The organism is Flavobacterium salmonis, from assembly GCF_903819435.1.
Classification (GTDB): Bacteria; Bacteroidota; Bacteroidia; order Flavobacteriales; family Flavobacteriaceae; genus Flavobacterium; species Flavobacterium chungangense.
Genome location: NZ_CAIJDP010000074.1, coordinates 1 through 115,343, shown reverse-complemented (window position 1 = coordinate 115,343; position 115,343 = coordinate 1). Strand labels below are relative to the sequence as shown.

100 protein-coding genes, 1 tRNA gene and 1 pseudogene are annotated in these 115,343 nt (G+C 34.0%); 46 read left to right on the top strand and 56 right to left on the bottom strand.

The window, feature by feature from the left end; translation table 11 throughout:
• Positions 1–54 precede the first annotated feature (54 nt).
• The 5 genes from rlmF (at position 55) to FLACHUCJ7_RS14945 (ending at position 7,629) form a co-directional block, all read left to right on the top strand.
• Positions 55–1,005 carry a 23S rRNA (adenine(1618)-N(6))-methyltransferase RlmF gene (gene rlmF, locus FLACHUCJ7_RS14965; protein WP_078227804.1) on the top strand — a complete coding sequence of 317 codons (951 nt, stop codon included), beginning with the start codon at positions 55–57 and terminating at the stop codon, positions 1,003–1,005.
• Positions 1,006–1,114: 109 nt separating this feature from the next.
• Positions 1,115–2,053 (top strand): alpha/beta fold hydrolase, encoded by a 939-nt coding sequence (locus FLACHUCJ7_RS14960; protein WP_180909443.1) that lies wholly within the window; start codon positions 1,115–1,117, stop codon positions 2,051–2,053.
• 81 nt (positions 2,054–2,134) lie between these two features.
• A complete protein-coding gene (gene uvrB / locus FLACHUCJ7_RS14955; RefSeq protein ID WP_180909442.1) occupies positions 2,135–4,126 on the top strand; it encodes an excinuclease ABC subunit UvrB in 1,992 nt (663 codons plus the stop codon).
• Between the two features lie 93 nt (positions 4,127–4,219).
• On the top strand, positions 4,220–5,530 hold the full coding sequence (gene tilS, locus FLACHUCJ7_RS14950; RefSeq protein WP_180909441.1) for a tRNA lysidine(34) synthetase TilS: 1,311 nt from the start codon (positions 4,220–4,222) through the stop codon (positions 5,528–5,530).
• A complete protein-coding gene (locus FLACHUCJ7_RS14945) occupies positions 5,530–7,629 on the top strand; it encodes a protein-disulfide reductase DsbD family protein (RefSeq protein ID WP_180909440.1) in 2,100 nt (699 codons plus the stop codon). Before tilS ends, FLACHUCJ7_RS14945 begins: the two co-directional genes overlap by 1 nt.
• A 319-nt stretch (positions 7,630–7,948) precedes the next feature.
• On the opposite strand, the gene FLACHUCJ7_RS14940 is transcribed toward FLACHUCJ7_RS14945, so the two are convergent.
• From FLACHUCJ7_RS14940 to FLACHUCJ7_RS14930, 3 genes are all read right to left on the bottom strand, one after another.
• On the bottom strand, positions 7,949–9,274 hold the full coding sequence (locus tag FLACHUCJ7_RS14940; RefSeq protein WP_078227802.1) for an ammonium transporter: 1,326 nt from the start codon (positions 9,272–9,274) through the stop codon (positions 7,949–7,951).
• Positions 9,275–9,612: 338 nt separating this feature from the next.
• A complete protein-coding gene (locus tag FLACHUCJ7_RS14935; protein WP_180909439.1) occupies positions 9,613–10,920 on the bottom strand; it encodes an amidohydrolase family protein in 1,308 nt (435 codons plus the stop codon).
• A 41-nt stretch (positions 10,921–10,961) separates the two neighbouring features.
• Entirely contained in the window at positions 10,962–13,958 is a 2,997-nt protein-coding gene (locus FLACHUCJ7_RS14930; protein ID WP_180909438.1) for an amidohydrolase family protein, read from the bottom strand.
• A gap of 138 nt (positions 13,959–14,096) precedes the next feature.
• On the opposite strand from FLACHUCJ7_RS14930, the gene FLACHUCJ7_RS14925 reads away from it, so the two are divergent.
• Positions 14,097–15,071 carry a Gfo/Idh/MocA family protein gene (locus FLACHUCJ7_RS14925; RefSeq protein WP_180909437.1) on the top strand — a complete coding sequence of 325 codons (975 nt, stop codon included), beginning with the start codon at positions 14,097–14,099 and terminating at the stop codon, positions 15,069–15,071.
• Between the two features lie 97 nt (positions 15,072–15,168).
• Positions 15,169–16,704 carry a YifB family Mg chelatase-like AAA ATPase gene (locus tag FLACHUCJ7_RS14920; protein WP_031453736.1) on the top strand — a complete coding sequence of 512 codons (1,536 nt, stop codon included), beginning with the start codon at positions 15,169–15,171 and terminating at the stop codon, positions 16,702–16,704.
• 87 nt (positions 16,705–16,791) lie between these two features.
• On the opposite strand, the gene FLACHUCJ7_RS14915 is transcribed toward FLACHUCJ7_RS14920, so the two are convergent.
• The 24 genes from FLACHUCJ7_RS14915 to gltB form a co-directional block, all read right to left on the bottom strand.
• On the bottom strand, positions 16,792–18,060 hold the full coding sequence (locus FLACHUCJ7_RS14915; RefSeq protein WP_078227798.1) for an MFS transporter: 1,269 nt from the start codon (positions 18,058–18,060) through the stop codon (positions 16,792–16,794).
• Between the two features lie 244 nt (positions 18,061–18,304).
• The gene (locus FLACHUCJ7_RS14910) at positions 18,305–18,895 is read right to left on the bottom strand and encodes a TetR/AcrR family transcriptional regulator (protein ID WP_078227796.1); all 591 of its coding nucleotides are present in this window, start codon (positions 18,893–18,895) and stop codon (positions 18,305–18,307) included.
• 165 nt (positions 18,896–19,060) lie between these two features.
• Positions 19,061–21,283, bottom strand: a complete 2,223-nt coding sequence (locus tag FLACHUCJ7_RS14905; RefSeq protein WP_180909436.1) for an NADP-dependent isocitrate dehydrogenase — start codon at positions 21,281–21,283, stop codon at positions 19,061–19,063.
• 278 nt (positions 21,284–21,561) lie between these two features.
• Positions 21,562–21,912: a 50S ribosomal protein L19 gene (rplS, locus tag FLACHUCJ7_RS14900; RefSeq protein WP_031453731.1), complete on the bottom strand. Its 351-nt coding sequence runs from the start codon at positions 21,910–21,912 to the stop codon at positions 21,562–21,564.
• 221 nt (positions 21,913–22,133) lie between these two features.
• A complete protein-coding gene (gene trmD / locus FLACHUCJ7_RS14895) occupies positions 22,134–22,808 on the bottom strand; it encodes a tRNA (guanosine(37)-N1)-methyltransferase TrmD (protein WP_078227795.1) in 675 nt (224 codons plus the stop codon).
• Positions 22,809–22,898: 90 nt separating this feature from the next.
• The gene (locus FLACHUCJ7_RS14890) at positions 22,899–23,561 is read right to left on the bottom strand and encodes a thiamine diphosphokinase (protein WP_031453729.1); all 663 of its coding nucleotides are present in this window, start codon (positions 23,559–23,561) and stop codon (positions 22,899–22,901) included.
• Positions 23,562–23,682: 121 nt separating this feature from the next.
• On the bottom strand, positions 23,683–24,126 hold the full coding sequence (locus tag FLACHUCJ7_RS14885; RefSeq protein WP_180909435.1) for a DinB family protein: 444 nt from the start codon (positions 24,124–24,126) through the stop codon (positions 23,683–23,685).
• 11 nt (positions 24,127–24,137) lie between these two features.
• Positions 24,138–24,611 (bottom strand): GyrI-like domain-containing protein, encoded by a 474-nt coding sequence (locus tag FLACHUCJ7_RS14880; protein WP_180909434.1) that lies wholly within the window; start codon positions 24,609–24,611, stop codon positions 24,138–24,140.
• An 11-nt stretch (positions 24,612–24,622) separates the two neighbouring features.
• Entirely contained in the window at positions 24,623–25,438 is an 816-nt protein-coding gene (locus FLACHUCJ7_RS14875; protein ID WP_180909433.1) for a DUF4249 domain-containing protein, read from the bottom strand.
• 33 nt (positions 25,439–25,471) lie between these two features.
• Positions 25,472–27,853, bottom strand: a complete 2,382-nt coding sequence (locus FLACHUCJ7_RS14870; protein ID WP_180909432.1) for a TonB-dependent receptor — start codon at positions 27,851–27,853, stop codon at positions 25,472–25,474.
• 630 nt (positions 27,854–28,483) lie between these two features.
• On the bottom strand, positions 28,484–29,665 hold the full coding sequence (locus FLACHUCJ7_RS14865; protein WP_180909431.1) for a hypothetical protein: 1,182 nt from the start codon (positions 29,663–29,665) through the stop codon (positions 28,484–28,486).
• Positions 29,666–29,948: 283 nt separating this feature from the next.
• Positions 29,949–30,491, bottom strand: a complete 543-nt coding sequence (locus FLACHUCJ7_RS14860) for a hypothetical protein (protein WP_180909430.1) — start codon at positions 30,489–30,491, stop codon at positions 29,949–29,951.
• Between the two features lie 4 nt (positions 30,492–30,495).
• Positions 30,496–30,876 carry a hypothetical protein gene (locus tag FLACHUCJ7_RS14855; protein ID WP_180909429.1) on the bottom strand — a complete coding sequence of 127 codons (381 nt, stop codon included), beginning with the start codon at positions 30,874–30,876 and terminating at the stop codon, positions 30,496–30,498.
• Positions 30,877–30,919: 43 nt separating this feature from the next.
• Positions 30,920–31,369, bottom strand: a complete 450-nt coding sequence (locus FLACHUCJ7_RS14850) for a hypothetical protein (RefSeq protein WP_031453721.1) — start codon at positions 31,367–31,369, stop codon at positions 30,920–30,922.
• 279 nt (positions 31,370–31,648) lie between these two features.
• Positions 31,649–32,365, bottom strand: a complete 717-nt coding sequence (locus FLACHUCJ7_RS14845) for a PA3715 family protein (RefSeq protein ID WP_230408840.1) — start codon at positions 32,363–32,365, stop codon at positions 31,649–31,651.
• Between the two features lie 42 nt (positions 32,366–32,407).
• On the bottom strand, positions 32,408–33,028 hold the full coding sequence (locus FLACHUCJ7_RS14840; RefSeq protein WP_180909428.1) for a hypothetical protein: 621 nt from the start codon (positions 33,026–33,028) through the stop codon (positions 32,408–32,410).
• A 492-nt stretch (positions 33,029–33,520) separates the two neighbouring features.
• Positions 33,521–33,913 (bottom strand): helix-turn-helix domain-containing protein, encoded by a 393-nt coding sequence (locus tag FLACHUCJ7_RS14835; protein ID WP_180909427.1) that lies wholly within the window; start codon positions 33,911–33,913, stop codon positions 33,521–33,523.
• 237 nt (positions 33,914–34,150) lie between these two features.
• Positions 34,151–35,554 carry a KAP family P-loop NTPase fold protein gene (locus FLACHUCJ7_RS14830; RefSeq protein WP_180909426.1) on the bottom strand — a complete coding sequence of 468 codons (1,404 nt, stop codon included), beginning with the start codon at positions 35,552–35,554 and terminating at the stop codon, positions 34,151–34,153.
• Positions 35,555–35,633: 79 nt separating this feature from the next.
• Positions 35,634–35,810: a hypothetical protein gene (locus tag FLACHUCJ7_RS14825; protein WP_180909425.1), complete on the bottom strand. Its 177-nt coding sequence runs from the start codon at positions 35,808–35,810 to the stop codon at positions 35,634–35,636.
• Between the two features lie 28 nt (positions 35,811–35,838).
• The gene (locus FLACHUCJ7_RS14820) at positions 35,839–36,354 is read right to left on the bottom strand and encodes a hypothetical protein (RefSeq protein WP_180909424.1); all 516 of its coding nucleotides are present in this window, start codon (positions 36,352–36,354) and stop codon (positions 35,839–35,841) included.
• Between the two features lie 336 nt (positions 36,355–36,690).
• Positions 36,691–37,005 carry a GIY-YIG nuclease family protein gene (locus FLACHUCJ7_RS14815; protein ID WP_180909423.1) on the bottom strand — a complete coding sequence of 105 codons (315 nt, stop codon included), beginning with the start codon at positions 37,003–37,005 and terminating at the stop codon, positions 36,691–36,693.
• 248 nt (positions 37,006–37,253) lie between these two features.
• Complete coding sequence (gene lysA, locus FLACHUCJ7_RS14810) at positions 37,254–38,471, bottom strand: diaminopimelate decarboxylase (protein WP_078227783.1); 1,218 nt, start codon at positions 38,469–38,471, stop codon at positions 37,254–37,256.
• 214 nt (positions 38,472–38,685) lie between these two features.
• Complete coding sequence (locus FLACHUCJ7_RS14805; RefSeq protein ID WP_180909422.1) at positions 38,686–40,140, bottom strand: glutamate synthase subunit beta; 1,455 nt, start codon at positions 40,138–40,140, stop codon at positions 38,686–38,688.
• A gap of 4 nt (positions 40,141–40,144) precedes the next feature.
• Positions 40,145–44,659: a glutamate synthase large subunit gene (gltB, locus tag FLACHUCJ7_RS14800; RefSeq protein WP_180909421.1), complete on the bottom strand. Its 4,515-nt coding sequence runs from the start codon at positions 44,657–44,659 to the stop codon at positions 40,145–40,147.
• Between the two features lie 416 nt (positions 44,660–45,075).
• Between gltB and sucC the strand changes: the two genes are divergently transcribed.
• Positions 45,076–46,269: an ADP-forming succinate--CoA ligase subunit beta gene (gene sucC, locus FLACHUCJ7_RS14795; protein WP_035684436.1), complete on the top strand. Its 1,194-nt coding sequence runs from the start codon at positions 45,076–45,078 to the stop codon at positions 46,267–46,269.
• A gap of 76 nt (positions 46,270–46,345) precedes the next feature.
• On the opposite strand, the gene FLACHUCJ7_RS14790 is transcribed toward sucC, so the two are convergent.
• Positions 46,346–47,149, bottom strand: a complete 804-nt coding sequence (locus FLACHUCJ7_RS14790; RefSeq protein ID WP_180909420.1) for a DUF5694 domain-containing protein — start codon at positions 47,147–47,149, stop codon at positions 46,346–46,348.
• 220 nt (positions 47,150–47,369) lie between these two features.
• Here FLACHUCJ7_RS14790 and FLACHUCJ7_RS14785 point away from each other — a divergent pair, with 220 nt between their 5' ends.
• Together FLACHUCJ7_RS14785 and FLACHUCJ7_RS14780 are read left to right on the top strand one after the other, a co-directional pair.
• The gene (locus FLACHUCJ7_RS14785; protein ID WP_180909419.1) at positions 47,370–48,410 is read left to right on the top strand and encodes a sensor histidine kinase; all 1,041 of its coding nucleotides are present in this window, start codon (positions 47,370–47,372) and stop codon (positions 48,408–48,410) included.
• Between the two features lie 2 nt (positions 48,411–48,412).
• Positions 48,413–49,117 carry a LytR/AlgR family response regulator transcription factor gene (locus FLACHUCJ7_RS14780; RefSeq protein ID WP_078227778.1) on the top strand — a complete coding sequence of 235 codons (705 nt, stop codon included), beginning with the start codon at positions 48,413–48,415 and terminating at the stop codon, positions 49,115–49,117.
• A gap of 73 nt (positions 49,118–49,190) precedes the next feature.
• Here the strand turns inward: FLACHUCJ7_RS14780 and FLACHUCJ7_RS14775 are convergent, their stop codons facing one another.
• The 3 genes from FLACHUCJ7_RS14775 to FLACHUCJ7_RS14765 all read right to left on the bottom strand — a co-directional run bounded on the left by FLACHUCJ7_RS14775 (position 49,191) and on the right by FLACHUCJ7_RS14765 (position 52,083).
• The gene (locus FLACHUCJ7_RS14775; RefSeq protein ID WP_180909418.1) at positions 49,191–49,655 is read right to left on the bottom strand and encodes a DUF1456 family protein; all 465 of its coding nucleotides are present in this window, start codon (positions 49,653–49,655) and stop codon (positions 49,191–49,193) included.
• 94 nt (positions 49,656–49,749) lie between these two features.
• Positions 49,750–50,760: a dipeptide epimerase gene (locus tag FLACHUCJ7_RS14770; RefSeq protein ID WP_180909417.1), complete on the bottom strand. Its 1,011-nt coding sequence runs from the start codon at positions 50,758–50,760 to the stop codon at positions 49,750–49,752.
• A 27-nt stretch (positions 50,761–50,787) separates the two neighbouring features.
• The gene (locus FLACHUCJ7_RS14765; RefSeq protein ID WP_180909416.1) at positions 50,788–52,083 is read right to left on the bottom strand and encodes an anthranilate synthase component I family protein; all 1,296 of its coding nucleotides are present in this window, start codon (positions 52,081–52,083) and stop codon (positions 50,788–50,790) included.
• A 188-nt stretch (positions 52,084–52,271) separates the two neighbouring features.
• Here FLACHUCJ7_RS14765 and FLACHUCJ7_RS14760 point away from each other — a divergent pair, with 188 nt between their 5' ends.
• Positions 52,272–53,183 (top strand): DUF4349 domain-containing protein, encoded by a 912-nt coding sequence (locus FLACHUCJ7_RS14760; RefSeq protein WP_180909415.1) that lies wholly within the window; start codon positions 52,272–52,274, stop codon positions 53,181–53,183.
• Between the two features lie 203 nt (positions 53,184–53,386).
• Positions 53,387–53,761, top strand: coding sequence for a DoxX family membrane protein (locus tag FLACHUCJ7_RS14755; RefSeq protein WP_078227775.1), 375 nt, complete (start codon positions 53,387–53,389; stop codon positions 53,759–53,761).
• A gap of 60 nt (positions 53,762–53,821) precedes the next feature.
• Here FLACHUCJ7_RS14755 and FLACHUCJ7_RS14750 read toward each other — a convergent pair whose 3' ends face one another.
• Positions 53,822–54,364 (bottom strand): lipocalin family protein, encoded by a 543-nt coding sequence (locus tag FLACHUCJ7_RS14750; protein ID WP_078227774.1) that lies wholly within the window; start codon positions 54,362–54,364, stop codon positions 53,822–53,824.
• Positions 54,365–54,519: 155 nt separating this feature from the next.
• Between FLACHUCJ7_RS14750 and FLACHUCJ7_RS14745 the strand changes: the two genes are divergently transcribed.
• Positions 54,520–55,173, top strand: coding sequence for a glycosyltransferase family protein (locus tag FLACHUCJ7_RS14745; protein WP_180909414.1), 654 nt, complete (start codon positions 54,520–54,522; stop codon positions 55,171–55,173).
• A 53-nt stretch (positions 55,174–55,226) separates the two neighbouring features.
• Here FLACHUCJ7_RS14745 and lpdA read toward each other — a convergent pair whose 3' ends face one another.
• From lpdA to FLACHUCJ7_RS14730, 3 genes are all read right to left on the bottom strand, one after another.
• Positions 55,227–56,630 (bottom strand): dihydrolipoyl dehydrogenase, encoded by a 1,404-nt coding sequence (gene lpdA / locus FLACHUCJ7_RS14740; protein ID WP_031453701.1) that lies wholly within the window; start codon positions 56,628–56,630, stop codon positions 55,227–55,229.
• 359 nt (positions 56,631–56,989) lie between these two features.
• Positions 56,990–57,235, bottom strand: coding sequence for a hypothetical protein (locus tag FLACHUCJ7_RS14735; RefSeq protein WP_180909413.1), 246 nt, complete (start codon positions 57,233–57,235; stop codon positions 56,990–56,992).
• 194 nt (positions 57,236–57,429) lie between these two features.
• On the bottom strand, positions 57,430–57,885 hold the full coding sequence (locus FLACHUCJ7_RS14730) for an Lrp/AsnC family transcriptional regulator (protein ID WP_180909412.1): 456 nt from the start codon (positions 57,883–57,885) through the stop codon (positions 57,430–57,432).
• 378 nt (positions 57,886–58,263) lie between these two features.
• Between FLACHUCJ7_RS14730 and FLACHUCJ7_RS14725 the strand changes: the two genes are divergently transcribed.
• Positions 58,264–59,466, top strand: a complete 1,203-nt coding sequence (locus FLACHUCJ7_RS14725; protein ID WP_180909411.1) for an aminotransferase class I/II-fold pyridoxal phosphate-dependent enzyme — start codon at positions 58,264–58,266, stop codon at positions 59,464–59,466.
• Positions 59,467–59,663: 197 nt separating this feature from the next.
• Here the strand turns inward: FLACHUCJ7_RS14725 and FLACHUCJ7_RS14720 are convergent, their stop codons facing one another.
• The gene (locus FLACHUCJ7_RS14720; protein WP_180909410.1) at positions 59,664–61,598 is read right to left on the bottom strand and encodes an amino acid permease; all 1,935 of its coding nucleotides are present in this window, start codon (positions 61,596–61,598) and stop codon (positions 59,664–59,666) included.
• Between the two features lie 307 nt (positions 61,599–61,905).
• On the opposite strand from FLACHUCJ7_RS14720, the gene FLACHUCJ7_RS14715 reads away from it, so the two are divergent.
• Together FLACHUCJ7_RS14715 and FLACHUCJ7_RS14710 are read left to right on the top strand one after the other, a co-directional pair.
• The gene (locus FLACHUCJ7_RS14715; protein ID WP_180909409.1) at positions 61,906–63,060 is read left to right on the top strand and encodes a Gfo/Idh/MocA family protein; all 1,155 of its coding nucleotides are present in this window, start codon (positions 61,906–61,908) and stop codon (positions 63,058–63,060) included.
• 83 nt (positions 63,061–63,143) lie between these two features.
• Positions 63,144–64,301 (top strand): Gfo/Idh/MocA family protein, encoded by a 1,158-nt coding sequence (locus tag FLACHUCJ7_RS14710; protein WP_180909408.1) that lies wholly within the window; start codon positions 63,144–63,146, stop codon positions 64,299–64,301.
• A gap of 123 nt (positions 64,302–64,424) precedes the next feature.
• Here FLACHUCJ7_RS14710 and FLACHUCJ7_RS14705 read toward each other — a convergent pair whose 3' ends face one another.
• Together FLACHUCJ7_RS14705 and FLACHUCJ7_RS14700 are read right to left on the bottom strand one after the other, a co-directional pair.
• On the bottom strand, positions 64,425–65,381 hold the full coding sequence (locus FLACHUCJ7_RS14705; protein WP_078227765.1) for a YARHG domain-containing protein: 957 nt from the start codon (positions 65,379–65,381) through the stop codon (positions 64,425–64,427).
• A 34-nt stretch (positions 65,382–65,415) separates the two neighbouring features.
• Positions 65,416–68,322, bottom strand: a complete 2,907-nt coding sequence (locus tag FLACHUCJ7_RS14700; protein ID WP_180909407.1) for an FAD-binding and (Fe-S)-binding domain-containing protein — start codon at positions 68,320–68,322, stop codon at positions 65,416–65,418.
• A gap of 447 nt (positions 68,323–68,769) precedes the next feature.
• On the opposite strand from FLACHUCJ7_RS14700, the pseudogene FLACHUCJ7_RS14695 reads away from it, so the two are divergent.
• Both FLACHUCJ7_RS14695 and FLACHUCJ7_RS14690 read left to right on the top strand, forming a co-directional pair.
• A pseudogene (locus tag FLACHUCJ7_RS14695) lies at positions 68,770–69,606 on the top strand (sulfite exporter TauE/SafE family protein).
• On the top strand, positions 69,584–70,000 hold the full coding sequence (locus FLACHUCJ7_RS14690; RefSeq protein ID WP_230408839.1) for a DUF1634 domain-containing protein: 417 nt from the start codon (positions 69,584–69,586) through the stop codon (positions 69,998–70,000). The pseudogene FLACHUCJ7_RS14695 and the gene FLACHUCJ7_RS14690 overlap by 23 nt, the downstream one beginning before the upstream one ends.
• A gap of 343 nt (positions 70,001–70,343) precedes the next feature.
• On the opposite strand, the gene FLACHUCJ7_RS14685 is transcribed toward FLACHUCJ7_RS14690, so the two are convergent.
• From FLACHUCJ7_RS14685 to FLACHUCJ7_RS14670, 4 genes are all read right to left on the bottom strand, one after another.
• A complete protein-coding gene (locus FLACHUCJ7_RS14685) occupies positions 70,344–70,766 on the bottom strand; it encodes a DUF6896 domain-containing protein (RefSeq protein ID WP_180909406.1) in 423 nt (140 codons plus the stop codon).
• Entirely contained in the window at positions 70,763–71,008 is a 246-nt protein-coding gene (locus FLACHUCJ7_RS14680) for a hypothetical protein (protein ID WP_031453691.1), read from the bottom strand. Before FLACHUCJ7_RS14680 ends, FLACHUCJ7_RS14685 begins: the two co-directional genes overlap by 4 nt.
• A 118-nt stretch (positions 71,009–71,126) precedes the next feature.
• Entirely contained in the window at positions 71,127–72,080 is a 954-nt protein-coding gene (locus tag FLACHUCJ7_RS14675; RefSeq protein WP_180909405.1) for a DUF3137 domain-containing protein, read from the bottom strand.
• Positions 72,080–72,637 (bottom strand): LemA family protein, encoded by a 558-nt coding sequence (locus FLACHUCJ7_RS14670; RefSeq protein ID WP_180909404.1) that lies wholly within the window; start codon positions 72,635–72,637, stop codon positions 72,080–72,082. Before FLACHUCJ7_RS14670 ends, FLACHUCJ7_RS14675 begins: the two co-directional genes overlap by 1 nt.
• 204 nt (positions 72,638–72,841) lie before the next feature.
• Between FLACHUCJ7_RS14670 and FLACHUCJ7_RS14665 the strand changes: the two genes are divergently transcribed.
• The 19 genes from FLACHUCJ7_RS14665 (at position 72,842) to FLACHUCJ7_RS14575 (ending at position 91,213) form a co-directional block, all read left to right on the top strand.
• Complete coding sequence (locus tag FLACHUCJ7_RS14665) at positions 72,842–74,050, top strand: anhydro-N-acetylmuramic acid kinase (RefSeq protein ID WP_180909403.1); 1,209 nt, start codon at positions 72,842–72,844, stop codon at positions 74,048–74,050.
• A gap of 319 nt (positions 74,051–74,369) precedes the next feature.
• Positions 74,370–75,941, top strand: coding sequence for a glycoside hydrolase family 10 protein (locus FLACHUCJ7_RS14660; RefSeq protein WP_180909402.1), 1,572 nt, complete (start codon positions 74,370–74,372; stop codon positions 75,939–75,941).
• Positions 75,928–77,247 (top strand): MFS transporter, encoded by a 1,320-nt coding sequence (locus tag FLACHUCJ7_RS14655; protein ID WP_180909401.1) that lies wholly within the window; start codon positions 75,928–75,930, stop codon positions 77,245–77,247. The genes FLACHUCJ7_RS14660 and FLACHUCJ7_RS14655 overlap by 14 nt, the downstream gene beginning before the upstream one ends.
• A gap of 21 nt (positions 77,248–77,268) precedes the next feature.
• On the top strand, positions 77,269–77,610 hold the full coding sequence (locus tag FLACHUCJ7_RS14650; RefSeq protein WP_180909400.1) for a hypothetical protein: 342 nt from the start codon (positions 77,269–77,271) through the stop codon (positions 77,608–77,610).
• 5 nt (positions 77,611–77,615) lie between these two features.
• The gene (locus FLACHUCJ7_RS14645; RefSeq protein ID WP_180909399.1) at positions 77,616–78,167 is read left to right on the top strand and encodes a zinc ribbon domain-containing protein; all 552 of its coding nucleotides are present in this window, start codon (positions 77,616–77,618) and stop codon (positions 78,165–78,167) included.
• A 46-nt stretch (positions 78,168–78,213) separates the two neighbouring features.
• Entirely contained in the window at positions 78,214–78,663 is a 450-nt protein-coding gene (locus FLACHUCJ7_RS14640; protein ID WP_180909398.1) for a GNAT family N-acetyltransferase, read from the top strand.
• Positions 78,664–78,665: 2 nt separating this feature from the next.
• Positions 78,666–80,279, top strand: coding sequence for a glycoside hydrolase family 3 protein (locus tag FLACHUCJ7_RS14635; RefSeq protein ID WP_180909397.1), 1,614 nt, complete (start codon positions 78,666–78,668; stop codon positions 80,277–80,279).
• Positions 80,280–80,404: 125 nt separating this feature from the next.
• A complete protein-coding gene (locus FLACHUCJ7_RS14630) occupies positions 80,405–81,043 on the top strand; it encodes a peroxiredoxin (RefSeq protein WP_053471125.1) in 639 nt (212 codons plus the stop codon).
• 168 nt (positions 81,044–81,211) lie between these two features.
• The gene (locus FLACHUCJ7_RS14625) at positions 81,212–81,520 is read left to right on the top strand and encodes a thioredoxin family protein (RefSeq protein ID WP_031453681.1); all 309 of its coding nucleotides are present in this window, start codon (positions 81,212–81,214) and stop codon (positions 81,518–81,520) included.
• A gap of 83 nt (positions 81,521–81,603) precedes the next feature.
• Positions 81,604–81,861: a DUF6952 family protein gene (locus FLACHUCJ7_RS14620; RefSeq protein WP_035684509.1), complete on the top strand. Its 258-nt coding sequence runs from the start codon at positions 81,604–81,606 to the stop codon at positions 81,859–81,861.
• 463 nt (positions 81,862–82,324) lie between these two features.
• Positions 82,325–82,822: a thiol peroxidase gene (tpx, locus tag FLACHUCJ7_RS14615; protein WP_180909396.1), complete on the top strand. Its 498-nt coding sequence runs from the start codon at positions 82,325–82,327 to the stop codon at positions 82,820–82,822.
• A 9-nt stretch (positions 82,823–82,831) separates the two neighbouring features.
• On the top strand, positions 82,832–83,206 hold the full coding sequence (locus FLACHUCJ7_RS14610; protein WP_078227745.1) for a diacylglycerol kinase: 375 nt from the start codon (positions 82,832–82,834) through the stop codon (positions 83,204–83,206).
• A gap of 19 nt (positions 83,207–83,225) precedes the next feature.
• Positions 83,226–85,688 carry a DNA translocase FtsK gene (locus FLACHUCJ7_RS14605; RefSeq protein WP_180909395.1) on the top strand — a complete coding sequence of 821 codons (2,463 nt, stop codon included), beginning with the start codon at positions 83,226–83,228 and terminating at the stop codon, positions 85,686–85,688.
• 7 nt (positions 85,689–85,695) lie between these two features.
• Entirely contained in the window at positions 85,696–86,388 is a 693-nt protein-coding gene (locus FLACHUCJ7_RS14600) for a LolA family protein (RefSeq protein ID WP_078227997.1), read from the top strand.
• Positions 86,389–86,396: 8 nt separating this feature from the next.
• Positions 86,397–87,851 (top strand): LptF/LptG family permease, encoded by a 1,455-nt coding sequence (locus tag FLACHUCJ7_RS14595; protein ID WP_180909394.1) that lies wholly within the window; start codon positions 86,397–86,399, stop codon positions 87,849–87,851.
• 2 nt (positions 87,852–87,853) lie between these two features.
• Positions 87,854–88,984 carry a 3,4-dihydroxy-2-butanone-4-phosphate synthase gene (gene ribB, locus FLACHUCJ7_RS14590; protein ID WP_031453675.1) on the top strand — a complete coding sequence of 377 codons (1,131 nt, stop codon included), beginning with the start codon at positions 87,854–87,856 and terminating at the stop codon, positions 88,982–88,984.
• Between the two features lies 1 nt (position 88,985).
• On the top strand, positions 88,986–89,384 hold the full coding sequence (locus FLACHUCJ7_RS14585; RefSeq protein ID WP_180909393.1) for an acyl-CoA thioesterase: 399 nt from the start codon (positions 88,986–88,988) through the stop codon (positions 89,382–89,384).
• Between the two features lie 138 nt (positions 89,385–89,522).
• A tRNA-Ser gene (locus tag FLACHUCJ7_RS14580) sits at positions 89,523–89,607 on the top strand.
• 292 nt (positions 89,608–89,899) lie between these two features.
• Positions 89,900–91,213, top strand: a complete 1,314-nt coding sequence (locus FLACHUCJ7_RS14575; protein WP_180909392.1) for a site-specific integrase — start codon at positions 89,900–89,902, stop codon at positions 91,211–91,213.
• 26 nt (positions 91,214–91,239) lie between these two features.
• Here the strand turns inward: FLACHUCJ7_RS14575 and FLACHUCJ7_RS14570 are convergent, their stop codons facing one another.
• The gene (locus tag FLACHUCJ7_RS14570) at positions 91,240–91,563 is read right to left on the bottom strand and encodes a hypothetical protein (RefSeq protein WP_230408838.1); all 324 of its coding nucleotides are present in this window, start codon (positions 91,561–91,563) and stop codon (positions 91,240–91,242) included.
• A complete protein-coding gene (locus FLACHUCJ7_RS14565; protein ID WP_180909391.1) occupies positions 91,556–91,825 on the bottom strand; it encodes a MerR family transcriptional regulator in 270 nt (89 codons plus the stop codon). The genes FLACHUCJ7_RS14570 and FLACHUCJ7_RS14565 overlap by 8 nt, the downstream gene beginning before the upstream one ends.
• 1,367 nt (positions 91,826–93,192) lie before the next feature.
• Here FLACHUCJ7_RS14565 and FLACHUCJ7_RS14560 point away from each other — a divergent pair.
• Together FLACHUCJ7_RS14560 and FLACHUCJ7_RS14555 are read left to right on the top strand one after the other, a co-directional pair.
• Positions 93,193–93,729, top strand: coding sequence for a hypothetical protein (locus FLACHUCJ7_RS14560; protein WP_180909390.1), 537 nt, complete (start codon positions 93,193–93,195; stop codon positions 93,727–93,729).
• A gap of 441 nt (positions 93,730–94,170) precedes the next feature.
• Positions 94,171–94,389, top strand: coding sequence for a hypothetical protein (locus tag FLACHUCJ7_RS14555; protein WP_180909389.1), 219 nt, complete (start codon positions 94,171–94,173; stop codon positions 94,387–94,389).
• On the opposite strand, the gene FLACHUCJ7_RS25625 is transcribed toward FLACHUCJ7_RS14555, so the two are convergent.
• Both FLACHUCJ7_RS25625 and FLACHUCJ7_RS14545 read right to left on the bottom strand, forming a co-directional pair.
• Positions 94,365–94,574: a DDE-type integrase/transposase/recombinase gene (locus FLACHUCJ7_RS25625; RefSeq protein ID WP_394367949.1), complete on the bottom strand. Its 210-nt coding sequence runs from the start codon at positions 94,572–94,574 to the stop codon at positions 94,365–94,367. The genes FLACHUCJ7_RS14555 and FLACHUCJ7_RS25625 overlap by 25 nt on opposite strands.
• Before the next feature lie 217 nt (positions 94,575–94,791).
• A complete protein-coding gene (locus FLACHUCJ7_RS14545) occupies positions 94,792–94,968 on the bottom strand; it encodes a hypothetical protein (RefSeq protein WP_180909387.1) in 177 nt (58 codons plus the stop codon).
• 135 nt (positions 94,969–95,103) lie between these two features.
• Here FLACHUCJ7_RS14545 and FLACHUCJ7_RS14540 point away from each other — a divergent pair, with 135 nt between their 5' ends.
• The gene (locus FLACHUCJ7_RS14540) at positions 95,104–96,381 is read left to right on the top strand and encodes a glycosyl hydrolase family 18 protein (RefSeq protein WP_180909386.1); all 1,278 of its coding nucleotides are present in this window, start codon (positions 95,104–95,106) and stop codon (positions 96,379–96,381) included.
• Positions 96,382–96,714: 333 nt separating this feature from the next.
• Positions 96,715–97,041: a hypothetical protein gene (locus FLACHUCJ7_RS14535; RefSeq protein WP_180909385.1), complete on the top strand. Its 327-nt coding sequence runs from the start codon at positions 96,715–96,717 to the stop codon at positions 97,039–97,041.
• 101 nt (positions 97,042–97,142) lie between these two features.
• Here the strand turns inward: FLACHUCJ7_RS14535 and FLACHUCJ7_RS14530 are convergent, their stop codons facing one another.
• Together FLACHUCJ7_RS14530 and FLACHUCJ7_RS14525 are read right to left on the bottom strand one after the other, a co-directional pair.
• The gene (locus FLACHUCJ7_RS14530; protein ID WP_180909384.1) at positions 97,143–98,126 is read right to left on the bottom strand and encodes a nucleotidyl transferase AbiEii/AbiGii toxin family protein; all 984 of its coding nucleotides are present in this window, start codon (positions 98,124–98,126) and stop codon (positions 97,143–97,145) included.
• Positions 98,126–98,851 carry a DUF6088 family protein gene (locus FLACHUCJ7_RS14525; protein ID WP_180909383.1) on the bottom strand — a complete coding sequence of 242 codons (726 nt, stop codon included), beginning with the start codon at positions 98,849–98,851 and terminating at the stop codon, positions 98,126–98,128. Before FLACHUCJ7_RS14525 ends, FLACHUCJ7_RS14530 begins: the two co-directional genes overlap by 1 nt.
• 1,076 nt (positions 98,852–99,927) lie before the next feature.
• On the opposite strand from FLACHUCJ7_RS14525, the gene FLACHUCJ7_RS14520 reads away from it, so the two are divergent.
• From FLACHUCJ7_RS14520 to tnpA, 5 genes are all read left to right on the top strand, one after another.
• Complete coding sequence (locus FLACHUCJ7_RS14520) at positions 99,928–100,728, top strand: hypothetical protein (RefSeq protein WP_180909382.1); 801 nt, start codon at positions 99,928–99,930, stop codon at positions 100,726–100,728.
• A gap of 129 nt (positions 100,729–100,857) precedes the next feature.
• Positions 100,858–105,081 (top strand): hypothetical protein, encoded by a 4,224-nt coding sequence (locus tag FLACHUCJ7_RS14515; RefSeq protein WP_180909381.1) that lies wholly within the window; start codon positions 100,858–100,860, stop codon positions 105,079–105,081.
• Complete coding sequence (locus FLACHUCJ7_RS14510) at positions 105,065–106,162, top strand: hypothetical protein (RefSeq protein WP_180909380.1); 1,098 nt, start codon at positions 105,065–105,067, stop codon at positions 106,160–106,162. Before FLACHUCJ7_RS14515 ends, FLACHUCJ7_RS14510 begins: the two co-directional genes overlap by 17 nt.
• Positions 106,163–106,211: 49 nt before the next feature.
• On the top strand, positions 106,212–106,376 hold the full coding sequence (locus FLACHUCJ7_RS14505; RefSeq protein WP_180909379.1) for a hypothetical protein: 165 nt from the start codon (positions 106,212–106,214) through the stop codon (positions 106,374–106,376).
• Positions 106,377–107,240: 864 nt separating this feature from the next.
• A complete protein-coding gene (tnpA, locus tag FLACHUCJ7_RS14500) occupies positions 107,241–107,687 on the top strand; it encodes an IS200/IS605 family transposase (protein WP_180909378.1) in 447 nt (148 codons plus the stop codon).
• 258 nt (positions 107,688–107,945) lie between these two features.
• Here tnpA and FLACHUCJ7_RS25380 read toward each other — a convergent pair whose 3' ends face one another.
• From FLACHUCJ7_RS25380 to FLACHUCJ7_RS14465, 8 genes are all read right to left on the bottom strand, one after another.
• Positions 107,946–108,191 carry an IS1 family transposase gene (locus tag FLACHUCJ7_RS25380; RefSeq protein ID WP_262891027.1) on the bottom strand — a complete coding sequence of 82 codons (246 nt, stop codon included), beginning with the start codon at positions 108,189–108,191 and terminating at the stop codon, positions 107,946–107,948.
• Positions 108,192–108,203: 12 nt separating this feature from the next.
• Positions 108,204–108,371 (bottom strand): hypothetical protein, encoded by a 168-nt coding sequence (locus FLACHUCJ7_RS25375; RefSeq protein WP_230408836.1) that lies wholly within the window; start codon positions 108,369–108,371, stop codon positions 108,204–108,206.
• 355 nt (positions 108,372–108,726) lie between these two features.
• On the bottom strand, positions 108,727–109,242 hold the full coding sequence (locus FLACHUCJ7_RS14490; protein WP_180909377.1) for a general secretion pathway protein: 516 nt from the start codon (positions 109,240–109,242) through the stop codon (positions 108,727–108,729).
• Between the two features lies 1 nt (position 109,243).
• Complete coding sequence (locus tag FLACHUCJ7_RS14485) at positions 109,244–110,440, bottom strand: PilN domain-containing protein (RefSeq protein WP_180909376.1); 1,197 nt, start codon at positions 110,438–110,440, stop codon at positions 109,244–109,246.
• Complete coding sequence (locus FLACHUCJ7_RS14480; RefSeq protein WP_180909375.1) at positions 110,440–112,683, bottom strand: type II secretion system protein GspD; 2,244 nt, start codon at positions 112,681–112,683, stop codon at positions 110,440–110,442. The genes FLACHUCJ7_RS14485 and FLACHUCJ7_RS14480 overlap by 1 nt, the downstream gene beginning before the upstream one ends.
• 32 nt (positions 112,684–112,715) lie before the next feature.
• Positions 112,716–114,119 carry a GspE/PulE family protein gene (locus FLACHUCJ7_RS14475; protein ID WP_180909374.1) on the bottom strand — a complete coding sequence of 468 codons (1,404 nt, stop codon included), beginning with the start codon at positions 114,117–114,119 and terminating at the stop codon, positions 112,716–112,718.
• A gap of 2 nt (positions 114,120–114,121) precedes the next feature.
• Positions 114,122–114,568: a general secretion pathway protein gene (locus FLACHUCJ7_RS14470; RefSeq protein WP_230408835.1), complete on the bottom strand. Its 447-nt coding sequence runs from the start codon at positions 114,566–114,568 to the stop codon at positions 114,122–114,124.
• A gap of 29 nt (positions 114,569–114,597) precedes the next feature.
• On the bottom strand, positions 114,598–114,996 hold the full coding sequence (locus FLACHUCJ7_RS14465; RefSeq protein WP_180909372.1) for a type IV pilin protein: 399 nt from the start codon (positions 114,994–114,996) through the stop codon (positions 114,598–114,600).
• Positions 114,997–115,343: the final 347 nt, after the last annotated feature.

Genomic DNA, 115,343 nt, shown 5'->3' with positions numbered 1-115,343 from the left:
TTATAAAATATTTTATACAAAAAGGAATGATTACCTTTGCTTCAAATTAATAAAATGACTGTAACAGACAACTCTGAAAAAAACAATTTACATCCGCGAAATCTTCATCGTTCACGATATGATTTCGAACTTCTTATTTCAAATTGTCCGGAGTTAAAAACATATGTTGCCAAAAACATTCATGGAATTGAAACGGTCGATTTCAGTAATCCTGATGCCGTAAAAATACTGAACAAAGCATTGCTGCAAACATATTACGGCATTCAAAATTGGGATATTCCTAAAAATTATCTTTGTCCTCCAATTCCGGGAAGGACTGATTACATTCATTATTTAGCTGATTTATTGGCTGAAACTAATAACGGAAATATTCCTGTAGGATCATACGTTTTAGGCTTGGACATAGGGACCGGAGCAAACTGTATTTACCCTATTTTAGGAAATGCGATTTACGATTGGAATTTTGTTGGGACAGATATCGATGAAAAAGCGATACAAAATTGCAGTAAGATTATCGAAGGAAACCCTAAATTAATTGAGTCAATCAGTTTACAGCAACAAACCGAGTCCCGTTTCATTTTCAAAAATATTATCATACCTGAGGACCGATTTACTTTTACGATGTGTAATCCGCCTTTTCATGCTTCAGCTCTTGATGCCAAACAAAGTACAGTACGTAAAGTTTCAAATTTAAATCCAAAAGAAAAGAAAACAACAAACCCTGTTTTAAATTTTGGAGGCCAAAATGCTGAGTTATGGTGCAATGGCGGGGAGATTGGTTTCATCACTCAAATGATTCACGAAAGTGCCAAATATGCCATGCAATGCCAATGGTTTACTACTTTGGTTTCTAAAAGAGAAAATCTTTCGAGCATTTACAAAACGCTAAATAAAGTGAATGCCGCATCTATAAGAACGATTGATATGGCTCAGGGGCAAAAAACAAGCCGAATTGTAGCCTGGAGTTTTTTAAGTGAATCAGAACAAATGGCATGGAAGATTTAAAATTACAATTTCTATAAAAAATTGTAATTATGATAGTTTAAATAAAAATTTTGATACTCTCATTGAACCATTTATAGGTACCTTTAATAGTAAATTGAATTTTACTATTATGACAAGAATACTCCTTAAATTTATGATTTTCTTTTTGCTTTTTGGATGCGCATCTACTAAAAAAGCAAAATTTGAAGACTACGTTTTTCAGACAAAAAAAGAAAAACAGAACTATTTAAACTCCTATAACAAAGCTTTAAAACTTTGGGATGTTCCCTATACAGAAGAAAATATCAAAACAAGTTTCGGAATCGCTCATGTTATATTAGCAGGGCCTAAAAATGGAAAAGATTTGGTATTACTGCACGGAATGGATGCCAGTTCTACTATGTGGTATCCAAACATAAAAGCATTAACAAAAAACAACCTCATCCATGCTATCGATTTTATAATGGAACCCGGAAAATCAACCTTGATGGGCAAGCCGCTTTCAAAAGAAGAAATCGTATTGTTTTATAATGAAATTTTTAATCACTATAAATTAAAAAACTTTAATATAGTCGCAGCATCACGAGGAGGCTGGATCGCAACTTTATTGGCTGCTCAAAAAACAAATTCAATTAATAAAATAGTTTTACTTAGTCCGGCTCAAACTTTTAAATTTATCGACAAGCTTGGAAAAACATCTTCTGCTTTATTTTTAAAGATTTTTCCAAGCGAAAAGAAATTCCTAAACACATTAAAAACGTTCTCTACACATCCTGAAAAAATAAGCCCGGTATACAAAAGACAATTTTATCTGGCTAATAAATATGCCAGTTCCAATTCAAGTATGTTAAAAATGACCCCTTTTTCTAATGACGAATTAAAATCCATACAAAACCCTGTTTTAGTTATTATAGGCGATCAGGACGTTATTAATTCTGAACAGAGTCTTGTAAAAGCAAAAGAATGTTTACCAAACAGCAAGACTAAAATAATAAAGGATGCCGGACATTTTTTGACTATTGACCAATCAAAAATTGTCGATGATGTTATTGTTGATTTTTTAGAATAATCGCAATTTTAATTCTTTTGGTAATATATTTTATAGAATTCAAACTTTGTATCTTTACAAAACTAATTTCATCTGTCAAAAATGAATTTTCAAGTTTCTTCAGAATATAGTCCAAAAGGAGATCAGCCTCAGGCAATCCAAAAACTTTCACAAGGTATTGTTGATGGTGAAAAATATCAAACTTTATTAGGTGTAACGGGGTCGGGTAAAACATTTACAATGGCCAATGTGATTCAGGAAGTACAGAAACCAACCTTGGTTTTGGCACATAACAAAACTTTAGCTGCACAGTTATACTCAGAATTCAAACAGTTTTTCCCTAATAATGCCGTAGAATATTTTGTATCCTACTACGATTATTACCAGCCGGAAGCCTTTATGCCTGTAACAGGTGTTTTTATCGAAAAAGATTTATCTATCAATGAAGAATTGGAGAAAATGCGTTTAAGTACAACTTCTTCATTACTTTCAGGACGCAGGGATATTTTAGTAGTGGCTTCGGTTTCTTGCTTGTACGGTATTGGAAACCCTGTGGAATTTCAAAAAAATGTTATTGAAATCACGATAGATCAGGTTATTTCGAGAACTAAATTATTGCATAGTCTGGTACAAAGTTTATACGCCAGAACAGAAGCCGATTTTAATCCCGGAACTTTCCGAATCAAAGGTGATATTGTAGAAGTATACCCGAGTTATGCCGATGACGCCTATCGAATTCACTTTTTTGGAGATGAAATTGAAGAAATTGAATCCTTTGATGTAAAGACGTCACAGGTAATAGAAAAATTTAAAAGACTGACCATTTATCCGGCTAACATGTTTGTGACTTCTCCGGATGTATTGCAGGGTGCTATTTGGGAGATTCAGCAGGATTTGGTAAAACAGGTTGATTATTTCAAAGAGATAGGCAAACATCTGGAAGCCAAACGTCTGGAAGAAAGAACCAATTTCGATTTGGAAATGATTCGTGAATTAGGGTATTGCTCCGGAATTGAGAATTATTCCCGCTATCTTGACGGAAGAGAAGCCGGAACTAGGCCTTTCTGTCTGTTGGACTATTTTCCAAGTGATTATTTAATGGTAATTGACGAAAGTCACGTAACGGTTTCGCAGGTTCACGCCATGTACGGAGGCGACCGAAGCCGAAAAGAAAATTTGGTAGAATACGGTTTCCGTCTTCCTGCAGCAATGGATAACCGACCTTTGAAATTTGAAGAATTCGAAGCTATGCAAAATCAGGTAGTTTATGTTTCTGCAACTCCGGCCGATTACGAATTGCAAAAATCAGATGGTATTTATGTAGAACAAATTATTCGTCCAACCGGATTACTGGATCCAACTATTGAAGTCAGACCGAGTTTAAATCAAATAGATGACTTAATTGAAGAAATTCAGGTACGTTGCGAATTGGATGAAAGGGTTTTGGTAACTACCCTGACCAAAAGAATGGCAGAAGAATTAGCAAAATATCTAACTAAAGTTGGTGTTCGCTGCCGTTATATTCATTCAGAAGTGGATACATTAGAACGTATCGAAATCATGCAGGACTTACGAAAAGGTATTTTTGATGTATTAATTGGAGTAAATTTACTTCGTGAAGGGTTAGATTTACCCGAGGTTTCATTAGTCGCTATTTTAGACGCAGATAAAGAAGGCTTTCTTCGTAATCACAGATCTTTAACCCAGACTATTGGTCGTGCTGCCAGAAATATAAACGGAAAAGCGATTATGTATGCTGATAAAATTACAGCCAGTATGCAAAAAACGATTGATGAAACCAATTACCGCAGAACCAAACAAATTAATTTCAATACAGAAAACGGCTTAACACCACAGGCATTAAACAAAAAAATTGAAAGTGCTTTTACTAAAAATCCTTTGGTCGAATATGAATTGGGACATACTTTACCTGCAGCTGCCGAACCTGAAACTGCCTATTTATCAAAATCTGAATTAGAGAAATTAATACGTGAAAAGCGTAAATCGATGGAAAAAGCAGCAAAAGAATTAGACTTTTTGCAGGCTGCCAAATTGCGTGATGATATTAAAAAATTGCAGGATCAGCTTTCTTAAACTCTAAATCTTCAATTGATTTTTTTATAATTGGCTATTCTTAAAAGCCTTAATTTTGCAGTTCTTAAAAATATTCATCTTTTAATTTCTCAGATGTTTTCAAAATTTAAAAATCATATTTTGGCGAGATTTCCTTTTTTAGAAAATAAAAAACTCTTTCTTGCTGTTAGTGGCGGATTAGACAGTATGGTTTTACTGCATTTGTTTCAGCAATCAGAATATGAAATTGCCGTTTTGCATTGTAATTTTCAGCTTCGTGGTTTAGAAAGTTTTGGTGATCAGGATTTCATTCGCAATTACTGTGAAGAAAATAATATCTCCATTTTTACAACCCAGTTTGATACCGAAGCTTTTGCAAAAGACTACAAACTTTCTACCCAGATAGCAGCCCGTGAACTTCGATACAGCTGGTTTTATGAACTATTGGAAACTCATAAATTCGATTATATCCTGACTGCTCATCATGCTGATGACAATCTGGAAACTTTTATTATTAATCTGAGCCGTGGTACCGGATTGGACGGCCTTGTTGGTATTCCTGAGCAAAATGATAAAATTATCCGTCCGCTTTTGCCTTTTTCCAGAGAAGAGATCCTGAATTATGCCAAAGATAATATTATCGAATGGCGCGAAGACAGCAGCAATGATTCGAATAAATATCTACGAAACAAGATTCGCCATGATCTTGTTCCGGTTTTAAAAGAAATCAATCCTAATTTCCTGAAGGCTTTCCAAAAAACACAATCTTATTTGCAGGAATCTAACGAAATGGCAGAAGATGCTTCCATTATGATTTATCAGCAGGTAGCAAACGAATCCGGAGATGAAATTCATTTCGATTTAAAACAACTTAAAAAACTACCTAATTACAGATCGTATTTGTATCAATGGCTGAACGAATTTGGATTTCTGGCATGGAATGATATTTATGACCTGGTAGACGGACAATCAGGAAAACAAGTGTTTTCGACAGAGTTTCGATTATTGAAAAACAGAGAAACTTTGATTTTGAGTCCGATTGTTGAAATGCAGGAAATAGAAGAATTTCAAATCAATGAAAATGATCAGGAAGTTAATTTTCCCTTAAAGTTGAGTCTTTGTAACGTTAGTCACATAACTATAGATTCAAATAAAGTTATATTTGTAGATGCTGAAAAAATTCAGTACCCGCTGATTTTACGAAAATGGAAAGAAGGCGATTCTTTTCAGCCTTTTGGAATGAATGGAAAATCGAAAAAAATCAGCAAACTCTTTAAAGATGAGAAGTTATCTCTGATTGATAAAGAAAACACATGGCTTTTATGTTCAAATAATCAAATTGTATGGGTTATTGGAATAAGGCAGGATGAACGATTTAAAATAGAAAACACCTATAAAAAAATACTTAAAATAGAACTGCAATAATGAACTTTAATCAATCTCGTCAGGTTATAACGCCAAAAAGTTTCTGGAGTAAATCCATTTTATTTTTACTGTTTTTCTTTTTTGCTTTTGCAAACAGTAATGCCCAGATTTTAGAACCTGTAAAATGGACTTCTAAAATCGAGAAAAAATCTGAAACTAATTTCGTTTTAATTTTTGACGGAATTATAGAGAAAGACTGGCATATGTATTCGCAATTTACTCCGGAAGGCGGTCCGTTAGCTTTAGAAATTGCTTTTAAAAACCAAAAAGGAAATTATAATTTAGTTGGTAAAGCCAAAGAAGGAAAAACTAAAACATCGTTTAACGATATTTTTGAAGTAAACGAGACCTATTTTGAAGGAAAAGCCCATATAGAACAGGAAATCAAGGTAATAAATCCTAATTTAAAAACCGTTGAAGTTGAATTTGATTTTCAGGTTTGTAAAGAGGTTTGCATCAATTCGAATAAAAAATTCTCAATAGCTATTCCGGCAACTTTTAAAATGGAGACAGTTCCGGCTGTAACAGAAGCTAAAAAGGACGAAACCAAAAAAGAAGGTTTAGTTGTTGACACAGTAGTTAAAAAAGAAGCAGACTCTAAAGTAATTAAATTAGAAAAAATAGATAATGCAACGGCAAAAGTCGTAGACGATTTACAAAAGCCTGCTCCGGCAAGAAGCTTATGGTCTATCTTTTTTATTGCTTTTATATCCGGATTTGCAGCTTTGCTTACGCCTTGTGTTTTTCCTATGATACCAATGACGGTAAGTTTTTTTACCAAACAAAGCAAAAGCAGAGCAAAAGGAATTCGTAATGCTATTATTTACGGGCTTTCTATAATTGCTATTTATGTAATTTTAGGATTAATTGTAACAAAGATATTTGGAGCAGATGCTTTAAATGCATTGTCAACAGATGTTTGGTTTAACCTGATTTTCTTTGTGATACTAATTATTTTTGCTACTTCTTTTTTAGGAGCGTTTGAAATTATGCTTCCAAATTCATGGGCAAATAAAGCAGATCAGCAGGCAGATAAAGGCGGTATAATTGGCATATTATTTATGGCTTTGGCTTTGGCTATCGTTTCATTTTCATGTACCGGACCAATTGTCGGAACCTTATTGGTCGAAGCGGCCTCTAATGGTGGAATCGCTCCGGTTGTTGGAATGTTGGGATTCTCATCTGCATTAGCTCTTCCGTTTATGTTATTTGCAATGTTTCCGGGATGGTTGAATTCATTGCCAAAATCAGGAGGCTGGTTAAATACCGTAAAAGTTGTTCTTGGATTTTTAGAATTAGCTTTGGCTTTTAAATTTTTATCAAATGCCGATTTGGTTTTACAATTGCATTTTCTGGAAAGAGAAGTTTTTATAGCCATTTGGATTGCTATTTTTGCAGCCCTGACATTATATTTATTTGGAAAAATTACATTACCTCATGATAGTCCTTTGCAGCATATTTCTGTTGGAAGATTATATTTAGGTATAATTACGCTGGTATTTACAGCTTATTTAATCCCTGGTCTTTGGGGAGCTCCTTTGAAATTAATTAGTGCTTTTCCGCCGCCGCCACAATATAGTGAAAGTCCTTTTGGAGTAGGGAGTTCAGGAAGCGGCAATACAACTACATCTGAAAAAGGCCTGCCAAAAGGAGCCGAATTAGGACCACATGGAATTGTAGTTTTTCATGATTATGAAGATGGTCTTGCGTATGCAAAATCAATCAACAAACCCATTATGCTAGATTTTACAGGATATGCCTGTGTAAATTGCAGAAAAATGGAAAATAATGTCTGGTCTGATGAAAGAGTTTTACCCATCTTAAAAAATGATGTAGTTTTAATTTCTTTATATGTGGATGATAAAAGAGAATTACCGGCAGACAAACAATTTGTAACAGCTTCGGGAGATAAAATTGAAACGGTTGGAGATAAATGGACTGAATTTATGATTTCAAAATACAAAACCAATACACAGCCTTTATATGTTATTACTGATTTAGAAGGAAATAATCTAAACAGCTCTAAACCTACAATTAGTTATGTTGATGTTGAAGAGTATTTGGTTTGGCTAAAAGAAGGGATTTCAAATTTCAAGTAATAAAATGAAATTTCCTGAGTTTTAGATTTAATTATTAGTGGTGCATTTGGTTTATTGGCATAACAAAGACAATTTAAAACACGAAGAAAAAAAGGATGCATGAAGGTTTCCGGATAGAAATATTTAAATCATGGGTAATTTTATTTTCTTTTCGATTTATTATTTTGCATCGTTGTTTTTTCTCTTTGTAAATTCATTACTTTCTAAATAGAAAAGCTAACCAAAATTTAATTAAAGGTTGAAATTAATTCAAACAAAATGCCCTCTAAGCTTAATCTTAGAGGGCATTTTTATATTGGTTAATTAGAAAATTAACTTCTTATAAGTATTCTCCGTGTTGAGAAATATCTAATCCTAATTCTTCTTTTTCTTCAGTAACTCTTAGTGGAGTAATTTTATTAACGATGAAGAATAATACATATGAAGCTACAAAAGCAAAGATTGAAACAATTACTAAAGCTTTTAATTGTGTTAAGAATAAAGTAGCATCACCAAAAATTAATCCTTGATTCTTACCCACAATTGAATTTACAGAGTTAGAAGCAAATACTCCTGTTAACAACATTCCTACCATTCCACCAACACCGTGACAAGCAAAAACGTCAAGAGCATCGTCAATTTTTCCTTTAGGGAATTTGCTCACAACAAGATTACTGATAACACTTGCAATGATACCAATTGCTAAAGCGTGAGGGATACTTACAAAACCAGCAGCTGGTGTGATTGCTACCAAACCTACAACTGCACCAATACATGCTCCCATTGCAGATAATTTGTGTCCTAAAATCTTATCAAGGAAAACCCATGCCATAGCAGCAGCAGCAGCAGCAACAGTTGTTGTTCCTAAAGCTTGTGCAGCAAGACTTCCTGCTCCAACAGCAGAACCAGCATTGAAACCAAACCATCCGAACCATAATAAACCTGTACCTAATAATACATAAGTGATTCTGGCAGGGTTAACTTTTTGTACTTTACGTTTTCCTAAGAACATAGCTCCGGCTAAAGCAGCCCAACCAGCACTCATGTGTACTACTGTTCCTCCTGCGAAATCTAAAACTCCCCATTTGAAGAACAATCCATCAGGATGCCAAGTCATGTGACATAATGGGGCATAAATAAATATTATAAATAAAACCATGAACAACAAATAAGCCCAGAAACGTACACGCTCTGCAAATGCTCCTGTTATTAAAGCTGGTGTAATAATCGCAAATTTTGCCTGAAATAAAGCAAAAAGAAGAAAAGGAATTGTTGGTGCTAATTCCCATGCTGTATTTGCACTTACGCCTTGAAAGAAAATATTCGAAGTAGGATCTCCTATAAATCCGCCTATTGATGGTCCAAAGCATAATCCGAATGCAATAACTACCCATAGAATCGTAACAATTACCATTGCCATGAAACTCTGTAACATAGTACTAATTACATTTTTCTTACCTACCATACCTCCGTAGAAGAAGCCTAATCCTGGAGTCATTAACAACACAAGAGCAGTTGCAACAATCATCCATGCAGTATCACCTGTGTCCATTTTTAGTTCAACAACGTGTGCACCTAGTGTTTTTGATTCAGTAACAAATGAAATAGAAAAAATAGATAGTAACAGAATTGTGATCAGTATCACACTTAAAATAATTTTTCGCATAGTTATTTAGTTTTAAAAATTTTGATAAAAATATAAAATCATTCAATACCCCCATTAAAAATAGTACTCAATGCTTAATTTTTGTTAATTTTTCATTTTACCCCCCTTTGTTTTACACCTATTTGTTAAAACATACTTAAAATTTATGATTAATTAATACAGTCATAATAACAAAAACTTTTTAACGCTATATATTACTACAAAAAAATAGTACTAATTTCGATTTTAAACGAATCCACGACTATTTTATGAGTGTTTTTCTAAATTCAATTAGATTATAATAAAAAAAAAGCACCAAATGATTATTACAATTGGTGCTCTCTTAAAAGAAAATGATATTATTTTTGATTGTACTTTTCTTTATACTTTTTATACAATTTTGTCTGATGCGTTTCTAAACTAATTGCTCTTCCCTGAATAAAAGCAGTAGTTAATTTATTCGTTCTCATATCCAGTGCATCACCTTCTGAAATAAATAATGTGGCATCTTTTCCTGTTTCTAAAGATCCGCAAAATGCATCAATACCTAGTAATTTAGCAGTATTAAAAGTTATTAGCTGTAATGCTTTTTCCTTATCTAAGCCATAAGCAACACAAGTTCCTGCCAAAAACGGTAAATTACGTGTATTCATGCGTTCATTGTCTCCGCTGTTTTCAAGACCTACAACAATACCTTTATCAGTTAAAATTTTGGCCATTTTAAAAGGCAGTCTGATATCCTGCTCATCACTTGTAGGCATATCATGTACACGTCTTAAAAGTACTCCAATATTATTTTTTTGTAATAAATCAGCTGTTTTGTAAGCTTCAAAACCTCCCACAATGACTATTTTCTTTATTCCGTTCTCTTTAGCTGACTGGATAGCATCAATAATTTGCTTTTCTTCATCAGCATGGATAAACAAAGTCTGAGTACCATCAAAAAGACCTTTAGTTGATTCGAAAATTAAATTTCTTTCTTTTGATGAGTCTCCTAAATAGGCTTTAGAGTTAATAAAAAAAGTATTAATTTCATTTACCTGAGTTGAGTAATCTTTGTTAGGTTCAATTATACCCGGCTCAAACCAACTGCCGGTTCTTTTGAATCCTGAAGGGAAATTCAAATGAATACCATCGTTTTCTTTTATCAAAGCATCCTGCCACGTCCAGGCATCAAGCTGAACGATTGAAGATGTTCCTGAAATCCTTCCTCCACGAGGCACTATCTGAGCAATCAAAATTCCATTTGGACGAACAGTCTCAGTAACTTTTGAAGTTGAATTATAGGCAATGATACTTCGTACATTTGGATTTACACTTCCAATTTCTTCCTGATCATCAGATGATTTTACCGCATCAATTTCTACTAATCCTAATGTAGAATTTGGAGCTATGAATCCCGGATATACGTGTTTTCCAGTTGCATCTATAATGCTTTCATAAGCATTATCTGCAAGTCTGATTGTTGAAGCATCAGCAACTAATGTGAGTTTACCATCCTTAAAACCAATGGCGCTGTTTTCGATTGTCGTCCCGTTTCCCAGATGTGCTGTCGCATTCAGTATCAGGACCGACTTTGTCTGTTTAGGTGCTGGAACTTGCTGTGCTTTGGTTTCTATTATTGAAAAAAAAGCTAACAGCAATATATATCCGTTTTTAAGTATCATAATTATTATTAATTTTTTATTTGAAAATCTTTTTAAACTCTTTAGTATTGCTCCAAAGTGTCACAGTGATATTCTTTTTTCTCTTTTTTTGTTGGATCCTGCGTACTCATACCTTTATTTTTTTCCTGTAGCATTTGCCCAATCAACTGATTTCTTTCTCTTGTAATGGCCGCTTGCTTCTCAAGATCTTTTTCGATATCGTAATAAACCACCCCTTCGATAATTGTTTTTTCTGCTTTAGCGTAAACAGATAAAGGATTATCGCTCCAAAGCACTAAATCAGCATCTTTGCCAACTTTAATACTTCCTACTTTATCATCAATATGTAATAGTTTTGCAGGATTAAGAGTTACAAATTTCCAGGCTTCTTCTTCAGGAATGTTTCCGTATTTTACAGCTTTTGCAGCTTCCTGATTTAGTCTTCTTGACATTTCTGCATCATCTGAATTATAGGCAACCACTAATCCCGCATTATGCATAATAGGTCCGTTGAAGGGAATAGCATCATTTACTTCAAATTTATAAGCCCACCAGTCTGAGAAAGTTGAAGCCCCGACACCATGTTCTTTCATCTTATCAGCAACTTTATATCCTTCGAGAATGTGGGTAAAAGTATTAACGTTAAAGTTAAATTTATCTGCAACATTCATCAGCATCAATATTTCTGACTCTACATATGAGTGACAGGTTATGAAACGTTTTTTGTTCAGAATTTCAGCTAAGGTCTGTAGCTCCAGATCGACTCTTGGCGCTTTCTCTTTTTTAGAATTCGCATTGAATCTTTTCCAGCTTTCATCATATTCTCTCGCACGTTGAAAATAGTCTGTAAAAACTTGTTCAACTCCCATTCTGGTCTGTGGAAAACGGGTTGGATTGATATTTCCCCAATTGGATTGCTTAACGTTTTCCCCTAACGCAAACTTGATAAATTTAGGCTGGTTCTTATAAAGCATTTCATCAGGAGATTGTCCCCATTTCCATTTTACAATAGCGGAGCGTCCGCCAATCGGATTCGCTGAACCATGTAATAATTGTGATATAGTTACACCTCCTGCTAAATCCCTGTAAATATTAATATCTTCAGAATTTACTACATCTTCGATAGTAACTTCAGCAGTCGAATTATGACCAATTTCATTTACACCTTTTGAAATAGCAATATGAGAATGCTCATCAATAATTCCGCTGGTAAGATGTTTTCCTTTTGCATCAATAATTGTTGCGGAAGCATCCGTAAGATTTTTTCCGATCGAAACAATTTTTCCGTTCTTAATCAAAACATCCGCTTCAGTTAAAATTCCGTCTTTTTCGTTTGTCCAAACGGTTGCATTTTTAAACAATAAAGTTTGTGCAGTTAATTCTTCGGTATTTCCAAAAGCAACATTCGGAAAAGTTGTAGGTATAATTGGATTGGGTTTCTCAGGCTTGACAGTATCTTTTACAGCAACAAAAGGAGAGGTTTTTACAGCTGTCCAATTTACCTGATTGCCATTATACAATTCAGCTTTTCCAGAGAAATTATTAGTATTTTCTACAAATCCTGTTAAACGGCTGAAATTTGATTTTATAGTATCATTTGATTTTATCAAAAGTGAAATCCAGTTTTTTGAAACAGAAAAAGTATTTTTTACTTTTTTAGCATCGCTAGTAATAATTTCAGATTTTGGCGCTTCTGCCGTTCCGTCAATTTTCCATTTTAAAGTTTCATTTCCAATTGTCAGATTGTAGTTGCCACGAATATCTTTTAAATTAACATCGTTAATTACATATTTATTGCCCTGAACCCAGTTTTCGTATAAAATGGTTTTTTCATCAAAAATTTCTCCCGAAGTAATTATAAAATTGGCAAAACTCCCTGTTTTTAAACTTCCAATTTCGTTACTTTTTCCTAAAAGTACTGCAGGAATAGTAGTCAATGCCTCCAAAGCTTTTGTTTTATCAAAGCCATATTTGATTGCTTTTAGAAGATTGGTCCTAAAATCTTCTGTTTTTTTCAATTTATCAGTTGTTAATGCAAATAGAATACCGTTATCAGAAAGCACTTTTAGATTGGTTGGAGCCTGATTCCAAAAACGCATATCTGCCAATTCTATCTGATTGGATAAATAGGGATTCGATACATCATAAGCTTCAGGAAAATTGATCGGAATAATGAATTTTGAATTGGTTTTTTTGATTTCTTCAATTCTTTCAAATTCATTTCCACTCCCTTTTAAAATATAGTTTAAGCCAAATTCTTTTGCAATTTTAGAAGCTCTTAAGCTATTTAATTTGTCTTCTGACGCAAAAATCTGTATCAGTTTTTCGTTTGCATTTAGAGCTTCCAATGATAAATCTTTCGTGTCTGAATTTCCTTTTTTGTACCAGTCCAAATCAAAATACATTTGACGAAGCAAGGCCATAGATCCCATTAAAGAACTAGGATAAGCCTGATTTGTTAAGGCACTTCTGTTAAAAGAAAAGTGATTTGTTATTTTATTCGAAATGATTTGATTTTTGCCGTCTGTATTATTCAAAGCAACCAAAAGACCTGTTCCTTGGGCAACCCCGTCATGTATATGAGTTCCTACAACTCCAAAACCTGCTTTTAAAAGTTCCTCAGCTTTTGGCTGATCGTATTTAAAAGTTTCATATCCGTTTAGTTCTGATAGTATACTCTCATTCCAGTAATGTCCGGTTTTTTTAGTATCATATGACAGTTCTTCTCTTCCCGGAGTTAAATTTCTTCTCGGTTTTTCAATTCCAAAACTAGTATAAATATCAATAAATGAAGGATAAATAGTCTTGCCCTCGAGATTGATTGTAATCGCATTTTTTGGAATTTTTACATTATTTCCTACGGCAATTACTTTACCATCCTGAATAAGGAAAGTTCCTTTTTCAATTTTTTGTGTAGGTGTAACATAAATAGAAGCATTAATAAAAGCTGTATAATTATTGTTTTTATTATGCACACTTTCATTAACAGGAAAGTAATCTTGGGCAAATGTTTTTGTTAAAAATAAACTAAACAAAAGCAGTAATATATTTTTTTTCATGTATAAGGTATAATTTGTTATAAAAATATAAAATATATGTATTCCTACAAGTTTATTTTTTTCTATTTGAACAGAATCTTACCTTTAAAGTAGAAGACTTTTATATCTGACTAAAATTTAAATCATTTTCAAAATAATATGAAAAACAGAAACAAAATAAGATGGGGAATTATTGGCTTAGGAAATATAGCCAATCAGTTTGCAACTGATTTAAAATTAATAGAAGAAGCTGAATTAATTGCTGTAGCCTCGAGAGATATTACGAAAGCAAATGAATTTGCAAAAAATCATGATTGCGATAAGTTTTATGGTTCCTACGATGAACTTTTCTCAGACGATCAGGTGGATATTATTTATATCGCAACTCCTCATAACTCTCATGCCGAATTATCAATTCGGGCAATGCAAAAAGGGAAACACGTTTTATGCGAAAAGCCTTTATCGTTATCCTATCATGACGCTGTTCTAATGATTGAAGCTTCAAAAAAATACAATAAATTTTTTATGGAAGCTTTTTGGACTCGATTTATTCCATCAATTCGGGAACTGCTGTCAAAAGTAGAAAGTGGTAAAATTGGATCGGTTAAATATCTTAAGGCTGATTTTGCTTATTATAACAGTGAGTTAGGAGTCCGACTGACAGAGAAAAAATTAGGCGGCGGAGCTCTTTATGACATTGGCGTTTATCCATTATTCCTTTCCTATGTTATACTCGGAATTCCAGAAGAAATTTTAGCAAAATCAACTTATCATACAACTGGAGTCGATTTACAGACTACTATGATTTTACAATATCAGTCTGCTCAGTCAGTTTTACACGCCGGTTTAGTTTCTGCTTCTGATATGAAAGCTACCATTAGCGGTACTCAAGGAAGAATTGACATTGATTCTCCATGGTTCATGACAGAAGGATACTCCATTATTGAAAATGAAGAGGAAGAAAAATTCAGAATTTCAAATATTGGAAAAGGGTATGCACATGAAGCAATTGAATGTCATGTCTGCATTAAAAACAATCAAATTGAAAGTAAACTTTGGTCGCATCAAAATAGTTTAGATTTAAGCAGCATCGTTGAAGAAGTAAAAAATCAGATTGGCTTACAATTTGAATAAATTTAAAACAAAAATTTTTAATTGTAATACTTTAATTATTAAAATATTTGTTTATTTGCTGAAGTAAATAAATATTTACAAATTAAGATATTAAAGTATGCTGATTAAAGTTTTTGGAAGCGCTGTTTTTGGAGTCGAAGCTACTACCATAACAGTAGAAGTGAATATAGATAAAGGAATTGGTTACCACTTAGTAGGTTTACCTGATAATGCCATAAAAGAAAGTAGTTATCGTATAGCTGCAGCTCTTAAAAATAACGGATATAACCTGCCAGGCAAAAAAATAACCATAAATATGGCTCCTGCTGACTTGCGTAAGGAAGGCTCTGCTTATGATTTGACTCTTGCAATTGGAATTTTAATAGCTTCAGAACAGATAAAAGCACCTGAAATTGACCGCTACATTATTATGGGAGAACTTTCATTGGATGGAGGTTTACAATCCATAAATGGGGCGCTCTCCATTGCTATTAAAGCTAAAGAAGAAGGCTATAAAGGATTTTTTCTTCCAAAACAAAATGTGAAAGAAGCGGCGATAGTTGCCGGACTAGATGTTTACGGAGTTGAAAATGTTCAGGAAGTCATTGATTTCTTTGAAGGAAAAGGAACTTTAGAACCCACAATTATTGATACCCGTGCAGAATTTCATAAGACCTTAGATTTTCCTGAGTTTGATTTTTCTGATGTTCGCGGACAGGAAAGTATAAAACGCTGTATGGAAATTGCTGCGGCCGGAGGACATAACATCATTTTGATTGGTCCACCCGGTGCAGGAAAAACAATGTTAGCAAAGCGTTTACCTAGTATTTTACCTCCAATGACCTTAAGAGAAGCGTTAGAAACTACAAAGATTCATAGTGTTGCAGGTAAATTAAAAGAAGTTGGGTTAATGAATCAAAGACCATTTCGAAGTCCTCATCATACTATTTCTAATGTTGCCCTTGTAGGCGGTGGAAGCTATCCACAGCCCGGAGAAATCTCAATGGCACATAACGGAGTTTTATTTTTAGATGAATTGCCGGAATTTAAAAGAGATGTTTTAGAGGTGATGCGTCAGCCTTTGGAAGACAGAGAAGTTACGATTTCAAGAGCTAAATTTACAGTTACCTACCCTTCCTCTTTTATGCTGGTGGCAAGTATGAATCCGAGTCCGAGCGGTTTTTTTAACGACCCGTCAATGCCAAATACTTCCTCTCCACATGAAATGCAACGGTATATGAGTAAAATTTCAGGTCCTTTGCTAGACCGAATTGATATTCATATTGAAGTTACACCCGTACCGTTCGAAAAATTATCCGATGACAAAAAAGCAGAAAGTAGTGTTTCCATTAGGGAAAGAGTTACGGCAGCACGTGAATTACAGTCCATCCGATTTGAAAAAATGGCTAACATTCATTATAATGCACAGATGAGCAGTAAATTAATTCGGGAGTATTGCGCTCTTGACACACAATCAAAAGAGTTATTGAAGACTGCCATGGAACGTTTGAATCTTTCAGCACGAGCTTATGACCGGATTTTGAAAGTTGCCAGAACCATTGCAGATTTAGATACTGCCCCTCAAATAGTCTCATCGCACATTGCTGAAGCAATTCAATATCGAAGTTTGGACCGTGATGGCTGGCTGGGATAGACAATACAATTTCAATTATAAAAAAGACAGTCTAAAAATAGCTGTCTTTTTTATAAACAATTAAATGTTAAGCGGTTTTATTAAAACTTAAACTTCATGAATCACAGGAAAATTTTCTGCATTTTCTTGTGCGTTCTTTTTAATCAGTTTACTCACACGAAACATAAGCAGTATGGATAAAATCGAAATTCCGATAATGATGAAACCTAAAGTGTCATAATGTTCCAGTGGGCTTAATTTATCTTTTTGAACAACAATCATTCCTGCGAAGACTGCCGCAATTCCTCCTGCTATTTGTTGTAAAGAAGAATTGATACTCATAAAAGCACCTCTGTCTTCTACAACAGGTATCGCAGTAACCAAAGCCGTTGAAGGTATCATACGACTCATTACTCCACCCATCATCAATACATTAAAAATAGCTACTAACCAAAGTGGTGTAACACTAAGATTGGTATAAAGAGCAACAGTAACGATTGTCCAGATAGATGCGAAGGCAAATATTTTGAATTTGTCTATACTGTCACTTAATTTTCCTATAATAGGCATAATTACTAATGTAGATAATCCGGCAATCATGAATAAAATAGGTAACTCATATTGTGTAATATGCAAATTATTGATGGCAAAAGCACTACCAAAAGGCATTAGCATAAAACCACCAACAGAGAGTAAGGCAGTAGCAGTAAATCCGATTCTATAGTTCTTTTTGGTAAGGGTATGAATTAAATGCGTAAAAGCTGATTTATCTTTTTGAATCAAAAGATGTTTATTTATTGGCTGTAATTTAATTCCAATCAGAGTTACCACGATTGCTGCCATACCTGCAACCCATAAAAACGGAGCATGCCAGCCCCATTCATTAGCAAGATATAATCCAATTGGGATTCCTAAAATTTGACTTGCCCCAAAACCCATCTGTATAAAACCCATAACACGTCCACGTTGTTGAAGCGTAAATAAATCTGCAACAATTGCCATAGAGATTGAACCAATAACACCTCCAAATAAACCCGTAACGATTCTGGCTGCTACAAGCAAAGCATAAGAAGTGACAATTCCACATAGAATTGTGCCTACAATAAAACCAATATAAAAGAATAGCAATAATTTTTTTCGGTCGAATTTATCCGCAAAACCTGCTGTAAGAAGTCCGGAAATTCCTGCACTGAAAGCATAAGCAGAAACCACTAAGCCAAAACGTGCAGGTTTTATATCCAGATCTTTCATAAGTATATCTCCTAACGGTGACATTACCATAAAATCGAGAATTACTGTAAACTGAGTAATTGCCAGTATAAAAACTGCAAATTTTTGATAACTGGTAAAAGGCACTGACTGGTTTTGTTCTTTCATTTTTAGTTTAGTCTAATGGTCTACAATTGAAATTATGTCTGTTAACAATATTGATTATTTGTTCTTCTGATAATGTTTCACTTACAACTCGTAAAACGCAATCAATATCTTCCTGATCTATATTCCATTGATGAATTTCAGAATTTTCATTGAGTGTACAACTTATTAGTTGTTTGTCATTAACCGTTCTAATATTGGTTGCAAATACTAATATGTTTTGTATATTTTCCATATTTGGAGATTATTAAGGTGTCAGTGCTTTTATTACTAATTCAAATGCTTCATCCATTTTTTCTTCTGTGAGTTTAAAAGGTGTATCTCCAAAACTTTTCCCTTCATTTTCAAAACGAAGTAAAGCATATAGAGGACCATAAGCCACACTCCAGAATACTTCAATAGAAATCGGCAGCAGTTCCTTTCTTTCTAATGCATTTTCAATAAAACTCCACATTGTTTTTTTAAAATTCGCAAGGCTTTCTTCTAAAATATCATCCCGATAACTAGAATGGCTTAAAGCTTCCCAACAAGCAACTTTTAAAGGATTTTTTAAAGCAAAACGCGCCCTGTTTTCCCACTGTTTACGCAGACCTTCCTTAAAAGACATGGTTGAGGAGAAATCTTTTACCATTTCACTAAAAAAGGTTTGTCCAATTTCTGTCCCAATTTTCTTTATCAAATCTTCTTTATCCGAATAGTAAATGTATAATGTCGCTACAGAAACACCGCTTTCTTTTGCCAATCGATTCATCCCAAAGCCTTCAATGCCATATTTTACGAGCATTTCAATAGCTTTTTGTTTTACAGCATCTTCTTTATTTGGATCTCTTGTTCGCATTTTTCTGTTTTAATAAGCACAAATATATTAAATATAAATGAATGTTCGCTTATTTATATATATATTTTAAAGCAGATAAACTTATTTAATTCAAAGTAGACATAAAAAAAGACAACCATTTCTGATTGTCTTTTCTTGTATAAAAATAAAAATTGCTCTTTTAAATTATGCAATTTTAGCGATAATAGCATTAAAAGTTTCGCTTGGACGCATTGCCTTACTCACTAATTCAGGAGTTGGCTGATAGTAACCGCCAATATCCTGAGGTTTTCCCTGAGCACCAATTAATTCTGCATCGATTTTAGCTTCGTCAGCTTCAAATTCAGCAGCAATTGGAGTAAAGATCGATTTTAATTCAGCATCTTTTGTCTGAGCAGCCAAAGCCTGAGCCCAGTAGAATGCTAAATAGAAGTGAGATCCACGGTTGTCAATCTGACCTACTTTACGAGCTGGAGATTTATCATTTGCCAGGAATTTATCATTAGCCTGATCTAAAGTTTCAGATAAAACGATAGCTTTAGAATTATCTAAAGTTTGTCCTAAGTGTTCTAATGAAGCCCCAAGAGCTAAAAACTCTCCAAGTGAATCCCAACGTAAGTATCCTTCTTCTGTAAATTGCTCAACGTGTTTAGGAGCAGATCCTCCGGCACCGGTTTCAAACAATCCTCCACCATTCATTAAAGGAACGATAGACAACATTTTTGCAGAAGTACCTAATTCTAAAATTGGAAATAAATCTGTTAAGTAATCACGTAAAACATTTCCAGTTACAGAAATTGTATCTAAACCTTTGATGATTCTGTCTAATGTAAATTCAGTTGCAGCAATCGGGTTTAAAATACGGATATCTAAGTTTGTCGTATCGTAATCTTTTAAATATTTTTCAACTTTAACGATCAGTTCTCTGTCATGCGCTCTGTTTTCGTCTAACCAGAAAACGGCAGGAGTATCAGATAAACGAGCTCTGTTTACGGCTAGTTTAACCCAGTCTTGGATAGGAGCATCTTTTGCCTGACACATTCTAAAGATATCATTTGTTTCAACGTTTTGCTCCATTAAAACATTTCCTTTATTATCTACAACACGAACAACTCCATCTGCAGCAATTTGGAAAGTTTTGTCGTGAGAACCATATTCTTCAGCTTTTTGCGCCATTAAACCTACGTTAGGAACACTTCCCATCGTTTTTGGATCAAAAGCCCCGTGTTTTTTACAGAAATCAATTGTAGCTGTATAAACTCCTGCATAACAACGGTCCGGGATAACAGCGATTGTGTCTTGTGCTTTTCCTTCTTTGTTCCACATTTGTCCAGATGTACGAATCATTGCCGGCATAGAAGCATCAACAATTACGTCTGACGGAACATGTAAGTTTGTAATTCCTTTATCAGAATTAACCATTGCCAAAGCTGGTCCGTTTTCAATTGCCTGATTAATTGCAGTTTCAACTTCAGCTTGTTCAGGTCTTCCTGCAATTTTTGCATAGATATCACCTAAACCATTTCTGGTATCAACGTTTAATTCAGCGAATAAAGATTCATATTTTTTAAAAAGATCCGCAAAATAAACTTCAACGATAGCGCCAAAGATAATTGGATCTGAAACTTTCATCATTGTAGCTTTTAAGTGTACAGAAAGCAAAACACCTTCTTTTTTAGCTTCAGCAATAGCTTCAGTAGCAAAAGCTTTTAATTTATTTACACTTAAAACAGAGCTGTCAATTATTTCACCTGCTTTTAGCGGAGTGCTTGCTTTAAGAACAGTAGTTGTACCATCTTTTGAAACGAATTCAATTTTTACATCATTAGCTTCAGCAACAGTAAGAGATTTTTCACTTCCGTAAAAATCACCGCCTGTCATGGAAGCAACTTTAGTTTTTGAGTCAGCAGACCATGCCCCCATTGAATGTGGATTTGCCTTTGCAAAGTTTTTAACTGCTCTTGGAGCTCTACGATCAGAGTTTCCTTCACGCAAAACCGGGTTTACAGCAGAACCCAATACTTTAGCATATTTTGCTTTAACTTCCTTTTCAGCATCATTTTGAGGATCTTCCGGAAAATTTGGCACATTATATCCATGAGACTGCAATTCTGCAATAGCCGCTTTTAATTGCGGAACAGATGCAGAAACGTTTGGCAATTTGATAATGTTAGCCTCAGGCTGAGTCGCCAATTGACCAAGTTCAGCTAAAGCATCTCCTGTTTTTTGAGCATCTGTTAATGATTCAGGAAAATTAGATAAAATTCTACCTGCCAGCGAAATATCTCTAGTTTCAATAGCAATACCAGCAGTAGCAGTAAAAGCCTGAACAATAGGCAGTAAAGAATAAGTCGCTAACAATGGCGCCTCATCAGTTAAGGTGTAAAAAATTTTTGAATTCTGTGTCATTTTTTTTTTTTTTATAATCGTATTGCCGGAATCAGCAATTTTCAAGGTATAGTCGGCTCAAAATGAGCGGAGCAAATATAGTAAAAACAGTGCGAAAACGGTTTAGTTTTCCAGAGAAATCCTGAAATTAACAGATTGCCATTTCGAAGTCTTTAAATTATTAAATCAATGATTTTTGCTGCAAAAAATTATAGTTTTTATATTTAAAAAATAAGTTCCAAAAAAAAACTCGTTTCAACTTACTTGAAACGAGTTTTTTATAACAAATAGATAAATGATTATCTTCTTTTATCTCTAATCTTAGCTTTTTTACCAGTAAGTTCTCTGAAGTAGAAAATTCTAGCTCTACGTACAGCACCTTTCTTGTTGATTTCAATTTTTTGCAAAGCTGGCAAGTTTACCGGGAAGATACGCTCTACACCAACAGCACCAGACATTTTACGAATAGTAAAAGTTTCTGTGTTACCAGAACCTCTTCTTTGAATAACAACTCCTTTAAAAAACTGAGTTCTTGTTTTTTCACCCTCTTTAATTTCGTAGAAAACTGTGATAGTATCTCCAGCTCCAAAAACAGGGAAATCTTTTCTAGCAACGAATTCGTCCTGAACGAATTTTAATAAATCTGCCATGATAATTTAAATTATTGTTTTTATATTAGAACAACATTCACGGATCTCGCCAGAGGTTGGTCTAATTCGGGTGCAAATGTAGAAAATAATTATGAATTATAAATTGTAAATTGTAAATTATTTTTTAAGCCATAAAATTGAAAGCCATAAAGTCTTATTGATCTAAAAATGAAGATGCTATATTGTCTATTTTATGACTTTCGACTTTAAAAACTTTAAGACTATTCTAATAAATCCGGGCGTCTGTTTTTTGTATGTTCGTACGCCATATCCTCACGCCATTTGTCAATTTTGGCAAAATGTCCACTGGTTAAAACATCAGGAACTTTCCATCCTTTATAATCTGCAGGCCTTGTATATATAGGTCCTGAAAGTAAATTATCCTGAAAACTGTCTGTTAATGCTGAAGTTTCATCACTTAAAACACCAGGAATCAATCTGATCAAAGCATCGGATAAAACCAAGGCTCCCAATTCTCCCCCTGATAAAACATAGTCACCAATTGAAATTTCTTTGGTTATAAAGTGATCCCGAACACGTTGGTCAACGCCTTTATAATGCCCGCATAGAATAATAATATTTTCATACATCGACATTGTATTAGCCATTTTCTGGTTCAAAGTTTCACCGTCAGGCGACATATAGATAATTTCATCATATTCACGCTCACTTTTCAAATGCGTGATACAGGCGTCAATGGGCTGAACAGTCATTACCATTCCGGCTCCTCCTCCAAAAGGATAATCATCTACGCTTTTCTGTTTATTGGTTGTATAGTCACGTAAATTATGAAAATAAACTTCAACCAGACCTTTGTCTATGGCACGTTTCATAATCGAAGCCTCAAAAGGGCTCTTTAATAATTCCGGCAAAATCGTAATAATATCAATTCGCATTTTATTTTTTCAATAGTTCTAAGTGGCAAAGATACAAAGTAAATAGATTCATCAAATTCAAACGACAATGTCAATTTCAAAATTCAATGACTAATCCATGCATTCCATCAGCAATAAATCACCGTTTTTGTGGGTAATCGTAACAATCCCGTCTTTTGCAACTGAATTGCTGCTTCCTGTTCTATACCCCATTGTCAGAGTGTCATTTTGTAGCGAATACTCTAAATTAGTTGAATAAATACCGCTCACAACACCAATAGGAATCAAGGAAATTGGTGTTTTTTCTGTGTACCATTTTTCAAATTTATTTGGCAATAGAAATATTTTAGAATGATCGTCCAGAATTACAATTTTAAGCAAATCACGGTAACGAACAATATTGGTTAGGTTTGTAATGGTATGATCTGCACGTTTTCCGGTAGCCCAGACCACATTTACAGCCGGGATTTTTCTATCGATCAGGTAATCAAAAGCTTTCTCTAAATCGGTCTTGTTTTGGTCAGGTGTATGAACAATTTCTATTGGAAATTGTGAAGTTTTGTAGATTTCAGGATCAAAACCACGATCGAAATCTCCCAAAAGCACATCTACTTTTATACCTAAATCTACAACACGTTCAATGGCCGAATCGAGTACAATAACGAGCGGGGACCATTCGAGCAGTTGCCCTAATAATTCAGCATTGCAAGCAGCTCCGTTGGCGATAATTAATGCGGGTTCCTGATCGTCGCGAACAATATGATGTGATGACATGCTGGATTATTATTTTTGAATGAAATGCAAATGTACAAAAGAAAGAGATTTTTGAATGTTGATTAACAATTTTAGATTCTGATTTTTGAGAATGTAATTTTAAGTTTTATAATCTGTAGTCTTAAATAATTAACCGTCGATGATAATTAATTTGTCCTAAATGATAGGCTAAATGTGTAGAAAGGTGTACCAAAAAGAAACCAGTTGTCATTTCTTTCTCGAAAACAATTTGCGTATAAATACTTTCTAAATCGGCTTCGGTTACGGAATCAAGAGCATTATTTACAACCAAGATAGTCTGGTCAATTTTACTGATCAATTCTTCTTTTGAAACATTTTTTAAGGAAAATTCCAACGGGCGATCTCTAACATAACCTGTTTTTCCCAGTTCGGCTCCTATGTAAGTATTTAGATTTCCAATTAAATGCAGGCAAAGATTCCCTGCAGAATTAGAAATATTTTTATCGATTAGCCAAAGCTGACTATCGGTTTCATATAATTCAATTTCGGCTTTTAATTTATTGAGATCACGATTAAAAAGTAATCTTAGCACTTCTATCAGCATAACTTTAAACTTTATTTTTTTATAGGGATCCAGATTTCTTCTGAATTTGGATTATCTCTTTGATAATTTTCAGACATTACAGCAAAATGAGGTCTGTCATCAACTTTGAAACCGGAAGCCGGCATCCATTCTGTAAAAATGAAACGATAAGTCTTATCCCCTTCTATTGCGGGACCTTCATGAACGAAAACAGCATATAGTCCGTCCGGAATTATCAAAGTTTCCATACCTGATGGAATTTCATTAAAATCCAAAACTTCCATGGCTGCCCATTTCTTAAAAGTTCTTTTAGCATCAAAATTATTAAAATATCCAGCTGAGAAAACTTCAATCGAATACAAATTAGAATCAATTGAAGTCTTGATTTCTTTTCGATCCGGCATAAAACTGCTCCATAACTGAAATGTTTTATTTTCGACAAATGACATTGTGATGTGTTTACCAATGAGTTTTTTCTCAGTTAGTATTTCAATTCTTGCTTCCATTTTTAACTAACTTATTTAACAGTATATTTTCTTGAAACTATTTCACTAAGTGAAAAATAACCTAACGGAAAATTACTTTTATCGGTTGTATTGATAATATTACCTCTCACTGTTGCGGGCGGAGTTTGAAAAGGCCCTCCAACATTACTACCTGCAATGCTTACTAATATATTCATGTAATTGTAATATTGCTTTGAAATTCCATAATGTGTTATTTCAATTTCGTCTCCGGCTTTCAAATCCTCGTCATCAGAAACACTAAAAAATTCGTTACCCTGATAAAACTTATCTTCATCAGCATAATAAGTCGAGGTAATTTTATTTGAATATACATATTTGTATAAATAATAATTATCTACATCTGCCGGGTCATTATAAAAAGCTCTAACTACAATACCGGCAAGAGCACCTGCATCATATTGTGTAACAGTTGTTATTGGAGTTACAGATTTTAGCGTTTCACTAGCTGTATAAGTATCCCCTTTAGCAATTACTGTCAAGGTATAGGTCTCGCTAATTACCGGCCTAAAATTATTACAGACATATCTTCCGGAATTTGGTACTTCTGTAAAATTAAATTGCTGGTTAGCATTATTTTTAACATAAACAACTGCTCCTGAAACTATTGGAATCTCATCTTGAAAATAACCTGTTGTAGTTGTCAGCTTAATAGTTTGCTGGGCTCCGGAAGTTCCTTTTCGCCAATTGATAGCTGCTTCTATTACTAATTTTGGAGCAGCAGTATCTAAATCAACCTCAACTACTTCTTCACAGCTTGTAAAGAATACAGACATAAAAAACACCAAAAACAAAATTACTTTTTTCATACTTTATATTTTTTCTTTTTACAGAAAATGATTTTAAAACTTAAAATTATAACTAACCGCTGGTACAATTCCGAAGATAGATGTTCTTACTGCTTCATTATAACCAGTGTCTGCATTTTGACGGAAATTAATTGAAGCAGCATTTTGTCTGTTATACAAATTATATATACTAAAAACCCATTCGCTTTTCCATTTTCTGTTTTTATTATTTGTGGGTGTCAATGTAGCCGAAACATCTAAATGATGATAAGCAGGTAATCGGTTTTCATTTCGCAATCCATAACTGGGAACAGTTATTCCTAAATATTCATACTGACTGTTTGGGTAGCTAACTGGCTGGCCGGACTGTAAAACAAAATTAGCTCCAAATGTCCATTTTGCATTTAAATTATAAGCAGACGTAATAGCCACATTATGTAATTTATCATAAGCAGAATTATACCATTGACCATTATTGATTCCTGTTTCTTCGGGAGTTCTGCCGGGAGTTTGTTGTTCTGATTTTGAAAGTGTGTAAGAAATCCAGCCGTTAAGTTTGCCTTCATTCTTCTTAAACATGATTTCTAAGCCATAGGCCCGCATTCTTCCATTTAAAATTACTTGTTCAATTGCATCATTTGCAATCAGATTAGCTCCATCGATATAATCCAGCCTGTTTTTAACTTTTTTATAATAAATCTCTGTTTCAAGTGAATAAGCCCCGCCATTAAAATTTCTAAAATAACCTACAGCAACCTGATCTGCAATTTGAGGCTTGATATAATTGTCGCTTGGCATCCAGACATCAAGAGGTGTCGGAGATGAAGTATTGGAAACTAACTGAAGATATTGTGCCATTCTGTTGTAATTCGCTTTTAATGCGGCATCATCATTCAGCTGAAAAGCAATTGAAAACCGGGGTTCAAGGTTGTTATAACTTTCAATAACCTTGTTCTTTTTGTAGTATTCAGTACTTATTGGTGTCCCTTTTTCATAAATCTGCATATCCGAATTGAAGACAACTGCATTATTGTTTTCATACAAATTAATTGTCGAAGCTCCCAGACGATAAAACATACTAAATCTTAAGCCACAGTAAACTGTAATTCTTTTTGAAAGCTGACTTTCTGAACCAATATAAGGGGATATTGCAAGTGCATATTTTTTATCTAATTGCTCAGGATTGATTGTAAATTCATCACTTAAGGGCTTAATTATTCCAGGGTTAAATTCGTAATAGATTCCGTTTAAACCATAAGTTAATTTGAATTTATCTGAAATAAAGTTTTCAAAATCGTATTTAACAGTATAGTTTTTAATGCCGGAATTCCATTTGAAACCTACAAAATTTAAATCAAGTCCATAATAATAATCACTGTAGATCAACGATAAATTTGCAAATAATTTATCGGAATATAAGTGACTCCAACGTAAGTTCAATATAGAGTTACCATAAGTATTCATGAAAATTTCATTCAGTTTAAAAACGTCACGCCCAAAATAACCTGATAAAAACAAACTGTTATTCTCGCTTAGTTTATAACTCAATTTGGTATTTAGATCATAAAAATAGGCAGCGTTGCCTTTTTGATCCTCTGATAATTTTAGAAACAAATGTGCATAAGATGCTCTTCCTCCTATCAAAAAAGAACCTTTGTTTTTTACTATCGGGCCTTCTGCAAGAATACGGCTTGAAATTAGTCCAACTCCGCCATTTACATGAAACTCTTTACTATTTCCATCTTTCTGATAAATATCCAAAACCGAAGAAACCCTCCCTCCATATCGGGCCGGAATCCCTCCTTTATATAACTTCAGATTTTTAACAGCGTCCGGATTAAAAACAGAAAAAAATCCAAAAACATGGGAAGAATTAAATATAGTCGCTTCATCTAATAAAATTAAATTCTGATCGGCACCGCCTCCCCTGACATTAAAACCTGAAGCACCCTCTCCTGCATTTGTTACTCCCGGCAATAGTAAAATAGATTTTAAAACATCAACTTCACCCAAAACTACAGGCATTTTTTTGATGTCAGAAATAGACAGTTTATTAACGCTCATTTCAGGTGATTTAATATTGGTTTTATATCTCACCTCCTTAATTAGAACTTCCTGAAGCTCTTCACTGTTTTCGTTTAAGGCTAAATTGTCTTTTGTATTTTCCTCTAATAATATTGTTTTTTCAACTTCCTGATATCCAAAATGGTTTATTCTCAATTGATGTTCTCCAGTAGGAAGTGTAAGTGAATAAAATCCATATTTGTTAGTATAAGTTCCAACTTTCAAAGCTGGAATATAGATATGAACCCCTATCAGAGTTTCATTATTACTAAAATCGGTAATGGTACCACTTAAAGTAAATCTTTCCTGAGAAAATGAAGTTAGGCATATAAGGAAAAGAATAATAAACGCATCAATTTTTTTTGTAATCATTGTCGGGGTTTAGATATCCTTAAGTTAACAATTGAAAATAAATTATGTAGTATGAAAATTGTTAAAAATGCGTTAAGAATTTCTAAACATTATTATGTATCTAAATTATTCGTATTTGTTAAACCTATATTTTTCCAATTATATTTTTTAATCTCCACCTAAACAGAAATCATCACACAGATTTTTGCCTACAGCTAAAAACCATAGAGAACCTATTGTCGTAATTTTGAAAAAACAAAAAAATGTTCATTCTAATTTTATTACTGCGTTTGAGGGTGAAAAATCAAAAAGAATTTGAAACTGCCGGATGTAATATCATACCGTGATTCTCTATAAATAATCAAAATAAACTTTAATATTCTTATAAAAAATGCGCAAATAAAATGCGCATTTTTTTCGTGTTACTATAATTTTAAAACTTTTATTCCAAAGTAAAAATTTCGTCCAGGCCTTCCATTGCAATTGTAAAGCCTTCTTTAAAGCCCATTTCTATAATCATTTCTAAATCTGATAATTTTTCGTGCTTAATTACAACATCAACAAAAGCTGAATTATTTTTTTTGATCCTTTTTTATTATTCAAAAAAAATCTCATTTATTTGTGGCAAATGGGATTATAAAGATTTCTAATTTATCTGAACTTGTTTCGGACAATAATGTTTTTAAATTTAGCTTTAAGGTCCTGACCGGTATCAAAAACCATTTGCTCATTGTTAGGAAAAGGTACTGCACGGTTATTGAAGTTACTTAAGTATTTTTCATCACATGCGTTTCTGTCACCACGATAAGTCGAATAAACGTTTTCAAAAACAGATTCACTTGCCAAAGGAAATGATTGTAATAACTGATTGGTTTTAAAATCAACATACTCTACCTTAGCAGTCACCTGACATGCTTTATATTGTCTGAATTCGAAAATTCTGATTTTAATCTTTTTAAAATTATCTACTTTTATCGGACGCCCCAAACTATCTTTAACAGATCTGCCTCTACTATCTAATAGTGTTTTAACACCATCCTTAATTTCTTTTTCCTGAACGAATTCCTTTTCTTTAATCTGCTCCGGTGAGATGTGAATTTCCCTGAAATTTAAAATCAGACCGTAATCGTAACTCACTTTTTTTTGTCTGACATTGTGATAAACTGTCCATTTATCGTTAAGTCCATAAGTGCTGAGATCTAATAAATCATTTTGTAATTGCGTCGGAATCACCATATTTGTTTCGTTGGTAGCGTAAACATTTACAAAATCAGTTCCTTTGAATTGAGCATCATCCATTAATTTTTTTGCATTTTTATAATTCGGATTTATGCTTTCGATATAAACTAAATCATCATACGCTTTTCTGTAATTAAGTTTATTAGAAGATTTTAAGAGCGCTTGTGCATTTTCATATAAATATTTAGATAATGCATTTTTACTGTTTACAATCTGATCTGAGTAGTTATCAAAAAGAAATTGAGCATTTTTTCCCTGCTTCAATAACTTAAGCGGTAATATGGGTCTAATTTTTTCCTGACGATTATTAAGCTGTAAATAAGTATTATAGATAAGCTCAAGACTGGCAGGATTTTTTTCTTTTTCCATCATTTCAAGATTCCTCAAATCCCTGTCTTTTGCTTTTGCAAAAGCTTCTTCAAGTAAGTAAACATAATCTTGTTTTCCTTTAGAATCTTTGTTAGATTTTAATGCCTCAACAGCACGATTAATAGCCTCATCATAATTACCATCACTAATAAGCGATTGGGTTGTTTTTACGCCACATGAAAAAACTAAAAATAAGATAGAAACCAGTAGAGTATTTTTTTGCATAAGTATCATTTTGAAGGTGTAAATATATCTTTTTTAACTTTCAACAACTATGCCTTTCAATTTTTTATTTTAATGAGCAGCATCATTCATTTTCAGAATAACCTCCTGTCTCGCTCTCGCCTAAATCTTTTACGGCGAACCCCGCCGTAAAAGGATACCGGCTCGATCGGGGCTAAGTTAGAGATCTTGTTTTCAAAAGATAAAAAAACTCACTTATTATTTTCTTCGAAAAACAACGATTAAACTGTACTAAATATAATCCACCATTTAGCAATATTCATTTTTATCCTTCAAAATCCCCACAATCATGTTGTTCAAACTTCTTCAGTAATTTCTTCAGCGTATAATATTTAGAAATCCGTAAGTTTTCGGTATTAATCTCTTTCCCGGTAATTTTCAATTCGTAAATGGGTGTTTTGTCAATTTCTGTAAATATAAAGTCACTTTGTTGGGTTTTAATTTCAATTTCACTTTTAGCATTTGTGATTTTTATAATTTCAAATTCCCGATTTAGATTTACATCACACACATTGGTTAATTTTAATGTCTGCTCCGTTATAGCAATTTCTGCCAAATCACAAGTATAACAATTGCCACTAAATTCGATACCGTATTTCTTATAAATGTTTTCACTTTTTGAATCTACTGTATCAATAGGAATCAGGTTAAGTTGTTCTATGCTTCTCTTTTCGCTATTACTATTTTTTATATTGTTTTCAGTATTTATCGTGGTATTGCTTTTATTGTTGTTGTTTATTTGTTTTGGATTTCGTTCACATCCAAAACAAATAAATACACCTAAAATTATTGTAATTATTATTTTCATTTTTTTATAATAATGCTTTCGATACAGACGTTTTCTTTTTTAATTGAAATACTGCTTCCCAAAAAACAATTGAAAAAACAGCATTAGCTATTATTGAAGTTATAATACCATAAGGATCATTATTCGGAAACAACTCTAATTCCCCAAACCTTAAGGCCAGGAACAATGACAAAAAAGCAATTACAATAGAACAGGCTACATTTAATAAAGGAATCCACTTTAAAACAATAAAAGAATAAACTATATTAAGAGCAGTAAAACCGCAGCCTAAAGTTATATATGCAGTAACTACTAATTTTTCACTCAACAGTAATAATAATGAAGTTGAGATGAGATATAAAAGAAATAGAACTGAATAAATTAGGATTCGAATATGTGCTTTCATTTTTTTGTGCTTAATAATAAAGTTCGTAAACTGAAAATACTACTTAAGGCAAAATCCCCTCAATTTTTGCTTCTGATTTTTCTCTGACCGGGCTGTCGGGATGAAAACTCCAAATGATGAGAAATTTTCCTTTTACAACATATTCTTCCGGATGTTCATCTGTGGGCTGACCGGCTTTTCCCCATAACAATCCTTGCAGAAAACGCTCTCCTTTAAATACATGCTCAAATTCAAAATACATAATAGAACCGGTATCGGGTCTGCTTTTAAAACTTTGCATTGCTTTGCTTTTTACCTTTCCCACAATATTGCTGTACGTTTCAATATCGTTGTAAAAAGTGCATGCCTGAACAGAAACACAGTTGTTTCCATCGCTTAAAGAGTATCCTTTGGGAATTTCTTTGTTTTTCAGTTTTAAATCAGCAATAGTCTGACTGAATGAATGAGTAGTAAACAGCAAAAATAATACTGACAGGGAAATCGTAATTTTCATGGCTTTGGGGTTTATTTTTTTGAATTATTACAGCTTAACAGCTATTGATTTATACAAGCTAAAATAATATTTTATTTGAGTAAATGGGGTTCCTTTTATACAAAACCTTTAATTTACAAGTAAACCATTTAGCATTGTTTTAGTTTGCATTGAGAATTCTATTTTACTTCGCCTTTATTTCCTGACTTAAATAGTAGCTAAATGCTGAATCAAAAAATTAATTTTTAATAACAGGTTTAAAATGGGGTATATTAAAAATAATTTCAGAATCCTCCTCGGCTATCTCATTTCTTTATATTCCTTGCCATTAAAAATTAATTTTGAAGTATTTTTTGTAATAGTTTCTTTAGCAACACAATCATCAGTTGTAGGTGTATTTACAGTAGCAACATTTTTAGTTTTTACTATAATAGCATTAAAATTATGGTTTTGCATTTTATCAATCTCAAAAGTTGAATTGCTGTCCTCAAATTCTCCTGCACAATTAGTATCCCATTCTCCACGAGACTGTGAGATTGTATAATTTTTGAGTACTGGTTTCACGGAACTTTTATCCATAATATATAATGACAAATTAGTTTCACTAAAAGGATTGGGTCTGCTGCTTCCTGTATAAGACACCCTGACTCCAAATGCTCTTGTAGTTTTATTTAAAAGATACAAACCAGTATCAACTGAAATATCCGTTAACCTTATAGCGTCTGATGTCCATGCATTTGGTTCAACAAATTTAGAGATTATTTTCCCGGTCGCATTGTCAACTACAATAACATAAGCATCTAATACAAAGTAATCGTCCGAAACTTCAGAAGCAAATTTAGGAATCACCAATACGCTTTTCTGTTTATCATACGGCAATACTTTTTGAGCAAAATGTTCCAGATCTATTTCGCTTTTTTTAAACTTAAGTTGTTTTAAAGCTTTATCCAGATGATCCGTATTTTGCGAGAATGAAAATTGAAAACAACATAGTAAAGCAAAGAAGCCGTTTTTCATGAAATTGATTTTTTACTATTCAAAATGCAACTTTTTCCTAATTTAGGATATTCTGAAAATTTGGCCGCCTCTTTTTATGTAAGCTACGGTTTTGCTTAAGTTTTCCATTTTTTCATCTTCATCAAAATCGATAATCTCATCTACTAAATCCTCACGTTCCAAATTTGGTTCGATACTTCCGTCTTGATCCTCAACTGCATTAAATGAAAAAACATCCGTTGCAGTAATTGTCTTCTCCGAGATAATACAATGACCATAATCTAAAATTGTTTTGGTTACAATATTTCCGCCAACATTTAAAACATAATCACAAAGAGAATCTCCTAAAATCACATTTTCAACATTTAGATCACCACTGATTGACATACTTGAAAGTGTAATTAAACTTTTACAATTTACATTTCCTAAAACTATCAAAAGTGACGTGTCTACTTTTTCACAATCTTCAATTATTTCTGCAACATTCAGATTACCATTAACAAGAACAATATCATTCCCTACCAGCAGGTTTTCTAAATTAGTTTCTCCTGAATACAAAATAATTTTTCCTGCAACTTCATAAAAAGCTTTTAACTCATCAATAATTTCATCATTCAGTACAGACTCACCTGCCTCTATCAATTTAATAGCTTCTTCTAAACTAATTTCTTTAAAAATTTCCATTTTATAATTTTATTTTTTTGTATTTACAGTAAATAAAGCCTTAGGATGATCCTTTTTTGGGCTTTATTTTTTTTCTAAAAATATAAAAAAATACTTATAAAAAACTAATTGCTTTTTATTTTCTCTCATAAAAAATGTAGTCAAAAGCACCCCCTGAGGGACATGCGAAAAAAAATCCCACTCCCCTTTCGGAAACAGGACTTTAGCATTTTTTTCACATTACTGAGCAAGCGTGCCTACATATCAAGAACTTTCGGAATCAATATGCATCAAATCACAAACGTGGTCTAATACCATAATTAGCATTACAATTCCTCGTACAATATCAATTGAATTTTCTCTTTTCATTTTTTATACAAGTTGAAAAATGGGTTGGAAATATGTGATTTTTACTTTGTGAGCTATGGATTAGAAAATCTTCGATATAGGCTTAAAAAAAAGCACAAAGTAAAAAATCCTTGTGCTTTTATAAAATTTATATTGTTGCCGAAATTATTTTCCTTTTAGTAATTTTTCTAAATATTCATTTTTGTCTTTTTCAGCCTGAACCAAACGCTCGTAAAGTTCTACAACTTTATCAAGTGGGTTGAAAGTGCAAGAATTGTTATTTCCTCCAAAAAAGTTGCCATGACTTTCGTGAAAAGTATTAAAGTAATTAAAGATATTTTCCTCAGAAAAATTTTCAATCGTTTCTACTGTAACTCCAAGTGCCTCCGCAATATTGGCAAGTTTTGCATCGTCAATGGTTTCGCTTCCTTCAATACCAGAAATAGCTTGTTGGTTTGTACCAATTGCCTGTGCAAGCGCCTCCTGTTTCATACCTCGAAGTTCTCTGATTCGGCTAATATTTCTGCCGATATGTTTTGGTTTTGATGTTGTGCTCATAAATTCAAAGGTAATTTTTTGAATGAAATACTATAATTATTTTTCACTAACAAATATATGTTTTTTCAAATTGGAATTAATCTTTTCCCTTTCAGAATTTTGATATTCTTAAAAGCTTCAAGTGTTGCTTGGGATAATCCCATATGCTAGCGCGAGTGTCCAGATCGTGTCCACAAAGTTTCGTTTTTTGCTCGGCTTGTGTTCACGAGCGGGACGCTCGCGCTAGCCTACAAATCGTTATACAATTATTGGCTCAGTAAGGTCTATTCGCTTTATAAAATGGCCTAGATCTAGGCTACCACCATTTCTTGTCCTTTCAATAGATTGAAAAATATTGCATAAATCCATTCCATCACTTTTAGTTAATATAGAATGAATAAGAGGCTGCGGAATACGTGTTCCAGATTCAAAAGTGTATAATTGGTTTCGTCTACTTAAATAGTTGTTATAGTACATAAGAAGATACGCTTCTAACCACATTAATTCACGTTCACTATCTTCTGTATATTTATTTTTAATAATTTTAAAAAAACCTTCTTGAAGACTTTTAAAGTCAAGTTTTTTAAATTTTATTTCATTATAAAACTCTTCGTCTGTCACTTTAACAAAAATTAAAAAAAGATAGATTATAGGAATTAAATACATATTGTCATTAAACGCTCTTAGAGCCAACCTAGAGTGTGCATAAATTTTTTCCTGCTGTCTTAAAGTTATTGAAGTGTTAGAAAATAGAATATCTGAAATTATTAGAAATTCACGCTTGTCAGAAGATAGTTCTGGATACTTTATTCGTTCTTTTTTCTGTAGAAAATCATCAAACCTAAAATATTCATATAAATATTTATGGAAAATGTCTGCTTCCGGTTCAGGTATGGAATATTCCAAATCAATAAATCTTCTTAAATATTCATCTGCATCAATTTTATCACTCCCATAAACTCCGCGGATAGCATTACCAAGTTGAAATTTATCGATTGCTAAAACAAAAACAATGTTTGGTACAGAAAAGAAATGTTTTATTTGTTCTAAAATTGAAACAGCATAATTTGGCCTGCACCTATCTAATTCATCAATTATAAATACTAATGGTTTTCCATCATTTGTATCTGCTATAAATTTTGAAAGACTTTTTCGGAATTCACCAATGCTCTTTTTCTTTTCAGCATATTCATTAACATCATTTTCAAAAACATCAGTCAAACCCTCAGTTACTCCTACTATCAAATCTCTGATTTCTTTTGTATTTATATATTTATCAGCAATGGCTTGAGCTACAATTGGAACTATATGCTTTGATAGAACTGCTGCTTTTTTTAAAGCAGCTTTAAATTCTGGTTCGGTTTCTGTTCTTGTTAAAGTTTTCAATTCGCCCATTAAGGCAATTAAAGGATTACTTTCAAAATCATTTTCCCAAGCATTAAAATAAACTGTTTGAAATTTTCTATCTTTTAAATCTTGTTCCCACATTTTTATAAATGTAGTTTTTCCAGTTCCCCATTTGTTATTGATTGCTAATACAAAACCGTCAGAATAAGTACTAACAATTCCGGTTAAAATAGTTGAATATTTTTCTCGATTTAATTTACAGTTTGCAAATGGCTTTCCTTCCTCAATTATTAAGTTTTCATGTTTAATGCTCATAACTAAAATGATCTTGATTCTTTTAAAGTGATGTTAAGATTTTTTTTTCACCTCATCTCCAAATATAATATTTTTACCGTTAAAATAGATTTATTTTCTCATGAAACCAAATTCGTGAGATAGAGCCTTTTATTAAGCGGAGCGGAGCAAAGTTTTTCTCTTCTAATATTGCAGTAGTATGATAACCATTGTTTTTTATGTTATCATACACTTGCATGAAATATTTAAGTTTTTGCTCTTTTTGGGTTTTATTCATCGTATTGAATTTAATTACATAATGTGTTTTATTTTCTCACTTCCAGTTTTAAAATTTGATTTGAACCTTTGACTTTAATATAACTAATTCTCACATATTTATTTTCGTCGATAGCTCCTCCGTGTGATTTTGCATTATTATATCCAAAATCGGAAATGTCAAAATCAGAAAACTTGAATTCCACTCCATTAACCGTAAATCTTTCGCTATCGTGGCCACCCGATGGCATTGGATGAAAATTATTTACAAATCCTTGTGTTATGATTTTAGAGTCTTTGTATAAAAAGTATGTTTTGCAATATTTAATACTAAACAATATTAATAACATTACAAATAAAATTAATGAAAAGTATTTTATTATAAATGCAATACTCTTTTCACTTTCCAGATTATCTAAAAAAAAATCTTCCGCTTCTTTTTCTTCAATTTTAGGTGTAATTCTAAGCTTGGAAAATAAAAAAAAGCCGATCGGAAAAAGTAATATGGCAAATCTTGAAAACCCATCTCCAGATGAAAAATCGTAAACTGTTTCGAAGGTATTCATGAAGGTAAATTAAAAATTAATGTAAGCGCACTTTATAAATATCAGATTTTAGACTAAATAAGTTGGATTAGTTTATTGTTTCAAATATAATATTTATTATCATTTTTCCTTTTAATTAAAAGTCGCTATTATCCACAATCTTGTCATTTCGACGGAAGGAGAAATCTTAGCAAGAAACTCGACAAAGATTGATTCTCGCTGCGGAGCTACTTGCGGAGATTTCTCCTTACGTCGAAATGACAAACTGAGCGAATAAGTTTGATGCAAATTAAATAAGTTGGTAAAATTGCGAAGCAAATTCTCGACAAGACTCAATAAATTGATGAAGGTTTGTTATCACGCAAATAAATCATTCAAAAAATCGAGATCTGGATTAATAGTTTTTATTAATTCAATTTTCTTTTCTCTACGCCAGTCTTTTATTTCCTTTTCGCGGACAATTGCTTCCTGAATCCAAGTAAATTTTTCATAATATATCAGAAATGTCACATTGTATTTTGCCGTAAAAGTATTCTTTTCATTTACATTGTTCTCTTTGTGCTGATTTAAACGGATTTTCAAATTATTTGTAACTCCGGTGTAAAATACTGTTTTTGATTTGTTTGTTAGTATGTAGATGTAGTAGGTGTGATAACCTTGTTGTAATTGCATTTGATTTTTATTTTTGCAAAACTAATAATTTTAAAGAATTTTCTTTCTTTTTATTAAGATGATGTGATGATCTTTCTAGAATTTCTTGCGGAGATCCTTCCTCCGTCAGGATGACAAGATTGGGCTGAAGCTTCGACTCCGCTCAGCCTGACAATTGTTTTTCGAATAATCTAAAAATCTAAAAACAAAAAAATCCCGCTTCATAAGAAACGGGACTTTCAACATTGATATTCTCTTTTTTTTTATTTTTAAACTGTTGCTTCTACTGGCAACGGAATTTGATTTTTAAGCAAATCTTCGAAAGTTTCGTGCTGGCGAATCAGGATTCCCTGACCGTCTTTCCATAAAACCTCAGCCGGTTTGTATCTTGAATTATAGTTGGATGACATTGAGAAGCAATATGCTCCTGCGTTTCTGAACGCTAAAATATCACCTTCGGTAATTTCAGGGATTCTGCGGTTGTTGGCAAAAGTATCGGTTTCGCAAATGTATCCTACCACTGAGTAAAAACGCTCTTTTCCTTTCGGGTTGGAGATGTTTTCGATATGGTGTGATGATCCGTATAACATTGGACGAATCAAATGGTTGAAACCACTGTCAACTCCGGCAAATACTGTCGATGTTGTTTGTTTTACTACGTTTACTTTTACTAAGAAATGACCTGCTTCGCTCACCAGGAATTTTCCCGGTTCAAAAATCAATGTTAAATCTCTACCGTATTCTGAACAGAAAGCGTTGAATCTTTTAGATAATTTTTTACCTAATTCTTCGATGTCTGTTTCTATATCGTCTTTTTTGTAAGGTACTTTGAATCCGCTTCCGAAATCTAAGAATTGTAAATCTTTGAAATGTTTAGCTGTATCAAACAAGATTTCAGCAGCATACAAGAATACTTCGATATCTAAAATATCAGATCCCGTGTGCATGTGAATCCCAACAATACTCATTTTTGTATTTTCGACAATTCGTAATATATGCGGAATCTGATGTACCGAAATTCCGAATTTACTATCAATGTGTCCAACAGAAATATTAGCATTTCCACCCGCCATTACGTGCGGATTGATACGGATACATACCGGAATATGAGGATGTTTTGTTCCGAATTGCTCTAAAATTGATAAATTATCAATATTAATTTGTACACCCATTGCGGCAACTTCTTCGATTTCTTCAAGAGAAACGCCATTTGGTGTAAAGAAAATTTTGTCAGGATCATAGCCAGCATGAAGTCCTAACTGAACTTCCTGAATCGATACCGTATCTAAGCCAGACCCCATGTTCTTTAATAACTGAAGAATCGCAATGTTAGACAATGCCTTCATGGCATAATTAACTCTTAAGTTTTCTACCTTAGAGAAAGCTTTCGTTAATCTGTTGTACTGAGATTGGATTTTTTCGGCATCGTAAACATACAATGGACTTCCAAATTGGTCTGCTAACTGCAGTAAATCTTTTGCTTGCATTATTAAACTATTTTGAACAAATGTATTACACTTTTAATACACTACAAATAAATTGTAGAAAAATAACAAATTATAACAAATTGTTTGTTTTTTAAACTTTACATAGGTTTTGTTTAAATTTTAAACATTTTCAAAATTTATTATAAATTATATATAAAAAAAGCAAAACGGCTGTCAATATAGACAGCCGTTTATAATTTTATGGATATAATTATTATACTCCAGGTAAATCTCCTCCTTCTTTAGTAGGTAAATCAGATTTACCCATTAAGTAGATATCAACCTGACGAGCAGCTTCTCTACCTTCAGAAATTGCCCAAACAATCAAAGATTGTCCTCTTCGCATATCTCCCGCAGTAAATATATTAGGCACGTTTGTTTGATAATTATTTGCTTTATAGTTGCTTCTAAAATCAACTTCCAATCCTAACTGACTGCTTAAAGTTTTTTCCGGGCCTGTAAAACCAAGTGCCAGTAAAGCTAAGTCGCAAGGCCATACTTGTTCAGAACCTTCAACTTCAATCAATTCCGGACGCTGCCCAAGAACCATTTTCCACTCTACTTTTACGGTTTTCAAAGCTATTAATTTGCCATTTGCATCTTTGATAAATTCTTTTGTATTGATTAACCAGTCTCTTTCGCAACCTTCTTTGTGTGAAGTAGATGTTTTTAACTGCAATGGCCAGTAAGGCCAAGGAGTTGAAGCACTTCTGCCAACCGGTGGTTTTGGCATAATCTCAAAATTCGTTACCGATTTTGCACCGTGACGGTTTGATGTTCCCACACAGTCAGAACCTGTATCTCCACCACCAATTACGATTACATCTTTTCCGGTAGCTAAAACCTGATTTTCAATTTTTTCTCCAAAAACCACTTTAGTCTGCTGCGTTAAGAAATCCATTGCCTGAACTACACCATCAGCATCAGCTCCAGGAGTAGGCAAACCTCTTCTTTCTGTAGCTCCTCCACAAAGTACGATAGAATCGAATGCTTTTAAATCTTCAACTGAATAGTTTACACCAACGTTAGTATTCACTTTAAAAGTAATTCCTTCTGCCTCTAAAATAGCGACACGTCTGTCAATAATTCCTTTTTCTAATTTGAAATTTGGAATTCCGTAACGTAATAAACCTCCAATTGCATTATCTCTTTCAAAAACAGTAACAGTGTGACCTGCTCTGTTTAATTGCTGAGCTGCTGCTAAACCAGCAGGACCTGATCCTACCACCGCAACTGTTTTACCGGTTCTTACTTTTGGCGGCTGTGGCTTGATCCATCCTTCTTTGAAGGCACGCTCCACAATATTTTTCTCTATATTTTCAATAGCGATTGGCTCTTCAATAAGTCCTAATACACATGCTTTTTCGCATGGTGCCGGACACAAACGTCCTGTAAATTCAGGAAAGTTATTGGTCGAATGCAAAATCCATGAGGCTTTTTGCCATTCTTCCTGGTATACCATGTGATTGAAATCCGGGATCAAATTCCCAAGAGGACAACCACTGTGACAAAAAGGAATACCACAATCCATGCAACGAGAACCCTGAGTAGTAATTTCAGCTTCACTCAAAGGAATCGTAAATTCATTATAATTCGTTACACGTTCTTTAACTTCTATATATGATTCGTCTTGTCTTTCGAATTCTTTAAAACCTGTTACTTTTCCCATTGTATTATGCTGTTAATTCTTCTACCATTTGTTCTTCTGTTTCCAGACGTTTCAACGCTTTTTTGTACTCTGTAGGCATTACTTTTACAAAATTATCCAAGCTTCCTGCCCAGTCATTTAATAATGCTGTTCCTCTTGTACTGTTCGTGTACAGAACGTGTCTTTGGATCAAATTTTTCAAGTCGTCAGCATCATCGCCTTCAACCGTTTCAAATTCGATAGTTTCCGTATTACACAATCCGTTTTTAAACTTGTGTTCAGGATCATAGATATAAGCGATACCACCACTCATACCCGCAGCAAAGTTACGACCAGTGCTACCCAATACTACAACTTTACCTCCGGTCATGTACTCACAACCGTGATCTCCAACACCTTCCACTACAGCAATCGCTCCAGAATTACGTACTGCAAATCGCTCTCCGGCTATACCATTGATATAAGCCTCTCCCTCGATTGCACCAAATAAACAAACGTTTCCAACAATGATATTCTTCTCAGCTACAAAAGTTGCTTTTGCAGGTTTTTTAATGATTAATTTAGCTCCGGATAAACCTTTACCTAAATAATCATTCGTATTTCCTTCTACAGTAAAGGTTAGTCCGTGAGCACTAAAAGCTCCTAAACTCTGACCTGCAGAACCAGTAAAATTAATATTCAAGGTATCCTCAGGTAATCCAAGGTGACCGTATATTTTAGAAATCTCATTACTAACGATAGCGCCAACAGAACGGTTAATATTGTTGATTGGATATGCTAAAGTCATTTTTTCTTTTCTGTACAAAGCACGGTGAGAATCTTTCAGGATTTGGAAATCCAATACACCTTCTAAATTATGATCCTGCTTTTCTGTATTACGAACTGGCATTGTTTTATACGCAGCCGGTCTGTATAAAATAGAAGACAAGTCTAATCCTTTTGCTTTGTAATGATCAATTGCTTTATTAGAATTGATTTTATGGGTTTGTCCAACCATATCTCCTAAAGTTCTGAATCCTAACTGTGCCATGATACCTCTTAATTCTTCTGCAACATAATAGAAGAAATTAATAACGTGTTCCGGTGTTCCTTTGAAATTTTTACGCAATTCTTTATCCTGAGTTGCAATTCCAACAGGACACGTATTCAGGTGACATTTACGCATCATGATACAGCCTGAAGCTACAAGAGGTGCAGTTGCAAAACCAAACTCCTCAGCTCCTAATAAAGCAGCGATAGCTACGTCACGACCCGTTTTTAACTGACCGTCACATTCTACAACGATTCTGCTTCTTAAGTTGTTTAAAACCAAAGTCTGCTGTGCTTCTGCCAATCCAAGTTCCCAAGGAAGACCTGCGTGTTTCAATGATGTTAAAGGAGAAGCTCCTGTTCCACCGTCATAACCTGCAATTAAAACAACGTCTGCTTTTGCTTTAGCAACACCGGCAGCAATTGTTCCAACACCGACTTCAGAAACCAATTTCACATTGATACGGGCTTCTCTGTTGGCATTTTTCAAGTCAAAGATTAATTGTGCCAAATCTTCAATTGAGTAAATATCGTGGTGAGGCGGAGGCGAAATCAATCCTACGAAAGGAGTTGAGTTACGCGCTTCTGCAATCCATGGCAATACTTTTTCTCCAGGTAACTGACCACCTTCTCCAGGCTTAGCTCCCTGAGCCATTTTAATCTGAATTTCTTTTGCACTTGACAAGTAATGAGAGGTAACTCCAAAACGTCCCGAAGCAACTTGTTTGATAGCCGAGTTACGACTGTCTCCGTTTACATCCGGCTGAAAACGTTTTCTGTCTTCCCCACCTTCACCTGAATTGGATTTTCCTCCAATACGGTTCATGGCAATTGCTAAATTTTCGTGTGCTTCTCTTGAAATAGATCCGTAAGACATTGCTCCCGTTTTGAAACGTTTTACAATTTCTGTCCATGGCTCCACTTCATCCAACGGAATCGGATCTAAATTATCAAATTCGAATAATCCACGAATCGTCATTAAACTCTTAGCCTGATCGTTAATTGTATTGGCGTACACATCATAACTGTCCTGATCGCTCAAACGAACAGCCTGTTGTAATTTGGCAATCGTAGTAGGATTAAACAAGTGTCTTTCTCCATTACGTCTCCATCTGTATTCGCCTCCAATATTTAATCCTAATCGGTTTGCGATTAGTTTATCAGGGTAAGCGTATTTATATCTTTCTGTAATTTCTTTTTCAATTTCATACAACCCGATACCTTCGATTCTTGAAGCAGTATATGGAAAGTATTTTTCAACGAATTTAGAATTGAAACCAACAATCTCGAAAATTTGAGAACCTCTATATGAATGTAAAGTTGAGATTCCGATTTTGTTCATGATTTTCAAAATTCCCGAACCAATCGCTTTGTTGAAATTATCAACCGCTTTTTGTTCTGCAATTCCGGTAATAAATCCTTCCTGAACCTGAACACGGATAATTTCATTTACCATGTAAGGATTGATTGCACTTGCGCCATATCCAAATAAAGTAGCAAAATGATGCGGCTCACGAGGCTCAGCAGATTCCATGATAATATCAAAATAAGAACGCTTGCGTAAACGGTTCATTTGATGATTTACATACGAACAAGCCAATAAAGCAGGAATTGGTGCAAATTCTTTGTTCACCCCTCTGTCAGAAAGAATAATAATGTTTGTACCTCTTTCAACAGCTTTTGTGATTTGAACGATGATAGCATCCAAAGCATTTTCCAAACCATTCATACCCTCTGATTTAGGATATAAAATTTTGAAAGTTTCTGCTTTAAAATTATCTATAGAAATCGTTCTGATTTTTTCTAAATCTCCGTTAGAAATAACCGGATTTTGAATTCTTAATTTACGGCATTGTTTGCTTGTAATATCAAAAATATTACGATCCTGACCTAAATTCAAAGCAATATCAGTTACAATTTCCTCACGGATTCCATCCAAAGGGGGATTGGTAACCTGTGCAAATAATTGTTTGAAGTAATTCGGAATTAACTGTGGTCTGTCAGACAATACCGCAAGAGGTGTATCGATACCCATTGATCCCAAGGCTTCTTTACCAGTTTGGGCCATTGGCGTAATCATATCCTGAATATCCTCTAATGTATAATTAAAAAGACGTTCTCTTGTAGGCAAATCGACAGTCTCTATCGGGCACACCTCAGAAGTTGAAGGAACATCTCTTAAATGTAATCTGTATTGGTTCAGCCATTCCTGATAAGGTCTTTCAGAAACAATTTTACTTTTGATTTCCTCGTCATTAATGATGCGTCCTTCGTTCATGTCCACAAGGAACATTTTTCCCGGCTCTAATCTACCGTGGCTTTCAACATCCTCAGGATCAATATCAACAACTCCAATTTCTGAAGCCATAATTAATTTACCGCTTTTGGTAACGGTATATCTTGAAGGTCTTAGTCCGTTACGGTCTAACAAAGCTCCAACATAATCTCCATCAGAAAAAGGTACAGAAGCAGGACCATCCCAAGGCTCCATGATACAAGCATTATATTCATAGAATGCTTTTCTTTCAGGAGACATTGTTTTGTGTTTTTCCCAGGCTTCAGGAATCATCATCATCATTACTTCAGGCAATGATCTTCCGGTGTGTGTTAACAATTCCACCACCATATCCATAGAAGCAGAATCTGATTTTCCAGGTAAAATAATTGGGAATAATTTATCAATTTGAGGTCCAAAAACCTCACTTTTCATAATTTCTTCACGAACACGCATTCTGCTCACGTTACCACGTAACGTATTGATCTCTCCATTCTGACACATGTATCTGAATGGCTGAGCCAATTCCCACGTTGGCATTGTATTGGTAGAGAAACGCTGGTGTACTAATGCAAGACGAGTCACCAAATCCGTTTGTTGTAAATCGGTATAATACGGCCCAATATCTTCAGGCATAATAATACCTTTATATATTATAGTCGTAGTAGATAAACTTGGAAGGTAAAAATAGGAGCTTTGAGAAATTTTAGAATTTCTGATTATATGCTCGGTAATTTTACGTGCAGCGTATAATTTAGCTTTAAAAACAGCATCATCAATCGCTTCGTTTTTTCCAATAAATATTTGTTCGATACTTGGTTCTGATGCCAATGCAATTTCACCCAGTTGAGAAGAATCAACCGGTACTTCTCTCCATCCTAAAACAGAAAGTCCCTGGGCTTTGACTTCTTTTTCAAAAATATCTTTACAAAAATCATATTGATTTCTTATTTTTGGTAAAAACACCATTCCAACAGCATATTCACGTGCAGCAGGCAATACAAAATCACATATCCTCTTGAAATATTCATGAGGAATATCAATTAAAAGTCCAGCTCCATCTCCTGTTTTTCCATCAGCACTCACTCCACCTCTGTGTTCCAGCTTAACTAGAATCTCAAGAGCGTCATGAATAATTTGGTTTGTCTTTTCTCCTTTAAGATTGCAGATAAAACCAGCTCCGCAGTTTTCATGCTCGAATTCTGGCAAATAAAGGCCTTGTTCTTTTAGTTTCATTCTTGATATTTTTTTTTTACAAAAATAAAGATTTCATTAAACATAATGTACCAAAATTATGCTTTGCCTTACACTTTTATAGGAATATTAGAAAAACGGTTCTTAAATGATAATAATATTATAGAACGCATTGTGAATTGACAAAATGACAATTGCATTTAAATTATATTAAGAAAAATCAACATTATGTAACATAAATACGTTGCTTTTATGTTAATTCTAAAACGATATAGTGGTTTGTAATTAATAATAAGAACATATTTAATTAACCATTATTTGACTTTGTCATGGATTTATTTAACAAACTGAGATTGCTTTATTATTAATTAAAAAAGATTTTACTTTTAAGTTCAATTTTGCTACTTTTGTCGCACTTTTATTCTGAAATAAATTCAGAACCAGACAAATTCTATATTATGAACATACACGAATATCAAGGAAAAGAAATTTTAGCAAGTTACGGAGTACGCATTCAACGCGGAATTGTGGCTAATAATGCAGTTGAAGCTGTAGCTGCTGCAAAACAATTAACTGCCGAAACCGGAACAGGATGGCATGTAATAAAAGCACAAATTCACGCAGGTGGTCGTGGAAAAGGTGGTGGAGTTAAGTTAGCTAAAAACTTGCAACAAGTTGAAGAAATCGCAGGACAAATCATCGGAATGCAATTGATTACACCTCAAACTTCTGCTGAGGGTAAAAAAGTAAACAAAGTTTTAGTAGCTGAAGATGTTTACTATCCTGGTGAAAGTGAAACTTCTGAATTCTATGTTTCTGTTTTATTGAATAGAGCTACAGGTCGTAACATGATCATGTATTCTACTGAAGGTGGAATGGACATTGAAGAAGTTGCTGAACACACACCACACTTAATTTTTACAGAAGAAGTTGATCCGTCTGTTGGATTACAAGGTTTTCAGGCAAGAAGAATTGCTTTTAACTTAGGACTTTCCGGAAATGCTTTCAAAGAAATGGTTAAATTCATCGATTCATTATACAATGCTTACATTGGTTCTGATGCTTCTATGTTTGAAATCAACCCTGTTTTAAAAACATCTGACAACAAAATTATGGCTGTTGATGCTAAAGTAAATATCGATGATAATGCTTTATACAGACAACCGAAATATGCTGAAATGCGTGATATCCGTGAGGAGAATCCAATCGAAGTTGAAGCTAAAGAAGTAGGTTTGAACTATGTAGATCTTGACGGTACTGTAGGATGTATGGTAAACGGAGCTGGTCTTGCAATGGCAACTATGGATTTAATTAAATACGCTGGTTTTGAGCCCGCTAACTTCTTGGACGTTGGTGGAACTGCTGATGCTAAACGTGTTGAAACTGCTTTCAGAATTATCCTGAAAGATCCAAACGTAAAAGCAATCTTAATTAACATCTTTGGAGGAATCGTTCGTTGTGACCGTGTTGCTCAGGGTGTTGTTGATGCTTACAAAAACATGGGAGACGCTATCAATGTGCCAATCATCGTTCGTTTACAAGGAACAAATGCTGAAATTGCAAAAGAATTAATTGACAACTCTGGTATGCCAATCTTATCAGCTGTTCAATTTCAGGAAGCTGCTGACCAGGTTAAAGCTGCTCTTTCTTAATCAAATAAGAAATTAGTTATATATAAAAATCCATTCGTAAAAACGAATGGATTTTTTGTTTGTAGTTGTCTTGTTATTATTTTAAAACAGTTGCCAGTTCCACAATTTCAAATTCAGGATTATGTTCTACAAATTCCCTAATCATTGCTGTATGTCCGGCTCCTAATAAAACCATTATTTTATCATCCTGACTTTCAGTAAGTTTTTGAATTAAAGCATACATATACAGATTCCTTCTATACCATTCAGAGACTAAAAAGGCTCCAACAAAATTATCTTTCTTCCCTCCTTTAATAGCGGTTTGAAGATACCAGCCAATATTGCCTTCAATTGATGCTTTTGTATTTGTATCCAAAAGCAATTCAGTCAAAGAATACTTCGTAATCTTTTTATTGTGATCTGTTTGATAATACTTCATTGTTTCTTCATTCTTCCTGATTAAATCGAATTGATTGGCTTCTTTCATTCCTTTTACCAAACTGTCATACGGAAAATCAGCATTGTTGTAATCAATTCCATAAAGTTTTTTATGCCCAAGTTTCTTAGCCGATCTTAAGGCCAATTGAACTATCTCATCTGCATCTTTGTGCAGTAAACTATCCGTATTTTTATTGTAGAATTTATCCAGATTGTCTTGTTTTTGATAATTCCATTCAATAAAAATTTTATTCGGACCAAACTTCTTAATCTTATTTGTTATGTTTTCCAATTCTTTCTGGCTCTTGTCTGACATTACATTAAAGGTATTTACTTTGGCAACATCAAGTCCCGGATTCTCAAAATGGAAAGTTCCTAGTAATAATATTTGCTTCTTCTTTGATTGAGCAGAAACAGTGTTGAATACAATTGTCAAAACTAATAATAAAGCGATTTTTTTCATGATGATTTGTTTTAAATTTATCACAAATCTACATTTGCTTTTCGGCTAAATTTTTAGTTTTTGATGAACACCAAATTCCAAATCACTAACATTGGAAATTTGGTCTTGAAAATTTTCATGTATTGTTTTTGACAGTTCATCCCGAAAAATAATCGTTTTATATAAATATCGTATTCATGTAAACTCATAGTTGTATTTTTGAAGGAATAATAAAATCATTATGAAGCTAAAAATTCCTTTCTATTATCATATCATACTTTTCCTGGGACTATTTATCACTTTCTATCTTTGGGATATTGGAGTAAATAATCGCGAAATGGATTTCGTTTTCAGCACTATATATTTCTCATTTAATGTGACTTTTATTCTGTCAATTTTCATCGTTTATATTCTTAATTTTTATACTTTTTGTGATTGGTTTTTTAATAAAAAGAAAATAGTATTCTACCTATTGAGTATTCCTGTTTCATTATTGATTTTTGCGGGAATTCGTTATTTTTTACAGGAAGTTATCGTTTTTGAACTTACAGGAATTCATAATTATGCCGAAAAAACAAGAGAAGTAACGTATTATATCCGTGACAATTTCTTCTTTGGTTTACCAGCGATTATTTTAAGTGCTTTAAGCTATTTATTTTGGCAATTTCAGAATACATACAAACTAAATCAACAATTGATTTTAGAGAATAAAAAAGCCGAATTACAAATGCTGAAATCTCAGGTAAGTCCACATTTTTTGTTTAATACTCTGAATTCATTTTATAGCCAGCTGATTTTGAAAGAGGATGAAATGGCTTCGGATATCTTGGTCTTGTCCGATTTGCTTCGTTACGTCATTACAGAAACAGATAAAGAAGAGGTTTTACTCTCTAAAGAAATTCAGTTTATAGAAAATTATATTCATTTACAAAAGAAAAGATTTGAAGATCAGCTCTATTTAAATTTTGAGATTGAAGGAAATTACACGACCGAAAAAATTATTCCGGCTGCCTTAATACATTTCGTTGAAAATGTTTTCAAACATGGAAAGCTTAATAATCGGGATGAAAAAGCAATTATTTCAATCAAAATAAAAGACGATTTCTTAGCAATTTCTACCTTTAATTACAATGTTGGAGGCGAAAATTATTCTTCGACCGGAATTGGTTTTGAGAATCTTACCAAACGTTTGGAATATGCATACAAAGATCAATTTATACTTGAGAAAACGTCAGAAAACAATACCTTTAAAACGTATTTAAAAATTCCTTTAAACAACTAATCATGAAGCTTAAATGTATCATTGTGGATGATGAACCACCGGCAACCCGTATCTTAAAAAGCTATGTTGAAAAAGTTTCCTTTCTTGAAGAAGTGGGCATTTTTAATGATTCCTTAAAAGCTTTGGAGTTTTTAAATTCAAATAAAGTCGATGTTATTTTTTTGGATATCCAAATGCCGCAATTAACAGGTTTGCAGATTTCCAGAATTATTTCTAAAGATATCAAAGTCATTTTTACAACGGCATATCCTGACTTTGCCTTAGAAGGTTTTGAACTAAATGCAACGGATTATTTATTGAAACCAATTGCTTTTGAGCGCTTTTATCAGGCTGCCACAAAATTGAATATTGAGACCAAAACCGAAGTCCCAACCTTTAATTCCTCTGATTTTATTTTTATAAAAACAGATGGTAAAAATAAATTTCAGAAATTATTTACAGAAGACATTACATTTATAGAAAGCCTTCAGAATTATGTTTGTATTCATACTAAAAAACAGCAAATTATCACACATTCTTCTTTAAAAAATATAATCGAATCATTGCCGGAAAGAAATTTCATTCAGATACATAAATCCTATGTTATCGCTTTAAAACAAATCGAATCTACAGACAGTTTTTCTGTTTTTATTAATGGAAAAGAATTGCCGATTGGTGCTACGTTCAAAGATGCTTTCTTTTATAGAATCGACCAGAATAAGATATAAAAAAAACCATTCTTGGCGAATGGTTTTTTGAATGTAAAATCGAAGATGCATTGTATAAAACACATCTGAATTTTTATTTTTTATTCTTACCATTTTTGTAAACTACTTTTTCTACAACAGATGGTTTTCCATTTCCTTTTGGAAATTCTTTCTTTTTAGGTTTTTTAGCTGCCGAACCAGACTTTGAAGGACTTTGATCACCTCTTCCTCTTTCACTGTCTTTTGGCGCATCTTTAAACTCAGGTCTTTCTTTCGTATTATCTTTCTTCGGAATCTCAGCTTTATGCTTTGCTAAAACATCATTTGGATTTTTAGGATTTTCTTTTGTTCCTCTTAAATGAATTACTAATCCGTTTAGGAAATTACGCAAAACCTGATCGCCGCATTCCATATAATTAGGATGATCTTCTGCTCTGAAAAAAGCTCCTAATTCAGATTTTGTAATTCTAAAATCTACTAATTCTAAAATTTCAACTATTTGGTCGTCACGGAGCATCAAAGCCACGCGAAGTTTTTTTAAGATATCGTTGTTCGTCATTTTTTGTTTTGTTTCGGGTTTGAGGTTTCAAGTTTTATTTGTTCTTCCTCAGCATCGTTTATTTTGCAAAGGTACACTATTTTAAAAGGAAATATTAGAATAAAATCACTCCTGTTCCTGCTCTGTCCGGATAATAAGTTTTCCCGTTTTTTATTGTTACACCGCCAGCAATATCTTCTGCCAGCAATAGAGAACCATCCATGTCAACATAATCTAATTCCGGCAACAAATGCGCTATTGCTGAAATTCCGACAGTAGATTCTGTCATACAGCCCACCATTATTTTTAGTCCCCGTTTTTTAGATTCGGCAATCATTCTTCTTCCCGGAGTAATTCCTCCGCATTTCATCAATTTTATGTTTACACCATGAAAATGATTGTGACATTTTGCAACATCTGATTCTGTAATACAACTTTCATCAGCTATAACAGGCAAAACAGCATTTTCAAAAACTTCTTTATGCCCATACCAGTCATCCGCTTTCAAAGGCTGTTCAATAAATTCAACACCTAAGTTTTTCAGAATAATTGCATTTTTCAGGGTTTCATCAACAGTCCAGGCGCAATTGGCATCGACCCTAAAAATGGCATTGGTGTGTTTTCGCAATTCGTTTACAATTTCAATATCCTCAGAAGTTCCTAACTTTATTTTATAAATCGGCCATGGAAATCCTTTCATCTTTAGGACCATATTTTCAATAGTATCTATCCCAATGGTATAGTTAGTCAACGGATTATGACTAATATTGTAATTCCATAATTCATACAGCTTTTTACCATTTTTTCGTGCATACAAATCATTATACGCATTATCCAGGGCACATAAAGCAAAAGGATTGTCTTTTAAAAACGGATTTATTTTCAACCAAAATTCTTCGGGAGTTTCATGAGACGCTGCTTCTATAATATCACGGATTTTTTCAATATCATACTGCAAAATTTCAACCGTAATATTATAATACGGATTTGAAGTTGCTTCACCATACCCCGAAAATCCATTATCCTGTAATTCTACTATTAGGGAAGGCTGAAAATCTATTGATTTTCTTGAAATTCTAAAAGTGTGCTTTAGTTTTAAATTATATGCTTTCAAAATTAATTTCATAAACAGACACTTTCTAATTTATTATTTTCAAATTAAACCTGATAATACCTCAGACATTGCTTTGGCCTTTAATAAACATTCTTCATATTCTTTTTCAGGTACAGATTGCGCTGTAATAGCACTCCCAACGGAAAACGAGACGTATTTATTTTCCTGATTATACAAAATACTCCTAATCACTACATTAAAATCAAAATCTCCTTCGGGTGAAAAGTAACCTACTGCTCCACTATACAAACCACGCTTGGTTTCCTCAAGATTTTCAATAATTTTCATTACCGAAATTTTTGGAGCACCCGTCATACTTCCCATTGGAAAAGTTGTTTTTAAAACATCTACAGGAGAATATTTAGGATGTAATTTTGAAGTTACTGTAGAAATCATTTGATGTACCTGCAAGAAGGAATAAATTTTGCAGAGTTCCTTAACTTCTACTGAACCTTTTTGTGCTGTGTGCGATAAATCATTTCGAACCAAATCGGTTATCATGATATTTTCAGCACGTTCTTTGGCATCTGATTTCAGAAATTGCTTTGATTTTTCATCTTCTAAAGGATCCGGAAATCGTTTTGAAGTTCCTTTGATAGGCTGAGAAATGATGGCATCACCATCTTTTTTCAAGTAACGTTCCGGTGACGCAGAAAGCAAAAAATGTTTGTTATTCTTAAAGAAAACTGAAAATGGCGCTTTTGAAATCTCATTCAGTTTTTGAAATTTTTCCAATGGATTGATAACGGCATTTTCGGCAAAAAATTCCATACAAAAATTAGCTTCGTACATATCACCTGCGTGAATGTGTTCCAGCATTTTTGTTACTTTTTGAAGATATAATTCTTTTGAAATTCGTTGTTGCACTTGTACTCTGTCCAACGTTTCGAAAGAATCATTTTTACTTTGAATAATTTCCTCAAAATCCTCTTCAACCTCATCATCACAAAGCGACAAATAGCTGATTTCAAGATGGTTTTCTTTCAATAAAAAAATCTTTTTAGGCTGAAAGAAAAACAAATCCGGAAAGTACAGTCCGTCAAAATTGGATGATTTTAAAGATTCTGTATCATTTTTAAGATCATAAGACAAATAACCAAAAAGCCAGTCTTTTGTAGTTTGCTGATACTGTTTTAAATCCTCAAACGCATTATGAAAATCTGTTTTTAAAGATGTAAAAGCATCAACAGCCATCATACAATCGAAGTTGGAATATTCTTGCGGATAAGTATTGCTATCCAAAAAAATAACCTCTCGAAATTGTTGTGACCAACTTAAAAGCTGTTGCTTAAACTGCCCCGGATCCGGAATGTGCTTGTGAATGGAAACTCTCAAAAATGAATCAATTTTAGATTTCAAAATTACGACAAAAAAATTCCTTCAATAAGTAATATCAAAAAAATATTGGCACACTTTTTAGTATATCGAATTAACAGTAATTCTTAAAACTTTTCTTGCCGTTTGGTTTAAACATTACTTACCCTTTATACAAAAACATTTATTAATCAACATTTAAAAACTTTATGAAAACAATTGCAAAATTAGGTTTGACCACCTTAGTTGTTACCGCAGTATTATTTTCCTGCAAAAAAGCAGATGCAACAGCAGAAGAAAAAGCAGATTACGCAACAACCGACAGTACAGCTGGTTTATCCAGCACAGCTATTTCATCATCGGCAGCAGTCGAAAAAAAAGACAGCAAACAGAAATTCATTCGAACTGCTGATATCAAATTCAAGGTTAAAAACGTCGTCAGGTCAACTTATGCAATTGAAAATGCTACCCAAAAATTTGGCGGGTTTGTTACCTATACCAATTTACAAAGTACTATTCAGAATCAGATTAAAACCAAAATCAGTCAGGACAGCACACTTGAAACTACTAAATTTACAGTAGAAAACAACATTACAATCCGCGTTCCCAATACACAGCTCGATACGGTTATCAAAACTATTGCCAAACAAATTGACTTCCTTGATTTCAGAGTAATCAAAGCCGATGATGTTTCACTGAAATTATTATCAAATCAGCTTTCTCAAAAAAGAAGTACCAATACCGAAAAAAGAGTCGAAAAAGCAATTGACGAGAAGGGCAAAAAAATCAATGATATTATGGAAGCAGAGAATATTTTGGCAAACCAAAAAGAAGCAAACGATAATCGCACTATTGATAATTTATCACTTCAGGATCAAATTAATTTCAGCACGGTAACTTTACAACTTTATCAAAACGAAACAATAAAGCAAGAAATAATTGCCGGTGAAAAAGATCCTGCTGCTTACAAACCAAACCTTGGAATCCAGATAATAGACTCCCTAAAAAGCGGCTGGTATATTTTACAGTCAATCTTAGTTTTCTTCGTTAATCTGTGGCCATTTATCTTAATAAGCATTGGCGGATTTTTCCTTTACAAGAAGTATCTGAAGAAACATTAATCGGCAATAAATTAGCATTTTCATAAGAAAAATTTATTATATTTGATATAGAATTAAACCAATCCTAAAATTAGATTTGTTTAATTATAAAATTCTTAAAAAATACCACAAAAAATATATTTGTGATTTAATTTGAGACTTTCAGTTTGTATCTTTTCCAATAGCTTATTTATATTTTTTAACCTTAAAAAATCCTAAGTATTATGAAAATTGCTACTATTATTGTCCGCGTTCTGATTGGTCTTTTGTTACTTGTTTCTTCTGTTGGATATTTTTTTCATCTTTTCCCGGAACCTGAAACTACCGGTAATTTTAAGGCTTTTAATATAGGCTTAGTTGCCTCAACGTATTTACTCCCTTTGGCAAAATCTATTGAATTACTTTGCGGAATAGCTTTCGTCACAGGTCGTTTTGTATCATTAGCCAATATTTTGATTTTACCTATAACCGTAAACATCTTGTTTATCAATTATTTTCTTGCACCTGAAGGTCTTCCGATTGCCGGATTATTATTCTTAGCTAACTTATTTTTGATCTACAGATATTGGGATAACTATAAAAGTGTATTTACTCCATGATCCAGATTTTAATTCAAAATACAAAGCCCCGACAGACTTTAAAATCTGTCGGGTTTATTTTTAATTTGCCTTCTCATGCTTTACCCAAACCAAATCAGATGTCTTATAGCCAATTTCAAGGGCTATCATAAGAAAATCCGTTTTGACATTTTCCGGAATTATTTTTTCTCTTGAAAGTATCCACATATATTTTAAACTTTCTCCGGCAACAAGAGCATATTTATAATCCTCATCAATTGCAATGACATTATACCCCGAATAAAAAGGACCAAAAAATGAAACCTTCAGCATGCCAATATTTTCTTTTCCAACAAATTTAGCTTTGCCTATGCTCTGCTGCCATTTGCCTTTTTTAAAATCATAGCCCTTATTATCAACTTTTATTGTTTTGTCTTCGTTTAAAGTATACTCAGCAGTCACGTTGTCTAAACCCCTTTCCCATTTATGATCTAATCTGGCGATTTCATACCATTTACCAAGATATTTTGCGCTGTCAAAATTTGTTATAGCAGTTGCTTTCTTCGGAATTCCTCCTCCACATGAGTACAAGGCTAATAAGATTCCTGCTCCAATCAAAACTGGAACTATATATCTGTTTTTCATAATATTCTCTTTTTATTTCTTCTAAAGATAATATCCCAAAAGCATATTTTCTTTACAAAATTTCACTTAAGGCTTACATGTTAAAACATTAATTTTAAAAAGTTTATACTATTCTAACAAAAAAATTATATTTGATAACTAATCAATCTCTAAAAATGAAAACATACATTTTTCTCATTATTCTGTTTTATTCTTCTTATTCCAGATCACAGTACACCAAGGCTGTAGATTCACTAAATAATGAAATATGCAAATCATTAGTTCAAGACAAAAATTTAAATAACGAAATTCGAATTAATACTATCAATAATTCTCACATTACTCCCTATTTATCAAAATTTAAAGACACTATTATTCAAGAAAAAATATTTGCGCAAATCTTTTATAGATTGCAAAAAGACTGCAATGAATTTGTGGCACTTTTTCCAAATAAATCACCTGAGAGTACATGGTCGATGCAAAATGAAAGACCTTTACAAATCATATCAAAAGAAGAATGTAATAATTTCAGTAAAACTTCGAAGTATTATTATGTCGAAAATGATGGCAATAAAGTAGAAGTTACTTTAAAAGATAATTTATGGGTAGAAAAATTTTCAGACAATACTTTTTCAAAACTACACTATAAAAACCAAGGCAATTGCGAGTTCGAGTTGGAATTTATTGAAAGTGATAATGTATCCAGAAAAAATTTAAGCATTAAAGGCGAAAAATATTTATACAAACTATACAATGAAGATAATCTTACTTATAGTGTTTATACAAAAAACAAGGAAACCTATTATATTTTCAAAATAGTAAAACAATAAAAAACCGCCAGATGAATTCTGACGGTTTTCTAAAATATGATTTACCTAAAATATTATACGTGTATAGCTCTGTTTTCAGTAGCAGCTAATGCTGCTTCTTTTATCGCTTCCGCAAAAGTTGGATGTGCGTGGCTCATTCTTGAAATATCTTCAGCTGAAGCTTTGAATTCCATTGCAGTAACCGCTTCAGCAATTAAATCAGCTGTACGTGCCCCAATCATATGAACTCCTAAAACCTCATCTGTTTTCTCATCAGCAAGGATTTTTACAAATCCGTCTAAGTCAGCACTTGCTCTTGCACGTCCTAACGCTTTGAATGGGAAACTTCCTGATTTGTATTTAACTCCGGCAGCTTTTAATTGCTCTTCAGTTTGTCCAACTGCAGCAACTTCCGGCCAAGTGTACACTACACCAGGAATTAAGTTATAATCAATATGTGGTTTTTGACCTGCTAAAATTTCAGCAACCATAGTTCCTTCTTCTTCGGCTTTATGTGCTAACATCGCTCCACGAACAACATCACCAATAGCGTAGATATTTGGAACACTGGTTTGTAAATGATCGTTTACTTCTACCTGTCCTCTGTCTGAGATTTTAACTCCAGCTTTATCAGCGTTTAACCCGTCTGTGTACGGACGACGGCCAACAGAAACTAATGAATAATCTCCTTCAAGAGTGATTGTTTCTCCTTTTGCATTTTCAGCCTGAACAGTAACAGCATCACCGTTTCTTTCAACTGATTTTACTTTGTGAGAAACATAGAATTTCATTCCTTGTTTTTTCAATACTTTAGTTAATTCTTTAGAAAGCGCTCCATCCATTCCCGGAATAATTCTGTCCATGAATTCCACTACAGAAACCTGAGCTCCTAAACGAAGGTAAACTTGTCCAAGCTCGATTCCGATAACTCCACCACCAATAATAACCAAGTGTTTTGGAACTTCTTTTAAAGCTAAAGCTTCAGTAGAAGTAATGATTCTTTCTTTATCAATTTTGATAAATGGCAAAGAAGATGGTTTTGATCCTGTTGCAATAACAGTATATTTTGCTTCGATAGTTTCTGATGTCCCGTCAGCTTTTGCAACAGAAATATGAGTTGCGTCTACGAAAGAACCCAAACCATTAAAAACAGTGATTTTATTTTTATCCATTAAGTAGTTTACTCCGCCTGCTGTTTGGTCTACAACTGCTTGCTTACGGGCAATCATTTTCTCTAAATTGATTTTTACATCACCCGAAACTTCGATTCCGTGATCTGCAAAGTGTGCAATTTCCGCATAATGGTGAGAAGATGATAACAATGCTTTTGAAGGAATACAACCTACATTAAGACAGGTTCCGCCCAAAGAGTTATACTTTTCTACAATTGCAGTTTTGAAACCTAATTGTGCGCAACGAATTGCTGATACATATCCGCCAGGACCTGAACCTATAATGACTACGTCAAATGAACTCATAGTTTTTCTATTTTTTATTTTAGCGTTACAAAATTAAGGAATAAAGTTTTGTTTAAAGTTTAAAGCTTAAGGTTTTTTGTTATGATTTCTTTAGTTTTTGAAAAGAAAGTGATTCTTTTTTGATTTTTGATTAAGGAATTTGAAATTTATAAAATCCTGTAAATTGATTTTCAAAAATAGGAAAATTTATATCGGGAAAATTTGACAGATTTTATCAACGTTAAAACTCAGGGTTTTCTTTGAGGATTTCTTGATGTATGAAAAACAGAATGAATAATTACAAAAAACCTTTACTTCTGCTTTCCTAAAATTCAATAGATTCGTCGATTTCTTTTTCTGCTAATGGTAAAATAGTAATCTTAAAAGCCATATTTCGCATTCAGGCGATTTTCGGTTTCTTCCCAAGAACCGGACTGATTTTCTCCAGAAATATATTTTTCTCTTTCTTCAGCAACCAAATCATAATGGGAATCGGAAACAATTGACTTTTTTTCATCATGACTAATGGCATCAAAAACACTTTCTAAAATTTCTAATTTCGAATCGTCTTCGATGAATTTTCCAAAATCTTTTATGAGTTTACGTCTTAATTCTTTCGTTTCCATTGTCGTAGCATTTTAAATCAAATTTAATGCTTTTTAGTTGTGAATTTGGTCCGTGAATTTACCGCAAAAATCATAACGGCTTACGTAAAGATTCGCAAAGTTTTATTTAGATTTTTTTGCTAAGCAAAGTGATGAAACTGAAACCTGAAATAAAAATTTTTTGCCCTCTAAACCTTGTAGTTAAAGTTAGAATCTTAGAAAATCACCGTCGAATTCTTCACTTCGCTGATCATAAACATACTTTGTGTGCTTCCAATATGCTGTAAAGTGGTTAGTTTAGTTACCAGAAATTCTCTGTATTCTTCCATGTCTTTTACTAATACTTTTAATATATAATCGTAATCGCCACTTACGTGATGACATTCTAAAACTTCGTTGAGTTTGATGACTTCACTCTCGAATTTGGTCAGGAATTCTTTGGTATGCTGAATGAGTTTTAAATGACAGAACACTACAAATCCTTTTTCGATTTTGGATTTATCGACCAACGCTACATAGTTTTTGATTATCCCTTCGCGCTCTAACTTTTTTATACGTTCATAAACAGCCGTTACCGAAAGGTTGAGTTTTAAGGACAATTCTTTGGTTGTTTTTTTACTGTCGGTTTGTAATAAAACCAGAAGTTTTTTATCAGTGGCGTCTAAAGTCATTTTTGTTGATTTTATAAGATGAAAGAAAATCTATTGATTTGGGTTTTCTAAATCAAATTTAGACAAATAATCTACATTAATTAATTTTAATAATTTTAAAATCTAATTATAATCATAATCATTGATTAATTTTCTAATAAACTGTTATTTTGAATAGGATTTCTTTTGAAAACGGGTGCACTAGCCCTGATGGGAAGGGAAATCCTTTTGTGGCGGGGTTCGCCACAAAAGATTGGAAGGAACAGCAGGAAATAGCTTCTAAACAATTGCAAAAATCAATTGCAATGTCAAAAGTCAATTCCAAAATCTATTTTAATCAAAAAATAACAAATACTAACCTGAGGATGAGATTGCTTCGTTCCTCGCAATGACATAAAAATGAAAAACTTTAATCCGGCAGACAAAATTCAGGATTTGCAATACTTTGGTGAATTTGGCGGTGTAAACCCTTCTATTTCTGATTCATCTACTTATACTTTTCTCTCGGCGAAAACCATGTTTGATACTTTTGAAGGAAATATGGAAGGCTGTTATTTGTATTCACGCCATTCGTCGCCAAGTAACTTGTATTTAGATCAGGCTTTGGCAGCGATGGAAGGAACAGAAACGGCAAATGTTTCTGCATCAGGCATGGGAGCCATAACACCTACTATATTACAACTTTGCGGTGCGGGCGACCACATTGTTTCCAGCAGAACGATCTATGGTGGAACATATGCTTTTTTGAAGAATTTTACGCCTCGTTTTGGTATTGAAACAAGTTTTATTGACATTACAAAACTGGATGTTGTTGAAGCTGCAATTACTTCTAAAACTAAAGTTTTGTATTGTGAAACTGTAAGTAATCCGCTTTTGGAAGTAGCTGATATTGGCGGGTTAGCAAAAATTGCTAAAAAGCACAATCTAAAATTGGTTGTTGATAATACGTTTTCGCCTTTATCTGTTTCTCCGGCAAAATTGGGTGCTGATATTGTAATTCATAGTCTAACGAAATACATTAACGGAAGTAGTGACACTGTTGGCGGTGTGACCTGTGCATCGAAAGAATTTATTAATTCGCTGAAGAATGTAAACTCCGGAGCAAGTATGCTTTTAGGCCCAACGATGGACAGTCTGCGTTCTGCAAGTGTTATGAAAAATTTAAGAACGCTTCATATTCGAATTAAACAACATAGTCACAATGCAGCTTATCTGGCTGAAAAATTTGAAAGTGACGGCTTAAAAACGGTTTATCCAGGATTGAAAAGTCACCCGAGTCATGAATTGTATAAAACCATGATAAATCCAGAATACGGCTTTGGCGGAATGCTGACTATTGATGTTGGAACTTTAGCGAAGGCAAATGAATTGATGGAGTTAATGCAGGATAGAAATTTGGGATATCTGGCAGTCAGTTTAGGATTTTATAAAACGTTATTCAGCGCGCCGGGAACTTCGACTTCTAGTGAGATTCCGCTGGAAGAACAACACGAAATGGGACTGACGGATGGTTTGATTCGGTTCTCGATTGGATTGGATAATGATATTCAGCGTACTTATCAGATGATGAAGGCTTGTATGGTGAAGCTTGGAGTTTTGTAAAAAGTTATTTCACAGAGATACACGGAGGGGTTTTCGCAGAGAATCGCTAAGTTTTTTTAAAAGCAGATTTATTAATATGTGTTTATAAAAAATCTATTAAAGTCTGCGTTAATCTGCAGATTCTGCGTTAAAAAAATAAAAAAGCCGTTCTGACCAATCTCAGAACGGCTTCCCATTTATAATTCATAACCCTAAACTTATACCTTTACTACAAAGTTCAGTTTACTATTTTTTCTGCTATAAGTAAAGTAAATCAATAACCCGATTAGTAACCAGATTGTAAAGTAAATCCAGTTCCACACGCTTAATTCTGCCATCATATAGAGACAGCAGATTAAACCCAAAAGCGGAATTAAAGACAAATTTTTTCTGAATGCCCAAACAGCTAATCCAACCAGAACAAAAAGAAAAATCCACATTGGAATTTTGTGTTTGAATAAACTGAAGCCTGATTCGTATTTTAGAGAATCATTGACTGGAAGACCTTTTACAACTTCGGCATATTTAGCTTCGTCGTCCTGATATTGGCTCAATAAATGTTCTAAATCTGAGGTTTCGGCAGTTTTATTTTTAACATCAATATTTTCTAAATAATTTAAAACTTTTGCAGATTCTTCTTTATTTAAGGATGTAATAATTGTTGTTGCATCAAATGTCTGTGCTTCATTATTAATAAAAGCCACAGTTGCCTTATTGTTGAAAGTAAAAGCATAATACAATCCGGAGATTATTAAAACCGGCAAAATATATTTTGAGTTTACATATGGTGTTTTGAATTTTCCTCTTGGAATTTCCGGCTTGTTCTGCAATACCAAAACTCCCGCACAAACCAATACAAAAGCAAATAAGGTTCCGATACTGCACAAATCGGTTACCATCGTTAAGTTTAAGAATAAAGCCGGTACTGCTACTACAAAACCTGTAACAATTGTAGCAAAAGAAGGCGTTTTGAATTTTGGATGTACAGTAGAAAATTTCTTAGGCAATAAACCATCACGGCTCATACTCATCCAGATTCTTGGCTGCCCCATTTGAAAAACCAACAAAACGCTAGCCATTGCAATTACTGCACTTACAGCGATAATACCTGACATCCATTTTAAGTCTAATTTAGCGAAAACAAACGCTAACGGATCTCCAACATTTAATTCGTTATAACGAACCATTCCGGTAAGTACTAAGGCAATCGCGATATATAAAATGGTACAAATAATAATGGCCCACATCATTCCGCGTGGTAAATCACGTTGTGGATTTTTGCATTCTTCAGCGGTTGTCGAAATTGCATCAAAACCAATATAGGCAAAGAAAACGGCCGAAACTCCTTTTAAAACCCCACTTACACCATTTGGTGCAAACGGATCCCAATTAGCAGTATCTACATATTTTACACCAACTGCGATAACTAAAAGCACAATACAAAGTTTCACAACTACCATTAAGTTACTGGCATTACGGGATTCTTTCATCCCACGGTAAACCAAAGCTGTAATTAAAACGATTATGAACAATGCCGGTAAATCTGCTACAAAATGGAAAGAACCAATTTGAGGTGCCGTTTTCCAGGCTGTATAAGCAGTTTGTAGTCCTGCATCTAAATTTTCAAAAGTTTTCCCCCCCTGCATTAAAGCCATTGCGTCTTTATAACCGTTTGAAGCGGTTAAATAATCCATCTGAATCCATTGTGGCAAACGAATACCGCCACTTTGGAGCAGTCCCGTAAAATAATCACTCCAGGATATGGCAACCGTTATATTTCCTACGGCATATTCCATAATTAAAGCCCAGCCAATAATCCAGGCTATTAATTCGCCGAAAGCTACATAAGAATAAGTGTAAGCACTTCCTGAAACAGGAACCATCGAAGCAAATTCGGCATAAGCAAAAGCTGCAAAACTACATGCTAAAGCTGTAAAAAGAAACAGAAAAATAACAGCGGGTCCGCCATCAGCACTGGCTTTTCCGATGGTACTAAAAATTCCTGCCCCAATAATAGCTGCAATTCCAAATGCTGTTAGATCCCTTGTTGTTAAGTGCTTTCCTAATGCATTGTGTCCATCTGCTTCGTTCTTTGCAACTTGATTCAGAATATCCTGTACTGTTTTTTTGCGGAATAAACCTGATAACGCCATATGTGGTTCTGGTTTTAAAATTAATATATTTCAGACTTTACGCTTTTATTTTGCAAATAATGCAAAAATTATCCTGAAATCAAATATATAAAACGATTTTGTTTATGTGAGATTTTTTTCACCATGAATTGCACAATTTTTCTTAATATTTTTCTCAATAATATGTAGCACTTTTTTAGGACTAGACCATTATAATTCTTTAATTTGATGCTAATTCGATACGTATGAGTAGCTTACACGAACACAAATATAACATTCTCACAAACAGCTTTACTAACAATTAGTATTTAACCAAAAGAATAATTTTATGGAAAAAATCACAAGACGCTCATTTGTAAATAAATTTGGAATTGGTGTTGGTGCTTCCGTTATAGTAACAACCCTTCCTTCATTTTTATCTGCACCTGAACCGGATAACCTGCCGTATACAGGAAAAAAAATAAATCTTGCCCTGTGCGGCTTAGGAATTTATGCCAACATAGTAGCAGAGTCCATGCAGGGTTCTGAATATTGCCATCTTGCCGGAATAGTAACAGGAACGCCTTCAAAAGCCATTAAATGGAAAGAAAAATACAATATTCCCGATAAGAACATCTACAATTATGAAAATTTCGATGAGATTATAAAGAATAAAGATATTGACATGGTTTATGTAATCCTACCTAATAGTCTTCATAAAGATTTTGTTATCCGTTCTGCCAAAGCAGGAAAACATGTTATCACTGAAAAACCAATGGCAATTACTGTAAAAGAATGCGAAGAAATGATCAAAGCCTGTAACGATAATAAAGTTCAGCTGGCCATTGGATATCGTTTGCATTACGAACCGACGCATTTAGAAATTAAGCGATTAGGGCAAGAGAAAGTTTTCGGACAAGTACGATATATAGAATCATCTCTCGGATATAAAACTTATGATACCATTGCCAAAAAGCCCGTAGATATAAATAGTCCTGCCAACTGGAGACTCAACAAAAAATTATCCGGCGGAGGTCCTTTAATGGATTTGGGAATTTATTGCATTCAGGCAAGCCGTTATATTTTAGGAGAAGAACCCATTTCGGTTACTGCTCAGTTTGGAACGATAAATGATAAAAACAGATTTTCAGAAACGGAAGAAAGTATCTCCTGGCAAATGGTATTTCCCAGCGGTGCAATGGCAAATGGCAATACTTCCTGTGGTTACAATATTGACAGAACATATGCATCTGCAGATCAGGGCTCTTTTGAATTAAGTCCGGGATTGAGTTATGGCCCCTATGAAGGAAAGACCTCTAAAGGACCTCTAAAATTTCCACCAATCAAACAACAGCAAAGACAATTGGATGAAATTTCTAAATTATTACTGGAAAACAAAAAACTTCCGGACCATATTAGAGGAGAAGAAGGATTGAAAGACATTAAGATTATTAATGCAATTTACAAAGCTGCTGAAACAGGAAACAAAGTCTCATTAAGCTAACCAGAAACATTTTATAACCTCTCCTTTGTAACATTTTACAGAAATGGTTTACTTATAAATCAATACTAATTTAAAGTAAATTTATGGCGAAAATTTCAAGACGTTCATTTGTAAATAAATTTGGAATGGGAGTTGGTGCTTCGGTGATTGTAACAACTCTTCCTTCGTTTTTATCAGCACCAGAAGTGAATAAAATTCCAGACACCGGGAAAAAATTAAACATTGCATTGTGTGGTCTTGGTAATTATGCCTCAATGCTGGCAAAAGGAATTCAGATTTCTGAGTATTGCACTCTTGCAGGAATAGTTACGGGAACTCAGGCAAAAGCTGTAAAATGGAAGAGCCAGTATAACATTCCTGATAAGAATATTTATAACTACGAGAACTTCGATGAGATTATAAAAAACAAAGACATTGACTTGGTCTATGTTGTAACACCAAACGGACTCCATAAAGATTTTACAATTCGTGCTGCAAAAGCCGGCAAACATGTAATTACAGAAAAACCTATGGCAATTTCTGTCAAAGATTGTGAAGAGATGATCAAAACCTGTAATGAAAATAATGTTCAATTAGCGATTGGTTATCGTTTGCATTACGAACCAACTCACTTAGAAATTAAACGAATGGGGCAGGAAAAAGTTTTTGGACAAGTACGTTTTATAGAAGCTTCCCTTGGTTATAAAATACATGATCCGCTTGATACAAAAAGCACTGTGAATTTCAGTGACCGAAATGAATGGAGGCTTAATAAAAAATTATCCGGTGGCGGGCCTTTAATGGATTTAGGGGTTTATTGTATTCAAGCCAGCCGTTATATTTTGGGCGAAGAACCAATTGCCGTAACGGCACAATTTGGCACGGTATATAACAAACAAATTTTTTCTGAAACAGAAGAAAGTATTTCATGGCAAATGGAGTTTCCAAGCGGGGCTGTTGCAAATTGTAATACTTCTGTTAATTACAATATTGACAGATTGTATGCATCAGCAGATGAAGGTTCATTCGAGTTGAGTCCCGCTTTGAGTTATGGCCCTTTTAAAGGAAAAACATCTGAAAAAGAATTGAAATTCCCCGTGATAAACCAGCAGCAGACTCAAATGGATGAAATTTGTAAGTTCATTTTAGAAAATAAAAAACTCCCCAATCACATCACTGGTGAAGAAGGCCTAAAAGACATAAAAGTCATCAATGCCATCTATAAAGCCGCTGAAACAGGGAAAAAAGTAAGCTTGAAGTGATTTTTTGCTACTGTTTAAAGAGATAACCATAGATTTTTATCTGGAACTATAAATTTTCTCTTGCAGATAATGCAGATTTATTAATACTCAAATACTAGATTATATGTAAATTGATTTTCTAAATTACTGTTCAGCGATGAAAGTCATTTTTTTTGCCATCTTTTTTTGCCATCCGTAAGGTAAAATAGAGTGGTTGTTTTCGACCATTAAATACATTTGCGCTACAATTTTTTCCTGTATTATCTTTGGGAGATTATAAAAGTCAGCATCTACATTAAAATTTCTTTCGTCATCAAGAACTCCATTTTGAATCCGGATACCTATCTTTTTACCTTTATAATACAATAGAATTTTAATTCTCCCATCATCGTATAAATTAAGTCCGCTAGTACCATAAATTATAATCGGATCAATAATTCCGTCATGATCAAAATCTTCAACATAAATATATCTCGACCAAAACCAAATACTCTGCTCATGACTTTCTTTAAAATCATTCGTTTCGAAAGTTTTTGTCCAGTGCTCATTTTCAATTTTAAAATTTAATGCCCTGACTGCATTGTTAAAATTATTACCATCAACAGGCTCCTTAAATTTATCTTCTGTCAGCACCAAATAATACTCGCCAGTTTTGTCCTTGTAATTGTAAACTTTCCAAATACTAAAATTAATCCCTAGTTCTTTTCTTTTTTCTTTCGTAAAAATTTGATTTATTTTTTCAGGCGAAAATGCCTTGTATTTACTATTTTTTTCCTTTTCAAGAAATTCTGAAATTTCATTAATTCTTCGGTTTAAAATTGCAATATTCTTTAGTTCAATGTCTGAGTAAACAATACTTTTATTGTCATTTATTGGATTGTACCAATTGAATTTCTTAAAAACATCTGAATATTCCGGATTGGAAAATACATATCCTTTTCTTGCATAAATTTCGTTCTTCAATAATTTTAAGGAAAAAAGATCTTCCTTTTTTAATTTATTTTCATCGATAATTTCAGATGAACATTTAGAACAATCCAGTTTATTTTGTCCATTTAGGGAAAAAGTAAAAAATAAAATTATGTATAAATAAAACTTCATTATAATGGTTTAATTAAATAATTCAAAACCGTTTTTATTTCAAACAACTACGCAAAATACTTACCGGATGCTGAGCTTCACGACTCGTTCCATCATAAATCTGATGACGACAACTCGTTCCTGCTGCTGCAATTTTTACATTTTCGGCTGTATTACGAACTTTTGGAAATAAAGTATCTTCACCCATCTGCATACTCACCTGATAATGTTCTTTTTCATAACCAAAAGATCCCGCCATTCCGCAACAGCCTGAATTGTAAATGGTGACCGTGTTATTTTTAGGCAAATTCAGCATCGCAAAAGTTGCTTCAACAGAACTCAATGATTTCTGGTGGCAATGTCCGTGAATTTTGATTTCTTTAGTTTCTTCCGAAAAAGAATCAGGAGTGATTTTTCCGTCGATGATTTCTTTTTTGAAGAATTCTTCAATTGTAAAAGCATTTCGGGATAATTTTTCTGCAGCATCCTTATCATCTGCCAAACGTAAATATTCATCCCTAAAAGTCAAAATCGCCGAAGGTTCAATTCCGACCAAAGGTGCATTTCCTAAAACCAAATCTTTAAAGACATTCACGTTGTGATTGGCAATTTTCTTAGCTTCTTCCAAAAATCCTTTCGAAAGATATGTTCTTCCGCTTTCTTCATGATCGATAACTAAAACCTGATAACCTAATTTTGTCAATAATTCGAAAGCATCGATTCCGATATTTACGTCGTAATAATTCGTGAATTCATCTACAAATAAATACAACCTCCCATTCGGGAAATCAGTTTTTATTGGTTTATTATTGGCGAACCATTTCCTAAAAGTCTTTTTTGCCAATAACGGCACTTGTCTTTCCGGTGCAATTCCCATTGTTTTTTTTACCAATGACTGATTCGAAATAAAATTGGTAATTGCCGGGAATTTGCTTCCCATTTTGTTCAGTTTGGCATTGTTGGCAAAAATCTTATTTCGGGTTGAGAATCCGTTTGCTTTTTGGTATTGGTATAAAAATTCGGCTTTTAAAGTTGCTACGTCCACATTACTCGGACATTCGCTGGCACAGGCTTTACAGCTTACACACAACTCAAAAACTTCGTATAATTCTTTCTGGTCAAATTTATTTTCTTTTTCAGAATACGTCAAATATTCACGTAGTGCATTAGCTCTCGCACGCGTAGTTTCCTTTTCATTTTTGGTCGCACGATAACTCGGACACATAGCTCCCCCTGCCGATGGTAATTTTCTGCAATCGCCCGAGCCGTTGCATTTTTCGGCAGCACGCAAAATTCCCAAACTATCTGAGAAATCCTGAAATGTTTTAATATCAGGTTCAATTCTGCCTGAAACTACGCGATGATTTTCGTCCATTTTGAGTGCATTTACAATCTTCCCGATATTCAAAACCGAATTCGGATCGAATGCCAGTTTGATTCTTTTCAGCAATTCGTAATTCTTTTCGCCAATCATAAACGGAATAAATTCCCCGCGTACAATTCCGTCGCCATGTTCACCACTTAATGAACCTCTGTATTTTTTTACCAAATGTGCTACTTCCGTTGCAATGGTTCTGAATAATTTTAAATCTTCGGTCTTCTTCAAATTCAAAACAGGACGCAAGTGCAATTCTCCCGCACCGGCATGTGCATAATAAATCGCTTCCTGTCCGTGGCTTAACATCATCGCCGAAAACTCTGCAATATAGGCTGGTAAATCGCTCAATTCAACCGCTGTATCCTCAATTGAATCCGCCGCTTTATTGTCACCTACTATACTTCCTAAAAGACCAAGTCCGGCTTTTCTCAGTTCGTTGGCTTTGTCAATATCAGCTCCGTAAATCTTTACATTGGCATAACCAAAATTGTTTTTTTCTAGATCGGCAATTAAAGCATCGGCTTGCTTTTCGGCTTCTTCCAAAGTATGACCCGCGACTTCAAACATCATAATCGCTTTGGGTTCGCCTTGTAAAAAGAAACGGTTTTTTACGTGTTCCCGATTCGTTTTGGTACAATCCAAAATAGTATCGTCAATCATTTCGCAAGTGTACAAATGATGTTTCATTGCGACCACAACCGACTCTAAAGATTCCTGAATCGTATGATAATGTCCTACCACCATAATACTGTGTGCAGGTGGCAGATCGTCCACTTTTAGGGTCACTTCGGTCGTAAAAGCCAAAGTTCCTTCGCTTCCGCAAAGCAGTTTTCCAAGGTTGATTGTTGGTTCTGTTCCGCCAAACAATTCCGATTTTAGCAGAATATCAACCGCATAACCGGTGTTTCTCCTGTGAATTTCAGGTTTTGGAAACTCTTTTACAATTTCTTCCTGCGCTTCTTTAATCGAAAGTTCGTCGTAAATCGTTTTGTATATTTTATTTTCTAAAGTATCACCTTTGGTCTTTTCGATAAATTCAGCCGAAGTCAGGTCTTTAAAAACCACTTCAGAGCCGTCGCTCAAAATTGCTTTAACTTCAGCAATTTTATCACGCGTTACACCGTATCGAATAGAAGTGGTACCCGAAGAATTATTTCCCACCATTCCGCCAATCATGGCGCGGTTTGAGGTTGATGTGATTGGAGCGAAAAATACACCGTGAGATTTTAAGAATAAATTCAGCTCATCGCGAATAACACCGGGCTGAACGGTAACGGTTTTCTTTTCGGCATCAAACGAAATAATTTTAGTAAAATGCTTCGAAACATCAATTACCAATCCGTCTCCTACTGCCTGTCCTGCCAGTGAGGTTCCCGCAGTTCTTGGTGTAACCGAAATGCTATGATCTGCTGCAAACTTTATCAGTTTGGCAATATCCGCAGTTGTTTTTGGTATAGCTACGGCATTCGGTTTAATTCGGTACACCGAAGCATCGGTTGAATAAAGCGTTTTATGAAGATCATCGTATAAAAGTGTTCCTTCTAATGATGCAGACAGTTGTTCTAACTCCTTAATTATTGACATTCTGATTTGAATTTATAACCTAAAACGGATGTGTTTTTCGGGTACAAAAATACTCTTATTTCCTTTGTTTTTATTCTAAATTAAGAAAATTAGGCACTGAGTTTTCAATGTTTATGCCATAATACTGCGAACTTCTACAGTATTTTGGCTACAAGCCTTTTCGGGAAGTGTATTTTTTGCATTTATTAATTTGAGAGAAATAATTTGTGAATTGAAAACAGATGTCAGGCTGAGCCCATTCGCCTTCGCTCAGGATAAACTCCGTCGAAGCCCTTGTTAAACAACTATTTTATCACGCTGATTTTTTTTAAGGCATTTTTAAGCGTTCCATAATACTACTGATAATCAAACACTTTAATCACTACAAAACCATTTTATCCTTTCACAATAAAACTTAATGATGCCAAAAACAGTATGTATTTGTAAATTAGCAAAAAACATACAACAATGACAGTATTAACATTCACCCTGATTATGCTTTTAGGGGCTTTTTTAGCCGGTTTTGTAGGCTCCTTATCCGGATTAGGCGGCGGAATCATCATCATACCACTTCTCACAATCATCCTCGGAGTCGATATCCATTATGCCATTGGTGCGGCTTTGGTATCAGTTATAGCAACGTCATCAGGTTCTGCGGCAGCTTATGTAAAAGAAGGAATTACCAATATGCGTCTCGGGATATTCCTCGAAATTGCCACTACAATTGGAGCTGTTGGCGGAGCATTGCTTTCAACGATAGCACCAACCTCTTTTATCGCCGTTTTATTCGGACTCACACTTATTTTCTCGGCTGTTAATTCACTCCGAAAAAAAGAAGAGCATATCGTTTTAGAATCCAGTCCGCTAGCCAAAAAACTGCATCTGAACTGAACTTATCCTACTCATGACGGAGAAGTTGTAGCATACGGAACAAAAAATGTAATTGGTGGCTTCAGCATGATGGGCATCGCCGGAATGATGTCCGGATTATTAGGGATCGGTTCCGGGGCTTTCAAAGTAATTGCTATGGACAATATCATGCGAATTCCGTTTAAGGTTTCTACCACCACCAGCAATTTTATGATGGGCGTTACCGCAATGGCGAGTTCTGTAATTTACATTCAGAAAGGTTATATCGAACCCGGAATTTGTATGCCGGTCGTAATCGGGGTGCTGTTTGGAGCAATGGCAGGAGCCAAAATTCTGGTGAGAACCAACCCTAAGAAACTCCGCATTTTCTTCGCCTGTCTCATTTTTGTACTGGCAATAAACATGATTTACAATGGCATTAACGGAAAAATCTAAAAACATGACACCCAATATATCTCAGGAAAAAGATTTTCAGAACATTATAGGCAATTTATTGCGCTACGGCGTTTGGACAGCATTGTCTGTAGCCGCCATTGGAGGCATCGTTTATCTGTTGCACCACGGTCAGGAAATCGAAGACTACTCGGTATTTATAGAAAAAGACAAAAACATTTTCGAAGTAATCGCCTCCATTTACCAGGGACTGATTCAGGGCAAAGGTGACTCGATCATCTTCTCCGGAATCATACTTTTGTTCCTCACGCCCGTATTTCGGGTATTGCTGTCGTTATTTTCCTTTCTACTCGAAAAAGACTACCTCTATGTGGCCATCACCACCATCGTAATCGGCATCATTATCCTTAGTATTTCGTTTGGATTTTCGCACTAATGAAACCTATTTATTTTAAGGATTTTCAGGAGCTATTTCCAGCTGTCCGCTATATCTTTTCCGCCGAACCCCGGCGGAAAAAGGATGCCGCTTCCATCTGGGCTAGGGCTGTTGGTTTCATGAGAAGTATTTGATAAAAAAAATCATTGACAAGAAAAGATATGTATCTAATATTTTTACGCAACGATATCGCGGATTTTTAAAATAAATACAACGGTTTTATAAGTTAGTTTGATTTAGTTATCTGCGTTGCAAACGCTACGATTTGTTTTCATAATTTAAGTAGGTACTCGATACAATCGAGCACCTACTTGTTGATAAACGAGGGCTAGTTGGGATTGATTTAATCAAAAAAAGATTCTTCAACAACCCGATAAAATTTAAAAACACATCCAAAAGGAATACCTTCTATAATATCCCACTCTAAAATTCCTTTCTCAATAAGCTGATACAATTCATATTCAACAAAATCAGGACTATAATTTAAATTTTGATATTCGGGATGTGTTCTAATAAACTCTGAGAATTTCCATTGTGAAAATTTAATTTGGTTTATTATAATATCGTACTCGTAAATAACACCATCTTTTTTGGCAGTGCATCCACTTCCGTGAAAATGATATTCAATTCCGTCAATTGAGTCTATTCTTTTAAAAAAAGTATGAGAAAACAAACACGGATTTATGTCTTGCTGGTATTTATCTTTTAATAAAGCTTCAAAGCTTCTTATAAACTTAATGTAGTCTTTCAGGATTTTTTCAATCATAAGGTAAATATCATTTGATATAGCCGTTTCAAAACTTCAAACATCATAATAATAATTCCAATTCCTGCAATAATGTAAACTCTCCAACTACGCATTTTAGTAATTGAATTCATTTCTAAATCTTCTTGTTCTAACTTTTTAGATTCTTTTATATCTGCCTTTCTAATCCAACAAATTAAGAAAATGCAAAATATAATTCCGCCAATTATTACAAAAATATTTTCATTTTGTATATATTTCATTTAATTCGAATATCCATATTCTGGTACTCTGATGCAGTCGAGTAACAGAGTTGTGAAAACCCCTTAATAAATTCAAATCTATTAAACGGTTTTTAAAAATATCACTTTCAAAAATGTTCTACTCCTTCCCCCAAATCCTCGTATTCAAATCCAGTTCATGAACAATATCCTGCATAAACTGAACAATTGAAAGATCATCAGTAAGCAAATCAGGAGCTAAAAGTGTTTTATGAATAGGTGCTTCAAAGTAATTGTGAGACAACGGAAAGGCAATATACATTTTAGAATGTATGAACGAAATTGAAATTGTCTTGTCACATTTACTGTTTAAAGCTACGATTCTCTCCATCATGGCAGGTGTCAGAATATATCTTGCTTCAATTTGGTTTTTGGAATATGTTACAAATTTGCTGTCAAATTCTGTATTCTCTAATTGCACTTTATCACTATCCCCAAAACTAAAAATGTTTTTGGAAAACCATGAATTAATTTCATCTTTAGGACTTTTTGGGCGTACAACTGTCGAAGTGCTAAAGTTCTTATTGAAATCAGCAATAAAAATAATCCCCTTAAAAATGTCAAACCATTTTGTGCGTTTTTTGTTTTCGCTTTCTATTTTAAACTCGGCATGAACTTCTGCAAAATAAAAAGAAGTTTTATCAGCAGTTCCGGTTATTAAGTCCTGGGTGTTATAACGATCCGGTTTGGTGATAAAAAGTTCAGAACTTATAAATTCATCATCTGAAATTCCACTTTGAGGCGTGAAAGCTAAACTTTCTTTGAGATTTTTTAGTGCAGGTATTACAACATTCGTTTTATAGTCAACCTTGTATCTTTGTGTATCATTTTCTATTTTAATGCGTATGACAGAACGAATAATTCCGTAAACGAAAAAAAAACCTAAAAATACTAAAATATGAAATTTAATTATCAGCCATATCACTACGGTTATAAAGGCAAAACCAGTTATGATATTGGATAATTTACGGTTTTTGGATATTATTTTTCGGTCAATTTCTAATGTATTCAGAGCTTCCTGAAAGCCTGCACTGTGATTAATTTCTGAGTCCATTAATTATTAAAAAGCTCTTTTGCACTAATATTTTTACGTTCCTCTTCAGGTGTTGCCAGTACATCTGTTTTGGTAAAACCCAGTATTCCTGCAAATATATTGCCCGGAAACATCATAATTGTATTATTGTAATCAGTTACTATAGCGTTATAAGTTCTTCTTGCAGCGGCAATTTGTTCTTCGCTTTCTGTCCAGGTAGTTTGCAGATTTAAGAAATTCGTATTAGCTTTTAAATCCGGGTAATTTTCGACCGTTACCATCAAGCCTTTTACAGCACTGCTTAATTCGGTATCTAAACTCGCTTTTTCGCTGTCTTTTAAAGTTCCAGAAGTTGATTTGGCGCGAAGCTCAGCTATTTTGGTTAAAGTACCTTGTTCGTAATTGGCGTATTGTTTTATTACTTCAACAAGATTTGGAATCAGGTCAAAACGTTTTTTCAGCATAACATCAATAGCTGAGAAAGCATTGCTTGCCTGATTTCTTTTTGCGATAAGCGAATTATAGATAGCAATTCCAACAATAAGAAGAAAAATAATAAGTCCTAAAATAACAATCATGGTTTATTTTTTAAATTGATTATGAGCAAATATAATAGAAAAGGAAATAAGTTTTGCTCATTATTTTTTCAGATTTCCAACACCAATTTGAATGTTTAAAATTTGATATTTCAACCAAAAATTGACTAAAAAGGATAACTTTATATCCAAAATAATCTGATTTTAGCGTTACCGATACACCGCTGATTTTAAAACTCATTTCAAATGAACAAAAACATAACCGCTCTCTATAATATTGCCCAAAAAGAAACCCGAAAAATATTGGGATTGATGTCCGGAACTTCGCTTGACGGGCTTGATATTGCTTTGTGTGAAATTTCGGGAGCAGGCGAAAATACAAATGTTACCATTCTCGAATTTGAAACTATCCCTTACTCAGAAGATATTAAAACCGAAATCCGTAAAGTTTTTGCTAAAAAAACAATCGATTTTCAGCATTTGGCTTTACTGAACGAATGGATTGGTCTTTTGCACGCCGGAATGGTCAACAATTGCCTTCAAAAATGGAATATTCCGGCAAACGAAGTCGATTTGATTGCTTCACACGGACAAACGGTTTTGCATGCGCCAAAGTTTTTGCATCAGCAGGAAAAATTCCCAAACGCGACTTTACAAATTGGCGACGGCGATCATATTGCGGTAAAAACCGGAATTATCACACTCTCCGATTTCAGGCAAAAGCATGTTGCAGCGGGTGGCGAAGGTGCTCCTTTGGCGGTTTATGGTGATTATTTGTTGTTCAGCAAAAAAAGCGAAAACCGAATCATGCTCAACATGGGCGGAATCGCGAATTTCACCTATTTGCCTGCTTCCCTTAACGCCGAGGAAGTTTTTGTAACCGATACCGGAACGGCCAATACCCTAATAGACATTTTCACCAAACAGTTTTTCCCTGAAAAAAGCTACGATAAAGAGGCCGAAATTGCCCAAAGCGGAACCGTAAATCAAACTCTTTTATCCGAACTAAAAAATAATGCTTTCTTCACGAAGAGTTTTCCAAAAACCATTGGGCAGGAACTATTCAATAAAAGTTTTGTCGATTCTGCCCTTTCAAAAACCAAACTCGAAAACATTTCGGCACCAGATTTGCTGGCAACTTTAACACGCCTAAGCGCAGAAACCATTGCCGAAGCGATTCAGTTTGTGGTAAAAAACACCGGAACATCAATTTTAAAATTCAAAGTATATATGTCGGGAGGCGGCACAAACAATCCGTTACTGGTGAAATGGTTAAAAGAATTATTGCCTTGCGAATTTCAAAAAAGCGATGATCTGGGCATTTTAAGCGATGCCAAAGAAGCGGTTTTATTTGCTGTATTAGCCAATGAAACGGTTGCCGGCGGAAATTATAATTTTGGCACCAACAAGGGAATTCCTTCTGTAACAATGGGTAAAATTTCTTTTCCGGATTAATACTAAACCTTGGGTTAGTATTTTTGGAATGTTCTTAAAAAGTAAAATGTTTCTCTCTAGCCCCGATTGAAGTGGAAATCCTTTTGTGCCGGGGTTCGGCACAAAAGATTGCAACGGAAAGCGGGACGATGCTTGCTGAAAATACCTAATCTTTCTGCTTCAAAAATTTATAATCAAGTTCAGGCACAAAACTAATCTTACAAAAAGCGAAAACAATTACATGAAAACCAAATAAATAGCGTTTAAATTATAATTTCTGAATTATTTACGATAGTCCGTTAAAAAAACTATTTTTGATTTCTGTTAAAAAAAGATTGAAATGCATAAAAATCAGCACCTAATATTCTCTATCATATATTTACTTTTCTTTGGATGGAACGTCAATTCGCAGGAAAAAACCAAACATCCTAAAAATGAATTTAGAGGTGTCTGGATTGCAACTGTCGTAAATATTGACTGGCCAAAAACAGCAATTGACGGCGTTGAAAAAGAAAAAGCAGACTATATCGAGATTTTAGAAGCGTATAAAAAACTGAATTACAATGCCGTAATCGTTCAGATTAGAAGTGTTGGTGATGCTTTTTACCCAACGGAACTGGCTCCGTGGTCGCGTTTTTTAACCGGAAAAGAAGGTCAGGCTCCCAACCCGTATTACGATGCTTTGGCCTGGATGATTGAGGAAGCACACGAAAGAGGTTTTGAATTTCATGCCTGGATGAACCCATACCGCGCTACTTTCGATTTAAACAAACAGCAATTAAGCCCAACTCACGATATTTTCAAACATCCGGAATGGATGATTGAATACGGAGGAAAATTATATTACGATCCGGCTTTGCCTGAAGTTCAGTCACATTTGACAAAAGTGGTGAAAGAAGTGGTGGATAAATACGATATCGATGCGATTCACTTTGATGATTATTTTTATCCGTATGCCGTTCCCGGTAAAGTTTTTAACGACAACGCATCATACAAAAAATACGGAAATGGTTTATCCCTTGCGGATTGGCGTCGCGCCAATGTGAGCAATTTTGTGCACACGATTTCTACGACTATAAAAGCAAGTAAACCTTGGGTTCAGTTTGGAATTAGTCCGTTTGGGGTTTGGCGAAATAAATCGGTAGACCCAAAAGGTTCCGAGACACAATCAACTTCAAATTATGACGATTTATATGCCGATCCGGTTTTATGGATGGATCAGAAATGGATTGATTACATCCTTCCACAATTATATTGGAGTATGAATAATCGCGTTGCCAATTACTCGAAACTAGTAAAATGGTGGTCTGAGAATTCAAACAATACGGCTATTTACATTGGTCACGCATCCTATAAGATTAGAGGTGACAGTGATAAAAGCTGGAATTTCATGTCAGAAATCCCGAATCAGATTGATTATTTGAGAAGTTTCAAAAACGTAAGCGGAAGTGCTTATTTCAGTGCGAAATGGTTCATGGATAAAAACTTTGATATTGTTCGCCATTTAGAAGAAAACCAATACCAGTATCCGGCTCTTCCATCGGCAGTTCCAAATTTAAAACGTGTTATTATTGATACACCAATTGTAAATGAGTACGGAAAAGACAGCCTGCGTTATTCGTTCAATGTCAAATATCCTTATAATACAAAAGTGAGATACATGGTGGTGTACGGAGCAGAACATATTTCGAAAATAGACATTAATGATGCCAGACAAATCGTTGATAAGGTAGTGGTATGCCAAAACACAGGAACAATTTCATTTTCGGTTCCAGCCGAAAAAATGAATCAGTATAAAGCTTGTGCTGTGACATTTATTGACTATTTTGCAAACGAAAGTACACCAACTATTATCGACTTAAAAAAGACATTTAAAATCTATTCCCCTGCACAACCTGATGAAAACAGATAACACACCTTGGTTTTGGATTCCGCTTCTTAATTTTGCATCTGGACTTCCTTATGCCGTCATCATTTCGGTTTCGGTAATAATGTACAAAAATTTAGGAATTTCAAATGAAGATATTGGTGTTTATACCAGTTTATTGTATTTGCCATGGGTTATAAAACCGCTTTGGAGTCCTTTTATTGAATTGAACGGAACCAAAAGAAAATGGTTTTTATCGATGCAACTGCTGATTTCAATCGCGTTTTTGCTTGTCGGTTTTACAATTCCGACTAGTGGATTTTTCATCATGACTTTGGCGATATTTTGGGTTGCAGCTTTTGCTTCGGCTTCGAATGATATTGCCAGCGATGGTTTTTATTTATTGGCATTGCGAAAAGAACAGCAATCTTTTTTCCTCGGCATCAGAAGTACTTTTTACAGGCTTGCAATGCTTTCAGGAAATGGTTTAATCGTTTTGTTTGCAGGTTATCTGGAGCATAAATATGGTGATAATACCAAAGCTTGGTCATACACCATGATTGCAGTAGGTTTGTTAATGACATTTATTACACTTTATAATTTCGTTTTTACACCAAAAACCGAAATAAATGTTGTTGAAAATAATAAAGACCACCATTTAAGCTTCGGTACTGTATTTGTGACTTTTTTTAAGAAAAAACAAATCGGATTGGTATTGGCATTTATTCTGGTTTTCAGATTAGGTGAATCGCAATTACTAAAAATGTTAAGTCCATTCTTGTTAGACAAGAAAGAATTGGGCGGTATGGCTCTGGACACTGAGGCTGTAGGTATTATTTATGGAACTTTAGGAATTCTGGCCTTAACGATTGGTGGCATTTTAGGTGGCATTGCAATTTCTAAACATGGCCTTACCAAATGGATGTTTCCTATGTTTCTGGCAATGCACCTGCCTATCCTTGGATTTATTGGATTAGCTCATTTTCAACCTGAAGAACTTTTTCACCTTCACATAAACTTATATTTTTTCGAAATAAATTCCAACCTTAATCTCTACACTTGCCTTGTTGTAATTTTAGAACAGTTTGGATATGGTTTTGGGTTTACAGGATTTATGATGTACCTGATTCATGTGGCTGAAGGAGAATCAAAAACAGCACATTATGCACTGGCAACCGGTTTTATGGCTATGGGAATGATGCTGCCGGGAATGTTAAGCGGCTATATTCAACAATATTTAGGTTATCAAAATTTCTTTATCTGGGTTTTGATAGCAACAATACCAGGTCTTATTTTATCACGTTTTTTAATTTTCCCGAAAGATTTCGGAAAAAAATCAGAAGAAGTTTAACCCCAAATCAAACTTTTACCTATGGAAATCAATGAAAATTTGCAGGCCGAACGCAATCTGAAAGGAAGTGAGTTCGAAAAATCCGGAAATCTTGACAAAGCAATTGAGCTTTATGAAGAAAATGTTACCGAAGGTTTTAAAGGAAATCATCCTTATGATCGATTGGCTACAATTTACAAAAACCAACTCGATCTGGACAATGAAATTCGGGTTTTAGAAAAAGCAATTATTGTGTACGAAGAAATCACGATCGAAGACCGCTTGGAAGGGCTACCAAAACTCTTTCGCTTCAAAAACCGACTCGAAAAAGCAATTGAAACCAAAAAGCAATTGGATAAACAGAAGAAAGCAAAGTTGAAATAAAAGTTATGAAGAAAAAATGTTCAAATTGTCAAGCAGAAAACGACATAAATTCAAAATATTGCTCAGTTTGTGGTTTCCAGTTACCGATAACAGATAACGATAATTTAAAACCTGAAGTTGAAGATTTAAAAGCAAAAAAAACAAAAAGAAAATTTGACATTAAAACTTTCATCGGATTTATAATCGGATTTGCTATAATGTTTTTTGTTAAACAATCTTTATTTAAACCATCAATTGACAAGCAACTTGCTGAATTTGCTAATGAGTTTAATAAAACTTGTCCGGTGAATATTGATGAATATACTACATTGAAAAATGTGGTTGCTTTACCAAACAAAACAATTCAGTATAATTATGTTTTAGTTGGAATCGAAAAAGCTGATGTGAAAATAGATACCTTAAAAAAATATATTTTCCCGGGAATTTTACAAAACGTAAAAACAAATCCGGGGATGAAGTTGTTTAGAGACAATAAAGTTACCTTAAATTATTACTATTCAGACAAAAATGGAGAATACGTAACCGAATATATTGTAAAACCTGAAATGTACGAGTAAAATAAAATTGTATCTATCAGTTTGATAATAAAATCAAAAGCATATCATGAATAGATTAAAACGAACCAACTCAGACGATATCGATTTTATAAATCTGGTTGCTTTATTAGATCAGGATTTAGCAATTAGAGATGGCGAAGATCATGCTTTTTATAATCAGTATAATAAAACCGATAAAATAAAACACACAATCGTGTATTATGAGGACGGAATTCCGCTTGGCTGTGGCGCTTTCCGCGAAAAAGAAAGTGACAAGACCGAAATCAAAAGAATGTACGTTCATCCTGATCACAGAAAAAAAGGGATTGCATCTGCTATTTTGGCAGCATTGGAAATTTGGGCAAAAGAAGTCGGTTATACCTATACCATTCTCGAAACCGGAAAAAACCAGCCCGAAGCCATCAACTTATATCAAAAATTAAATTATACCATAATACCCAATTATCCGCCTTACGACAAAATGGATAATAGTGTCTGCATGAAAAAGACTTTATAATAATGAAAATGACAGCCGAAGCATTACGACAAAGAATAGGACAATTTTTCTTTCCAGCCGTTTTTATCAACGATACCGAAAAAAATATTCAGGAAACAGAACACCTTATAAGAGACTATAATATTGGCGGACTGACCTTTTTCCACAGTCGTGCAAGCGCTGCAACGAATTACGAAAGCAAACAGAAAATTGTTTTCAACGATGACAGCTACGAAAAAATCAAAGCATTAATAGTTCGTTACCAAAAAGCAGCTTCAACTCCGCTGTTAATAAGCATCGATGCCGAATGGGGTTTGGCTATGCGTATTGAAAAAACACCGCAATATCCGTATGCGATTACGCTTGGCGCTTTGCCTGAAAATAAATCGAATCTGGTTTACGAAGTTGGAAAACAAATCGGATTGGATTTAAAAGCTGCCGGAATACATTATAATTTATCTCCTTTGGCAGACATCAATAACAATCCGAACAATCCTGTTATTGGGTATCGTTCTTTTGGTGAAAACAAAGAAAAAGTAGCCAATTTTGCTGTTGAATATTTAAAAGGGATGTCTGAAGTTGGTATTTTAGGCTGTCTAAAACACTTTCCCGGGCACGGAAATACTAACGTGGATTCACACTTGGGATTACCAGTTTTAAAAGAAACTCTTGAAGAATTACTGGAAAACGAATTATATCCTTTCATAAAAGGAATCGAAAACAATGTCGACTCCATCATGATTGGACATTTGGCTGTTCCTAGTTTAAATGATGGAAAAGATACTTCGGGAACTTTATCAAAACCGATTATTCAGGATCTTTTGCGTGAGAAATTAGGTTATGACGGTTTAGTAATTTCTGATGCTTTAAATATGCACAGCGTTTCTAAATTATATGAAACCAAAGGTCAATTAGAATGGGAAGCCTTCAACGCTGGAAATGATATTTTATGTTTCGCAGAAAATGTTCCGGAAGGAATTGAAGCGATCTTCAAAAATGCTTCGCCGGACCGTATTTTTGAAAGCTATGAAAGAATTAGAAAAGCAAAAGAAAAAGTAGGATTGTTTTCGAATGAAACTTTTGCTTCTGGTGAATTGAATTTCGAAAATACTTCACAATTAAATCTCCAAATCGCACAAAACGCAATCACCAAAATCATTGATAACGGAATTTCAGAATTAGCGTTTGAAGCACAAAAAAACAATAGATTAGCCAAACTGAGTTTATATAAAAACACTGAAAACACATTCTTTAAAACCTTAAATACAAAATTACCTTCTCCGGAATTTGCTTTTGAAAATTTAGAAACATCGGATATCTCAAAAATTGAAAAAAAACTTCAAAATTTCGATACTATTCTAATTTCATTATTTGTTCCGAAAGCAAAACCTGCAAATAAATTTGAAATAGATGATACTGTTTTCAGCTTACTTTCAGGCTTGCTTCAAACTAAAAAATGTATCATTTATGTCTTCGGAAACCCCTATGTTTTGCCCTTAATTCCGAATCTTAAAAAGGCTTCAGGGTTAATTCAGGCGTATCAGGACTTTGAAGAGTTTCAAAAAACAGCTGGAATTCAATTTTTAGAAAAAAATAGTTTTAATGGCATTTTACCAGTAAATATTGATATTCAATAAGTTAAACATTTATATAACCAAAAACTATCAACTTATAAATTTTTATAATCACATCTTATTGTAAGACACTGTACTTATACCCTACTTTTGCACCAGAAATAAATTTTAATTTTAAAACGAAAAATATGTCTTTAGTAGGAAAAAAATTCCCGAGTATTGCAGTAGATGCTATCTCAGAAATGGGTGATAACTTAAAAATCAACATCTTTGAAGAAGCAGTAAACAACAACAAAAAAGTACTATTATTCTGGTATCCAAAAGATTTTACTTTTGTATGTCCAACTGAATTACACGCCTTTCAAGCTGCATTGCCAGAATTCGAAAAAAGAAATACTATCGTAATCGGAGCTTCTTGCGACACAAACGAAGTACACTTTGCGTGGTTAAACACTCCAAAAAACAATGGTGGAATCGAAGGTGTTACTTACCCAATCTTAGCAGATACTAACCGTAACTTAGCTAACATTTTAGGTATTCTTGACATCGAATCTACAAGCTACAGCGAAGATACTGATTCAGTTATCATCGAAGGTTCAAACGTAACTTACAGAGCTACTTATCTAATTGACGAAACTGGAAAAATCTTCCACGAAAGCGTAAACGATATGCCATTAGGACGTAACGTAAACGAATACTTAAGAATGGTTGACGCTTACACGCACATCCAGACTAAAGGTGAAGTTTGCCCTGCAAACTGGGAAGCTGGTAAAGAAGCAATGTCTGCTGACAGAGTTAGTACTGCTGAATACTTAAGCGCAAACTAATTTGCAATAACAATTTCAATGGCAATTTCAATATTCAATTCTGACTTTGCCATTGAAATTCAAAAATTCTCTTCAAAAACAAACAATAATTTCAATTTAAACTCAAATATCAATCCCTTAAAAAATTGATTTTTGAAATTGAAATTGAAATTGAAATTTCAAAAAACTATGTTAATCGACTTAAACGAAGATACGTTAGCAGATTTAGTTGCTAAAAACGAAAAAGTAGTAGTGCAATATTCAGCATCATGGTGTGGAAACTGCCGTATTATGAAACCAAAATTCAAAAAATTAGCAACAGAAAATGAAGCTATCACTTTTGTTTTGGTTGATGCAGAAAATGCTCCTGAATCAAGAAAATTAGCAAACGTAAGCAACCTGCCTACTTTCGCCACTTTCGTAAACGGACAATTAGTTGGCGAAACGCAGACTAATAAACAAGAAGTTTTAATCGATCTTGTAAACGCAATTGCCTAAATAGATTTTAGATTTTTAGACTGTTAGATTTTTCGAATCTTTATCTAAAAATCCAATCATCCAACAATCTAACAATCAATAAAATGAAATTACCCGTAATCAAGCATTTAACGCAATTTATCGAAGAAAACGATCAGGACTATATCATAGAAACAATCGAAGTTCTGGAAGCCATGACGGAAATCTCTTCTCTTAAAGACGAAGAATTAGACGTAATCGGTGAATTGATTTCAAATATGTATGGTGCCCTTGAAGTTCAAAAATTAGTAGCTCAGGGAACCGACAAAAAAGAAGCTTTAAATACGTTCATGAAACGCGTTTTAGGTTCTATTGATAAATAATCGAGCTCCTTTTCAAAGAAAAAGCAAAACATGACGGAGAAAGCGTTTCTATTTGGAGACGCTTTTTTTATATCTTAAAATATACTTTGGGCGAGACAGCATCCCTACAAGAGGGCTGCCTTTCTTTACGCATACCTGCCCTCTTATCGGGATGCTGTCGGGCTGTCCGCGCTACTTCGGTAGCTTGCTCCCATCCCTCTCGCGATAAACGGCTAATAAAACCTTTTAAGTATTCACAAAAGTAATCACATGCATAGCCATTGCAAGAAAACGCGCAACCACACTCGCATGACGCAAAAATGGATTTACTCTGCATGAGATTGCTTCGCTGCTCGTAATGATAAATTCAAAGACAATTGATTGTCTTAAGACTCCCCTAATTGTTCTTACTAGCAACAACAAATACTTTTACATTAAAATATTAATCCTTACTTTTGAACCTCATTAATTTTAAACAAAAATCATGGCATCTATCACATTAGGAGGAAATCCGGTTCATACATCAGGCGAATTGCCGGCAGTTGGTTCACAATTAGCTGACTTCAGTTTAGTACAAAACGATCTATCAGTTGCATCTTTAAGCAATTTTGCTGGTAAAAAATTAGTTTTAAATATCTTCCCAAGTATCGATACAGGAACTTGTGCAACTTCTGTTAGAAAATTCAACGAAAGTGCAAGCAGTTTAGAAAACACAAACGTTTTGTGTATTTCAAGAGATTTACCATTCGCACAAAAACGTTTTTGTGGAGCTGAAGGTTTAGAAAATGTAGTTAACTTGTCAGATTTTCAGGCAGGAGATTTTGGTAAAGCAAACGGTTTAGAAATTGTTGACGGACCATTAGCAGGTTTACATTCAAGAGCAATCATTGTAGTGGATGCTGACGGAAAAGTTCTTCACACAGAACAAGTTGCTGAAATTGCAAACGAACCAAATTACGAAGCGGCTTTAGCTGCACTATAATACCAGTAAATGGAATTTCAAAAAGACAATACTTTTGTAACAGGCAGGTTAAAAAGCATGACCTATGCTTTTAACGGAGCTGTTAAACTTATAAGAACAGAACATAGCATTATGGTCCAATTTTCATTGGGAATCATAATGACTATTGCCGGGTTCTATTTTCATATTTCACAAACCGAATGGCTATGTCAAACATTAGCCATAGGTTTGGTTTTAAGTGTTGAAGGATTGAATACCGCAGTTGAAAAAATTGCCGATTTCATTCATCCTGATTACAGCAAACGAATCGGATTTATTAAAGATATTGCTGCAGGAGCAGTATTTTTTGCCGCAATGACAGCAATAGCAATAGGCTTGATTATTTATATACCAAAATTTATATAGTCAAATAGGATACGCAAGAATGGCAAAAACAACCAAAAAAGAAACTACAGACAAAAAAAACGAACCAAAAGCGGATACTAAAAGATCCTGGAAGCTATCCAAACAACAAAAATTTGTTTTAGGCTGCCTTTTGGTACTATTTTCTATCGCATTATTAGTTGCATTTATTTCTTTTTATGTCAACGGACAATGGCAAACAGATCAAAGTGCCGTAAGTCATCTGGAAGATCGTACTGAAGTGGTGCAAAATTGGCTCGGAAAATTCGGAGCTTATCTTGCCGACTTAATTGTATACAAAGGTTTCGGTATTGCTTCCTTCATTTTTGTACGTCTATTTTTCCTTACCGGATTATTTTTGGCCTTGGAAATGTCAACCAAAAAACTAAAAGGCACATGGTTTTGGGATTTATTTGCCATTATCATTGTTTCTGTATTGTTTGGATTCTTTGCTACTTCAGCACCTGAATTAGGAGGAACAATTGGATACGAACTCAATTTATTTCTTCAAGATTACATCGGAAAAACAGGAACTTTACTAACACTGCTTTTTGGATTAATTGTCTATCTGATTTTTAAAATCAAAGTATCTCCTGAAAAAATTCAGTCCTATTTTGATTCCACTAAAAATGAATTAAAATCTGAGCTGGATTCTATCAAAAAACAGCAACAGCATCAGGAACCTGAAAGCGCCTATAATCTGGAAGAGTTTGCTATTGAGGAAGAAGATCCGGAATTAGACAATATACATTTAAAGAAAGACGATACGAAGTTTGAAATCAACAAAGAGGCTTTAAAACCGACTATTACAAATTCATCAGAAATTGATTTAAATCCAATTTTAAAGCCGGTTGAAATGAATATAAATCCGGCAACAGAATCACCGGTTCATCACAACGAAGAATTTGTTATTGAAAAAGCCGAAGAAGAAGATATTATAGAGGAAAACCTGGCTTCAAGATTAGTTGCTGATTTCGGATTATTTGACCCAACTTTGGATTTATCAAATTATAAATTTCCGACAATCGAGTTATTAAAAGAATACTCGACCGGAGGAATTACAATCAACCAGGAAGAATTAGAAGAAAATAAAAATAAAATTGTAGATACACTTCGTAACTACAAAATAGAAATTGCACAGATAAAAGCAACCGTTGGACCATCGGTAACTTTATATGAAATTGTACCCGAAGCCGGAATCAGGATCTCTAAAATAAAGAGTCTAGAAGACGATATTGCCTTATCACTTTCTGCATTAGGAATTCGTATTATTGCACCAATTCCCGGAAAAGGAACTATTGGTATTGAAGTTCCAAATAAGACTCCTACTATGGTTTCTATGAAAAGTGTTATTGGATCTGCTAAATTTCAGGAAGCCGAAATGGAACTTCCAATTGCTCTGGGCAAAACGATTTCAAACGAAACTTTTGTTGTGGATTTAGCCAAAATGCCCCACCTTTTGATGGCAGGTGCTACTGGACAAGGAAAATCTGTTGGATTGAATGCGGTTTTAACTTCCCTTCTGTACAAAAAACATCCGGCAGAAGTAAAATTCGTTCTGGTCGATCCGAAAAAAGTCGAACTTACACTTTTCAATAAAATTGAAAGACATTATTTGGCCAAACTACCGGATACGGAAGATGCTATTATTACTGATAATGCAAAAGTTGTCAACACCTTAAATTCGCTTTGTACCGAAATGGACAACCGTTATTCTTTATTAAAAGATGCAATGGTTCGTAATATTAAGGAGTACAACGAAAAATTCAAGTCCCGAAAATTAAATCCGGAAGCCGGCCACCGATTTTTACCTTACATTGTTTTGGTGGTAGACGAGTTCGCCGATTTAATTATGACTGCAGGTAAAGAAGTTGAAATTCCTATCGCCCGTCTGGCTCAGTTAGCTCGTGCGATTGGTATTCATTTAATTATTGCCACACAAAGACCTTCGGTAAACGTTATTACCGGTTTGATTAAAGCCAATTTCCCTGCGAGAATTGCCTTTAGGGTAACTTCTAAAATTGATTCCAGAACAATTTTGGACACACAAGGAGCCGATCAGCTAATTGGTCGTGGAGATTTATTATACTCAAATGGAAACGACGTTATCCGTGTTCAGTGTGCTTTCATTGACACTCCTGAAGTCGAAAAAATCACAGATTTTATTGGCTCACAAAAAGCGTATGCCACAGCTTATTTGCTTCCGGAGTTTGTTGGAGAGGAAACTGGCATCAATCTTGATATGGATATTTCTGAAAGAGATACTTTATTTAGAGAGGCAGCAGAGATTATTGTCAATGCACAACAAGGTTCAGCTTCATTATTGCAAAGGAAATTAAAATTAGGCTACAACAGAGCTGGTCGTTTGATTGATCAATTGGAAGCAGCCGGAATTGTTGGCCCTTTTGAAGGCAGTAAAGCCCGAAACGTAAATATCCTAGATTTAAGTGCTCTTGATCAATTTTTTAATAATGAACAAAATTAACCCCATCATGAAAACGAAAATTCAGGAAATCACAAACAATTCTATCATGAAAATGAGTAAAAAGTGTCTGCAAATAGCAATTTTATTGCTTTTAAGCTTTACTTCTGTTCAGGCTCAGGATAAAAAAGCCAAGGATTTATTGAACCAGGTAACCGCAAAAATAAAAAGCTACAACAATATTTCTATTGATTTTAAATACTCTTTAAACAACGCCAAAGAAAACATTAATCAGGATAGTAAAGGAAATGTAATTATGAAAGGCAATCAATATGTATTGAATTTCATGGGCGTTACTAAAATATTTGACGGACAAAAGACATACACCATTGTTCCTGAAGACGAAGAAGTTACTATTTCTAAAGTAAACGAAAAGGATGATAATGCGATCACCCCTTCAAAAATGCTTACTTTTTTCAATTCAGGTTATAAATACAACATGGATATTGTTCAAAATGTAAAAGGAAGAAAAATCCAATATATCAAATTAGTACCAACTAGCGGAAAAGATCAGCGAAAAGAAATCCTTTTAGGGATTGATGTGCAGACCAAACACATCTATAATTTGATTGAAACAGGAAAAAATGGTACAAAAACCACTTTAACCGTTAATTCTTTTAAAACCAATCAGCCTTTATCAAAAAATCAATTTACCTTTGTGGCGAGTAAATACCCAAAATACTACATCAATAAATTAGATTAATTACAAGGTTGAAAATTTTAGACAAATACTTACTAAAAACATTCCTGATTACATTTACTACGGTATTTGTAATCCTTTTTTTTATATTCATACTTCAAACGGTCTGGCTTTTTATTTCTGAATTAGCCGGTAAAGATTTGGATTTGATCTTAGTTGTAAAGTTCCTGCTTTTCTCAATGCCAAGGATTATCCCGCTTGTTTTGCCTTTATCGGTTTTATTGGCTTCAATAATGACTTTCGGTAATTTGGCTGAAAATTACGAGTTTGCAGCCATGAAATCTTCAGGTATTTCCCTTCAGAGAGCCATGAGAGTTCTCATTATTTTTATCTTATTATTAAGTATTGTTGCCTTTTGGTTTTCTAACAATGTAATCCCTTTTGCCGAATATAAATTTGTTAATTTCAGAAAAAACATCGCTCAGGCCAAACCCGCAATGGCAATAGCAGAAGGGCAATTTAACGATGTTGGCTTCTATAATATTAAGGTAAATAAAAAATCCGGAGAAAACGGAAATATTTTAACCGGTGTTACCATTCATGAAAAACCTTCAAATATGGGGGAAAACAAAACGGTTATAAAAGCTAAGAATGGAGAATTAATAAGCAGCGAGAAATCCAGTATCCTTAAATTAGTGCTTAATGACGGCTATTATTATCAGGATGTTACTCCAAAAAAATATGAAGACAGGGCGAAATTACCTTTTGTAAAAGGAGCTTTTAAAAAGCAAATTATTAATATAGACCTATCAGAATTAAACAAAACAGATACTGAAAACGAAAACATCAACAGCACCAGCAGTATGCTAAATGTTAATGAATTGCGTTACACATTGGATTCATTAAATAAAAACAGAGACAATGAAGTTGTTTCCTTTACTGAAAACATAAACCAGCGTGTAGGCTTATCAAAATTTGTTGCAGTTATAAAAGAAAAAAAGAAAAAAAAGTCATTACCCAACAACCTTTTGTCACTTTACGATACTAAACAAAAAAAGGCGATTTTAGATATGGCAAGCAGTAATATGACCAGCACTATTTATTCTATAGAATCGACTCAAAAGGAATTAAAAGACAAACAACGTGACATCAATAAACATCTATCTGCACTTTACGAAAAATTTGTTATTGCGTTTGCCTGTTTTCTAATGTTTTTTATCGGTGCACCCTTAGGGGCTATTATTAGAAAAGGAGGACTTGGCTTACCTATTGTATTTGCGGTTTTAATATTCATTACTTTTCATTTCATCAATACTTTTGGAAAAAGATTATCACAAGAAGGCGGAATGACTCCGTTTCTGGGAGCCTGGATGTCTTCGATTATATTATCTCCACTAGCAATTTTATTGACCTATCGTGCTACAAACGACAATGGCTTAGTCAATTTTGATGCCATAACAACTCCTGTTCAACAACTATTTCAGAAAATTTCCGAGAGGTTTTTTCCTTCTCAAAACCCAAAATAATTATGTCAACAAAAATACAACTCAATACCATTGAAGAAGCTATAGAAGATATTCGTCAAGGTAAAGTCATCATTGTAGTCGATGATGAGGATCGCGAAAACGAAGGAGATTTCCTCGCTGCAGCCGAAAAAACAACTCCGGAAATGATCAACTTTATGGCTACCCATGGTCGTGGCTTAATTTGTACGCCTCTTACTGAAAGTCGTTGTAAGGAACTTGATTTACGTCCGATGGTGACCAACAATACGGATCATATGGAAACTGCTTTTACCGTATCTATTGATTTAAAAGGAAACGGGGTTACAACCGGAATTTCTGCCGCTGACAGGGCAAAAACGGTTTTATCATTAGTAGATCCGAATACCAAACCGCATGAATTAGCCCGCCCGGGACATATTTTCCCTTTAGTTGCCAAACAAGGTGGTGTATTACGAAGAACTGGCCATACAGAGGCCGCTATAGATTTTGCAAGACTTGCAGGTTTTAAATCGGCTGGGGTTATTTGTGAAATCCTGAATGAAGACGGAACGATGGCACGTTTGCCACAATTGGTTGAAGTTGCCAAAAAATTCAATCTGAAATTGGTTTCTATTGAAGATTTAGTCGCCTACAGAATGCAACACGACAGTCTGATCGTTAAAAAAGAAGATTTTGATATCGAAACCCGTTTTGGCACTTTCAGATTAAGAGCTTACGAACAAACCACTAATAAACAAATACATATTGCCTTAACCAAAGGTACGTGGAATTTAGGCGAATCCATCTTAACCCGAATCCATTCTTCTCAGGTTAATAATGACTTATTGGGTACTCTAACCAATAATGTCGATCAGCAATTGGATGATATGTTTAAGATCATCAATGAAGACGGTAAAGGTGCGGTTATTTTTATCAATCAGGATATGACTGCTGTGAATCTTTTAAACCGAATCTCTGAGTTGAAAGCCTTACAGGCAGCAGGAACCATGAAAGCCCCTAAAGTGGTGATAGACACTAAAGACTATGGTATCGGTGCCCAAATTTTACATGATCTTGATATTTCAAAAATTAAACTGGTTTCTAATACCCAGCAAACCAAACGCGTTGGAATGATTGGTTACGGATTGGAGATTACTGAATATGTGAACTATTAATATGGGGACAATAGAAGAAAGAATCATAAAATCAGAAACCCGTATTTTTAAAGCTGTTTTTCCTAGTACGACCAACCATTACGATACTTTATTTGGAGGTACAGCACTTCATCTGATGGATGAAGTTGCTTTTATCTGCGCGACACGATTCAGCCGAAAGAAGGTGGTGACTATTTCTACAGGTCAAATTGATTTTAAAAAAGCAATTCCGGCCGGCACTTTAATCGAATTAGTTGCAAAAGTGGATAGTGTTGGAAGAACAAGCTGCAAAATTCATGTAGATATTTTTATGGAACAAATGTATTCGGAGCTTCGCGAAACGGTAGTTTCAGGAACTTTTTCGTTTGTTGCCGTAGATGAAAACAAAAAACCAACGCCGATTTTAGACGATTTAGAATAATTTTTAAAAATTTACACTTTCGTAAATACTGATAATTAGACACTTGAAAATCTATCAAAAAAAGTTCTAAAAAAGTTTCCAAAACCGAAAAAGCGTCTTATATTTGCACTCGCAATCAGTAAATGATGGCAACATACTGGAGAAATGGCAGAGCGGTCGAATGCGGCAGTCTTGAAAACTGTTGACTGTAACAGGTCCGGGGGTTCGAATCCCTCTTTCTCCGCGAAGGACCGAAAACAGAGGAAAAACAAGATTTTCAAAGTTTTCAAAAAAGGCCAAAAAGAGCGGTAAACCCTGCAAATCCAACGATTTGCAGGGTTTTTTCTTTTATACCGCTTTTCAATATTTATAAAATCGAACAAAAACTTTGTGGCGCATTCGTGGCGCATTTTCAAAGTTCAAAGTTGCGCCACAAAATTTCATCTTAAGTCCCGATATCAAAGGGGTTAAGCACGTTTACATCTTGTTTAAATGAGGTTATAATTCTACATTTACTAATCTAATAAAGTTGAATTATGCTAGAGAACAGCTTTGGGTTGATTTTCTTTTTGAAAGCACCCCGCCACAATGAGAGTAACATTAGAAGTGTCTATTTCAGGATAACCGTTGACGGAATCCCGAAAGAAGCATCCACCAGACGCCAGTGGGACACTGAGCGCTGGAACAAGAAAACCGAAAGAGCAACAGGCACAAAAGAAGATGCAAAATCCCTGAACTTTTTTCTGGATTCACTCACTGCGAAAATCCATGAAATCAAAGCCAAAATTATGTACACCGGAAAACCAATAACTTCCCAAAAGATTATGGACCATGTCATGGGAAGAATAACTCCCAAAGCCAAGGTGCTGGAAGAATTTCAAAAACACAATGATGAAATGAAAGCCCTTATTGGAAACGGATATACAGAAGCCACACTGGAGAGATTCAATATCACTAAAAATCACCTAACGGCTTTCATTAAATTAAAATACAATGCTGTTGATTTTGAATTTGCTGATTTAAATTTTGAATTCATAAAAGACTTTGAGTTCTATCTTCGCACTGTAAGGAAATGCGCAAATAATACGACACTTAAATACATTGCCAACTTCAAGAAAATTGTAATACGGGCAATTGATAAAGAAATCATCATCAAAGATCCATTTAAGAGTTTTAAAGGAAAGAAAACTAAAATCGTAAAGAAGCCTATATCCGCAAATGAATTAGCCCAGCTGGAGAAACATCAATTTTCAACTGACCGGCTTAACACCGTACGTGATATATTTGTTTTCCAGTGCTACACGGGACTTGCTTACATTGATGCTTTTCAGCTCCAAAGAGCTGACATAAAAGACGGTGTTGACGGAAATCAGTGGATTTTATCTGAAAGACAGAAAACCAATTCTACGGCAAGAATTCCGCTTCTTCCAAAAGCGATCGAAATTCTTGAAAAATACAAAGACCATCCGCTCTGTCTTAAGCGCGGAACTGTACTGCCAGTCTCTTCTAATCAGAAAATGAATGAATACCTTAAAGAAATTGCATCTCTATGCGGTTTCCCATTTACTCTGAACACACACATGGCCCGCAGGACATTTGGAAGCACAGTAACATTGAACAATAACGTCCCCATTAATGTAGTAAAGGAAATGCTGGGACATTCATCAGTCAAACAGACAGAATCTTACGCTATTACAGAGCAGGCTACTATAGGCCGGGAAATGACGCTGCTGAATAGAAAACTAAACCCTGAAAAAACCGAAATTTCAATGGAAGATTTGACTGCACTGAGCAGACTCGAGAAAGAAATAGAAATAATTAAAGAGAAATATAATATTTCATCATTATAGAGACAATAATTAAAACGTAAAAGAGGTTATCTCATATTTCGAGATACCCTCTTTTTAATTAATTCAACCTCGCTCCTACTGCCTGGATGATAAGAAGGCATATATTTTATATAGCCAAAATTCTGAAGCTCTTTAAAGTATTTGTGATAAGTAGGCAGTGTATTTATGTGCGAAAGCATCATAATACTTCTCCGGTTGACTTTGACTCGTCGCCTCTCCCCTTGCCTATATCCCAGATTTAGAATTGCTGTTAAAATTGCAAGATGCCATACATTGAGCTTTGGATCGTCTAGACAAATAGATAAATAGTTCATTATTTTAACTTCAAATTTTTCATTTACTTTATTCATCAGAAAAAAGTTTTAGAAGATCTTCCTTATTGTAATAATATGAGCCCAGAACTTTTTTAAAACGCACCTTCTTTGAGATTCTAAGATTCTGCACTGAACCCGCAGAAATATCCAGTAACTTTCTTACAGCTTTACTTTTCAGCCATTCAGGCTGCAAAATTTCAGTTATTCCATTATTACTCTCTCTAATAATAGTTCGCATATTGTCTAATAACAGCAAACCAAACTGCCTTAAATCTTCTTTAGTGATAATTTCCTCCATAGCACAATTTTATTTCTACATTATATCATTTAGAATGACATAACGAAAGTAATGCATCAACAAACAAGTAATCAATTTAATGCTTTGAATGGCGTTTTTTGACTTTAATTGGCTCTTTCCATTTAAACAAATTAATTAAACCTTTAATCTATCCCCTATCTTTATAGAGCTCTTTTACATTTAAAAATATAATTAAATCGTTATTACGTCGCGATTGCGATCGGTAAGACCGCAGGTTCGAATGGAGCCACCCCGACTAGAAAGCCAAATGGCGCCACTTAAAGACAAATGGCGCCATTTTTTTGTAAGGTTCTAATTTTTATTAAAACATATTTTAGGAAGATAAAATATTAAATTAGGAGTGGACATCTTTTTTTCCATAAAAACTTAAGGCGGTTTTTTAGAAATATTTTACCAGTCTAAGTTTTACGGCAAAATCGTGGAACATGCTGTTTTTACAAACAAAAATTCCATCAAAATTAAGACCTAACGAGTTTAGTTTCGAATATATTACATCTCTAAAAATGTCATAAATATTAGTGCTTTGAGTTTTGTGGCATAATCGTGGCACATGAAATTTTTGAATAATAGAAATCCAGCAAAACCAAGGTCTAGCGAGTTTAGGTTCGAAACTTATTAGGATTTCAACAATAGTCAAAATAGTGGCAGGAAAAGTAAGATAACTGATTCACAGCTATTACCTTTTATTTAAGTAAATAAATTACAAATTTTCTAATCCTATTTTATTGCAAGACAGGTCCCTGTGTTTTTGTTCTTGATTGATTTTCTGCTTCTGCAGCCGAACACCTTATTTGTTTTTTTTGAATGGAAGCAATAACAGCTTTGTGAAAGAATTGTGGCTTATGGTATTTTAAAAAGAAAATTGAGTATTGATTACAAGTACAGCAATTGGGTTCCAATATGCAGTTCTCCAAAACAAAACAGGGCTGGTCAGCAGCCTTAGCCCCGATGGCAGTGAAAATCCTTTTGTGCCGGGTTTCGGCACAAAAGATTGCTTCGCCAGTTCGCTTGCGCTCGGGTGAAGCGTACAGCGGGAATAGCTCCTAAAAATAACATCAAACCTAAAAAAAAAATAATATATACAATCCACGATAATCACTCCAAATCAGATTCCCCCGGCAGTTCCTGATACTGGACTCATCGAGCCTAAAACTAAATCAGCTGATTTCCAGCAATAGCAAAAACAGCACGAGAAGTAAAATAACTTGAGAGCTATTGCTGCACAACTATTAGATTTACTATATTATAGTTATATTCGCCAACAAGCTTACTGCCTGCACAAAGCCGGCTAAAAAAGCCCTATTGGTGCCAATTATGGCTGGTATAAATTAGTTGTCTACAATACTATGAAAAGAACTTTAAAGATACTGCTGATACTAATTTCAGCTTTGAGTTATTCACAAAAAAACCCGGAATCCGACGTTTTTAAAAAAATCATTGACCACCAAATTGGAAAGCGTACACGAGGAATATATGTTCAATGTGAAAAATCTAAAACTAGTTTTGAGCAGCTAATTTTCAAAGAGGAAACAGGGCTTGAAGTCCCTGAAAACATACTAAAAGAAATTGAAGCAAACGCTGTAAAAAGCAGTAATGGCATTTGGAATTCAGAATTAATAAACCAACTGAATTACGGCCCTGATTTTATTGAAAACCATAAATTTATGACTAAAAAAGACGCCGAAGAACTATTTGAAAAAACAAAGAAAAGACAAAACATAATTGCTGTAAGCCAGCCTGTTTTTGACAATAATTACGAAAATTGTGTTGTTTCTGTTATTTATTGGAAATTTACAGACAGCGCGACTGGAAGTAAATATTTTCTGAAAAAAGTTTACGGGATCTGGACAATAATCGGTATATATGAAATTTGGATGACTTAAGAAAGTACTGTACATAACAGCTACAACGGAATTGGCTATCTTTTTAATCAAATTAAAAATCAAACTGATAATTCCTTATACTTTGGATTACAGAAAAGCAGCAGTGATACCCTAATTAGCCCCGATTGCTTCTCCAGTTGGCTGACGCTTGGGTGCAGCGAATAGCGGGAAAAGCTCCAAAAAAGTAATATTAAACCTAAAAACTAATATTTTATACAATTCACGATGCTAATCATCCGAATTAGATTCCGCAAGCAATTCTTACTACCTCGATGTATCTCAGCGATAATCAACAGCATCAAAAAAATACAGCCCGGCTGTAAATTATATAATAAAACAAGGGCAATAATCCCTTAATTTTGCTCTTTACAATGCAGCATTAAAAAGCATAAAACAACAATAACACTTAAGTACCTGCAGCTGCTCTGTAGAGTAAGAAAAATGAAGAAGTTTGAAATTGCAACTACAGACCGCGACAAGTGGCTGGTATCGCACAATGAGTTCCCAAAATCCACTTCCTCCTTTGAGGATAAAAAATACAACTACGAAAGAACCATTACAGGACTTTCTGACCCGTCAGCAGACCTGAAAGAAATTCAGCTATTGCTGAAAATGGAAAAATGGCTAAAGCATTATCATAAGGAGAAAATAAACGGATGATACCGGAAAATGAAACAGCGGTATTGCTGAGCGCTCATTCTCTGGCTTTTTCCGGTCAAAAGAAAGTCTATTGTATTGCCTAGTTTATCAACCGATCTATATAAATAACACCAAATACTTTTTACTTTGATAGAGGTTTCATCCAATCTCCAACTCGCCTCCACTCTGCCTTTTCTCTTCTTCATCGCTGACTCAAGCAAAGGTGTAAACTTAAAAACCCGGCGATGAATAGTAGCATGATCAACAGAAACTCCTCGCATTTTCATGATCTCTTCAACATCCCGATAGCTTAATGTAAACCTAAGCTTAAAATATACGGCCTGCAGTATAATAGACTTCGGATAGCAATTACCTTTAGTATTCATGAGTTTAAGAATTTAAAAAGGCAAAGATAAAACGTAGCTAGATGCGACAGAACCTGAATACTTCTTCTAAAGGAGCTTCTTTAAAAAGCAATTCTAAAATTCGGTTTTTTAAAAATCCATAAGACAAATTTGTGTTTATTTTATAATCTAATTTTGTGTTTTGATTCTTAACCTTTAATTCTTCTTCTAAATCGTTTAAAATAATTAACTGCATCTTATTCCAAGATTATGCTTACTCATACATTAGAAAATCGTACTCATTACATTTTTTGCATTATAAAAGCCTATTAGTTGGTATTTTTAATAAAGAAATTAAAAACTAGGTAGAAAACTCTAAAATTCTAATCACATGAAAAGCAAAAAAAACTTTACCGGCGCCATCGGTGCGTGGCTGACTAATGAGCTACATCCAGCAAACGCGACCTACAGCTCACCCAACAGCAATTTTAGTTCTATTAAGCTCAACGGGATATACAGCACCCTTGATTACCTGAGCATCGGCTGGTTTGGAGTGGATATGAGTAACCCTAGCAGTCCCACCCTGCAAACCAGTAACACATATCTTGCACAACAGGTTTTAGATGCCCGTGCACAAAACCCGGACATCACCATATTTGCTTTACTGGCCTATACCCAAGAAATCACCAACGATCTCCAAACGATCATCAACAACCCCGCCCTGCTGACCACTTTTGCGACAAATGTTGCCAACTTTCTGGCTAACAATGACCTCAATGGTTTCGACATTGATTGGGAACAGCCCACGAGCCAACTCTCCCATAAGCAATGTGGCCAATGGCTCAACGCATTGGGTAAGGCTTTCGGGGATACCTATTATCTGGCCATTTCGGCGAGTTCTAACCAGTCCGGTAATGTCAACAACCTGAATGCGGATGCTGTGAATGCCAATGTGGATGTGTTCAATTTGCAAAGTTACTGGGTTAGCGATCCTAGCGTATTTATTGCACACGGTATCAATGCCGATCTATTGGGATTCGGTGCTTATTTAGAAAGTGGTGTCACTGCGCTTTATGCTTCTCAGCAATACGCTGCTGGGATTCAGTACCAGAGTAAGCAATACCTCTACCAAACTATGATGAGTTGGCGGCTTGATTCTTCCAACTGGCCTTTCGAGCAAAGTCAGCAACTATTGATGCTGCCATACCTGACCGGCCAACCGGATGTGGTTGTGTTCGACGATGGAGCCATCTTGAATGCGCAAACTACTCCTACTATTATCCAAAGTATCGTTATCCGTAGCGGAGATGTTGTGGATGCCATCCAATGTACCAATGCCAGCAGCGACGGCTCGTATGTGGTACAACTATTACAACACGGTGGTGATGGCGGCAATGGGAATAATCCGATCAATCTCACAAATGGCCTCAACGCTTTCAGTTACGTAACAGGCTATTGGTACGGACAAAATGTGGTAGTTCAAATCACCATCAACGGCACAAGTTATCCCGCCACCATTAATCCCAATGTAGTTGATCCACAAAATTTTCAGGTGACTGCTCCTGCGGGTAGAACTATTATTGCATTCAGTGGACAAACCTGTTATGTGAATTTGGCAGGCGGAGGTTTCAGTTGGGTGTTATCGCAGATCAACGGAGTATTCGGTTAGTGATTTTTTTATTCCCTCTGGTGCTCGTATGCAACGAGTGCCTACATAATATTTAAAAGATAATTGTAGCTTTTGTAACGCGGGCTAATAAAAAAAGGTTCTTAATACGTTTTATTAAGTAGTAAGTATCTAAAAAGCCACATTGCAAACGCTTTGATTTAGTTTATATAAGTAAAAGGGTACTCGTTCAAAACAATCAACAGATTGAGTTTTTACAGGAAGTTATTTTTGTAGTTTAAATCAGCTATATTTACGTTCAAAATAATAAAAAATGGAGGTTTTGAGACAAACTAACGTTAGCGAGCATAAGGACAAAAATCGTGTAAAAAACGAATGAAAAAAAATAATAAAGCAACTTTTTCGTGGATATTTATGGTATTATTCTATTTGGGATATACATATTTCATTTTTGCTAAACCCAACATAATTGAAAGTAAAGACTTAATTGAAATTAAAGCGGAACTAGCTGAACTGCCTATTTATTACGAATCTACAGGAGACAATGTTCCTTCGCTAGATTTTAAAATTGTGGGTACACCAACTAATTTTACGATAAAATCTTGTGGTTTGCAAAACTTAAACTTGAGTCAATTTGAAAATATGAAATTTAGAGATTCAATATCATTTCTAACAAATAAGTTTTTTACCTTTTTAAAGTAAATCCGTTTAGTTTTTTGTTTAAAATAAATCACTCAGACAATTCACTTTTTTCAAATCTTTGAATAATAAATGTTTGCCAGCGCTTAATTTTTTCTGAAATATTATTTTGTTATCGGCCAATCCATTTTCTGAATTCTCCCAGATAGAAACATCAGAGTCTCCAAAACTTCACCCTCCTTTGGAAGTTCACCAGTCACCATTTCTTTAAACGAAGAAGTATAAATTTTCTTTAATTGTTCCCAAACAGCTGCAGTACTTTTAAATAATAGTGCGTCTCCAGGGTGCACATATAGCCAGTCTTTATTGTTAGGAATGGCCTTATCATCATCGAGTCCGACCTGCAGCAGCATTTGGTCAAATTCTTTTGAAGCAGTGAATTCTTTAATTTTGTCCTGCTTTAACAGCAGATGAAGATCATAAGTGTGGCGCACCTTTTTAGACAATTCTTCAAGGGGGTTTTCCGTATGTGAAAAACGTACCAGACTGATAATTTTTTCGCAGAACGTGCGTTCAATTCCCAGCGCCGTAACTTGAAAATCCTCAAGCCCGAATCTTTCAATAAGTTCAGGAGTCTGGCTTTGTTTAATATATTCTGCTATCAAGCTGCAGATATATGTGGTCTGGCGGGGCTCAGAACTTCCCATATGAGAAACCTCAACCACAATAAATTCTCCAACCTCACCATACTGTCCTTGCATGCCCAGCTTGGAAAAAGAATATACTATTTTACGAATGCTCCCTTTTTTATTTGTACCGGGATGATCCTCAACAGGATTTAGTATCGAATCATCTGTTATATTCGTTACTTCTTTTAGTTTATTTTTTAATGCGTTGCCAGAATCACCAGGCTCTTTTATAATTATGAGATCAATGTCTTCAGAGAACCTGTGAATAATTTTATAACATTTGGAAAGGGATGTTCCGCCTTTAAAAACAATATTGTCTTTTACTGCAGACGAAAACAGCTCTTTTAGTGCAAATGTAACCCAGTAATCTTTCTCTATTAAAATCTCTGAAACTTTAAAATGCTCCGCCGCAATTACAATGGCTCCTTCAAAACTGTCTTTATCTAAATGTAAATTCATTATCCTATGTTCCAGTAATTAATAGTAGGCAGTAATTCCGCAGTAATCCCATACTGGTAACGGCTTGCTGGATTAATTGATGCCTTTAGCTTCTTTAAGTCTCCGAAATCCTTTATATCTTCCAGCACCGCTCCAAGCAGCGCTCTTACTTTTGGAGGATATGAAATCCCGTAAGATACCAGCTTTTTAATCTCATCATTTTTTAAACGACCTATTTCTTTTTTTAAATAGGTAAGTCCGTCTTTGGCCTGCATATCTGGAATAGAATTAAAATCTTTCATAACATCCAGAATCTCAAGATAACGAATCTTATCAGGTGTAACCTTAACATAACTCTTCGCAGGTTTTACAGCCATACTCCCAGCACGTCCTTTTATCTGCCTGCTCTGAGAGGCAACACGCACTGCATTTGTAACCTGTGTAGTCAGCCCCAGCCTATTATAAAGCCTTGTGCCCGTAACATAAGCAGTCTGTCTACTGTCCTCATACAAATACAATCCCAGCAGCGCTTCTTCCCTGGGTTTCTGTTCGCCGAACATACTTATTTTGGGTTTATAATAATATCCCTTTCTTGCTCTTTTAACTATACCTCTAGAAGTCAGTCTGCCAAGCGCTTTTGCTCCTGCCAGTAATTCATCAGCAGAAAGACCAAGTGCAGCATATCCAAATACCTCTCCCGGCGCAATCTGTTTTACTTTACGTTCTATTTTATCTGCTACTGTCATAATAACTACAAAGATATGCAATTATACATCAATTGTCAAGTTTTTTCCAACTTTTACTTGACACAAGAAGAGGCATAATAAACAAATAAATGTGGAAGAACAAATCCTAAAATAAGCCATATAGTGTTTAATTTTTTGTAAAATAAGCGCTTTATAAATGCAAAAATTTGTGTGGAGTAGTTATTGTAGTGCTGATTAGCTTTAAAAATTTGTATAATAAGCACCTTAAAAATGGGAAAATTTGTGTTCACTAGCTAATTTAGGATTGATTAGCTTTAAAAATTGGTAAAAACCAATCTATATTCAAAGGTTAATCTTAAATTTCTTCATCACATAAATAACTTAAAAATGTTTTGTTAGTGATGTCATAAAAATTTGTATTTTGCTATGCAATTAACTAAAGATTACAACACGTTGTTAAACAGTGGATTACGAGTAAAAAAATGACAATTTGAAATTTGTGGCAGAATCGTGGCAAATGGTGTTTTTGAAAACGAGAAACCTAGCGAAATCAAGGTCTGGCGAATTTAGGTTCGAAACTATTATAAAACTTCACTAATTATCATTTTATTTAAGAGATTCAATTTCACGTCATATTTAAGCAACAGCTTAATTGAAATCTAAATCTCTTGTTTTTATTTCCATTTAAATTGTTTTCGCACTATGCTGCCAGTTTAAATCAGGCCAGAATTTGGTTTATTTCTCTTTAGATTATTTTAAATCTGCAAAACACTTAATATAGTCTTACATTCTTAACATCAGGTATTTATACTTGTTTTTTTATTATTAATTAATCTGATATTTGTTTGGTCCTATAAATAATATTGCCTTTTTATTTCATGGAATTATTTATTGTGAGGATAAAGGAGGTATTAAAAAAAAATAGAAACAGAATCGCTCTTATAACTAAACCTAAGGCTTTTGGTTAAAGATCACTTGCTGGCTTTAGTTATTCAAATTAGAATTATAAGAAACGATTAATATTGAAATCATATAAATGGTTTGATCAGATTTCATTTTTGATATCAGAAGTTTATGTTCTTAAATTTTACATATAATTATTAAATTCATATCTTATGAAAAGAATCTTACCTACGTTATTCTTATTATTTTGTTTCGAGTTTTCCAACTCTCAAATGGTTTTATTTACTAAAAAATACTATGTTACTGGTGAGCCAGTAAAAGCAGTAGTTACTGGTGATCTGCTGGGAATTGAAAATGGTATAAAGAAGAGTTCATACTCTTCAGTGCCAGGATCAATCGAATTAGGTTCTGCTAGTAATGCAGGATTCTATCGTGTTGATTTTAAATTTAACAATAATATATCGAAAAATTATCTCATTGCAATTCTTTCTGGTAACCAAACCGCTCTGGAGGACTATGTTATTGAATTGCCAAGTAATACCATAAACATTCCAAATAATATTGTAACAAATATATTCAGGTATTTCAAAAATGAAAATGAAAAGCTATTGGAAGTCACTAATAAAGCTGTAAAAAAGTTTGGTGCTGAAAATGCTGTCGGTGTGATTCTGAATGCAAGCTTTTGTATTACTACTATTTCTGGCCAACCATCAGTTTTTGCAATTTGTAAAAGTCTTTCTTCATCTAACTTAAAGAAGTTGGGACTAATAATGATGCAGACATACCTTGAGGATATGAAGTTCAAGAATTATATATCGGAAAAAGAATACAATACAATTTACGGAGCGTTAGCACTAAGCCAAATTGGAGCGGTCCTGAGCAGTAACTGCAGTATCTTGTTCAAATCCCTTAAAGTTCTTGCGGAGGATCCAAATCTAAAAGTTGCTATCGGATATTTTGAACAACAATGCAAAACAACGGTGGTTATTATTGAAAAGGCAGCCATTCATTAAGATTTTTGCAGTTGCGGGCTGACAGAATAGAGTGTTAGTACAAAGTATGCCGGCGGTTATCTCATTTGTAATATCATAATACTATTTTAAAAAAAAAATATTTCAAATTAATTAATACAATAGATATATATGAATCCAAAAATACTTTTGATATTAATTTTTCTAATTACTCCCACTTATTTTTTTTCACAAGGGTCAGAAACGGGACGTTTAAGTACTGGTCTTGTTTTTTACAGTCCTTTCGATGGGGCCAGCGTTCCCAGCGTTACACTAAAAAGAATATCTTTCAAGCAGGACAGTTCACATAATCCATATTTTGTGCAGGCAAATCTTAATTATCCTAGTGACCAGAGCATTGTGTTAAGTTCAGAATCTTGTTCCTTTATTAGTTACCTGGACCTCGAAGATAAACCGGAGAAACGTAATGCTGTATTTTGGTTTCGTATATCTGAGAACAAGAATGACACTATTAGTAAATCTGCAGCATTCGAAAACTTAAAAATTTACCTTTCGGCCGATAAAAGTTTAATTCTTAAAACTTGCCTGAAAGATGATCAACTTTCGCTTATGCTAGAAAAACAAAAAGATGTGGAGTTAAAAGAAAGTTCGACATTGGTACAATTACAAAAAGATACTTGGTATCTGCTGTCTGTTTATTATGATGCCAAAAAAGAATATGGACTAAAGCTGTTTAAGTATGTAGGATATTCAGTTGATGAAATACAGACAGTTTCTGAAAAGTCTGACATATTTTTTAAGGATAATTTAAAAAAAACAAAATCGGATCCTCATCTTTTTATAATGCTTAATTCTGCGAAAAATTCCACTCTAGCAGTCAATGATTTACGCATCTATGATCGAATTCTTGTTGACAAAGATTATGGTAAAATATGCAGCTATACAATTGATAATTATCTTGAAATAGCAAAATACGAATTAGCCTATACGTATAAAAAGATGGCTGATGAACAATTCATAAAAGAAGATACCGCCGCTGCAAATAAAAACTATTCTAGAGCAGCAAAAATGTTTAATTCTAACTTATCTAATTCGATCAATTATGATAATCTTGAGGAAGCTAATCCGCTGTACGCTACATATTATAAGTTATTAGGTAAGGATATTGAGTATCGACAGTCACTACTTAGTCAGGGATATAGCTTTTGGGGACAGGATTTCTCCACAATACCGCTATTTCCAGTGACAGAATTGGAAAATTTCAAGCAGGCATATGAAAATTTTCAAAATATATATAATGCGATACAGGTGTCTGTAGGTAAGATGCAGCTGCTTAATGAGGAACAAATGAAAGAGAATATAGCGAAAACTACTAAATCTTATCAAAGCAGCATTGCCAGTGTTGAGAAAATGAAGAAAGACTATGCTTTAGATTTCTACGAGGCACAGGATGAGGCAATAACAGCAAGAATTTCTAAAATAGGTTTTAGAAATAAAGAGATTGAAAATAAAGTGAAAAATTTTAATGAACAACTCGATAAAAATGAGGCTCAAATTAAAAGGACTATATCATCAATGGTTACCCAGTCCATAACAAGAATTCCCATAGATCCTTCTAAAGATCTTAACGCTAATCTTAAGGCTGTTGGGATTGGTATTTTAACAAATAATGCAGAATTAAGGAACTCTATTTTGGGCACTCAGAATGATTTCGTTAACCTTACCAATCTCTCTATAGATTATTATCAGAAATCAAAAAAGGCACTTACGGCTCTTAATACGGTAATTAAGGAAGGTATAAGTGCAGACAATCTTGTCACAATAGGCACAACGCTTTCAAATGTGGAAATTATTCCAAAAAATGAATGGACTACTCTGGAAGAAAACTACCAGAAAATAAGAGGTAATTATGCGGATGTAAAAAAATTTGAGGATAATGCAAAAAAAATGATTGCGGCGGCAAACTTTGTAAAAAAGCCTAACCTAAATAATGTATCTCAATTTATGGACTGGATGGGAAATTCAGGTTATTTTCCTGAAGGGAAAGATTATGGTGGTTTATATATGCAGGTGTGCGAGAACATTAGAAGAAAAAAATATGATTCTTTTTACCAGATTGGAACTCAACTTTTAGAAAAAACTGTTCCAGTAGATGTACAAAATAATATCAATACTCTTAAAGCCAAGTGTGATAATGCACAGCCTATTGAATCAATCATAGAACAAATAGAAAAAGACAAGGAAGGAAATATAACGCAGGCATTGGGAGACATTATTTTCAGCGAGGATTTATGGCCTCAGATTTATGATTTTAAGATACAGGGCTTTATAATGACAGGTATAAGCAACACTCTTTCAGCAGAGGATAGTCTGGAACTCAAAAAGAAACTTCTCATGGCTCTATTTTCTAAAACACCTGACATGGGCTTATTGTTCTTTCCTCCAAAAGCCAGGGAAGTTATAAAGACACTGCTTGATATACAGGACGACAATCTTCTGATCAGTCGACTAGGTGAAGCAACAATTTTATCTAGTCCATCTAAGAATAGGTTACTGATTTATATCGATGGATTAGAAATATTTAGTATAGAAAAAGATTCAATTTTTGTGGGAGGAGAAAAATTTATATTTGCCTATAACAGTATAGAGAAACAAAGTCATAAGTACTTAAGTGAATTGAACTTACTATTTAGTGATGCCTCTCTCAGAAAGGATCTTATGAAACATATACAAGTTTCTGAATGGTACAGTTTTCTGGGGCCTGAAAGCATATATAATACTAAATCAATTTATAAAAAAGTCATCGATAAACTCCAGGTTAATGGTAAATTAGATATAATTAATTCTATTAAAACGGATGGCCAGAAAACTTTTATAGGTGCAAACGTGGCCAAAGCCTATATGGATGATAGTAGAATACCTAAAAAAAAGCCATTACTGAACCCGGAAGAGTTTTATCAAGCCGATGCATCGAATGGTGTAAAAGATGATACAACTAGGGAAATGGCTGCTAATGCGATCAATATGGCCTTTCCAGGCTATGGTACACTGGCCAACCAGGGTCTGGTAATCGCGGGAAACATATTGGATAGTTATGATATTGTAGACAATTTGAAAAATCTGTACAAAGAGCAGCAATCTCTTCATCTCGAACTTCTCGATCAGATGGAAAAACTAAAATCAAACAGCTTTGACAGGAAGATCGCTAATTTTGAAAAAGATATTGCTGATATAAATTTAGAACTTGCAAATAAGCAAAAGGAAGAATTTTCAAAAATGCAATTTGATATGATTGCAGACGAACAGATCGAAAGAAGAACTCAGCTCAGTTACCAACTGCCCATTTTTTTTTATTACACCGAAAAACTCCGTTATTATTGCACCAGATTGTTCAGAGCAAGTACATTCTGGTACGGGCCAAAAAATAAGCTAGCCGACATAATTGAAAAAGATCAATCTAATATTCGTCTCACACTTGATCAATCCATTAATCTTTACAGCTGGATAAAGGAGCCAGATATTTCTAGTATGAGACAGGACTTAGATCTAATCGAAGCTTACTGGAGGAAGCAATATTCCCTTATAACTGATGGTGAAACTGCAAAAAAGATTAAATATGGCAGCGTCGATATTTTAACACATTCATTCCAAATAGATAAAAATAGCAGTCCGTTTATTGTTAAGTGGTATGAGTTTAACGAATGGAAAAAGAAAATTAAAAATGGCCAAAAAATTGATGATTTTGAATTTGATATAGACATGCCAAAATATATAAGAGATAATATTCGGGATTATGAAATCACTGATATTGAACCAAAAGTGATATCTGTAGCTATGGCAGCTTTAAATAACAGAAATGGCATTGTTAATTCTCCTGGACCTAATTTAGAGATATTCCACCCCGGAATTTCCGTAAATAAATCTGGTAATATTTCTGTTCTTCGAAAGCAGACTAGTTCCATGACAGCAAACAAAATAGAAATCAATACTGACGGAACGCCTAATATTTGTGAAACTCCGCAAAGTGTGCAAAAGAGATGGGAACCCCAGGAATATAAAGAAAATGTCTTTGAGGGATATGACTTAGATACTAAATGGAAAATTACGGTAAAAGCAAATCCAACCTCAGTAAATATTGAAAATATTATTGTGCAGTTTTTCTATCAGTATAAAAAGAGTAATTATATCCCAGAGCTACAATCCAAGACTTCCTATCAGGTGCATATTGAATACAGTGAAATTCTAAAGCAGGATTTTAGAATAGACCTGACTCTGGAAAAAGCAAAATCAATGAAAGAAAGTCTGGATGAGGCAAAAAAAAATAATAAAATAGTATCGGGTGATTTAAAGGAAATTATTAACAAAAATAACACACAGGATGTATTTAGCAAATAAGACATTATTTCTAATATTAATTTTACCATTTTTAAGTTACTCTCAAATTCAGGAGGGGATAGTTAGTTATGAAGCTTCAAATCCGGTAAAAGTTATTTTAACAGGAGCATATAAGCCTTCCATTACGCTTGGTGATCAGGTGACAGTGAGGCTTTCAGGAAAAGTAAATTTAAGGCCATATGAAGTTGAGAAAAAAAAAGGCGGGTTTTTAGGAATTGGTGCAAAACGATATAAAGAGCGTCATAACAACGAACTAAATGCGGGTAATTTTAAAACTGTTGTAGCCTTAACTGATACAAAATATAGCACTAGCGAGGGTATTGAGCGACGGATTATATTTGATAATTCGCAGCTTTTGCCAGATTCTGATGAATACAAGGAGATAAAAAAGGAATTTTTTATCTCAGCCTTCATCGCTGAAAGTGGCAAGAATCCCTATCTGGGGTGGTCTCAATTAAAACTGTCAGTTGAAATTGAAACTATTGGCAGGATAGAGTACCTAATAAAACTTTTAGAAAAAGAAAAGCTACAAACATTTTCAGCTATCCAGCCTTTTTTAGAAATGGGAAATGTTGTGCGTCAGCATCCTAATGAATTAGCTAAGGAATTGGTTGCATATTACAAGGAAAAGCAACCCGGAATATTGGCAAAAATTAAACAGGATCTTTACGAATACCTGTTAATTAAATCCCCAGCCAATCTATCTATTAGGTCTGAATTAGCTCTTACTTACTCAGAGAGCTGGCAATTTAAGACGGCTAATGCGGAGGCAAAAAAAGTAATTTCAGAACTGCAGAATAAAAATGAACAGGACTTACAAGATATTGATAAAGCTGCATTTGCTACATCTTATTTAGTCCTTGCAGATGTTGTTGTCAATGAAAAGATGAGTACACAAACTAAATCGCAACTTTTGGGAGCCCGTTACTATGGAATTTCTGCAAATTACTTCAAAGCTATTGGTAATAATACAGATTATATTAAAACACTTTTGAAACAGGTTAAATGTCTACAGTCAGTAAGTACAATAGAAGCATTGTCAGAGGCGGCAGATATACTTGAAAATTATTTAAAACCTTAGTGAAATTTGAGATGTTCGTAATGCACAATCAGATAAGCTAATAACAAAAATGCGCATTATTTTACAGATAAAATTATTAAGAAGTTGTTTAAACCTGAATGGCGGTAATGAAAGAGAAGCAGGATTTTATTTTGATTTGTCAAATGACACTGCATTTGTGGAATTTAATTTTCAGTGCGAAACTTCAATTGCAAAATTACAAGAAACCGTATGACGAGAAGCTACTGAAGAAGAAATTGAGCAGGCAAAAAAGATGCCTTTTTCTGTCGATTATGTCTTTTGTTCTCATTGCGAAAAAATTTTTACAGAAATAGAAGAAAATTTTATTGAAGATATTCTGCCTAAGCATGTATTGTCATGCAAAACATTATAATATTGAACCGGCTCATAAGGACGTTAAAAGTTTAGAAGACTTATCAAGTGCTTTATCTGAAGGTAATAAATACGATTATGTATATTTTGCGGGCCATGGTAATGGACAATGTCTAGGTGATAATAAAGGATTTTTTATCACATAGTCTGCAATAGGTTTTATAATTTGTGACTCAAACTGTCTACAAAACGGAGCAATTATAATGCTCAATTATAAGACACTGATTCATATCAACTTATAGATTTAACCTCTCAGTTTACGATAAATTTGACTGATAAACACCAGTATTACTGGGATTAGATTTCAGTTCGAAGACCTCTTTCCTCCTTCCTATCAAAAGTATAGATACCCTTTAATTTCTAAACGGAAAATTGTTTGTTAAATCCACCAATCTAAGTTTTGTGGCATAATCGTGGCACATGGTATTTTTGGAAACTAGAAATCCAATAAAATAAGGCTCTAAGAAGTTTAGGTTCGAAACTTTTAGACTCCTTTTCTATTGTTAGTGATTTTTTTTAAGAGATTCGAGTCCTATTCCCGCTAAACTTTAAAGTAAAAGCCTGAGAAATCTAGATGAGGGCACTGAAAAAGTGGCTATTTATCAAAAGAGGTTGTTTTCAAATATGAAAACAACCTCTTTTTCTTTAATCTCTAAGGGTTTAATTCCCCGAAGCTCTGCTTCGTTTTTTTTCTTATTATTTTTATGTGAGTGAGTATATCCATAAGAGCCATAATGTTTCTGTTTTGTTGTATCATTTTGTTTGTCCAGCAAAATATAGGCGTGTTGTTTTTAGTTCAGGTGTAGAGAAGACGTTGAAAGATATTTGTTTGGAAATCGCTAAGCGTTATGACATATCGTTTATAGAGATTGGCACTGACCAAGATCATGTTCATTTTCTGATTCAAAGTGTTCCGACAGAGAGTCCGACAAAAATTATCAGGACAGTAAAGAGTATTACTGCAAAAGAAATCTTTAAGTTTCATCCAGAAGTAAAGCAGAAATTATGGGGAGGTGAATTTTGGTCTAAAGGTTATTATGTAAATACAGTTGGTCGTCATGGAGATGAAAATACGATTCAAATTTATGTGAAATCACAAGGTAAAGAGAAAGAATACAAGAAATTACATTCTCAACAGCTCTCGTTGTTCTAATACCTCGGTGGCTCTGCCCCGAGGTAGTTTATTGTATTCGGATAGGTGATGGAGAACACTTTCGTACAGACGATTCTCAGAGCCTCCATTTTACTTGTAAAATTACCTTTTTAATTTTAAAGGACTTTTTCAGTGCCCTCATCTAGATTTCTCAGGCTTTTTTGTGGTTCGATAAATTTTGCTTCAATTTTTTAAAAAATTTAAACGCCTGTATTTTCAACGAACTTTGGTAAGAGAATTGTTCTTATATTTTAAAGCTCAAATCCAAAAATAAATCTTTAATATGGCAATCAAAACTACTAAACTTTTACTGAAGCAGATTGTCCTGCGGTTGAGTCTTTTCAGATGAGTCCTGAGTGTCAAATTCTTTCTTTCAATATCGTTTGTCCCGAAACGTTTTACTGAATGTAGTTTCTCTTCGATCAAATATCGATAGTTTTTCAATCTGTCCGTAAATGTCTCTTTAGCTTCTGATAATTTTAGAGTTTCCAAAACACGACTCAGCGTTTTATTGGTTCATTTCCCAACATTAAAACTGACAACTGTTTTAGAATTCCTTTCCAATGCATAAACCAGCCAGATATAATTTTTCTTGTGTCTGATATAAGTGCAAAGTTCATCTACTTCATAAGTTTTACCTTTGCTGATAATTGGCTGGAAAACCATAAAATATTTTTTAAACATACTAATAAAATATTTTTTAACATATTTAAATTATCTACAAAACCTTAATTGCATTGATATTATGATAATCTCATCTTTAATAAATAATACGCAGACTGGTTCAAATGTGATTGCCAAAAAAATATTAAACTTGTTTTTTTTGGAACTTATCACTCTTAAATACTTTTATTTTTCATTTTTATCAGGACTGAAACGAATTCATAATCCTGAAATTAACAAAAAGTTTGGATGAGTTTCTTTCAGTATAAGAATGCCATTGACCGATTTGATCTATCAAAAATTAAAGAAATAAATTCGTAACACTGCTATATTACACATTAGTTATGATTATAAAAAAAAAGTACTTTACTTTATATCACTGTTTTTTTTCTATAATAACCTCTACTGTCAATTGATCAATATTAGTTTTAAAGTTTCTTGTTTTGATAAAATTAAGATATTTAATATTTCCCATTGAACGATTATTCTCTATGTTATTAAGTAATGCCAAACATCCATTAAAAGATCCTTCTAAAGAAAAAATATAACTCGTTGTTGTGAATCCTTTTTGAGATATAATATGTGGCTGCTGAAAATCTACGATTTTTAACTGGTAATTGTCACCGTAAGAAGTCAACTGTCTTAATAAATCGTTCTGAAACGATTCTGAAACATTTATATCATAATTCGCTAATATATGATCTAATTGCTTTTCTTTTTGAATAAGCTGCTTCAACAATTTGGGCATATTGCTATCGGCGGTAATTTCTTCCTGTTTGTTTTTATATTCTTTATAGTAATTTATTGTATTCGATATTGCAAAGGAGTAACAAAGATATAGCACTAAAAGAAACCCGACTATAAGCAGTTTGTTTTTATTATTGAGCCTCATATTATTTTAAGGTTAATTTTATTGAAAACACCGTTTCATTCGAATCGTTCTTTCCAAAATGTGTTATTAAAACCTTATCTACCCAATTTAACTTTTCAATATTTTCAATCCAATTTGTAAATGCATCATTGGCAATTGCTGCTCCTGAAATGGTAATTGTATTCTCTTGGGTAAGTATCGGTTCTTCGAACTTAATTTTTTTCTCTAATGGATTAAAAGTCATTTCTGTCAATAAGATTGATGACGGAACCCTATTCGCAATTTCGTTAATAATCAATGAACTTTGAGAAGCTGTTTTTCCAACAATATTTTTAACCTTTTCTTCTTTTACTATAATTCTTTGTTTTATTTTGTTTACATCCTCAATGGAAGATTTATTTACCAATAATGTTTCTGCAGTTTCCTGAGCCAGTTTATAATAATGTGTAAAAAAAATAAAATTAACAACCAAAATAACCAACAAAACTCCAATTGCCATTTTTAAGCCTTTAGCAAAAAATGTTTTTTGATTGTAACCATCATATAGGTCGTCACTATAGGTTATTAAAGAACCTGTATTTACAGTTGCATTCATAAACAACCGCAAAATTCCTGAAAAAGCCAGCAATTGCCTGTTCTCTATCTGAAGGTCATTTATATTATATGTAATTACTGAATCCTGAACACGTGAGGAAAATATTTGTTGCTCTTCCTGCCTTGAGATTAGCTGATGATTTGTCTGTAAAACAGCTTGATCTGCATAATCGATAATATCTGCTATTGAACAAATACCCAGGCTGATTCCGGCAATTGTTATTTTTTGGTTTTCATAATATGAAACTATTTCATGCAAATACGATTTTCTGGCAATTGCGATTATTGATTTTGTTTTTAAGCGCCAGATTTCGAAATAAAAATCGTCCCAACTTATATTGGGAAACGCTTTGTGCAATAATTTTTCGTCAGAAGCATCAATTGAGGATACTTCTTTTTGAATTACCTGATTGGTATTGACCGTTAGGAAAAAAGGGAGTTTGGCATCCCATTTCTCAGCAATCTTACCGTTATAATTTACCCTGTCCTTTTTTGAAATTACAAGACCTTCTTTTTTCTTTTCTACTAACAACAAAGAAATTTTCTCTTCATTATTTAAAGTGAAATGCTCTATACCAATATAATGGCTGCCCAGCAACAAATTATTTAAGGATGGAATTCCCATTAGTAAATAACCGTAGGTTTAATTAATACTGATAATTTTTTCTTAGAATCTTCGCGTTTACGGGAACTAAACAACCACTTGATTATCGGAATTCTGGATAATAAAGGTACTCCCGTTCCTGAATCGTTTTTTACAGACTCTTCCAGACCGCCTAATACAATTATATCCTGATCTTTCACACGGATTATAGAAGTAAATTCTCTGGAGTTTATACCCGGAGGCGCATCTTCATCTACTTTTTGTCCGTTGAAACTGGACTGGATAACTTTTACGTCCATTGTAATCTGTCCGTCTCCGGAAACTAAGGGCATGATAGTTACAGAGAGCTCAGCATCAATAGGCTGATAATTTTTAACTTCTGATGCCTGCGGAATCTGCGAACCATAATAATTTTGATTCGTCACCACATAATAAGTCGTTTCTCCAATAGACAAGTATGCTTTATGCCCGTTTAATGTCGACAATCTTGGGGAGGAGCGGATTTTTAAATTTCCGTTACTCTCCATTGCCTTAAGACTCAAATAAAAATTAGGAACTACTTTTCCTATATTCAAAGACCCAAATCCGTTAAACCCATCGATAATATTGTTTATTGTCTGCGCTCCTAAGTTAATATCAGCAGTCGGAAATACAGTCCCTGTTGTAGTAACAGGTTTCTCTCCTATTCCTGCCTTAATTCCGGTTTCAACTGTAGCACTTTTATTGACCTCCAAAAGCATCACTTCGATCAATATGACAGGAACTGCCTTATCAATGTATTTTACAAATGATTCAAAACGTTCGATGTTTGCTGCTGGGCCATTTACTAAAAAGCTATTCAGTTCCTTATCAATTTTAATATCGAGATCCTTTTTTATTTCATCAGGGATTATGCTCAGAATCGATTCTGAAGGACTACTTGAAGATGAAGAATTGCTGCTGCTGACCGAATTGAAATTACTATTTTGGTTTTGATAATTGGAATTTCCCGTTCTATTACTGTTGTTATTGTTATTATCAAAAGAATTAAAATTAGAATAATTCGTATTGTTTGTATTGTTATTTAACCTTCCTGCGCTTCGGCCTTCTTTAGACGGATCACTCAGAATGTCAATTGAACGATACATTAACGGAATTACCTTAATAGTTCTAACAACTAATTGGTCTTTTGTCCCAAAATAATAAATCAAGCCACTTTTCATATAGGTAAACAACCCCGTAGAACCACTTGCATTCTGAGGTGCACCATTATTGTTGTTGTTGTTGTTGTTGTTGTTGTTGTTGTTGTTGTTGTTGTATTGGGATTGCTGTGCATTTGCGTTTGATAACCCTGAATTTCCCTCCTGTTTAATTTCAAATAATTTATTTAGCAGGGCATCAAATGAAATATTCTTTGCCTTAACAGTTGCAGTTCCTGCATTATCAAGCGGACTTGATATAAACATATCAATACCCAGCTCATGTCCTATATCATACACAATACTTGATATTGCAGTATTTTCGAAATCAACATCCAGTAATTTCTTTTCTGCATCTACTACCGTAAAAAAGAAACTTGATTTTCGTGAACGCTGGGGCTTATTTTGACGAATTGAATTGGCATCTGTAGTTGTTTCTTTAGAATAATTACCATCTAATTGGTCAAAAACATAAAAGTTATCTCTGGATTTAGAAACTGATAAATTATTAGCAAATGCAAGTTTATTCAATGCTGCATCAAAAGGCATGTTTTTAATATAAACTGTCAGCAATTGATTTTCTAATCCGGGAGCAAAAACAAGATTTTTATCACTTACATCCATTATTTTTTTGAAGACTCCATACAACTGGTCTCCTTTTAAATTCAATGAAAGTAAATTATTAGGCAAATCATAAGAAACTTCAATTTCTTTCTCTAGTATTTTTTCTGCAGGCTTTACATATGATTTTATAGAAAGTATATTTCCTGTGAAATCAATTGTTAAGTTATATTCTTTACAGAGAAATAATAAAACATCACCAACCAAGACATCCGTAAAATTATTCACAATATTAATCTGGCTTAAATTGGGAGCCATACTAATATTAATTTTATGAACTTCAGAAACTGCCATCAAAAAACTTGAAAGAGAAGATTCTTTAATATTAATATTAATTTTTTCTGTAAGCCCGGGTGCATCAGCACTTATTGCTTCAATATTATTTTTAAGTTGTAAAATCCTGTTTTCCTGAGAAAACGAAATTTGAAAAATTAATAGTAATAAAAATGTAATTATTTTTTTCATGAATTTAATCGGCTATTTTCTTTTAATATTTTCTATAAGAGTAAGGAAAAAACTTCATCAATAGAAGTTGTTCCATTTTTGATTAAGGACAAGGCATTTTTTTTCAATGTGAAGATTTCATTTTCTTCCAGATATTTATTAATATCCAATTGGTTATTTTTAATTAATGCTGAAAGTTCACTCCCGATGGGTAAAATCTCATAAATCGCTTTCCTTCCTGAATAGCCTGTATGGTAGCAGTTTTCGCATCCTACAGCAACATGGTGCTGTTTAAGATTTTCAGGTATAGAAAATCCTGTTGGAAAAAGCTCTTTTGAAACTTCTTCTTCTGTCTTGCAATGAATACAAAGCTTTCGAACAAGCCTTTGTGCCACACTTACATTGAGTGTACTTGCTATTAGAAATGACGGTATTCCCATATCAATTAGCCTTGAAATGGTTGCCCACGCAGAATTGGTATGTATTGTCGATAGTACAAGATGGCCCGTCAAAGCTGCACGAATGGCCATATTTGCTGTATTTACATCCCGGATTTCCCCAACCATAATAATATCAGGATCCTGTCGAAGGAAAGTTCTCAAAGTTGTCGCAAAATCCAGCCCTATATTTTCTTTTAACTGTACCTGATTGATTCCCTCCAGAGTATATTCAATAGGGTCCTCGACAGTTAATATATTGGTATTGGGCAAATTCAGCTTTTTTAATGTTGCGTATAAGGTGGTTGTTTTTCCCGATCCAGTTGGACCTGAAATAAGTACAATTCCGTTTGGTCTTTTAATATTTTCTAAATAGGCAGTTAATTCTTTTTCTGTAAAACCCAAAGAATTAATATCAATATGGCTGGTATCTTTACTTAAAATACGAAGTACTACTTTTTCTCCATGCAATGTTGGTAAAACCGATACACGAATATCAAAATCCTGATAATCAGTTACAATTGTTATACGCCCATCCTGAGGTAATCTCTTTTCAGATATATCAAGCTGGGCACGAATTTTAATTTTATTTACAATGATCGGATATTCTTCAACCGAAATATGAAATTGTTCTTTGAGTTTTCCATCCAAACGAAAACGTACACGTGCATTTTTCTCGTAAGGTTCAAAATGAATATCACTGCTTCCGATTTCCTTAGCATTTACCACAATTTTTTCCAGAAAATCATTCGTATAATGAATGTCTGAAACACGATTTGAATTTGTTTTACGATAATTTGTACTTAAATACCGATTGATATTTTCAGTACTCTCCTTCTCTAATTTGATTTGAAAATTCAACAAAACTGCCAGCTCATTCTGCAGGCTATCAATATTTTCGGTATCGGTTTTTAAAACCACAAAACCGTCTGATTTACCAGCAGGAATTATTCTGTAATGGTATGCCTGCTCCGATTTTACCAGCTGCTGAAACTCTATTGGAATATCAAAATTTGTCATTGTTAACAGGCGTATAAAAAGTTACTTTCACAGAAGAAAGTGATTCCGTAAACAACTCCAAAAAACAACGACATATAACCAGCCAGTGGTACTGTTTTTTCCCTGTCCTTTTGCGACAAGGCAAAATGCAGCAAAAGCGAAAAAAACAATGAAAATATAAACAGTACAAAAAAGGAAATTGTTGAAAAAGTGAACGAAATAAAAATGAAGAATAATACATCTCCTAATCCGAATGAGTTGCTAAACTCGATTTTTCTTAGTTTTGTATACATATAAGAAACCGATAATAAAAACAGCACCAATATCAGGTTTGTACCAATATTCAACAATATCGAATTAACTGGCAGTATAAAATATTGTATTGTCAAAGCAATAATACCTACCATTGGATATAGAAACCAATAGACCAGCCTTTCCTTACAATCCTGATATAAAATAGTAAAAAGCAAAAAGATAAGTATCAGTTTCAGAACCCACATTAGTCGGCAACAATTTGTTTTGGAACCCCATTCTGGTCTATTTCCCAAACATTAAAAACCCCGTTACCGTTAAAATCAGTAATAGCAGTAGCTTTCGCCTTGAATTCATTGTTGCTTGACTGTACAATTTCATAAGTGTAATTTGCAGCACCGTTATCCTTTGTAGTTTTAGGTGCCTCAAAATCTATTTCAGTAAAATCAGCACTGTATTTAGAATACATAAAATAGTACTGTTTCTCCGCATTGTATATCGATTTTAACTGTGTCTGAGCCTCTACACTTTTGGCTTTTGTTATGAGCGGCATCAGGTTCGGCAATGCTATTAAAAGTAAGATTCCGATTATAGCCAATACAATTAGCATCTCCTGCAAATTGAAAGAAGGTAACTTTTTATTCATTTTAATTTTCGTGAGAATTTGGGTCATTTACAGGCAAATGTAATTATTATTTTATAATATGAAATGGTATTATATAACTTGTTAAAAGAAGATTGTTTTTTTTAACTTTTCGGGATAGCTGATACGTTTTTTAATAAATTTCAAAATATATAGTTTCCAAACTTAGCAACATTTTTAAAAAATAATTATAAAATTAAAAAAATCACAAAGCATTATCTTACAAATACTTACAAATAAAAATTAAAATTTTAAACTTTTTTTTTAGTTTTTTGTTTGTTAATTATAGGTTTTTTTTTATTAATTAGCGTCTTTTTAACACTTATTAACATTTTACTTAAGTATAAATC

Coding starts and splice junctions, on each gene's coding strand:
- rlmF (WP_078227804.1), top strand. CDS start 55: ATGACTGTAACAGACAACTCTGAAAAAAACAATTTACATCCGCGAAAT.
- FLACHUCJ7_RS14960 (WP_180909443.1), top strand. CDS start 1,115: ATGACAAGAATACTCCTTAAATTTATGATTTTCTTTTTGCTTTTTGGA.
- uvrB (WP_180909442.1), top strand. CDS start 2,135: ATGAATTTTCAAGTTTCTTCAGAATATAGTCCAAAAGGAGATCAGCCT.
- tilS (WP_180909441.1), top strand. CDS start 4,220: ATGTTTTCAAAATTTAAAAATCATATTTTGGCGAGATTTCCTTTTTTA.
- FLACHUCJ7_RS14945 (WP_180909440.1), top strand. CDS start 5,530: ATGAACTTTAATCAATCTCGTCAGGTTATAACGCCAAAAAGTTTCTGG.
- FLACHUCJ7_RS14940 (WP_078227802.1), bottom strand. CDS start 9,274: ATGCGAAAAATTATTTTAAGTGTGATACTGATCACAATTCTGTTACTA.
- FLACHUCJ7_RS14935 (WP_180909439.1), bottom strand. CDS start 10,920: ATGATACTTAAAAACGGATATATATTGCTGTTAGCTTTTTTTTCAATA.
- FLACHUCJ7_RS14930 (WP_180909438.1), bottom strand. CDS start 13,958: ATGAAAAAAAATATATTACTGCTTTTGTTTAGTTTATTTTTAACAAAA.
- FLACHUCJ7_RS14925 (WP_180909437.1), top strand. CDS start 14,097: ATGAAAAACAGAAACAAAATAAGATGGGGAATTATTGGCTTAGGAAAT.
- FLACHUCJ7_RS14920 (WP_031453736.1), top strand. CDS start 15,169: ATGCTGATTAAAGTTTTTGGAAGCGCTGTTTTTGGAGTCGAAGCTACT.
- FLACHUCJ7_RS14915 (WP_078227798.1), bottom strand. CDS start 18,060: ATGAAAGAACAAAACCAGTCAGTGCCTTTTACCAGTTATCAAAAATTT.
- FLACHUCJ7_RS14910 (WP_078227796.1), bottom strand. CDS start 18,895: ATGCGAACAAGAGATCCAAATAAAGAAGATGCTGTAAAACAAAAAGCT.
- FLACHUCJ7_RS14905 (WP_180909436.1), bottom strand. CDS start 21,283: ATGACACAGAATTCAAAAATTTTTTACACCTTAACTGATGAGGCGCCA.
- rplS (WP_031453731.1), bottom strand. CDS start 21,912: ATGGCAGATTTATTAAAATTCGTTCAGGACGAATTCGTTGCTAGAAAA.
- trmD (WP_078227795.1), bottom strand. CDS start 22,808: ATGCGAATTGATATTATTACGATTTTGCCGGAATTATTAAAGAGCCCT.
- FLACHUCJ7_RS14890 (WP_031453729.1), bottom strand. CDS start 23,561: ATGTCATCACATCATATTGTTCGCGACGATCAGGAACCCGCATTAATT.
- FLACHUCJ7_RS14885 (WP_180909435.1), bottom strand. CDS start 24,126: ATGCTGATAGAAGTGCTAAGATTACTTTTTAATCGTGATCTCAATAAA.
- FLACHUCJ7_RS14880 (WP_180909434.1), bottom strand. CDS start 24,611: ATGGAAGCAAGAATTGAAATACTAACTGAGAAAAAACTCATTGGTAAA.
- FLACHUCJ7_RS14875 (WP_180909433.1), bottom strand. CDS start 25,438: ATGAAAAAAGTAATTTTGTTTTTGGTGTTTTTTATGTCTGTATTCTTT.
- FLACHUCJ7_RS14870 (WP_180909432.1), bottom strand. CDS start 27,853: ATGATTACAAAAAAAATTGATGCGTTTATTATTCTTTTCCTTATATGC.
- FLACHUCJ7_RS14865 (WP_180909431.1), bottom strand. CDS start 29,665: ATGCAAAAAAATACTCTACTGGTTTCTATCTTATTTTTAGTTTTTTCA.
- FLACHUCJ7_RS14860 (WP_180909430.1), bottom strand. CDS start 30,491: ATGAAAATAATAATTACAATAATTTTAGGTGTATTTATTTGTTTTGGA.
- FLACHUCJ7_RS14855 (WP_180909429.1), bottom strand. CDS start 30,876: ATGAAAGCACATATTCGAATCCTAATTTATTCAGTTCTATTTCTTTTA.
- FLACHUCJ7_RS14850 (WP_031453721.1), bottom strand. CDS start 31,369: ATGAAAATTACGATTTCCCTGTCAGTATTATTTTTGCTGTTTACTACT.
- FLACHUCJ7_RS14845 (WP_230408840.1), bottom strand. CDS start 32,365: ATGAAAAACGGCTTCTTTGCTTTACTATGTTGTTTTCAATTTTCATTC.
- FLACHUCJ7_RS14840 (WP_180909428.1), bottom strand. CDS start 33,028: ATGGAAATTTTTAAAGAAATTAGTTTAGAAGAAGCTATTAAATTGATA.
- FLACHUCJ7_RS14835 (WP_180909427.1), bottom strand. CDS start 33,913: ATGAGCACAACATCAAAACCAAAACATATCGGCAGAAATATTAGCCGA.
- FLACHUCJ7_RS14830 (WP_180909426.1), bottom strand. CDS start 35,554: ATGAGCATTAAACATGAAAACTTAATAATTGAGGAAGGAAAGCCATTT.
- FLACHUCJ7_RS14825 (WP_180909425.1), bottom strand. CDS start 35,810: ATGAATAAAACCCAAAAAGAGCAAAAACTTAAATATTTCATGCAAGTG.
- FLACHUCJ7_RS14820 (WP_180909424.1), bottom strand. CDS start 36,354: ATGAATACCTTCGAAACAGTTTACGATTTTTCATCTGGAGATGGGTTT.
- FLACHUCJ7_RS14815 (WP_180909423.1), bottom strand. CDS start 37,005: ATGCAATTACAACAAGGTTATCACACCTACTACATCTACATACTAACA.
- lysA (WP_078227783.1), bottom strand. CDS start 38,471: ATGCAAGCAAAAGATTTACTGCAGTTAGCAGACCAATTTGGAAGTCCA.
- FLACHUCJ7_RS14805 (WP_180909422.1), bottom strand. CDS start 40,140: ATGGGAAAAGTAACAGGTTTTAAAGAATTCGAAAGACAAGACGAATCA.
- gltB (WP_180909421.1), bottom strand. CDS start 44,659: ATGAAACTAAAAGAACAAGGCCTTTATTTGCCAGAATTCGAGCATGAA.
- sucC (WP_035684436.1), top strand. CDS start 45,076: ATGAACATACACGAATATCAAGGAAAAGAAATTTTAGCAAGTTACGGA.
- FLACHUCJ7_RS14790 (WP_180909420.1), bottom strand. CDS start 47,149: ATGAAAAAAATCGCTTTATTATTAGTTTTGACAATTGTATTCAACACT.
- FLACHUCJ7_RS14785 (WP_180909419.1), top strand. CDS start 47,370: ATGAAGCTAAAAATTCCTTTCTATTATCATATCATACTTTTCCTGGGA.
- FLACHUCJ7_RS14780 (WP_078227778.1), top strand. CDS start 48,413: ATGAAGCTTAAATGTATCATTGTGGATGATGAACCACCGGCAACCCGT.
- FLACHUCJ7_RS14775 (WP_180909418.1), bottom strand. CDS start 49,655: ATGACGAACAACGATATCTTAAAAAAACTTCGCGTGGCTTTGATGCTC.
- FLACHUCJ7_RS14770 (WP_180909417.1), bottom strand. CDS start 50,760: ATGAAATTAATTTTGAAAGCATATAATTTAAAACTAAAGCACACTTTT.
- FLACHUCJ7_RS14760 (WP_180909415.1), top strand. CDS start 52,272: ATGAAAACAATTGCAAAATTAGGTTTGACCACCTTAGTTGTTACCGCA.
- FLACHUCJ7_RS14755 (WP_078227775.1), top strand. CDS start 53,387: ATGAAAATTGCTACTATTATTGTCCGCGTTCTGATTGGTCTTTTGTTA.
- FLACHUCJ7_RS14750 (WP_078227774.1), bottom strand. CDS start 54,364: ATGAAAAACAGATATATAGTTCCAGTTTTGATTGGAGCAGGAATCTTA.
- FLACHUCJ7_RS14745 (WP_180909414.1), top strand. CDS start 54,520: ATGAAAACATACATTTTTCTCATTATTCTGTTTTATTCTTCTTATTCC.
- lpdA (WP_031453701.1), bottom strand. CDS start 56,630: ATGAGTTCATTTGACGTAGTCATTATAGGTTCAGGTCCTGGCGGATAT.
- FLACHUCJ7_RS14735 (WP_180909413.1), bottom strand. CDS start 57,235: ATGGAAACGAAAGAATTAAGACGTAAACTCATAAAAGATTTTGGAAAA.
- FLACHUCJ7_RS14730 (WP_180909412.1), bottom strand. CDS start 57,885: ATGACTTTAGACGCCACTGATAAAAAACTTCTGGTTTTATTACAAACC.
- FLACHUCJ7_RS14725 (WP_180909411.1), top strand. CDS start 58,264: ATGAAAAACTTTAATCCGGCAGACAAAATTCAGGATTTGCAATACTTT.
- FLACHUCJ7_RS14720 (WP_180909410.1), bottom strand. CDS start 61,598: ATGGCGTTATCAGGTTTATTCCGCAAAAAAACAGTACAGGATATTCTG.
- FLACHUCJ7_RS14715 (WP_180909409.1), top strand. CDS start 61,906: ATGGAAAAAATCACAAGACGCTCATTTGTAAATAAATTTGGAATTGGT.
- FLACHUCJ7_RS14710 (WP_180909408.1), top strand. CDS start 63,144: ATGGCGAAAATTTCAAGACGTTCATTTGTAAATAAATTTGGAATGGGA.
- FLACHUCJ7_RS14705 (WP_078227765.1), bottom strand. CDS start 65,381: ATGAAGTTTTATTTATACATAATTTTATTTTTTACTTTTTCCCTAAAT.
- FLACHUCJ7_RS14700 (WP_180909407.1), bottom strand. CDS start 68,322: ATGTCAATAATTAAGGAGTTAGAACAACTGTCTGCATCATTAGAAGGA.
- FLACHUCJ7_RS14690 (WP_230408839.1), top strand. CDS start 69,584: ATGGCATTAACGGAAAAATCTAAAAACATGACACCCAATATATCTCAG.
- FLACHUCJ7_RS14685 (WP_180909406.1), bottom strand. CDS start 70,766: ATGATTGAAAAAATCCTGAAAGACTACATTAAGTTTATAAGAAGCTTT.
- FLACHUCJ7_RS14680 (WP_031453691.1), bottom strand. CDS start 71,008: ATGAAATATATACAAAATGAAAATATTTTTGTAATAATTGGCGGAATT.
- FLACHUCJ7_RS14675 (WP_180909405.1), bottom strand. CDS start 72,080: ATGGACTCAGAAATTAATCACAGTGCAGGCTTTCAGGAAGCTCTGAAT.
- FLACHUCJ7_RS14670 (WP_180909404.1), bottom strand. CDS start 72,637: ATGATTGTTATTTTAGGACTTATTATTTTTCTTCTTATTGTTGGAATT.
- FLACHUCJ7_RS14665 (WP_180909403.1), top strand. CDS start 72,842: ATGAACAAAAACATAACCGCTCTCTATAATATTGCCCAAAAAGAAACC.
- FLACHUCJ7_RS14660 (WP_180909402.1), top strand. CDS start 74,370: ATGCATAAAAATCAGCACCTAATATTCTCTATCATATATTTACTTTTC.
- FLACHUCJ7_RS14655 (WP_180909401.1), top strand. CDS start 75,928: ATGAAAACAGATAACACACCTTGGTTTTGGATTCCGCTTCTTAATTTT.
- FLACHUCJ7_RS14650 (WP_180909400.1), top strand. CDS start 77,269: ATGGAAATCAATGAAAATTTGCAGGCCGAACGCAATCTGAAAGGAAGT.
- FLACHUCJ7_RS14645 (WP_180909399.1), top strand. CDS start 77,616: ATGAAGAAAAAATGTTCAAATTGTCAAGCAGAAAACGACATAAATTCA.
- FLACHUCJ7_RS14640 (WP_180909398.1), top strand. CDS start 78,214: ATGAATAGATTAAAACGAACCAACTCAGACGATATCGATTTTATAAAT.
- FLACHUCJ7_RS14635 (WP_180909397.1), top strand. CDS start 78,666: ATGAAAATGACAGCCGAAGCATTACGACAAAGAATAGGACAATTTTTC.
- FLACHUCJ7_RS14630 (WP_053471125.1), top strand. CDS start 80,405: ATGTCTTTAGTAGGAAAAAAATTCCCGAGTATTGCAGTAGATGCTATC.
- FLACHUCJ7_RS14625 (WP_031453681.1), top strand. CDS start 81,212: ATGTTAATCGACTTAAACGAAGATACGTTAGCAGATTTAGTTGCTAAA.
- FLACHUCJ7_RS14620 (WP_035684509.1), top strand. CDS start 81,604: ATGAAATTACCCGTAATCAAGCATTTAACGCAATTTATCGAAGAAAAC.
- tpx (WP_180909396.1), top strand. CDS start 82,325: ATGGCATCTATCACATTAGGAGGAAATCCGGTTCATACATCAGGCGAA.
- FLACHUCJ7_RS14610 (WP_078227745.1), top strand. CDS start 82,832: ATGGAATTTCAAAAAGACAATACTTTTGTAACAGGCAGGTTAAAAAGC.
- FLACHUCJ7_RS14605 (WP_180909395.1), top strand. CDS start 83,226: ATGGCAAAAACAACCAAAAAAGAAACTACAGACAAAAAAAACGAACCA.
- FLACHUCJ7_RS14600 (WP_078227997.1), top strand. CDS start 85,696: ATGAAAACGAAAATTCAGGAAATCACAAACAATTCTATCATGAAAATG.
- ribB (WP_031453675.1), top strand. CDS start 87,854: ATGTCAACAAAAATACAACTCAATACCATTGAAGAAGCTATAGAAGAT.
- FLACHUCJ7_RS14585 (WP_180909393.1), top strand. CDS start 88,986: ATGGGGACAATAGAAGAAAGAATCATAAAATCAGAAACCCGTATTTTT.
- FLACHUCJ7_RS14575 (WP_180909392.1), top strand. CDS start 89,900: ATGCTAGAGAACAGCTTTGGGTTGATTTTCTTTTTGAAAGCACCCCGC.
- FLACHUCJ7_RS14570 (WP_230408838.1), bottom strand. CDS start 91,563: ATGAATAAAGTAAATGAAAAATTTGAAGTTAAAATAATGAACTATTTA.
- FLACHUCJ7_RS14565 (WP_180909391.1), bottom strand. CDS start 91,825: ATGGAGGAAATTATCACTAAAGAAGATTTAAGGCAGTTTGGTTTGCTG.
- FLACHUCJ7_RS14560 (WP_180909390.1), top strand. CDS start 93,193: ATGAAAAGAACTTTAAAGATACTGCTGATACTAATTTCAGCTTTGAGT.
- FLACHUCJ7_RS14555 (WP_180909389.1), top strand. CDS start 94,171: ATGAAGAAGTTTGAAATTGCAACTACAGACCGCGACAAGTGGCTGGTA.
- FLACHUCJ7_RS25625 (WP_394367949.1), bottom strand. CDS start 94,574: ATGAAGAAGAGAAAAGGCAGAGTGGAGGCGAGTTGGAGATTGGATGAA.
- FLACHUCJ7_RS14545 (WP_180909387.1), bottom strand. CDS start 94,968: ATGCAGTTAATTATTTTAAACGATTTAGAAGAAGAATTAAAGGTTAAG.
- FLACHUCJ7_RS14540 (WP_180909386.1), top strand. CDS start 95,104: ATGAAAAGCAAAAAAAACTTTACCGGCGCCATCGGTGCGTGGCTGACT.
- FLACHUCJ7_RS14535 (WP_180909385.1), top strand. CDS start 96,715: ATGAAAAAAAATAATAAAGCAACTTTTTCGTGGATATTTATGGTATTA.
- FLACHUCJ7_RS14530 (WP_180909384.1), bottom strand. CDS start 98,126: ATGAATTTACATTTAGATAAAGACAGTTTTGAAGGAGCCATTGTAATT.
- FLACHUCJ7_RS14525 (WP_180909383.1), bottom strand. CDS start 98,851: ATGACAGTAGCAGATAAAATAGAACGTAAAGTAAAACAGATTGCGCCG.
- FLACHUCJ7_RS14520 (WP_180909382.1), top strand. CDS start 99,928: ATGAAAAGAATCTTACCTACGTTATTCTTATTATTTTGTTTCGAGTTT.
- FLACHUCJ7_RS14515 (WP_180909381.1), top strand. CDS start 100,858: ATGAATCCAAAAATACTTTTGATATTAATTTTTCTAATTACTCCCACT.
- FLACHUCJ7_RS14510 (WP_180909380.1), top strand. CDS start 105,065: ATGTATTTAGCAAATAAGACATTATTTCTAATATTAATTTTACCATTT.
- FLACHUCJ7_RS14505 (WP_180909379.1), top strand. CDS start 106,212: ATGCGCATTATTTTACAGATAAAATTATTAAGAAGTTGTTTAAACCTG.
- FLACHUCJ7_RS25375 (WP_230408836.1), bottom strand. CDS start 108,371: ATGTTTAAAAAATATTTTATGGTTTTCCAGCCAATTATCAGCAAAGGT.
- FLACHUCJ7_RS14490 (WP_180909377.1), bottom strand. CDS start 109,242: ATGAGGCTCAATAATAAAAACAAACTGCTTATAGTCGGGTTTCTTTTA.
- FLACHUCJ7_RS14485 (WP_180909376.1), bottom strand. CDS start 110,440: ATGGGAATTCCATCCTTAAATAATTTGTTGCTGGGCAGCCATTATATT.
- FLACHUCJ7_RS14480 (WP_180909375.1), bottom strand. CDS start 112,683: ATGAAAAAAATAATTACATTTTTATTACTATTAATTTTTCAAATTTCG.
- FLACHUCJ7_RS14475 (WP_180909374.1), bottom strand. CDS start 114,119: ATGACAAATTTTGATATTCCAATAGAGTTTCAGCAGCTGGTAAAATCG.
- FLACHUCJ7_RS14465 (WP_180909372.1), bottom strand. CDS start 114,996: ATGAATAAAAAGTTACCTTCTTTCAATTTGCAGGAGATGCTAATTGTA.